The following is a 115,343-nucleotide window of genomic DNA, read 5'->3' on the forward strand; positions in this document are numbered from 1 at the left end:
TAAGAGCGATTCATGATGGAGTTCTTGGCGATATTGCTCCAACCATCTTGGAATTAATGGGAGTAGAAAAACCTGAGGTAATGACTTGTCATTCTTTACTTTAAACAAAACCAACAACCAATATTTTAATTAAAAGCTACTCCATACGAGTAGCTTTTTTTATAAATAAAAGTTAAAATCTCATTATTGATAGTAATACTATTATATTTGCATAAAATATTATCAATTATGAATACAATACTATCCAATTTAAAAATACAAGTCAACGAGAAAATCTATGTGAAGGATCCGGAAACGTCTCCTTTAGGTAAAAAAATTGTAGAACAAAGTATCCTTTTGATAGACGAAATTGGATTCGATAATTTTACATTCAAAAAGTTGGGAGAAAAAATTGGTTCTAACGAAAGTTCCATTTATCGCTACTTTGAAAACAAACATAAACTATTAGTTTATTTATCCTCTTGGTACTGGAGTTGGATGGAATATAAACTGGTTTTTGCCACGACAAATATTGCGGATCCAACCGAAAAACTCAGTAAAGCAATCACTATCGTGACTGAAAAAGTTACTGATGACAAAAACACAGAGCACATCAATGAAGCTATTTTGAATAAAATCATCATTGCTGAATTCACAAAAACAGTGCAAACAAAAGAAGTAGATCAAGAAAACAAGGAAGGTTTTTTTCTGATTTACAAAAGAGTAATTAATCGAATTGTAGGCATAGTAAAAGAAGTCAATCCAGAATATCCTTTTGCAAAATCACTAGTTTCTACTATAGTTGAAGGAAATTTGCATCAGCATTTTCTAATGGAACATCTAAAAACGATTACCGATTGTAATGAATCCGTGAGTACCACTGAATTTTACTTGAATCTTGCCAAAAATGTCCTTCGATAAACTAAAAAAACTACCATGACTCCATTAAGACGTTTTTACAACTTACTTCAATTAGACAAAAAAGATGTCTATCAAATATTTTTCTATGCCATTTTTGCCGGATTAATCAGCTTGTCACTTCCATTAGGAATTCAAGCAATCACGAACTTTATACAATCTGGAAGAGTTAGCGCTTCTTGGATAGTTTTAATTATTTTAGTGGTTTTTGGGGTTGCATTAGTTGGAATTTTATCTTTAATGCAACTCCGCATCACCGAAAATTTACAGCAAAAAATATTTGTTCGTTCCTCCTTTGAATTTGCGGCTCGTTTGCCAAAGATAAAAACGGATCAATTATACAATTCATATCCACCAGAATTAGCCAATCGTTTTTTTGATACGATGACCATCCAAAAAGGAACTTCTAAGCTATTAATCGATTTTTCGGCGGCTCTCTTACAAATTGCTTTCGGCTTGATTTTATTGTCTTTGTACCATCCGTATTTTATTGTATTTGGAGTTTTACTGTTTTTTCTTTTGTACTTTATATTCAAATTTTCCTATAAATCCGGACTGGAAACCAGCTTAAAAGAGTCTAAATTCAAATATAAAGTGGCTGGCTGGCTGCAAGAAATGGCTCGAAATAATTTCAGTTTCAAAAATGACCTCAACTATAATTATGGTTTACAAAAAAACAATAATTTGGTTAGTGATTATTTGAATTATCGCGAAAAACATTTTAAAATCATGCAAAGACAGTTCACCCAACTGATCATTTTTAAAATCTTAATCACCGCAAGTTTATTGTCGATTGGAGGATTTTTAGTATTATCCCAACAAATGAATATTGGGCAATTTGTAGCTGCAGAAATAATCATTTTATTAGTCATCAATTCGGTTGAAAAAATAATACTCGGACTCGAAACATTCTACGATGTACTGACTTCAGTTGAAAAAATTGGTCAAGTAACCGACTTGGAATTAGAAGAAGAAACCACCTTCAAAAGTGATACTTGTTATGCCAATATTTCATTAGAAACAGAAAATCTTAGTTTTAAATTCCCAGATTCAGACAAAGAAATACTGAGCAACATTTCATTGAAAATTGAGCAAGGGGACAAAATTGCAATAGCAGGAGACAATGGTTCGGGAAAAACAACACTGATCCGAATATTATCTGGTTTATTGCAACCTACAACTGGTTCTTTTTTCATCAATGATGATACCTTCCGAAAAATCAATCTGAAACAATACCGCTCCCAAATAGGCAGTATTATCCAAGGCGAAACACCATTTGAAGGAACGCTGTTAGCTAACATCACCTTCAATGACAACTCGGTAAGTACTGAAGATTTAAGATGGGCCATTGAAGGCGTCCAACTTTCGTCATTCATCAAATCATTGCCAAAAGGTCTGGAGACACGCATTTTTCCGGAAGGAAAACAATTATCGTCTTCTAATGCACAAAAAGTGCTACTGGCCAGAAGCATCATCCATAAGCCAAAAGTGCTTTTTTATGAAGATCCAACAGACATGATGGATGAAGAAATAGCTAATGAAGTTATTGACTTCATCACTTCCGAAAAAAACAAATGGACGATTATCGTTTCTTCAAAAAATCCGTATTGGAGAACCAAATGTAATAGACGAATCATTATGCAAAATGGGGTGATTCAACTTGATTTAAAAAATAATTAGTCATGCTAAATATATCTGATAACAAAACAAAACTGCAACCGTTAGACCGTTACGAGACCATTAAAAACTTGGCTAACAGACCGCATTACAGAATTTTAAATAAAATTATAGCGGGTGTTTCAATAGTAGCTTTAGTGGCTCTTTTTCTCCCTTGGACACAAAACATTTCAGGAACTGGAAGTGTGACAACATTAAAACCGGACCAAAGACCACAATCTATTCAGAGTGTGATTTCTGGCCGACTTGAAAAATGGTATGTTCAAGAAGGTGATTTTGTCAATAAAGGCGATACAATCCTGTTTATCTCTGAAATAAAAGAGGATTATATGGATCCTAATTTAGTGGAAAACACTAGAAACCAAATGAATGCCAAGAAACAATCTTTACAATCGTATGGTTCTAAAGTAAGTACACTTTCCGGCCAAATTCAGAACATTAAAAGGGAAAAGGTCTTAAAACTGGAACAAGCACAAAATAAAATCAAACAATCTCTTTTGAAAATAAAGAGTGACAGTATGGATCTTGTTGCTGTAAAAACTCAGCTGAGAATAGCCAATACACAATATGATCGTTCCGTTCAGCTGAATAAAGAAGGACTAAAACCACTTACTGATATTGAAGAAAAAAGACTAAAATTACAAGAAGTCGAAGCTAAAATTATCACGCAGGAAAACAAATACTTAACAAGCAAAAACGAATTTATCAACGCCAAAGTTGAAATAAACAGAATTAGCGCGGAATATGCAGAGAAAGTTTCGAAAGCCAATAGTGATAAATTTACAGCGCTCAGCAGCCAGTACGACACCGATGCTCAGGTTAACAAACTCGAAAATCAATATGCAAATTACAGCATTCGTAATGGCATGTACTACATCAAAGCATCGCAAAGTGGTTATATCAATAGGGCGTTGCAGTCCGGTATTGGGGAAACAATAAAAGAAGGAACTCCAATAGCAACCATAATGCCGTCCGAATATGATATAGCGGTGGAAACTTTTGTAAACCCAATTGACTTGCCTCTATTAACCAAAGGAGAAAAAGTTCGGGTTTGGTTTGATGGATGGCCAACAATTGTATTTTCAGGATGGCCTGATATGTCTTATGGAACTTTTGGTGGAGAAATTGTTGCTATTGAAAATTTCATCAGTGAAAATGGCAAATACCGCGTATTAATCGCTCCCGATAAAAAAGAAGCCAAATGGCCGAAACAATTAAGTATAGGAGCCGGAGCGCAAACTATTGCTTTGTTAGATAACGTTCCAGTTTGGTTTGAAATTTGGAGAACATTGAACGGATTTCCGCCAAATTATTACAAACCAACGACCAAAACCACAAAAGAAAAGAAATAATGAAACATGTATTTTTAGCGCTTTTATTCTTTGGTTTTTCTGTAACTGCTCAAGAAATCGCATCAAAAGAACTTACCTACACCGAGTTTCTGGGGTACGTAAAAAAATACCATCCGCTGGTGAAGAATGCCAACTTGGAAATCAATAAAGCACAAGCTAATTTGATGATGGCTCGTGGTGGATTTGATCCAAAAATTGAAGTCGATTTCAGCAAAAAACAATTCAAAGACAAGGAATATTATTCCATTTTGAACAGCAGTTTCAAAATCCCAACTTGGTATGGAATCGAGATTAAAGCCGGCTTTGACAATAGTGAAGGTGTTTATTTGAATCCCCAAAACACACTCCCAAATCAAGGATTAACCTCGTTGGGCGTAACGGTTCCGCTTGCACAAGGTTTGTTTATTAATCAAAGAATGGCTGATGTTCGAAAAGCAAAAATGCAAATACAATTGAGCCAAGCAGAAAGAAAACTGCAGGCTATTACAGTTTTATATGATGCTTCTTTGGCTTATTTTAATTGGAAGAAAAACTTCAATGAAGTGCAATTGTATGAAGAATACAACAAGAATGCACAAATTAGGTTCAAGGGAATTCAGTCGTTAATCCAGCAAGGTGACAAACCTGCAATTGACAGCGTTGAAGCGGGAATTATTGTAAAAAACAGAATCCTGAATCTGGAAGACTCCAAGCTTAAATTGGCTAAAGCCAAATTAGAACTTTCTAATTTTCTTTGGTTGGAAAACAATATCCCATTGGAAATATCCGATGAATTGATTCCCGAAACGCAATTGGAATTTACGATTCAGGAAAGTTTAAAAACGAATGATTTATTGAATACAAATTTCTCCATTACCAATCACCCAAAAATCAATGCATTGCAAAGCAAGATTGACATGCTAAATGTGGAAAAAAAATTAAAGGCCAATATGCTTTTGCCAAAAATTGATGTGGGTTATTCTTATATATCAGAACCCAGTTACATTGATAATTATCAGTTTGAGGATTATAAAATTGGATTGGATTTTTATTTCCCTTTGTTTCTTCGAAAAGAACGCGGAAGTTTGAAACTGGCGAAGTATAAAGTACAGGAAACTGAATTTACATTGGATTTAGAAAAAGTACAACTGACCAATAAAATAAATGCACAAAGGATGGAAATTGAATCCTTGCTAAGACAAAAGGAACTAATCAAAGGTTTGGTTCAGGATAATCTCACGATGTTAAATTCAGAGGAAAGATTATTTTCTTTTGGAGAAAGTTCCTTATTTTTAATTAACACCAGAGAGAATAATTTAGTTAGTGCACAGCTTTCAAAGATAGCTTTGGAGAACCGTTTTTACATTTCAAACTCAGAGCTTTTTAAAATAATGGCTAATCCGGATTAAATAATTTATAAAATTGTACTTTTGCAAACTGAAAATTCGAAATTATGATTATAGTAAAATCACGTGAAGAAATAGAATTAATGCGCGAAAGTGCCTTAATCGTATCAAAAACATTAGGAATGATTGCTTCTGAAATAAAAGAAGGAGTTACGACTTTATACCTGGATAAATTAGCCGAAACATTCATTCGTGACCATGGAGCTGAACCAAGTTTTCTTGGATTATATGGTTTCCCGAATTCACTTTGCATGAGTCCAAACGCACAAGTAGTTCATGGAATCCCAAACAATACACCTTTAAAAAGTGGAGATGTAATCTCCGTAGATTGTGGCGCATATAAAAATGGATACCATGGCGATCATGCCTATTCTTTTGAAATAGGTGAAGTCGCTCCTGAAACAAAAAAATTATTGCAGGTAACCAAAGAATCTTTATATGTTGGAATCCGCGAATTCAAATTAGGAAATCGTGTAGAAGACGTAGGAAATGCAATTCAAAAATATACAGAAGCGCATGGTTATGGCGTTGTTCGTGAATTAGTAGGTCATGGCGTAGGACAAAAAATGCATGAAGATCCTGAAATGCCTAATTATGGTAAAAAAGGAAGAGGAAAACTTTTTGTAGAAGGAATGGTTGTCGCTATTGAACCGATGATTAATATGGGAACCCGAAACATCAAACAATTAAAAGACGGCTGGACAATCCTTACTGCCGATGGAAAACCAAGTGCGCATTTTGAGCATGATGTTGCTATTATTGATGGAAAACCAGAGATTTTATCGACTTTTGGATACATCTACAAAGCGTTAGGAATTGTGAGTAATGAAGAAGATGAGTTTAGACAAACACCTTTAGTGCTGTAATGAAAAAACTATTTAAACTTGTACTCAATACTATTCCGCGTCCTATACTTATTCGTTTAAGTTATGTAGCGCGTCCTATTATCGCTTTTTCATTAAGAGGAACTAATTTCACCGACCCAATCGATGGAAAAAGCTTCAAATCGATGTTGCCTTATGGGTACGAAACACAAAGAAATAATGTGCTTTCGCCAAGTACACTTTCCCTGGAAAGACATCGTTTATTGTGGTTGTATTTAAATAACGAAACTGACTTTTTTACTTCGGCAGCAAAAAAGAAAGTATTGCATTTTGCGCCAGAGCAAGCTTTTTATAAATTGTTTAGAAACCAGAAAAATCTGGACTATACTACAACCGATTTGTTTTCACCGTTAGCGGATGTAAAAGCTGATATTTGTAATTTACCTTTTGAAGACAATCAATATGATGTTATTCTGTGCAATCATGTTTTAGAACACATTCCAGATGACACGAAAGCCATGCAGGAATTGTATCGGGTTTTGAAACCAGGCGGAATGGCTATTTTACAAATTCCGCAGGATTTATCCAGAGCAACAACTTTTGCCGATGATTCCATTACAGATCAAAAAGAACGCGCTAAAATCTTTGGTCAATACGATCACGTTCGTATTTATGGCCGTGATTATTTTGACAAATTACGAAGCATTGGGTTTAAAGTAATTGAAGAAGATTACACAAATAAAATTGCCCCTGAATTAGTAGAGAAATATTGTTTAGCCAAAGGGGAAATTATTCCGGTTTGTTTTAAATAATTTACACTATAAAAAAACCTGCTAAAGTTAATTTTAGCAGGTTTTTAGTTTATAAATCGAGTTGGTTTATTTTTTTTCAGGCATCAACATTCCAATTACTTTATCTTTTGTAAGATATTTTTTTGCAATATCTTGAATATCCTTAGCCGTTACTGCGTTTACAGTTTCTTCAAATTTCAAGACTTCTTCAGCGCTACTTCCATTGGTGTATGATCTAGTGAAATTAGACAACCAATATCTGTTTTCTTTACTATCTTTTCTGAAATCAGCTAATTCACCTTCTTTAAATTTAGCCACATCTTTTTCATCTGGTCCTTTATCGATAATATTTTGAAGTTCTTTTAAAGCAGAAGCTGTCAATTTTTCAGCATTATCTGGTCCACATGGGAAACCAATTGTAAAACTGTACGATCCATTTGGAACTTTATTCATGCTTCCTCTTGCAGAAACACCATAAACACCACTTTCATTTTCACGCAATTGCTCGATTAGTTTTATAGTTAAAACTTCTCCTAATGCTTGCATACTCATCGCATCTTTTGCAGAATATTTTGCATCTCCATAATACATGATCGTTACGTTACTTTTAGGATCTGTTCCTTTATTAACGACTTTTTTCAAATCTCCTTTTAGCATTCTATAGCCTAAATCTACGGCTTTCTCTTTTTTATCAGTCGCAGGTAAAGACGCTAAATATTTAACAGAATACGCTTCCATAGTTTTATCATCAATGTTTCCAACGAAATAAAACTCAAAATCAGCAGCATTGGCAAAACGCTCTTTGTATTTTTTGTACGCTAATGCATAATCTGTTTCTCCCCAAGTTTTTTCAGAAGGAATCAATCCATTAAATCTAGGATTCTCTTTATTCAAATACGTATAAAACTCTTGTTGAAAATAAAAACTAGGTTGTGAAGCCATATTGTTAAAGAAAGCCGATTGCTTTTGTTTGTAGCCTTCAAAAGCGGTCACATCCATATTTAAATCTGTGAAATAAGCATGCGTCATTTGGAACAAATATTCTAAATCCTTCGGAGTAGAATTCCCTCTTAAACCTTCAGTACTTCCACCTATATATGGATTTACTCTTGCTATTTTACCCGTCATGAATTTATTGATATCATTCAATTTCAATCCTGAGAATCCGGCTTCCGCCAAGGCTCCGTTAGCAAATTGAACTTTTTTCATATCCTCATTAGAGTATAAATTAGTTCCTCCAAGACTCACTGCCTCAAAAAGAACCTCATCATTTTTGAAATCTGTATTCTTATACGTTACTTTCACACCATTGGACAATACTAATGTTTTTGTTCCAATTTTAGCATTGCTTTCACGACTAACAATTGTACCTGGTTTAACTTCGTTTCTTATCAAACTTGTCGCAACGGCAGCATCTTCATAAGGCTTAATATCATCAGTGTTAATTTTCAAAGCATCAAGAACTTGTTGTTCTGTAACTTTTTTCAAACCTTCTTTTTCAGGGCCAGTAAGAATAATGACACGGTTGTCTTCTTTTACGTAATCTTTAATCAAACTATTTACATCCTTTAAATCAATCAAAGGCATCAATTGTTTCATGGTTTGATACGTCCATTCAATTCCGGGAACTGGTTCTTTTTCTAAGAAATTAGCTTGGTATTCTCCAACAAAATTAACTGAGTTGGTTTTATCTCTGTCGTTGTATGCTTTTTCAATAGAAGCAAGAAATTCTAATTTTGAACGATCTAATTCACCTTGTGTAAATCCAAATTTCTTAGCTCTTTCATTTTCAGTTATCAATACTTTCAAAGCACTTAATTGCTTATCTTCTTGAGACATAGCCACAGACTGATATGCTTTTTTATTTCTGGCAAAAGTTCCGCCATAATACGAATATCCATAAGTAAATGGAGGTGTAGCTGAATTTGTAAGTTCATCCAATCGCGTATTTAAAAGCGTAGAGAACAATCCTTCAACAATGTAATTTTTGAAATCTCCAATATTCACGATTGGCTTTGGAGCTCCATAATCTTTGTAAATCAATTGTACTTGAGCACTTGAAGCTTCTTTATCACTTTCAACAGCTACAAAAGTTTCCTTGTGATTAGGAACATCATAAAATTTTCTAGGTTTTTCTTTGGCTGGATTTTTATAACTTGAAAAATGAGAAATGATTTTCTTCTCCATTTCAGCAACATCAATATCACCAACAACAATTACGCTCATCAAATTAGGACGATACCAATCTTTGTAGAAATTAATTAGCGATTGGTGTTTAAATTTCTCTAAAATTTCTTTTTGACCAATTGGCAAACGCTCCGCATAGTGTGACTCATGCATCATTTTTGAAATGTAGCGGCCCAACATTCTTTTTTGAGCACCTAAACCCAATCTGTACTCTTCTAAAACTACGCCTCTTTCTTTATCGATTTCTTCTGGTGTCAAAACGGTATTAAAAGCCCAATCTTCAATAATTTGAAATCCTTTTTCTAATTTTTCAGGACTGTCAGATGGAATTGGCAAAAAATAAACCGTTTCATCAAAACTGGTATACGCATTTAAGTGTTGCCCAAACTTTACACCAATACTTTGCAAATAATCAACTAATTGATTTTTAGGAAAGCGCTTGGTTCCATTAAAACACATGTGCTCCATAAAGTGAGCCAATCCTTGTTGGTCATTCTCCTCAAGGATAGAACCAGCATTCACCACCAGCCTAAGATCTACTTTTTTTTCTGGTTTGGCATTTTTCTTGATGTAATAGGTTAAGCCATTTTCAAGCTTACCTGTTTTTACGCTAGGATCAAAAGGAATTGCTTTTGAGTAATCCATTTGCTGTGCAAAAACAGCTAAAGGAAACAGCATGATCCCGAATACTAAATTGTTGATTTTTTTCATAAGGTTAGATATATTTGAAGTAAAAATAATAAGATAACTCCTAACTTTTAAAAATATTGTATTTTAATTAACAGAAATTACATACAAAAATATTTACTCTTTGAATTACATTATTGGATAAAAACGGGGAGTATTCCTTATATTTACAAAATCTTTAAGCGCTGCAAAATGATAAAATCTTTTTTTAAAATAGTCTTCTTTTTTCTTTTTGTATTCACAGCTAATTCTTCCTCTGCACAAGCAGAAAAAGAAGTAGCCGCGCCTTACAATATCAAAACGATTTCTTTTTTACAGAGTGATCGAAATGTGATTCCAATTTTTAAATTAGGAGAAGGATTTCAATTGCAGTTTGATGACCTTTTTGGCAATGAAGCCAATTATTACTACGAAATAATCCATTGCGATTACAACTGGGTTCCTTCTGGAATTCCAAAAAACGAATATTTACAAGGTTTTGACAACCAAAGAATTCAGGATTATACTAATTCCTTCAATACATTACAAATCTATTCGCACTACAAATTATCAATTCCCAATCAGTTTACACAGCAGTTGCGAATCAGCGGAAATTATATCATTAAAGTTTTAGACGAAAATAAAGAAGTGGTATTTTCCAGAAAATTCATTTTATGTGAAGATCTTGTTACGGTTCCAATGCAGGTGAAGCGAGCACGAACAGTAAGTAATATAGAACTGAAACACAATTTAGAATTCTCTATAAAATCAAGCCTAATTACATTTCAAAATCCAATGAAGAACGTTAAAGTAGTCTTACTTCAAAACGGACAATTTAACACTGCCATAAAAAATGTGGTCCCACAATATACCATTGGAAATGACTTGATTTACAAATATGACCCTGAAACACAATTTTGGGCAGGAAATGAATTTCTATTTTTTGAAAACAAAGACATACGATCCGCAAGTAACAACATCGCTCGTATAGATTCTAATACGGCAATTTATGGCTCTTATTTATACACCAATGGCGCACGAACAAATTTCCCTTATTCATTTACCCAAGATGTTAATGGTGATTTTGTTGTCAATAACATCAATGCCACTAATCCCGAAATCGAAGCGGATTATGTATGGGTTTATTTCAGTCTTTCTGCCCCTACTTTTAGATTGAAAAAGAATATTTATGTTGGTGGAATGTTCAATAATTATAATCTGTCCCCAGAATACAAAATGGAGTATAACTCCCAAAAGGCCATTTATGAAAAAGCAATTTTAGTTAAACAGGGATTTACAAACTATCAATATATTGTAGCTGATGACAAAGGAGTTATTGACTATGAAAATGCAATTGACGGGAATTTTTATCAAACGGAAAATGATTACACCGTACTCGTTTATTACAGAGAAAACACAGATCGATACGATAGAGTTGTTGGGAAAGGAATAGCAAATTCCTTAAATATTACCAACTAAAAAAACTTTTCGAAAATTTAGCAAAACGAGTTCAATTTTTTGTAAATTTGTCAATAATAAACACATATTCATCCATTTAATCATGGTTTCTCAAATAACAAGAGGTATAAAAATTTCAGTTTTGACTAGTTTTGAAGGAACCTACTTCAAAAACTACAAGATTCACTTTGCCTTTAGTTATGTAATCACAATTGAAAATCACAGTAAAGATTCTGTTCAGCTGATTTCTCGCCATTGGGAAATCTTTGATTCTCTAAATGCAATAGAAATAGTTGATGGAGAAGGCGTAATTGGAAAAAAACCAGTTTTAAAACCTGGTGAATTTCATACCTACAGTTCTGGCTGTTTACTTTCTTCGCCTTATGGCGCCATGAAAGGATATTTCAACATGATTAACTTCACCTCTACAAAAAATTTCAAAGTTATCGTACCTACTTTTAGGTTATGTGCGCCTTTTGCTTTGAATTAAATTACAACTCTTTTATTAGAATTTTAACTTCCAATCAGATTCTCTGATTGATGAATTATTGTTACCTTTACAGCTCAATTTTTGATTATAATTAAAATCTATTTAATATGCCAAAAGGAATTTACAACGTCCCAAAAGCGTTTAACGAAACCGTTAAGTCCTACGCTCCAGGAAGTCCGGAAAGAGAAGAAGTTCTAGCCACTTTCAATAAAATGTATAATGAAACAGTTGATGTTCCTTTATATATTGGAGGAGAAGAAATCCGTACAGGAAAAACTCAATCAATAAATCCTCCTTTCGACCACAAACACACTGTAGGACAGTATCACGAAGCTGATAAAGAACATATAGAAAAAGCCATTTCAACAGCTCTGGAAGCTAAAAAGAAATGGGCTAATTTAGCTTGGGAACACAGAGCATCCATCTTTTTAAAAGCTGCCGAATTGCTTGCTGGACCATACCGTGCCAAAATAAATGCAGCAACTATGATTGCTCAGGCAAAAACAGTACACCAAGCTGAAATTGATGCAGCCTGTGAATTTATAGACTTTTTGCGTTTCAATGTGCAATTTATGTCTCAAATTTATGCTGAACAGCCCGCTTCATCAGAAGGTGTTTGGAACAGATTAGAACACAGACCTCTTGAAGGATTTATATATGCAATCACTCCGTTTAACTTTACAGCAATTGCCGGTAATTTACCTGCAGCTCCAGCATTAATGGGGAATGTTGTAGTTTGGAAACCAAGTGCTACACAAATTTATTCTGCAAATGTAATTGTAGAGGTATTCAAACTAGCAGGATTACCAGACGGTGTAATCAATGTAGTTTATGGAGACTCTGCCATGATTTCTGAAACTTTATTAGGAAGTCGTGATTTCGCAGGAATCCACTTTACAGGTTCAACTCGTGTTTTCAATGACATTTGGGGAAAAATTGGACAAAACATCAGCAACTACAAAACATACCCAAGAATCGTAGGAGAAACTGGAGGTAAAGATTTTGTTGTGGCGCATTCATCCGCTATTCCGGCTCAAGTTGCTACGGCACTTTCCAGAGGAGCTTTCGAATACCAAGGTCAAAAATGTTCCGCTGCTTCAAGAGCGTATGTACCAAAATCTATATGGCCAGAAGTAAAAAAATTATTAGTTGCTGATTTAGCTTCTATGAAAATGGGATCGCCAGGAGATACCAATAATTTCGTTTCATCTGTGATTTCAGAAGGTTCATTTGACAAATTAGCCGGTTTTATTGACCAAGCTAAAAAAGATGCTGATGCTGAAATTATTGCAGGAGGAAATTACGACAAGTCTGTTGGTTATTTTATAGAGCCTACCGTTATCGTAACTACAGATCCAAAATACAGTACAATGGAAACCGAATTATTCGGACCAGTATTGACAATTTACGTTTACGAAGATGCTAAATGGGAAGAAACTCTTGTATTAGTAGATTCGACTTCTGAGTATGCATTGACAGGAGCTGTCTTGAGCCAAGACCGTTATGCCATTGAATATGCGATGAAAGTTTTAGAAAATGCCGCTGGTAATTTCTACATCAACGACAAACCTACAGGTGCTGTTGTAGGACAACAACCATTTGGTGGAGCTAGAGGTTCAGGAACTAATGACAAAGCAGGTTCAGTATTGAATTTATTGCGTTGGGTTTCTCCAAGAACCATCAAAGAAACATTTGTTACTCCAGAGAATTACAGATACCCGTTTTTAGGATAATAAATTAGTCGTAAAGTTCGAAATTCGAAAGTCTTAAAGAACATACAAATAGTAAAAAAGCCGAATCTAAAATTTAGATTCGGCTTTTTTTATCTTTTTTCTAGTCAATTCTATCTTTCGATCTTATGACTACGATTGAAACTTTAACGGCAAATGCACTACTTTTTTGGTTTCAAAGAATTCATCTTCAAAGAAATCAGCAAGATTATATTCAGTGGCTTTTGGAAAATCCTTTAATTCTTCGGTTAAATCACCCCCTTTTAGATACAGAATTCCGTTTTTCAATTCGTGTTTGTTGTTCTTTTTGATTTTGGTTTTCACCCAAGAAACAAAATCCGGCATATTTGTTACGGCACGACTCACGATAAAGTCGAAATCTCCCTTTACATTTTCGGCACGCATTTGTTCGGCTTTTACATTTTTCAACCCCAATCCTTCGGCAACAGCCTGAACCACTTTTATTTTCTTAGCAATAACATCAATTAAATAAAAACGCGTTTCCGGAAAAAGAATCGCCAATGGAATTCCAGGAAATCCTCCGCCAGTTCCAACATCAAGAACATACGTTCCTGGTTCGAATTTTATGATTTTGGCTATTCCTAAAGAATGTAAAACATGTTTGGTGTACAAAGCATCAATATCTTTTCTCGAAATAACATTGATTTTTTCATTCCAATCATGGTATAAAAAATCCAGTTTTTCGAACTGTTCTTTCTGAATATCAGTTAAATTAGGAAAATACTTAAGAATCTCGTCCATCTATTAATTTTTTAACAAAAGTAATACTTTAGAGTTAAAATATTTATCTCAATTTTGTATATCCAAAAATTTATAATAATTACCTTTGAACTTTATTAAAAATATATGAATAATAATGCTCCAACATTTGCTAAGCAAGATAGCCTAAAATTTTTTAGAACACTTAACTCACGGGTTAACAATTACTTCAAAGAAAACAACATCCAAAAGACCGGCAATTGGAAACTATATTTGAAAACTATAATTCTGTTTTCAGTTTTTCTTGCGCCTTATTTTTTAATTCTGACACTTGGTATGCCATTTTGGGCACATCTTCTGTTGACAATAGTTATGGGAATTGGAATGGCTGGAGTAGGAATGAATGTGATGCACGATGGAAATCATGGTTCTTATTCCAATAAAACTTGGGTCAACAAATTCATGGGTGGAACTATTTATGTTTTGGCAGGAAATGTATACAACTGGCAAGTGCAACATAATGTTTTACACCACACCTACACAAACATTCCGGGTCACGATGAGGATTTAGATGCCGGACGTGTTATCCGTTTTACTAAAGAAGCAAAATGGTATAATTTCCACCGTTTTCAGCAATATTATTCTGTATTCTTATACGGATTACTAACTTTCAACTGGGCTATCACAACTGATTTCAAACAGATGAGAAGCTACTTGAAAAGAAAATTATCGTACGGAGAAGCGAAAAGCCCAAAAATACTTTGGACGACTTTAATTATCACCAAAGTAATTTATGTTTCTATCTGGATCGTATTACCAATCGTTATTGGAATCACTTGGTGGAAAGTATTAATTGGTTTCTTCGTGATGCATTACACTGCTGGTTTAATTCTAAGTGTTGTGTTCCAATTGGCACACGTTGTTGAAGAAACGACTAATCCATCTCCAAATGAATTAGGTGAAATGGATAACACTTGGGCAATACACCAATTGTTTACCACAACTAATTTTGCTCCAAAAAACAAAATCGTTAACTGGTACACAGGCGGATTGAATCACCAAATTGAGCACCATATTTTTCCAAATATCAGTCACATCCATTATGGTAAAATTGCTAAAATTGTAAAAGAAACTGCACAGGAATGCAACTTGCCATATTATGAATACAAAACAATGCGAAGCGCTGTTATTGCACATTTTAAGCATTTGAAAGATTTGGGACAAAACCCTGCTCTTACTGTGTAATCATAAAAAACACAACGTGTAAAGATGCTGCAGTGCATCTCTACCAACAGAATGAATTTAATAAAAACTAACTACAACCTATTAAAAAATGAATCCATTATCAGATAGAATAAACAATTTATCTACGTCTCAAACATTAGCAATGGCAGCTTTGGCCAGAGAATTAAAATCACAAGGAAAAGACATCATCAGTTTAAGCTTAGGCGAACCTGATTTCAATACGCCAGACTTCATCAAAGAAGCGGCTAAAAAAGCAATTGACGAAAATTACAGCACTTATTCTCCAGTAGAAGGATATTTAGAATTAAAAGAAGCCATCTGTAGAAAATTCAAAAGAGATAATGATTTAGAGTACAAACCGTCTCAAATTGTAGTTTCAACAGGAGCAAAACAATCGTTATACAACATTGCACAAGTAATGCTAAATGATGGTGACGAAGTGATTTTACCGGCACCTTACTGGGTGTCTTATTTCGAAATCGTAAAATTATCAGGTGGAGTTCCTGTAGAAGTTCCAACTTCTGTAGATACTGATTTCAAAATCACACCTGAACAATTAGAAGCAGCGATTACACCAAAAACAAAAATGATGTGGTTCAGTTCTCCTTGTAATCCAAGTGGATCTGTGTACAGCAGAGAAGAATTAACGGCATTAGCAAAAGTATTGGAGAAATATCCAAACGTATATGTTGTTGCTGATGAAATCTATGAGCACATCAATTTCTCAGGAACTTTTTGCAGCATCGCTTCCATCCCGGGAATGTTAGAAAGAACAATTACCGTAAATGGAGTTGCCAAAGCTTTCGCCATGACAGGATGGAGAATTGGATATATTGGCGCACCAGAATTCATTGCAAAAGCATGTACAAAAATTCAAGGACAAGTAACAAGTGGTGCTAACAGTATTGCACAACGTGCTACAATTACTGCTGTTGATGCAGACCCAAGTGTTTTAAAACACATGGTTGACGCTTTCCATAGCCGTAGAGATTTAGTCGTTGGATTATTAAAAGACATTCCTGGAATCAAAATCAACGTTCCAGAAGGTGCTTTTTATGTATTCCCAGACGTGTCTTCTTTCTTCGGAAAAACATTAAAAGGAACTTTTATCAAAGATGCCAATGATTTCTCCATGTACCTTTTGGGCGAAGCAAATGTAGCAACCGTAACTGGTGACGCATTTGGAAACCCGGATTGTATTCGTTTCTCTTACGCGACAAGCGAAGAATTATTGAAAGAAGCATTACGCAGAATCAAAGAAGCGGTAGCGCTTTAGTCATAAAGTCAAAAGTTGGAAAGTCAAAAATCCAACTTACAATATACTAACAAAGCCTCAAGATTTTCTTGGGGTTTTGTTGTTTTTGAGCGTGACCACAAGGGTCGGGCTTTACGCTGCAATCTTTTTATTTCTCCGTTATCACTTCAAAAATAAAAAGGATTTTCACTTTAATCCCTCACGCAAAAAAACACTATTTTTGTTTCCGTTTTAAATTGCATTCCTAACCTTACGCAACTTTAAACTTCAAACATTAAACTTTTTTTCATGAAAATACTATTGCTAGGCTCAGGCGAATTAGGAAAAGAATTTACAATCTCTGCACAACGCATCGGGCAAATCGTAATTGCGGTTGACAGTTACGAAAATGCGCCCGCCATGCAAGTTGCCCATGATTTTGAAGTTATCAATATGCTGGATGGTGACGCTTTAGATAGAATCGTTGCCAAACACAAACCTGATTTTATTGTTCCGGAAATTGAAGCCATCAGAACCGAGCGCTTTTATGATTACGAAAAACAAGGAATTACCGTAGTTCCCTCTGCGAAAGCGGCAAACTTCACGATGAACCGAAAAGCAATTCGGGATTTGGCTGCCAAAGAATTAGGTTTAAAAACTGCCAATTATCGCTACGCCACAACTGCCGAGGAATTACAAAAAGGTGTTGAGGCAGTTGGAATGCCTTGTGTCGTAAAACCATTAATGTCATCGTCCGGAAAAGGACAATCTACCATAAAAACTGAAGCTGATATTGAAAAAGCATGGAATTATGCTGTAGAAGGTTCCCGTGGCGATGTGGTAGAAGTTATTGTAGAAGCATTTGTCAAGTTCAATTCGGAGATTACTTTATTAACGGTTGTCCAAAATAATAATCCGACACTTTTTTGCGCGCCAATTGGCCATAGACAAGAACGTGGCGATTATCAGGAAAGCTGGCAACCCGCCAGAATATCCGATAAGGATTTATACGAAGCACAAGATATGGCCGAAAAAGTAACTGAAGCTTTGGGTGGCGCAGGACTTTTTGGAGTAGAATTTTTCTTGGCTGATGACGGCGTTTATTTCTCGGAATTATCACCTCGTCCGCATGATACTGGAATGGTAACATTAGCTGGAACACAAAACTTCAATGAATTCGAATTGCATTTAAGAGCCATTTTGAGTTTGCCCATTTTCGAAATTACATTAGAAAAAGTGGGAGCAAGTGCTGTAATTTTAGCTTCAGAAAACTCAACAAACCCGACTTATTCCGGCATCGAAAACATTGCTTCCTTACCTAAAACTGATTTCAGAATCTTTGGCAAACCAACTTCAAGACCGTATAGAAGAATGGGGGTAGCTTTAATCAATGACAGTTTAGAAACTCCAATTGAAGAAGTGGTAGAAAAAGCTAAAAAAGCAGCTAGTTTAGTTACCGTAAATTAGTAATTTACTATCTATAGTATTGTCAAGTCGAGCGCAGTCGAGACTAACCGTTGAGTCTCGACTGCGCTCGACTTGACAAACGTCTTTAGGAAACGACATTGATTCCCCATTACTTTTTAAAAATGCGAAAGTTCGTCGGAGTCATTCGGGTATGTTTTTTAAATAATCGTGTAAAATAAGAATAATCATCGAAGCCTAATTCCGTTGCAATTTCATTAACGGTAAACTTTTTATCCATTAGCATGCGTTTCGCTTCGAGTATGATTCTATCTGTAATTACTTCGGTTGTGGTTTTTTGCAACATTTCATTGCAAATCCTGTTCAAATGTTTTAAAGTAATAGCAAGTTGCGAGGCATAGAAAGAAGGTGCTTTTTCTTTTTTAAAATTATGTTCTAAAACCAATTCAAATGTTTTGATTTTCACATTATACGAATGGGCTTCGTGGAGATGTGTTTCACTATATTTTCTGGCAATTTCAATGTGAATGATGTCTAACAGATTCATGATTTTACCCTGTTTCAACAGCTGATTTGCCTGAGTTTCTAAAATTAAACTCTCAAAATAAGGGAGAATAGCTTTCGATTCGGCTGTATCAAAAACCATTTCAGGCTTATTATCCACCGAAGAATAAAAAGGATAATCGCCAATGGTTTTTTGTCCAAAATAAAGATTATACATTTCCTGCGAATAGAAAATTACAAAACCTTCCACATCATCGGATAAATTCCAATGGTGCATTTGTCCGGGTTGCAAGAAAAACATACTTCCCGGCTGAATCGTAAATACATCAAAATCGATTTCATGCGTTCCGGAACCTTTAGTAAAAAAAACCAGAACATACGAATTATGGCGGTGTGGTTCCTCAACAAAACTATGGTCGATTAAGTGATTTTTAAAAGTATTAATATACAAATCACTATTCACTGAATTACAGTTAAACCGCTGGATATTATAAATCGGATATTTTTTCATCTCGCTCTAAATGTCTTTATTGTGCTATAATAAGCGAATATAGAAAACATCCATGACATGAATAAGAAATACCTTTGATAAAAATAATAACGATGTCAAATTCTATTGTACACATCCTGAATAATGATTGCCCACACTGTCTTAAAGGCAAAGTTTTCAATGAAAAGAATATTTTCTTAAACATTGGATTTCCTAAAATGAACCAGTATTGCTCGAATTGCCAGTTTAAATTCGAAAAAGAACCCGGCTATTTCTTTGGCGCTATGTATGTCAATTATGGCTTAACTGTAGCGCAAGGTATAGCGACATATGCTGTAGCCCAATTCTTCTTTATCGAAAATTTTGATTTGAGAATCATTCCAATTATTGCTGTTGTCATTATTGCAATGTCTTCGTTTAACATTCGTTTTTCCAGATTATTGTGGATTTATATGTTTAAAAATTATTCGATATAAAAAAACGAGTATCTTAGCTGAAGTAAAAAATTTAATCATTTATGAAAAAGTTACTATACTTAGCTATTTTGTTCTCGGCAACACTTGCCAGCGCTCAGGATAAGAAAGAAGAACCAAAAAAACCTCAAATTGTAGAAGCTTCGTGCGGACAATGCCAATTTGGAATGGAAGGACACGGTTGCGAATTAGCCGTTCGCATTGACGGAAAATCCTATTTTGTTGACGGAAGTTCTATCGACTCTCATGGTGATGCGCATGCCAGCGATGGTTTTTGTTCTGCCATTAGAAAAGCGGAAGTGGTTGGTAAAGTGGTTGACAATAAATTCAAAGTCACCTCATTCAAATTACTGCCAAAAAAATAAAAAAAGGGCCTAAAGAAATTTCTTTAGTCCCTTTTTAATTATTTCGTTTTCATGCTCATTTTCAGATTGATATTCTCAAAACTCGAAACATCAATTACCTCTTCTAAGTCTACATCAAAAGAAATTTTTATACTGTCACCCACCATTGTTACGGGCAATTGATTGGATATTTGTGAAGAACCCACAAAAATATTAGGATAATCTTTCACCTTAAAATAATAAAAACTATTCCCGTTTTTAACATCATTCTGGATTCGGGTTACCACTGATTTCAGCGATTTTTTATTGGAAACACTGTTCGGATTTATTTTATTATCAGCCATATTATAGACATTTTTAAACGAAGTCAACGTTTCTCGCATCGTATTGCCTACGCCCACAATCGTATAATCTGAGATGGCAACCATCGCAAACATTTTGACCAATCCACCGTCATCTTTAAGTGTCATTACATAGGTGGGAATGTTATTGATATTATACGGAATAGGCAACGAAGCCTTATAGCCTTTTTCCTGAACCTTCCCTTGTGCGGAGCTTTGAGCAGCAAATTCTGTCGCGCCTCCTTGCTTATAAAAAGTAGTTTCTTTGGTTCTGGTATCCACCAATACAAAACCTACTGCTGATTCTTCTTTCCCTACAGAAGTCAATCCCGTATACCAATAGGATTTATTGTCTTTTCCGTACACCAATGTCAATCCTTCCGTGATTTGAAGTTTATCCGCATTAGAAAAATTCCAATACCCGTGAACATATTCTCCCCAATCGTTCAATTGATCTTCTATGAAATCCAAAGGCTGAATTCGGTCTACCCATTTTGGTGTTTCAGCAATTGAATATTCATTTATAGCTCCAGATTGCGCATCAACCACAATAACACCAGTCGCTTCTTTTCCTGAGAAACCAATTTTTTTCACATATTTAGTGACAATCCAAAATGGATTTCCAGCATCATCAATTTCAAAACTAAAATCAGCCAGACCAACCGTAGCGTTTCCATTAAAATAAACATGTCTGTGAATATCACTTTGAAAATAAGCCCCTTGCTGGTACTTAATCTTAATGGCTTTCCCTCCTACACTCTGAACTAATTTCACATCGCGTTCATTGGTTGCAGAAACCATAACATATCCCGCAGTTCCTTCTTGGTTATTGAACCATTTTAAAAAACCAGAATGCAATAATGGAGCAACCCAATACAAGTTGTCATTTACTTTTTGGATACAAAAATCCCCTAATTCTACCTGACTTCCCAAAGCTGGTTGTGAACCTAATATTTTTTCACCCAAAAGATGCGCTAACTCCTCATCGACCACACGGATTTTATCAATAGAAATTGGAGCAATATGATTGGTTATTTTTTGACCGTTTTTAACCTCACCTATTAATTTTTGGTACGAATCGCTCCTGAACATTTTTAAGCTTGTTACAAAAGGAAGCGCGATACAATACACTAAAAGTATTCCTACCAGAATATACAAAACCTTGCTCGGTCTGGAAACAATCTTCACTTGCTTTGTTTGCTGTGAAACAGTAAGTCCCAAAGAAAATAAAATCCCAAGAATAACTAATAACAACAAAACAATAGCAAAACCCGTAAATCCATAATTAATTACTGGCAGGTTGATATAAAAAAGGAAAAATCCAAAAAGGAGTAAGAAAACAATGGAGAATATTTTTTTCATAAAGCTGTTTATTTTTATACTTAATTAGTAACCAAGAAACAAAAAATGTTACAAAACAAAACCCTAATAAATTAATAATGAAGCCTAAAAACAATTCTACGATTTGGATATAAAAACACAAAATGAAACTTTCAACAAATTATAAGATTTTGTTAATATTAGTTTAGCAGCTGTATTTTGGAAAAAAAATAAAAGTTTAAACATTAGATTTGTAGAAATAGTAATGTTAATGAAGTTATTAATCGTTGAAGATGAACCTAATCTTTCGTCAATTATCCGCAAAGGGTTTTCAGAAAAAAATCACGAAGTAAGTGTTGCTCTTGATGGTACCACAGCGTTAGATTTACTCTCTAATCATAATTTTGATGTGGTAATTCTAGACGTAATGCTACCTGACATCAATGGTATTGAAATTTGCAGACGTTTGAGAGCTGCTAAAAACTTTGTTCCCATTTTGCTATTAACTGCATTAGGAAGTACTGAAAATATAATAAACGGATTGAATTCCGGAGCCGATGACTACTTATTAAAACCGTTCAAATTCCTTGAACTTGACGCAAGAGTCAATGCCCTTTCCAGAAGAGCCGGTCAAATACAAAAACCGAATGAAATCATCACTATTGCCGATCTTCAAATTAATTCAAAAACAAAATCGGTAACCAGAAATGGAGATTCTATTGTATTAACAGCCAAAGAATTCAAACTCTTACATTATTTAGCCATCAACTCTGAGACTATTTTATCCCGCGAACAACTTTTAGACAATGTTTGGGATATTAATTTTGACATGAATACAAATGTAATTGATGTCTACATTAACTATTTGAGAAAAAAAATTGACAAACCGTACGACACTAAATTAATTCACACCATGAAAGGCTTGGGTTATGTACTGAAACCATAAAAAATGCAGATTAAGAAAAAAATTACCTTTACCTATATTGCACTTTCAACCCTCAGCACCCTTTTATTGAGTTTGGTGGTTTTCTTTTTGTTCAAACAAAATAATCAATATCATTTTTTGAAAAGATTACAAGATAGGGCTAAAATTGTAGCATCTATTCATTATCAAAATGACCCTGTAAAAACCCGTTATTTCAAAGAATTTAAAGCAAATGGACTGGAAGAACTGATTGATGAACAAGATTTTGTTCTTAAAGTCAGTGGGAAAAATACATTTGAATACAATACCAATCTTGATTTACCAGCTGATTTTTATACAAAAGTAATGGCTAATGGTTCTAATTGGATTGAAAACAGCAATCGTTATTTTTATGCCCAGACTTTTACGGAATCCAATCAAAAATATATTGTAATCATCACCGCAATAGACCGAAGGGGAAATGTCAGCAGCATTTACATTATTCAAATTCTCTTTTTTGGAGGATTGGCTTTTGTATTATTGGCTTATTTTCTTGGTAGATTTTTGGCAAGAAGAGTGATCAATCCAGTAGCCCGAATTACGGATGAAGTAAAAATAATAAGCGCATCAAACCTTCACAACAGACTTCCCGAGACCAACAGCACTGATGAAATTGCCGATTTGACAAAGACATTTAACAACATGCTGGACCGTCTGGAAACCTCCTTTGAAATCCAGGCAAACTTCATCAATAATGCTTCTCATGAGCTAAAAACACCCGTGACAACTATTATTGCCGAAGCAGAAATCATGCTTTTAAAAGAACGAAATGTTTCGGAATATATCTCTTCATTAGAAAACATTCACAGTCAGGCATCAAGATTAGGGGATCTTACGGAAAGTCTTTTGAAACTGACACAAACCGGTTATGACGGCAAAAAACAATTATTAGATATTGTCAGGATTGATGAACTTCTAATGGATGTAAAATCAGATGTTGATAAAATTTACCCCAATAACAGAGTAACGATCAAAATCAAGAAAATCCCGACTGACCCAAGTTTTCTGGAAATCCCTTGTAACAAATCTTTACTGGAACTTTCATTGAATAACATTATCGCTAATGGTGTCAAATATTCTGATAACGAGACTGTTTTTGTTACTTTATTCGTAAACAGCTCAAGCATCAAAATTTCTATTACTGATATTGGCATTGGTATTCCGGCAGAAGATATTCCGCATCTTTATGAGCCGTTTTTTCGGGGCAAAAAAGCATCAAAATACAATGGTTATGGATTGGGGCTTCCTCTAGCCATGAAAATAATCAGGATGCACAATGGCGAACTTCAAATACAATCTGAACCTGACAAAGGCACTATTGTAAATATTACTTTTAATACCGCCAAGATTAGAAATTCTAATGTGAATTCTTAGAATATTCTAATTTTAATTTAAGGTTGCTATAAACTGGGTACTGTTATTTTGTATGTATAAATAAATCAAATTTAATACATATGAAAAATATTCTTATCCCATCGACATTACAAAGTGACACAATCAATGCGGTAAAAACTGCTATAAACTCATCTAATGGCACTCAATGCCAGCTCGTATTGATGTTACTTGCAGATATTCCTGACACCTTTTCTTCTGCCAGTTTATTACGAAACATCAATAAAGGTTTAAGCACTTCGCAAGAAAATGTTTTGCAGATGTGCCGACAAATCATTTCAGAATCTAAAAATTGCAGCTTAAAAATTCACCATCAATATGGTATTTCTTCTCCTGTTTTTAAAAATCTAATGGAGCATTTTACTATTGGACTAACAATTATTACTCCTTCTTTTAAATCTTCAAAAAAGAAAATCAACACTTATTGTGTCCAAATTATCTCTAACAGCAAATGCCCCATTTTACATACAAACGCAAACTTTGAAGAAGAAATCTTAAGCCAAGCATTGTATATTAAAAATTCAGATTCAAACCTTCATGCAGAAGATCTGCAAACGTACATTAATACAATTCTTTCCTTGAAAATTGTAGGTGAAACCAAAACAAACGAAAACAAACCTTTTTTGACGGATACGATATCAAAAAACAACATTGATATTTTGATTGAAACCAGAAAACCTAAAAAATTAAAATTACTTAAAACAGAAAAAAAAGCACTTAACGAAACCTTAGGCCTGCCTGTTCTTTCTCTGTACGAAGAGATTTCTTAGTAAAATAAATAATTGTTTAAAATTTAAACCTAAAACATATGTTACTAAAAAAGAAAATTCCCATGAAATATGTGCTGGGTAAGATAAAAACTGAATTGACATTGGTGATTCTCTTTTGTATTGCATTTGAAATTTTTCATTATTTTTTCAAAACAGCTTCTGTTAATATTCCTATCGCAATCCCTACTATTATTGGTACTATTATTTCATTATTATTGGCCTTCAAATCCAACCAAGCTTATGACCGTTGGTGGGAAGCAAGAATAATATGGGGCGCAATTGTAAATGATTCCAGAACACTATTACGCCAAATTATTATTTTTTATAACGACCCTAATTTCTCGGTAGAGGCAAACGATTTCAAGGAAAAATTCGCAAAAAGACAAGCTGCTTGGTGTTACAGTCTTGGACAAGCACTTCGAGAAAAAGATCCTATTAAACCAATAAGAGATTTACTAGACGAAGATGAGTTACGCTTTGTAAAAAAACACAAACATGTACCAAATGCTATTTTAATGCTTCACGCCAAAGATTTAAAAAAAGCACTTAATGCGGATAAAATTAATGTTTACCAACAAGTAGAAATCGATAATACATTATCGCGACTGTGTGATTCAATGGGCAAATGTGAGCGTATAAAAAATACCATTTTCCCAACAACATATAGCATGTACATTAGATTTGCGCTGTGTTTATTTATAATTCTATTGCCTTTTGGATTAATTAATATTATTGGCTGGCTTCAAATTCCATTGGTGACAACCATTGCCGCCGCTTTTTTCTTAATCGAAAAAATGGCCATTCATTTGCAAGATCCATTTGAAAACAGACCTACAGATACTCCTGTAAGTGCGATTTCGAATACAATTGAAAAAAACCTTATGCAAATGGTTAACGAATATCGAGATGAATTTGATGAAGAACTACCAGTTTATGGAGCAAAAGCACATCATATACAACCTTTAAACAATGCTTATTTCGTTCTTTAGTTTTTGATTTTGGTGAAAATCCACTCATTAATTTGAGTGGATTTTTTTTTGGATTGAATCTACTATTTTATAAATGGACCAACCCTTCAATAGAAAAAGGAACCCTAACAGATAGTTTCAAATACCGCAAAAAATAGTATTTTTGCATTCCGATTGAAACTAATATTTCAATCCTTACATTTTTCAATCTTTAAATTAGACACATGAAAGCATACGTATTTCCAGGTCAAGGCGCACAATTCACAGGAATGGGTAAAGACTTATATGAAAATTCTGCTCTTGCAAAAGAATTATTCGAGAAAGCCAACGAAATTTTAGGTTTCCGCATCACAGACATCATGTTTGAAGGAACAGCCGAGGAATTGAAAGAAACCAAAGTGACACAACCGGCAGTTTTCTTGCATTCTGTGATTTTGGCAAAAACGCTTGGTGAAGATTTCAAACCAGAAATGGTAGCGGGACATTCATTAGGTGAATTTTCAGCTTTAGTAGCAAATGGCGCTTTGTCTTTTGAAGACGGATTAAAACTGGTTTCACAACGCGCTTTGGCAATGCAAAAAGCCTGCGAAATAAAACCATCTACAATGGCAGCCGTTTTAGGATTGGCTGACAATATCGTAGAAGAAGTTTGCGCTTCTATCGACGGAATTGTAGTAGCAGCAAATTACAACTGTCCAGGACAATTAGTGATTTCAGGAGAAACATCAGCAGTAGAAAAAGCATGTGAAGCGATGAAAGCCGCTGGTGCAAAACGCGCATTATTGTTACCTGTTGGAGGTGCTTTTCACTCTCCAATGATGGAACCGGCTCGTGAAGAACTGGCTGCAGCTATTGAAGCAACTACGTTTTCTGCTCCTATTTGTCCGGTATACCAGAATGTAACGGCAAGCGCAGTTTCAGATCCGGCAGAAATTAAGAAAAACCTAATCATTCAATTGACAGCTCCAGTAAAATGGACACAATCTGTACAACAAATGATAAAAGACGGAGCAACTTTATTTACTGAAGTAGGTCCAGGAAAAGTATTGGCAGGATTGATTGGAAAAATTGATAAAGAAGCGGTTACTGCAAATGCATAATTAGCATTTAGTGTTCAAAATAGTATCCTCATAAACTCTTGTTTATGAGGATTTTTTTTATCTTTATAAAATGAGTTAAAATCAATTTTAATTTTTAAAATGAAAAAAATGAAAAAAGCACTTTTAGGATTAGCATGTATTGCAACTTTAATGACTTCTTGCAAAAAAGAAACAAAAGACGAAGTAAAAGAGGCTACCGAAGCCGTTGGTAATGAAATGGAAGAAGCTATAGACACAGCAGCTGTAAAAGTGGATGCTGCAGCTGATTCTACCAAGGTTAAAGCAGGAGAAGTTCTTGAAAAAGGAGCTGACAAAATGAATCAAGCCGCTGAAAAATTAAAAGAAGCAGCAAAAAAATAATTTTAAAAAAAGGGCTGTCAATGACAACCCTTTTTTTATTTTCTAATTTTCTGTTCCCATTTCCAGGCACTGGCCATTGCTTCTTCAAGCGTGGATTGTGACGTCCATCCCAGAACAGTATTGGCTTTATCAGTATTGGCGTAAGCCGAAGTGACATCACCTTCTCTTCGTCCTACAATTTTGTAAGGCAATTTTTTACCGCTTACCTTTTCGAAAGTATGTATCACTTCTAAAACAGAACTTCCGGTTCCGGTTCCCAGATTAAAAGTTTCCACTTTAGCTGTATTTTTTTTATTCAATAATCGTTGCAAAGCAATCACATGGGCTTTCGCCAAATCTACTACGTGAATATAATCGCGTACCGCTGTTCCGTCTGGAGTTGGGTAATCATCTCCATAAACCGCTAATTCTTTTCGCAATCCAAAACCAGTCTGCGTAATAAACGGCACTAAATTTTGAGGAACTCCAATAGGCAATTCTCCAATTTCAGTGGATGGATGCGCCCCAATTGGATTAAAATAACGCAATAAAATTGCATTTACATTGGTTACTTTGGCAGTATCAGTAATGATTTCTTCTCCTATTTGTTTTGTGTTTCCATAGGGAGACATAGCCGTTTGAATTGAAGCATTTTCCGTAATTGGCATTGTTTCAGCTTGACCATAAACCGTACAAGACGAACTGAAAATAAAATTCGCTTCTATTTTTTGCTGTAATTCCTGCAAAATATAAACTAACGCATTGATGTTATTCTCATAATACAATAACGGATTTTCTACGCTTTCACCCACTGCTTTTGAAGCTGCAAAATGTATAACACCAGAAATATCATGATGCCTTTTAAAAAAGTCCTGAACCTTATCCTTTTCGCGCAAATCTAACTTTTCGAAAGCAGGAATTTTTCCGGTAATATTCTGAATTCCATCCAACACACTCAATGATGTATTCGATAAATTATCTACAATTACTACTTCAAAACCCTCATTCTGTAATTCGACAACAGTATGCGAACCAATAAAACCCAAACCTCCTGTAACTAATATTTTCATGATTACTTTTTTGTACAGACGCGATTTATAGCATCTCTTAATATTTATACCACATAAAAAAGACGCAATAAATTGCGTCTTTCTATTATTTTAAAAACTCTAAAACGCTATCCGTAATGAATTTAATTTGTTCGTCATCTAATTCTGTATGCATCGGTAACGAAATAACTTCTTTAACCAACTGATTGGTAACTGGGAAATCTTCCTCCTTATATCTGGAATCCAAATATGCTTTTTGCGAATGCAATGGAATTGGATAATAAATAGCACATGGAATTCCTTTGTCCAACAAATGTTGCATTAAACCATTTCTGTCAGCATCAACAATTCTCAATGTATATTGATGAAAAACGTGACAATCACAAATATCACAAATACTTGGTGCAATTATATTTTTATGTCCTTCAAAAGCAGTTGAATATTTTCTGGCTGCATCTTGTCTGGCTTTACTGTACTCGTCTAACAAAGGTAATTTAGCATTCAAAACTGCTGCTTGAATACTATCTAAACGTGAATTTACACCTACGACATCATGATGATATCGTTCGTACATTCCGTGATTTACAATTCCGCGAAGTTTGTGGGCCAATGCATCATCATTTGTAAAAATGGCTCCACCGTCTCCGTAACATCCAAGGTTTTTGGAAGGAAAAAAGGATGTAGCTCCTACATGTCCAATCGTTCCTGCTTTCTTTTTTGTTCCGTCCGAAAATTTACAATTGGCACCAATCGCTTGCGCATTATCTTCGATAACGTATAAATTATATTCTTTGGCGATAGCCATAATAGCTTCCATATTGGCGGCACGACCAAACAAATGCACTGGAACTATTGCTCTTGTTTTTGGCGTAATCGCTTTTTTAATTCCTTCAATAGAAATATTCATGTTATACATATCCACATCGACTAAAACTGGTGTCAATTGCAGTAAAGCAATTACTTCCACTGTCGCTGCAAAAGTAAAATCGGCAGTAATTACCTCATCTCCTGGTTTTAAATCCAATCCCATCATTGCAATTTGCAACGCGTCGGTTCCATTAGCACATGGAATTACGTGTTTTACGTCAAGATATTCTTCTAAAGATTTTTGAAACTGATGAACTTGAGGCCCATTAATGTAAGTATTTGTATCCAGAACCTGCTGAATAGAAGCATTTACAGTGGTTGCAATTTTATCATATTGACTTTTCAAGTCAACCATTTGGATTTTTTTCATTGAAATTTTTGTTAAAGTTCGAAAGTTTATAGTTTCCAGAAACCACAAACACTTTCTTAAAACGAAGAACAAAAATAGTTATTTATGAGTTTAAACCAATGCAACCCACATTAAAAAACGATATTATTCCAATGAAATAAAAAGTGAATTCCTGACAACCAAAATTTATATATTGCTGCTGAAACAAAAAACCTAAAGAAAACGTATTTTAGCCCAAAATTTCAACGATGCTTTTTCTCTATAATCTAATTGTTCAAATAGCTGGTTTTTTATTAAAAATCGCAGCTATTTTCAGCCCAAAAATGAGACTTTTTGTAGAAGGCCGCAAACTGGTTTTTCCCGTTTTGGAACAAAAAATAAAACCTACCGATAAAACAATCTGGTTTCATGCTGCTTCCTTAGGCGAGTATGAGCAAGGCTTGCCCGTAATTGAAAAAATAAAAGAGCAATTCCCTTCTCACAAAATTGTACTTACTTTTTTTTCGCCCTCGGGTTATGAAGTTCGTAAAAACAATACCGTTGCAGATGTTACGGTTTATTTGCCTTTGGACACCCAGAAAAATGCTCAGAACTTTTTAAAAATCGTTCATCCGGATTTGGTGTTTTTTATTAAATATGAATACTGGCCCAATTATTTATACGAACTCAAAAAACGGTACACTAAAACCTATTTAATTTCTGGAATTCTTAGACAAAATCAACTGTTTTTCAAATGGTACGGTGGCTTTTACAGAGAAGCATTAGATACATTCACTTACTTTTTTGTACAAAATGAAACTTCAAAAAAGTTACTGCAAGAAGTAGGCAAAACGAATGTTTCCGTTTCTGGAGACACTCGATTTGACCGAGTTGCCGCAATTTTAGAAAAAGACAATTCCTTGGATTTTATTGCTCAGTTTAAAAACAACACATTAACGATTGTCGTGGGAAGTTCTTGGCCAAAAGACGAAAATTTATTAGTGGATTTTATTAATTCGAATACCTTAAATGTCAAATTTATAATTGCGCCACATAATATCAAAGAGGAACAAATTCAACAATTAAAAAATAGCATCATCAAAAAAACCGTTTTATTCTCTGAAAAAGAAGGACAAAATCTCGCTGATTTCGATGTTTTTATCATTGACACAATTGGGATTCTGACAAAAATCTACAGTTATGCGGATATTGCATATGTGGGCGGTGGTTTTGGGAATCCCGGAGTTCATAATTTACTGGAACCGGCAACCTTTGGCGTTCCAATACTCATTGGCCCCAACTATTCACATTTTGCAGAAGCAACAGCACTGGTAAATATGGAAGCTTGTATTTCTATCAACAATAACAAAGAGCTAGACGAAGCATTTAAAAACCTAATCCAGAATGACGACATTCGACAAGAAAAAGGACATATGTGCAGCACTTTTGTACAAATGAATAAAGGAGCTACAGCCATTATTCTGAAACACATCTTGAATGATTCAATTTAAACCGTTAGTAATTTCTGATATCGAAACGATTGTGTCCATGATGCAAGAGTTTTATGCGATTGACAATTATCCTATTGACATTGAAATTTCCAAAGCTTTATTTCGGGAATTTATTTCCAATGAAAATTTAGGAAAATCATGGCTCATTTTATCCGATAATGAAATTGTAGGCTACGTTATCCTAACCTTTGTTTTTAGTTTTGAATACCAAGGAAAAATTGCTTTTTTAGACGAATTGTATCTGACCGAAAAAACCAGAGGCAAAGGAATTGGAAGTAAAACCATTGCATTCATTCAGAACGAAAGTCATAAACTATCGTTAAAACTTATTTATCTGGAAGTGGAACAACACAACGAAAAAGCACAAAAATTGTACCTTGCGCACGATTTTGAGATGCACAACAGAAAATTGATGCGATACAAAATCAAATAAAATTACACCCTAAATTTAATACCATGAAATTTTTAAAACTATTCTTATTTTTATTTGTCATCCAGATGCAAGCGCAGCAGGGTGGCATGTGGATTCCTTCACTTTTGAAAGGAATGAATGAAACAGAAATGAAAAATTTAGGCATGAAAATGTCTGCGAAAGAGATTTACGATGTCAATCAATCGAGCATGAAAGATGCCGTTCCGCATTTTAATGGCGGTTGTACCTCTGAAGTTATTTCCCCAAAAGGATTGATTTTAACAAATCATCATTGCGGATTTTCACAAATTCAATCGCACTCTACGGTAGATCATGATTACCTGACTGATGGATTTTGGGCTTACAAAATGGAAGACGAATTGCCTAATAAAAACTTAACTGTCGCTTTTATTGTAAAAATCGAAGATGTGACCACATTAGTTTTAGAGGGAACAGCTACTCTAACCAGCGAATCAGAAAAACAAAACAAAATTCAAGAAAACATTACGGCACTTACTAATTCTCTACCAAAAGAAAATTGGCAGGAAAATAAAATCCGTACGTTTTACGAAGGCAATCAATACATGCTTTTTGTAACAGAAACTTTTACCGATGTACGTTTGGTAGGTGCTCCGCCTTCCTCAATAGGGAAATTTGGTTCTGATACTGATAATTGGGTTTGGCCGCGTCATACGGGAGATTTTTCATTGTTTAGAATTTATGCTGACAAGAACAATCGTCCGGCTGCGTATTCGAAAGACAATGTTCCTTACACTCCTAAACACTTCTTGCCGATTTCACTTGACGGCGTAGCCGAAGATGATTTCACATTGGTTTTTGGTTATCCAGGAAAAACAAATGAATATTTACCTTCTGTTGCGATTGAGCAAATTGTAAACGAATTAAATCCGGCAAAAATCGAAATCAGAGACAAAGCCTTGAAAGTGGCTGATGGTTTCATGAGAAAAGACAATGCCATTAAAATTCAATACGCCTCTAAATATGCCAGAATTGCTAATAATTGGAAAAAATGGATTGGTGAAACCCAAGGATTAAAAAAATCAAATGCCGTTGCTGTTAAAAGGGAATCTGAAAAAGCCTTTCAGCAAAAAATAACAAAAGCAGGCAAAGAAAAAGAATACGGAACACTTTTAGTCGATTTCGAAAAAAACTACGCAGAAATAGCCCCATACGCTTCCGCAAGAGATTATTTTACAGAAGTTGTGCAGCTTAACACCGAATTATTAAGTCTTGGTTACAAATTGTATCAGCTGGAGCAAGTTTACAAAACCAAAGGAGAGCAATCTTTTACTGACCGAAAAAACAATTTGCTAACTGGTCAGGAAGCTTTTTACAAAGATTTTAATGCAACTGTTGATGAAAAAATTTTTGAACAATTGATTGAATTGTATGCTGCCAAATCTCCAAAACAATTTTTACCCCAAAGTTTGATGAATGTAAACGCTAAAAATTTAGCCTCGGAAATTTACAGTAAATCCAGACTTAAAAATTACACTGGTCTGAAAGAATTATTAACTGGCGATACGCGAGCCGTTTTAACGAGTTTAAACAATGATCCAGGTTTTCTGTTGGTAAAAGAATTAGCTGATAAATATTTGAAAGAAGTCGCGCCAAAATACGACGAAATCAATTTAAAGATTACTGCACTGCAACGCACGTACATGAAAGCGCAATTGGAATTGAACAAAGACAGCAGAATCTTTCCAGATGCCAATAGCACATTACGAGTTACTTATGGAAAAGTAAAAGGATACGAACCTAAAGACGCTACTCTTTATACGCCAATAACTTATTTAGATGGGGTAATGGAGAAATACATTCCCGGAGATTATGAATTTGATGTTCCAGCTAAATTATTAGACTTATATAAAACTAAAGATTACGGTCCATATGGTGAAAACGGAAAAATGCCAGTTAACTTTATTGGCACAAATCACACCACAGGAGGCAATTCAGGTAGCCCGGTGATAGACGCAAACGGAAACTTAATAGGGCTTAATTTTGACAGGGTTTGGGAAGGAACCATGAGTGATATCTATTATGACCCAAGTATTTGTAGAAATATTATGGTTGACATACGCTACGTCCTGTTTATTATGGATAAATATGCTGGTGCAAAAAACTTGATAAGTGAGCTAAAACTGGTTCACCCTAAGAAAAGCAAACCTCTGAAAAAGAAAAACTTAAAGTAAAACCAAGGACTCAACAACGATATAAAGCATTTATTAATTATTTAGCTGGATTGGCACAATAATTGTTATTTGTTTCGGCGTTGACAAAAAATATTATTTTTTAAAAAAAAAATAAAAAAATATTTTACATATTAAAAAATTTATATCTTTGCCACGAATTAATAATTAACCTTTTATATTAAATTAAGATGAAAAAAGTATTTTTAAGTTTAGCTGCTGTTGCTGTTTTGACTGTTGTATCATGTAAAAAAGCTGACGCTCCTGCTGAGGACGCTGCTGCTGTTGTTGATTCTGCTGCTGCTGTAGTTGATTCTGCTGCTGCTGTAGTTGATTCTGCTGCTGTTGTTGTTGATTCTGCTGCTGCTGTTGCTACTGAAGCTGCTGCAACTGCTACTGAAGCTGCAAAAAAATAATTAGAACTCAAATTCTAAAAATTTTAAAGCCATCCGCTATGCGAGATGGCTTTTTTAATTTATGACATTTCCATTCCTTTAAGAATAGATATACAAATAAAAAAGAGGGTCGTGAAAATTTAATTTTCACGACCCTCTTTTTTTATTTACGAATTAATTCAAAAACCTTTAATCAGAAAAAATAAAATCATTTCCTGAGAAATCCAACACCTCTGAATTTGATCCATACCGAACAATTTCATCGATTCCTTTTTGCAAACGCAACGAAGTGGTATATTTTCTACTTGTAGCAAAATGATTCCCTTCCAGCATTAATTTAAAATAAAATTTCCCGCCGGAAGATTTAAACTTTAAAAAGTCAGCGGTTTCAATTGTCGCTTTAAACTTTTCAATATCTTCTTCGCACTCAAACTTGAGCTCATAACTTAAACTCGTAAAAACAACTTTCCCTTTTCTGGAAGTAAAAACAAATTTATACTCATCATTATACCTTTTACTAATTACAAAAGCGCCCATTGTTTATTAAATAACAAAAATTAAAATTACAAATCACAAAAAAAAGTTGATATTGGTTTCGACAGATTTAGTTTTATACAAAAACCATAAAAACAAAAAAAGCCTCTTCAATTGAAGAGGCTTTAGTACTCAGAGCGGGACTTGAACCCGCACGAACATTGCTGTTCACTGGATTTTAAGTCCAGCGTGTCTACCAATTTCACCATCCGAGCATTATGTGGTGTGGAGCGAAAAACGGGGCTCGAACCCGCGACCTCGACCTTGGCAAGGTCGCGCTCTACCAACTGAGCTATTTTCGCATTTTCAATTCTTAGAAAGAACCGCGATACTTGTTCTGTATTGCGGATGCAAATTTAGGACATTTATTGAATTATACAAGCCTTTTTCATAAAAAAATCACACATCAGAGTTAACATTCTGATAACGTAATCTTTAAAATAAAATAAATTATTTTCTGGTCAACATTCTTTTAATTTCATTGAGTTTCATCAACGCTTCCATAGGCGTAATGGTATTTATATCCAGACTTATAATCTCCTCTTTGATTTCTTCCAATAGAGGATCATCCAGATTAAAGAAACTCATTTGCATTTCATCTTTTGCAGCTTTAATTCCGTTCAGTGCATCGCTGGAATGATTCTTTTCTAATTTCTTTAAAAGCTTTTGCGCTTTCAAAATTACAATTTGAGGCATTCCGGCCATTTTTGCCACATGTATTCCAAAACTATGCGCACTTCCTCCTTTTACTAATTTTCGAATAAAAAGCACCGTATCTTTCAATTCTTTGACGGCCACATTATAATTCTGAATTCTAGGTAATGATTCACTCATTTCATTCAACTCGTGGTAATGCGTTGCAAATAATGTCTTCGGTTGCGAAGGATGTTCATGCAAAAATTCCGCAATTGCCCATGCAATGGAAATCCCATCATAGGTGCTCGTTCCTCTTCCAATTTCATCCAAAAGCACTAAACTTCTATCGGAAATATTATTCAAGATAGAAGCCGTTTCATTCATTTCGACCATAAAAGTAGATTCGCCCATCGAAATATTATCGCTGGCTCCTACTCTAGTAAATATTTTATCTACAATTCCCATTCTCACGCTGTCTGCAGGGACAAAACTCCCCATTTGAGACAAGAGTACAATCAGCGCCGTTTGACGCAAAATAGCCGACTTTCCAGACATATTTGGACCCGTAATCATAATCAACTGCTGTGTTTCTCTATCCAAGAAAACATCATTGGCTATGTAAGGCATACCAACAGGCAATTGTTTTTCGATAACAGGATGCCTTCCGTTTTTGATTTCCAGTTCGAATGTTTCGTCTAGTTCCGGACAGATGTATTTATTTTCGATAGCCAATTGCGTAAAAGAACACAAACAATCGAGTTGCGCCACTAAATTAGCATTCATTTGAACCGGCTTGATATAAGTGGCAATCCAACTCACTAATTGTTCAAATAATTCTACTTCTATTTTATGGATTTTCTCTTCTGCACCAAGGATTTTAGTTTCATATTCTTTTAATTCCTCCGTAATATAACGCTCTGCATTAACCAAAGTTTGCTTTCGAATCCATTCCGCAGGAACTTTATCCTTGTGCATATTCCTAACTTCGATGTAATATCCAAAAACGTTATTAAAGGATATTTTCAATGATGAAATTCCCGTCAGTTGTGATTCTCTTTTTTCAATTCCTTCCAAGAATTCCTTACCAGAAGTTGATATCGCGCGTAAATCATCTAACTCAGCATTGATTCCTTTGGCAATAGCATTTCCTTTGGCAATAGCCACAGGCGCATCTTGATTCAAAACGGTTTTTATTTTTTCACGCAATAATTCACAACTGTGCAAACTATCGCCGATTACTTTCACTGCTTCTTGCGGACTTTCTAACGCCAAGGTTTTTATCGGAATAATAGCATCCAATGATTCTTTCAGATAAACCACTTCGCGAGGCGATACTTTCCCGGCTGCAATTTTTGAAATCAAACGTTCCAAGTCGGAAATTTGCTTGATTTGATTCTGAATATTTTTCAGCACACCCTGATTTTCTTTTAAATAAGAAACCACTTGGTGACGGCTTTTTATTTTAGCACTGTCTTTCAACGGCAATGCCAACCATCTTTTTAACAAACGACCACCCATTGGCGAAAGCGTTTTATCAATAACATCCAGAAGAGTCACCGCGTTTGGATTGTAACTGTGATACAATTCCAGATTGCGAATGGTAAATCTATCCATCCAGACATAAGCATCTTCGGCAATACGCTGAATCGCCGTTATATGCTGTACTTTATTGTGTTGTGTTTCGGATAAATAATACAAAATAGCTCCCGAAGCAATGATTCCTTCTTTCAATTCTTCGATTCCAAATCCTTTCAAAGAAACCGTCTGAAAATGCTTGGTTAAGGTTTCGAATGCGTAATCTTCTTTGTAAATCCAATCTTCCAGATAAAAGCTATGATAATCCTCTCCGAAAATCTCACGGAAATCATTTTTATTATTTTTTGGAATCAGAACCTCACTTGGATTAAAATTCTGCAACAGTTTATCAATATATTCTGCATTGCCTTGCGCCGTTAAAAACTCTCCTGTAGAAACATCCAAAAATGAAATTCCTATGGATTTATTAGCAAAGAAAATGGATGCTAGAAAGTTATTCGTTTTTGATTGTAAAACCTCATCATTCATGGAAACACCAGGAGTTACAAGTTCAGTAACACCGCGTTTTACAATAGTCTTAGTCATTTTTGGATCTTCTAGCTGGTCACAAATTGCTACACGAAGTCCTGCTTTGACTAATTTTGGTAAATATGTATTCAAGGAATGATGTGGAAAACCAGCCAGTGCCGTTTCAGTTTCAGAACCTGCTCCACGCTTCGTTAAGACAATTCCTAATATTTTTGAAGCACGAACTGCGTCCTCTCCAAATGTCTCATAAAAATCTCCAACGCGAAATAAAAGACAAGCATCAGGATACTTTCTTTTTATCTCATTGTATTGCTTCATTAACGGAGTTTCCTTAACTACTTTATCTTTAGATGCCAATTGTATTTATGTTTAAAAAATGAAAAAATATCAGCGAATTTATATATTTTAAAACAAATAAATAAGGAGTTCAAAAAATTAAACTATTTTAAGAAAGATTTAAGGCATAATTTCTATTTTTTATTTAGATTTGTAAATACTTTTAAATTGAAATAGATATGAAAAAAATAATTACCCTAGCTATGCTAGTTGTTTTAGGAGTTGCTACTTCTACTGCACAAGAAACTTCAAAAAAATTGAAAGCAACTACTGCTAAAGTTGCTGCAAAAGTAAATGGTGCAGGAATGGTTTTCGTAAGTGAAACTATTGACTACGGTACAGTTGCCTATAACTCTGATGGTAAACGCGAATTTGTTTTTACAAATAACGGTAACAAACCTTTAATCATTACTAATGCTCAAGGATCTTGTGGTTGCACAGTTCCTACTTATCCTAAAGAGCCAATTGCTCCAGGAGCAAAAGGAGTTATTGGAGTAAAATATGACACTTCAAGAGGTGGTCAAGCTTTTACTAAAACAGTAACATTGACAACTAATGCTGTTGTTCCTACCAAAACACTTACAATAAAAGGAAATGTTTTAGCTGCTCCTGCTGCAAAAAGCTAAATTTTAACTTAATAGACAAAAAAGCTTCCATTAACTTCGGAAGCTTTTTTTTTGAATAATTTACAAAATATGAGAAAGCTAGAAAACAGCGAACTGGATCGAAAATCTATTGAAGCATTCAAACAATCTGAAAAAACACCGCTTATTTTAGTATTAGATGACATCCGTAGTTTGCATAATATTGGCTCCGTATTTAGAACAGCAGATGCGTTTCTAATTGAAAAAATATATTTATGCGGTATTACCGCCACTCCACCAAACAAAGAAATTCACAAAACAGCACTTGGCGCAACCGAAACAGTAACTTGGGAACATCATGAAAATGTTCTTGCCGTTATTGAAAAATTAAAAGCCGAAAATGTAATGACGCTTGCAATAGAACAGGTAGAAAGTGCCATTTTTCTTCAAAATTTTGAAGTTCAAAAGGGAGAAAAATATGCTTTAGTTTTTGGAAACGAAGTATATGGTGTTTCACAAGAAGCCGTTGCATTATGCGATGGTTGTATTGAAATCCCACAATTAGGCACCAAACATTCTTTGAATATATCCGTGAGTGCAGGAATTGTAGTTTGGGATTTATTTCAAAAACTGAACTGGCCAAAATGATTTTTTTAATAAAATTAAGAATTAAGTAATACTTTTATCATATGAGAATTTATAACTTTTTGAAATTATCTTTAGTTTTTTTATCGCTCGTTCCAATGGCTGAATGTTCCGCCACTTCCTTTTATTCGATAAAGAAAAATACTGCTATAATCTCAAAAGGCCCGATAAATCCATCATCTCTTAATTTTATTACAAGTCCAAATCCATTATCTATTGCAGATAATGCGCCACGAATTACAGCAACAGGAAATCAAAGCTACTGCCCCGGAACTTCATTAAAAATTGTAACCGATGTAAGCATCACTAACTCTGATATTACAGATACAGGCACAGAGGCTATTTACATTCAGATTTCTTCGGGTTATATAAATGGGCAGGATTTAATACAATTAGCTAATCCTACATTACACCCAACAATTATTTCTAGTTGGGATGCTCCCTCAGGAAAATTAAAATTATCCAGCCCTACCGGAGCAGATATTTTATACAGCGACTTTGTAAAAGCAATAAAAGACATTGAATTTAGCAATTCATCCGCTTCTCCCTCAGGGATTCGAAATTTCTCAATCACCATAGGACAAGCAAATTATTTACCCAGAAACGGGCATTATTATCTATATTTTCCAAACCTTGGAATTAACTGGACTGCGGCCAAAACTGCAGCCGAGACAAGTACTTATTATGGATTGCAAGGCTACTTAGCCACAATCACAGCAGCTGATGAAGCAAAAATATCTGGAGAACAAGCCGCAGGTGCCGGATGGATTGGCGGAAGTGATGCCGAAACAGAAGGTGTTTGGAAATGGGTAACAGGTCCAGAAAACGGTACTGTTTTTTGGAATGGAGCCGTAAATGGATCAAGCCCTAATTTTGCTTTTTGGAATTCAAACGAACCAAACAATCTTAATAATGAAGACTATGCACATATCACAGCTCCAGGTATTGGAACACTAGGATCATGGAATGATATGCAGTTGAATGGCGATCCAACTGGAAACTACCAACCCAAAGGATATATTGTAGAATATGGGGGAATGCCTGGAGATCCAACACTTGAAATTGCAACTAGTACAACCATAACAATATTACAAATAACAGGAACAACTCCAGCTTCAAGATGTGATTCAGGCACCGTAACACTTCAAGCAACCGCTTCTAACGGAACCGTAAACTGGTACGACACCAACAGTGGAGGAACTTTATTAGCAACTGGCAACACTTATACAACACCATTTTTAACAACCACAACAACTTATTATGTAGATGCCGGATGTGCAACATCTAGAACAGCAGTTACAGCCACTATAAATACAATCCCTACTATTACGGCTACCAATTCTCCTGTTTCCAGATGTGGAGCAGGAACTGTAACGCTAGAAGCAACAGTTTCAACCGGAAGCATAAACTGGTATTCAACTCTAACCGGAAGCACTATCATAGGGACCGGAACAAGCCTGACTATCCCAAATGTTACTCAAAACACAACCTATTATGCAGAAGCCATCAATAACGGATGCAGTAATGGGAACAGAGTTTCGGTTGAAGTTACTATTTACAACCCACCAGTTGTTACGGATCAAGAATTAACATTATGCAAATCCAGCACTCTTACCCTTGATGCACAAATCCCTAATATGAGGTATCTATGGTCAACTGGAGAAACGACCGCAACAATTACCGTTGCTACTTCTGGTATTTACACCGTTGATGTAACAAGTCCCACGCCTCAAAATTGTACTAGCAGAAAAAAAATTACTGTTATCGAACATACTATTCCTGAAATAGACCGCATTGATGTAAACGGAACTACAGTCGTGATTTATTTATTAAAATCAGAGGACTATTTTGAATATTCTGTTGACGGAATCAATTATCAAAGTTCGAACGTGTTTTTCAATGTACCTAGCGGCTTGCAAACGGCGTATGTAAGAGAAGTTAATTCTTGCGGGGCAGACAGTGAAACATTTGTAATTTTAATCGCTCCAAAATTCTTTACCCCAAACAACGACTCTTATAATGACGTATGGGAAATAAAAGGATTAATTAATTATCCTGAAGCAGAGGTAACCATTTTTGATCGGTATGGAAAACTGATTACTAAACTAAGCGCAACCAACCAATCATGGAATGGAACATTTAACAAAAATCTGATGCCTGCTTCCGATTATTGGTATGTCTTGAAAATTGACAACACAAGACCTGTAATGAAAGGACATTTTTCTCTAAAAAGATAATCGAAAACTAATATAATAATTCAGAAAAGCAGTAATCTATTACTGATTAATCTTCTTCTGTATTTCTTCCAAAATATAGAGATAATCTTCTTGATTTTTTACAAAATCTTTATCTGAAACATCAATGATGAGAACATTCAAATCGGTTTGGGATTTAATATAATCCAAATAACCGCTATTGATTTTATCCAAATATTCAGCCGGTATTTTTTGTTCGTAGCTTCTGCCTCGTTTCTTTATATTTTGCAACAGCCTTTCTGAATTTTGATACAAATAAATGTACAAATCCGGTTTTGGCATTTCTCTGTAAATGATATCAAAGAGATTGCGATACAAACGATATTCATCTTCAGCCAGTGTGATTTTGGCAAAAATCAAAGATTTAAAAATATGATAATCAGCAACTAGAAAGTCTTTGAACAAATCAAACTGCGCTAAATCATCTGATAATTGTTGGTATCTATCAGCCAAAAACGACATTTCAAGCGGAAATGCATATCGGTTTTGATCTTTATAAAATTTGGGTAAAAAAGGATTATCAGCAAAACGTTCTAATACTGTTTTTGCATTAAAATCCTCAGAAATTTTCATGGCCAAAGTGGTTTTTCCCGCTCCGATATTCCCTTCAAAAGCAACATAATTAAATTGCTCCAAAGAAATATTTCGCAAAGGATTGACCAAATTCTGAACGACTGTACAAACACTGTCATCTGGCGACACTGACAATAATTCTGAAATATTTTTTTGAAGAATGGGATGTTCCCAATCTAAATTCAAATCCTGAATGGGTAACAAAACAAAATTTCTGTTTTGCATCAAAGGATGTGGAATCTGCAGTTTTTCGGTAGTAATAGTTTCTGAATCGAAAGCAATCAAATCAATATCAATCGTGCGTGATTGGTATTCTTGAGTTTTGTTTCGCAAACGACCCAATCGTTTTTCGATTTTTAAAACCTGAGTCAGAATTTTATGTGCAGAGGAAAAAGTATGCAAAACCAAAGCGCAATTATAAAAAGCATCACTTTCAAAACCCCAGGCCGGAGTTTCATATAATCTGGAAACTTTGATTACAGTACCAATTTCTTGATGTATCAACTCCAAGCAACGCTCGATATTTTCCAAACGATTGCCTTGATTACTGCCTATAGATAAAATGACCTGATGTTGTGATTTCATAATTAGGTGCAAATTAACTAAAAGAATTTTAGAATTAGCAATATATTTGTATCCTGTGTTGATAATTAAACTCGGAAATACGAAACAATTGTTTGTAACATTTCTATCTTTTTTGCGACATATTAAAAAAATATAATTATGAGATTTTTAGGAAATGTATTGGCGACCATTATAGGTATTTTTGTTTTTTTCATGTTGTTCTTTTTTGGAATCATCCTCATCGGAGCTATTTTTGGTGGTGAATCTGAAGGCGTTACGGTGAAAAACAATTCTGTTATTGAATTGAATTTGGAAGACATCAGAAACGATTATGCCGGAAAATATAAAGATCCTTGGGTAACGATTTTTTCAGAAAACAAAAAAGTAGGTTTATCAGACATTATCAATGCCATTGAAGAAGCAAAAACGGATACCGACATTAAAGGTATTTCTATTCTAAACAACGATTCCTCACTGGGAATGGCACAAAGCAAGGCATTGAGAGATGCTTTGGAAAGCTTTAAAAAGTCAGGGAAATTTGTCATGGCTTATGCCAATTCGTATTCACAAAAAGAATATTACCTAAATTCTGTTGCCAGTCCAATTTACTTAAATCCGGTTGGAGATATGGATTTCAAAGGTCTTTCTGCTGAACTTATGTTTTTTAAAGATTTTCAGGAAAAATCAGGGTTGAAAATGGAAGTAATCCGTCACGGAAAATACAAAAGTGCTGTTGAGCCATTTTTAGAAAATAAAATGAGTGATGCCAACAGAGAACAAACTACTGCATTATTAAATTCAGTTTGGAATTCTATTACTGCTGACATTTCTAAAAGCCGAAATATATCTGTAGCTAAATTGAATGAAATTGCCAATGGACTTCTTGCTCGAACTCCAGAAATGGCAAAATCACAAAAATTAGTTGACATTATTGCCTATGAAGATGTGTATCACAATGCCATCCGAAAAGCACTTAAAGTAGCCAATGACGAAGATTACAATAAAGTATCTGTTGTAGATTATGCTCAAAAAATCGCTACAACTTCACAAAATTTTGACAGTAATGACGAAATCGCCATTATTTATGCCCAAGGAGAAATTATGGGTGGTGAAGGCGATGTGAACGTTATTGGCGAAGGTTCTATGCGTCGTTCCTTTCAAGAGGCTCGAAAAAACAAAAATGTAAAAGCCATTGTACTTCGAATTGATAGTCCAGGCGGAAGTGCTTTGACTTCTGATTTAATTTGGAGAGAAATTGAATTGACTAAAAAAGTAAAACCAGTAGTTGTTTCTATGGGGAATTACGCTGCTTCTGGCGGGTATTACATTGCGTGTAACGCCAACACCATTTTTGCTGAAGAAAACACAATTACGGGTTCTATCGGTGTTTTTGGAATATTACCTAATTTTACACCATTGGCAACTAAAATTGGAATTCATACCGAGCAAGTTAAAACACATCAAAACTCAGCAAATTACAGTCCTTTTGTACCAATCGATGAAAATTTCAAAGCAGTTACCTTAGAAGGTGTTGAACACATTTACAAAACATTTGTTACACATGTAGCACAAGGTCGCAAAATGACATTTGCACAAGTAGATGCCATTGCACAAGGAAGAGTTTGGACCGGTTCCGAAGCATTGAAAATTGGACTTGTAGATAAAATTGGAGGTTTAGATGATGCTATTGCAAAAGCGGCTTCTTTGGCAAAAATAAAAAGCTACAGTACCCAAAATTACCCGGAATACGAGAAAAACTTCGATGATCTTTTAGCTAATCTTCCTTTTGCAAAATCTAAAGAAGACTTTATAAAAGAAGAAATAGGTGAAGAAAATTATAGAATCATGCAACAAATAAAAAAATTGCAAGCACAGAAAGGAGTTCAGGCCCTAATGCCTTTTGAAATTAATATTCATTAAAATTTTATAACTCATTAAAAAATCCGTTTTAGAAATTACTAAAACGGATTTTTTTATACCATAAAGTTAAATTATTGTTTATAAAAAACATCAAAAAAATCACTCTGTCCTAAAAATACTATTTTTGTAAAAGAACAGAAGGCATTATTTTTGTTACACTAATAGAATCTAAAGAAATAAATTATGGTAAAGAAAGTTTTAAAAATCATTGGAATTCTGATTATCCTGCTCGTCGTGACTTTATTTGCTGCGCCTTATCTATTTAAAGATCAAATAAAAGCTAAAATTTCTGAAGCCATAAATGCCAAAGTAGATGCCAAAGTCTCTTTTGCAGAAGCAGATTTAAGCTTATTCAAAAATTTTCCAAATGCGAATGTGACATTGGAAAAATTAGTCATTATAAACAAAGCTCCTTTTGAAGGTGACACATTGATTTCATTAGGTGAATTAAATTTAAAAATGTCTATCAAAGAACTTTTTAAAGGTAAAGACGAAGCGATGTCTATTGACGGAATCACTTCGAAAAATGGATTAATCAATATCATTTTTAATAAAGACGGAATCGGGAATTACGACATTGCATTGAAAGATGACAAAGCCAAAGACGATGGAAAAAGCAGTCCGTTATCCTTAAAAATCCAAGAGTATAAAATCGAGAATTTCAAGTTTCGCTATTTTGACGAAAGTTCAAAAATAAAAATGGTAATCGACAGTCTAAACCATGAAGGAACAGGAGATTTTGCAGCCCAAAAATTAGATTTGGTTACCAAATCAACTGCAAAAGTATCGCTGGACATGGACAAAGTCAATTACATGAATAATGTCGCCTTGACGCTGGACGCGGTTTTGGGAATCGATTTAGAAAAAAGCAAATACACCTTCAAAGAAAATAAAGCATTAATCAATCAGTTGCCGCTGGAATTTGATGGTTTTATTCAAATGGTGGAAACGGGCCAACAATATGATTTGAAATTTAAAACCCCAACTTCATCTTTCAAAAATTTCTTGGGAATTATTCCCGCAGCGTATGCATCGAGTTTGGACAACGTAAAAACCACCGGAGATTTTACTGTAGTGGGTTTTGCAAAAGGCTTGTATTCAGACACGACAGTGCCAAAATTTAATATTGAAATTGCTTCCAATAACGCTTCTTTTCAATATCCTAATTTACCAAAATCAGTTCAAAACATCGTTATTGACACTAAAATTATAAATGAAACAGGAATTCTGAACGACACTTATGTCAACTTGGATAAGCTCTCTTTCAAAATTGACCAAGATGTTTTTAATGCCAAAGCCAACATTAGAAACATAACACAAAATGCAATAGTTGATGCCGCTTTAAAAGGAACTATAAATTTAGCCAACCTTTCGAAAGCCTATCCTATAAAGCTTGATAAGCCATTGTCAGGGATTTTAAAGGCCGATGTGACAACGAAATTTGACATGCAATCTGTAGAAAAAAGTCAGTATCAAAACATCAATAATGCAGGAACCATGAGTTTATCCGGTTTCAACTATGTGGATGAAAACGGTAAAACAATGAATATTAGCAATGCTTTGGTACAATTTAATCCTAGTCAGGTCAATTTGAAAGAACTGAACGCGACTACAGGAAAAAGCGACATTAGTGTAACGGGAATTTTAGAGAATTTTTACGGGTTTATCTTTAGAAATCAAGAATTGAAAGGAAACTTCAACATGAATTCTAAACAATTGGCCGTTGATGATTTTATGACAACCGGTGAAACCACTAAAACGGCAACTAAAAAAGCAGAAGCTATGAAGATTCCTGCTTTCTTAAATTGTACGCTGACCGCAAAAGCGACTACGGTTTTATATGATAATTTGACCCTGAAAGATGTATCGGGAAAACTGATTGTGAAAGACGAAAAAGTAACTTTAGAAAATGTAAAAACTTCTATTTTCGGAGGAACAATTGGCGTGAATGGAGCTGTTTCCACAAAAGGAAAAACACCAGTCTTCAATATGGATTTAAAATTAAATCAAGTCGATATCGCACAGTCGTTTACCCAACTGGACATGCTGAAAAAAATCGCTCCAATTGCCGGAATCATCAACGGAAAATTAAATTCAAGTATCAAATTGAACGGAAATCTTGATGCAACAGAACTGACTCCTGACTTGAAAACGCTTACCGGAGATTTATTGGGGCAATTGCTTTCTACGACAGTAAACTCAACTAATTCCACTTTACTGACTGCATTAGGTTCTAACTTGAAATTCATTGATGTGAGTAAAATCAATTTGAATGATTTGAAAGCGGCAGTTACGTTCAAAGATGGGAAAGTAAATGTAAAACCATTTGATATTAAGTACAAAGACATCAAAGCCACTATTGGAGGAACGCATGGTTTTGACCAAAGCATGAATTACAATTTAAAATTTGATGTTCCTGCAAAATATTTGGGTTCAGAAGCTAATGCGCTAATTGCAAAATTATCTCCTGCGGATGCTGCTAAAGTGCAAAGCATTCCTATAAATGCGATATTAGTTGGGAATTTCACGAATCCAAAAATCACAACTGACATCAACAGTGCTGTAACCAAATTGACGACTCAATTAGTAAACCAACAAAAAGACAGATTGGTGAAACAAGGAACTTCGGCTTTGACAGATTTCATTAATAAAAACAAGAAACCGGGAGATACTACTAAAACGGCGACTCCTACAACTCCTGCAACTAAGGAAGAGGTAAAAACTAAGGCTAAAGATTTATTAAATGGATTTTTAAATAAAAAGAAAAAAGCAGAAGAGCCTAAAGTGCAACAAGAATAATTTAAATTAAAATAAAGGCTTTACTAAATGTGTTATAAAAACAACTTCTATTTACAATTAAACCATTAAGAAATTAAGAAAAATTAAGCCTTAAATCTTAATGAAACTTAATTTCTTAATGGTTAAAAAAAATTACAAAAAAGCCAGTAGAATCAAAATGGTAGATTTTATACATTCTAAAAAGCAGGAATTTCTAACTTGATATTCCTGCTTTTTTATTTAATTTTATACATTAATCTGTACCACATATCCTTCTGAACCGCGGATATTGAAAACTGTTCCGTCTTCAAAAAGTAAATATTGCCCTTTTATTCCGGTGAGCTTTCCTTGAAATTGTGGTTTTTTATCCAAGCTCAAACTGTTTACTTTATTTGGATACTGTAAAACGGGATAATGCATCTCGTACAAATCATTTTTCTGCGAATAAAAGTATTCCTGAACTTCTGCTGGAATCAAATTTTCTACTTTCAATCGTTCCGCAACCAAATCAATTTGCTCCACATTGTTGGTCAACATTTTTCTCCAATTGGTTTTATCGGCATAATGATTTTTCAGCGCCACCTCGGTAATTCCAGCTAAATATCGGTTAGGAACTTCCACAATTGAAATGGCTTGGGTTGCGCCTTGATCAATCCATCGTGTTGGCATCTGTGTTTTTCTGGTCACTCCTACTTTGACTTCGCTCGACAAAGCCAAATATACAATATGCGGTTGCAATTGTACTTTTTCTTCATACGCTAAATCCCTGTCTTGAATCCCAAGATGAGCCGTACTTAACTCCGGTTTCATAATCCAATCCCCAACAGCCGCACTAGAATAGAAGCAATCATAACAAAATCCCTGACGGAATATTTTTTTCTTCTTGCCACAATTCAAACATTGGTATCCCACAAAATTGATTTCGAGTTCTTTATTCAGCAACTGATTCACATTCAAAAAACTATTCTCAAACACCAAATAATATTGAATCGGATTTCCAAATTCCGTTTGCATTTTTGTAAGTACACCTTCGTATGTCATTGCGATTTTAGATTGTTGATTAACGATTTATGATTTTAGAATCCGATTATTAGAAGCCCATTTCTGAGTTAAAATCTTTACTATAATATAGAATTGTTTTTTATAAAAAAACACTATTTTTGATACTTTGACAAAGTTAGTATTTGTCAATCGATATTCAAATCTTAAATTTCAACCTTTTTACAATAGAAAAAAATCTGAAATTTAAAATCGTTAATCAACAATCTGAAATCTATATGCCTCTAACCATAATCAATTCGTTTGCCTCTTGGGTTCTAAAACAAAGAATCCATCAGATTGAACTTTTCCTAAAATACCCGAATGAGGTTCAGGAAGAATTGCTTATGAATTTAATTCAGTCATCAAAAAACACTGCATTAGGCAAAGAATATGAGTATGCTTCGATACATTCCTATGCGACTTTTGCCGAAAGAATTCCTATTTCGACCTACGAAGAATTACAGCCGTTGATTGAAAGAACCCGCAAAGGAGAGCAAAATGTTTTTTGGGAAACACCTATAAAATGGTTTGCCAAATCAAGCGGAACAACCAATGCCAAAAGTAAATTTATTCCAGTGAGCAATGAAGCGTTGGAAGATTGTCATTATAAAGGAAGTAAAGATTTGTTGTGCTTGTATTTAAACAACAACGAAGATTCAGAACTGTTTCTTGGAAAAAGCCTGCGTCTTGGCGGAAGTTCCCAAATCTATGAAGACAACAATACGTTCTTTGGGGATTTATCCGCAATACTAATCGAAAACATGCCTATTTGGGCGGAGTTCAGCAGTACGCCAAGCAACAAAATTTCTTTGATGAGCGAATGGGAAACTAAAATTGCTGCGATTATAAACGAAACAAAAAATGAAAATGTAACCAGTTTTGCCGGAGTTCCTTCCTGGATGTTGGTTTTAATGAATAAAATGCTGGAAGAAACCGGAAAGGGAAATTTATTTGAACTTTGGCCTAATTTGGAAGTCTACTTTCACGGAGGTGTAAATTTTGAACCCTACCGAGACCAATACAAAAAAATACTCCCGAAAAAAGATTTTAAATATTACGAAATATACAATGCCTCCGAAGGCTTTTTTGCCATTCAGGATTTAAATTATTCCAGTGATTTATTATTAATGCTGGATTATGGAATTTTCTATGAATTTATTCCAATGGATACTTTTGGGACACCGGAACAAAAAGTAATTCGTTTGGCCGATGTGGAACTGTTCAAAAATTATGCTTTGGTGATTACAACCAATTCCGGTTTGTGGCGCTATTTGATTGGCGACACCGTTCGTTTTACATCATTGAATCCATACCGAATTCGGGTAACGGGAAGAACCAAGCATCACATCAATGTTTTTGGAGAAGAATTGATGGTCGAAAATACAGATCAAGCTATTGCCAAAGCGTGTAAAATGACCCAAATGGAAGTAGTTGATTACACTGTTGCGCCTATATTTATGGAAGGCAAAGAAAAAGGCGCCCATGAATGGATGATTGAATTCAAAGACAATCCAGCGGACGTATCTCAATTCCAGAAAGCATTGGATGAATCCATACAATCTTTAAATTCAGATTACGAAGCAAAACGCTACAACAACATGACGCTAAACCCGTTAGTAATAAATGTAGCCCGGAAAAATTTGTTTTATGATTGGTTAAAAGACAAAGACAAACTGGGCGGACAACATAAAATTCCAAGATTATCCAACCAAAGAGATTACTTGGAACAACTGAAAACCATGCAGTTTCAAACCGTATAAAAAATAAGAAGATGAAAAATACCTTCTACATCTTGATTACACTTTTTTTGTTGAGTTCCTGCGGACCGCACAGAATGAGTTGTGGCGCCAGAGGAATTTGCAAATCTCCCGAAAAACAAACACAGGAAAAACCTGAAAAAGGGTTTACCGTTAAAGCATAAAAAAGGCTGTCCGAAAATTACTTTTTGGACAGCCTTTTTTTATAATTATTGGAATCTTTTATTCCTCCTCCATCATATCAATATGTCTGTCGTGGTATCCTAACAGGTATAAAACACCATCGAGGCCTAAACTGGAAATAGAACTTTCTGCTTTTTCTTTTACCGTAGGTTTGGCATGAAAAGCAATTCCTAAACCTGCTAAATTCAACATTGGTAAATCATTGGCTCCATCACCCACAGCAATAGTTTGATTGATGTGAATGCCTTCTTTTAGCGCTATGGCTTTTAGATATTCTGCTTTCTTTTTACCATCGACAATTTCGCCTATATAGTTGCCCGTCAATTTACCGTCTTTAATTTCCAATTCATTGGCGTGAACGTAATCAATTCCTAGTTCTTTTTGCAAATAATGACCAAAATAGGTAAATCCTCCTGATAAAATAGCCGTTTTATAGCCGTAATATTTCAAGGCCTTCATCAAGCGATGCGCTCCTTTTGTTATAGGCAAATTTTCAGCAACGCTTTGCAGTACCTCTTCACTCAAACCTTCTAACAAAGCCATACGTTGTTTGAAGCTTTCGCTAAAATCAATTTCGCCATTCATCGCTGCTTCCGTGATGGCTTTTACTTGCTCACCCACACCGGCTAACTCAGCCAATTCATCAATTACTTCCGTTTGTATCAAGGTCGAATCCATATCAAAACACACCAAACGCCTGTTTCTTCTGTACATATTGTCTTCTTGAAAAGAAATATCCACATCCAATGTTCTGGAAATCTCCATAAAACTAGCCGTCATGAACGTTTTATCTACAATCGTTCCTGTTACCGATAATTGTATGCATGAACGGGGAAACTCTTCTTTATCAATGATAGAAACCCTACCCGTTAATCTTTTGATAGCGTCAATATTTAAATTTTGGTTGGACAAAATTCTAGTCACTGCCGCTAATTGTACCGCTGTTAATGTTTCTCCCAAAACATTGATGATATAGCGCTGTTTGCGTTGTGCTTTTACCCAAATTTCGTAATCAGCAATAGAAATCGGAATAAACTTAACTTTAACACCTAATTCATAGGCTTTAAACAATAAATCTTTTAAAACAGGTCCAGAAGAGGACCCCGCTTTTATTTCAAATAAAATACCTAAAGATAGCGTATCATGAATATCTGCTTGTCCTATATCTAAAATAATGGCATCATAAGTCGCCAAGATGGATGTTAAACCAGCTGTTACCCCTGGTTTGTCCTGACCAGAAACTTTTAATAAAATAACCTCTATGTCTTGTACCTGCATTTTATAATTATTTGATTTAGAATGGACAAAAATCGTCAATCTGACGTTGATAAAAAAAAATAATGTTCCTTTTTTTGAACAATAACAAATAGTTTAAATTACCTATAAAAAAACCTGTCCAAATGAATGAACAGGTTTATTTTTATGAGAAAAACGCAATCCAAGAGTACGCCCGAATTTGTTTTAACGCTAATTATTTTTCATTTTCGTCAAAATTTACCATCCAATTGATTCCAAATTTATCAGCAAACATTCCAAAATAAGCACCCCAAAAGGTTTGATTCATTGGCATGGTAACCGTTCCTCCTGCCGAAAGTCCGTTAAACAATTTATCCGCTTCATCTTTACTCGCAGTATTAATTGAAAGTGAAATATTTTGTCCAAAAGCAACTTCGCCACTTGCCGAATTACTGTCGCTTCCCATCAGGATTGTCCCGTCACCGATAGGCAAAGTAACATGCATAATCTTATTGCCTTCCGCTTCAGAAAGCACAGGATTCCCTTCTGCCGACGGCATGTCTTTAAATTTTCCAATATAAGGGAATTCCCCACCAAATACTGATTTATAAAATAGAAATGCTTCTTCGCAGTTTCCATTAAAAACTAAGTACGGATTAATTGCTGCCATGATTGTAATTTTTAAATTAATATATTATTTTTCTTCTGAAAGTTTCTTTACCAAATCTAATGCTTTTGGCCATGTCGTTTTGAAATAATCGATATACTTTTCGACTGCATCCATTTTTGCTTCTAAAACGGTAACTCCATTGTCTTCGGTCAAACGGTACATTTCCATAGCACCCGTCCATTCTTGAGTTGCATCATCAACAGGCATTTCCTGAAATTTTTTGATTTCACTCAAATGTTTAAAAGCCATGTATTCATTATCAATTTTCTTGAAAATAATGCTGTTCATCCCGTCTCCGTTTGGAGATAAAAAACGAATTTTACTGCCTTCTTTCCAATCGCTTTCTGCATAAGACCCTTCACAAAAAATAGAGGTCCATTGTTTGTATGTTTCTTCATTCCATAAAATCTCCCAAACTTTTTCTTTGGGAGCATTTATCTCGATTTTAAATTCCAGTGTTGTCATTTTGTTTGTTTTTTAAATTGACTTAAATCCTACTGTTTGGGCATTTTACTAAAATCCATGTATAACATATTCCAACGATGCCCGTCTAAATCCGCAAAACCACAGCCATACATCCACCCTTGAATTTCGGCTGGCTTGTCAAAAACTATACCTCCGGCTTTTTCTACTTTCTTGGCGAATTCATCCACTTCTTCCCTGCTTTCTGCATCAATTGAAATTAACACTTCGGAACTTGATTGTGTATCTGTAATTTTATTTCGCACAAAACCTTCAAATATCGCTTCCTCAAAAAGCATGACTGCAAAATGAGTAGCTCCAACTGACAAGCATGTTGATTGCGGAGTAGCGTATTGTTCATTAAAAGAAAAACCTATTTTGGCGAAAAATGCTTTTGATCTCGCCACCTCTTTTACCGGCAAATTAAGCCATATTTGCTTTGTCATTTTGTACGTTTTTAAAGGGTTGCATTTTCAACATATTTTTTAAAATTATCCAAAATTGCCTGCCAGCCATTTTTCTGCATTTCTTCAGGATTTACTGTTTCCGGATCAAAACTTTCTATTACTTTTATGCCTTCTGCATCTTTTTCAAAAACAATTTTCACTTTTCTCCCATCTGCCATTTCGTATTCTATTAATGAAAGATTCACCACATTCGTATAAACTCCTTTGAAATCAAAACGCATTGTACCGTCTGTTGAAGCCATGGTGTATTTGAATTTTCCACCCACTTTCAAGTCATTTTCCGCAAAAGGAGTATGCCAATCCTCAGAGGCATTGTTCCACTTCATGACATGTTTCGGAGCAGTCCATAATTTCCAGACTTTCTCAATTGAAGCGTTTATTGTGCTTTGTACTGTTATCATTTAAAGTTCCTTTTTAAAATTTCCGACTATAAATTTACAAAATATTTGAAGTCGGTTCTCTTTTGTAATCAATAATATAACTTTAAAATAATCCATAAAAAAAACCTGCTCAAATGAATGAACAGGTTTACTATTTTTAGAAAAGATTACAATTAATCTTTATCAGAATTCAAATTACGAAGCAATTTCCAAACGTTTCAATAAATTTTTATTCAACGTTTCTTTGGCATATTCTCTGTCAATTTCTAAGATTTTATCATCAGAACTTGGCAATTCATACATCGCATCGGTTAAGATAGCTTCACATAAAGAACGCAATCCACGAGCACCTAATTTATATTCTAATGCTTTATCCACAATAAAATCTAAGGCTTCATCAGTGATGGTAAAAGTTACCTCATCCATCAAAAACAATTTTTCGTATTGTTTGATTAACGCATTTTTAGGTTGTGTCAAAATCGCACGCAAGGTTTCTCTGTCTAAAGGATCCATGTGTGTCAAAACTGGCAAACGACCAATAATCTCCGGAATCAATCCAAAATCTTTGATGTCTTTTGGGATAATGTATTGCAACAAATTGTCTTTGTCAATATTATCCACATTTTTTGAAGTCGAATAACCCACCGCCTGACGGTTCAATCGTTTCGAAATAATTCTTTCGATTCCATCAAAAGCACCACCGGCAATAAACAAAATGTTTTGTGTATTGACCTCAACAAATTTTTGGTCTGGGTGCTTGCGTCCTCCTTTTGGTGGTACATTCACAACGGTTCCTTCCAATAATTTCAATAATGCTTGTTGCACCCCTTCACCAGAAACGTCACGCGTAATAGACGGATTATCACTTTTACGTGCAATTTTATCTATTTCATCAATGAATACAATTCCGCGTTCCGCTTTGGCAACATCATAATCAGCAGCTTGAAGTAGACGAGTCAAAATACTTTCGACATCTTCTCCTACATAACCTGCTTCAGTTAATACCGTTGCATCAACAATAGCCAAAGGCACATCCAACATTTTTGCAATGGTTTTAGCCACTAATGTTTTTCCTGTTCCTGTTTGTCCCACCATGATGATGTTACTTTTTTCAATCTCAACCTCATCGTCTAATTGCTGTTGCATCAAACGTTTGTAGTGATTGTAAACTGCAACCGACATTACTTTTTTAGTTTGATCTTGTCCAATTACATATTGATCTAAGAACGCTCTGATTTCTTTTGGTTTTTTCAAAATCAAATCACCAACCAGTTTTGAACTCCCGCTGGATTTTAATTCCTCTAAAACAATTCCGTGTGCTTGTTCGATACATTTATCACAAATATGTGCATTGATACCAGCAATCAATAAATTGGTCTCTGGCTTCTTTCTTCCACAAAACGAACACTCTAATACTACTTTTGCCATTCTTTTTTTGTTTAAAGTTTAAAAAGTTTAAAGTTTAAAGTTCCCGCAGCAACCTTAAACCTCAAACCTTAAACTTGTAACTATTTTTATCCTCTTATTAAAACTTCATCAATCATTCCGTATGCTTTTGCTTCTTCGGCAATCATCCAATAATCACGCTCGCTGTCATTGTGTACTTTCTCGAAAGTTTGTCCAGAGTGGTGAGAGATAATTTTGTATAACTCATCTTTCAGTTTCAACATTTCACGTAAGTTGATTTCCATATCTGTTGCTACTCCTTGAGCTCCACCTGATGGTTGGTGAATCATTACTCTTGAATGTGGCAATGCCGAACGTTTTCCTGCAGCTCCTGCACACAATAGCACTGCTCCCATAGAAGCTGCCATTCCTGTACAAATAGTCGCTACATCTGGTTTGATGTATTGCATGGTGTCATAAATTCCCAATCCTGCGTAAACGCTTCCTCCTGGAGAATTCAAATAAATTTGAATATCCTTAGAAGCATCGGCACTTTCAAGGAACAATAACTGTGCTTGAACGATGTTTGCGATTTGGTCATCAATTCCTGTTCCAAGGAATATAATTCTGTCCATCATCAGCCTTGAAAAAACGTCTAATTGTGAAATATTCAACTGACGTTCTTCAATGATATATGGAGTCATGTTTTTAGGAGTCATTGCGCCTACGATTTTATCGTAATACATGGAGTTTACGCCGTGGTCCTTTGTAGCAAATTTTTTAAATTCTTTACCGTAGTTCATATTTTTTTGTTCTAAGTTTTACGTAATATCTTGTGATTCGATTTAATGCAAAGGTCATACCTATTTACAAATGATGTCAATATGTCTTATTTTTTAGCCCAGATGGGAGTAAAAAGCTTTTTGAATTCCGTTTTTTAGTTTTTTTATTCTTGCAAAGCGACTGAAAGAAGCTCTTGCAGGAATTTAAAAAACAGAAACGGAAGAAAAAACTTGAAACGTACAGCTGGATTAGCTCCTGAAATTAATTCAAACAAAAGAGCGCCAAAAAATATTTTTTCTGACGCTCAAATATAACTATTTTTTATTGTTTTGTCTTTGTAATAAAATCTTAAAATTTTAATAATCACTTGCGCTCTTAGGGCTTTTGACTTTATGACTTTTGACTTTACGACAATACTTTATTCTCCGTAAGAAGCAGCAATAAATTCTTCGTAAGTCACTTCTTTAGTAGTAGGATTTGCTTTTTCTTTGAACAATTCCAATAATTTCTCAGCAACCACTTGGTCAGAAAGTCTTTTCACTTCGTCTTGGTTAGACAAAACTCTTGCTACAATTCCTTGAACTTCTTCGTCAGTAGGATTTGTTTGCCCGAATTGCGCCATTTGTTGACGGATATTTTTTGTAGTGAATGATTTCAAGTCTTCGAAAGTGATTTTGATGTCCGATTGAGCCATTGCTCTACCTTCGATCAATTGAAAACGCAATCCTTTTTCAGAACGTGCATATTCCACTTCAGCTTCCTCAGGAGATAATTTTTTCTCACCAACAGTTTGCAACCATTTTTTAAGGAATTCAGCTGGTAAATCAAATTTTGTGCTTTCGATTAAGAACTCAGTTACATCACCTAATAATTTTTGGTCAGCTTGTTGTGCAAATTGAGTTTCAGCATCTTCTTTGATTTTAGCTTTCAATTCTTCTAATGAAGAAACTGCTCCAGCTCCAAACAATTTGTCGAACAATTCTTGGTTCAATTCTGCTAATTCAGCAGTGTTGATAGCTTCGATTGTGAAGTTTACATCAACATCTAAACCGTGAACGTCATCATGACTTACTTTCATCACGTCCATCAATTGGTGGTCGTCTTCAAATAAACCTTTAGTATTTACAGTCACTACATCACCTACTTTTTTACCTGTGAATAAATCCCAAGTCGCTTTGTCTTTGAAAAGATCAGCAGCAATAGTGGTAGCATTATTAATTCCTTTTTCTTCGTTAGTGAATGTTCCTGTTACATCTGAATCTGCAGCAACAACCTCTTGAGGAATTGCAGTCCCAAATTGTTTTTGGATTCTTTCCACTTGACCGTCGATCAATTTATCGTCAGCAGTAACCACATATTTTACGATGTCGTTTTTAGCATCTAAGTCTAAAGTGAAGTTTGGAACCAATCCAATTTCATATTCAAAAACCAATTCTTCAGCATCCCAAGAAAAATCTTCGTTTACTTTAGGAAGTGGCGTTCCAAGAAGGTTTAATCTTTCTGATTGTACGAAACGCTCTAGAGCCAAATCAACAACTTTCTGAACTTCTTCTTGTTTAATAGCTTTACCGTATTGTTTTTCAACAAGATCTTTAGGCACCGCTCCTTTTCTAAATCCTTTAACAGTTGCCAAAGGCATTTTTTCGTTTATTCTTTTTGCAACTTGTCCTTTGTAATCCATGTGAACAACAGTCATTACAATTGTTTCATTCACAGCGTCTATTGCTACTCTTTTGATATCCATCTTCTTCTTTAATTTACATAATAAAATTGGACTGCAAAATTATAAAATTTTTGCAACCCAAACAAGCTTTTTATTCACGATCCCGATCCCGAAGCTTCGGGACGGGACGGGATTGAATTTTAGGCAGTTATTTGACAAAATCAGAGGTTAGAAAAGGAAAATAATTTGGGCGTGTCCCTGCAGATTACTTCGTCGTTCCTCCTCGCAACTTTGGGTCAGGCTGTACGTTATAATCTTTTATTGCGCTTCGCTTCATAAAAGGATTTTCACTGCCATCCTTCACGCGGCTCGAGGTTTTCAATAATATAAAATTGCTTTGATAATTTATAAGATAATTATTATATATTTGAAATTAAACATTGTACAATTTCATCACATCTGAATACAAATTAGCAGTTATCTTATGAAAAACACAGAATACAGAATCTTTTTTAAGATTAATGAACAAATTTTGTATGGTGGTAGCATTAGAGCAAGTCATGAAAAAACTGAGTTGTTTTACCATTATCCTTATGGAAGTAATATTGAAAGTGAAGTGGAAAATCTTGAAACAGGAATAATTGACTCTGGATATCTACCAGACCATATTTCATTTCATACAGATGGAAACATTCATTCGAAAGCGAGAGATGGTAAAAAAAAGAAGATTTATTTCAACACGTTAAACCCAGGCCTAAATGTTTTCAATTTGGAAAGAGCTAAATATCTTCCTTTTTTTATTGAAAGCATTAATATTTCAGAAGCAAGATTTGTAAAAAAGAGGTTTAAAGAAAATGTAACATTCGACCCAATACACGATATTCTTTATGATGTGACCGCACTTAACTCGTTCAGTATATTATTAGTTAGCAAATGTGAAAGATCAAATCCGAATTTTATCACCGAAAATGAGCATTTGAAAAAACTAAAGTATGTTGCAGCTGATGTAATTTCAGGAGTTTTTACTAAAGCGGATAAAGACCTAATTTTTGAAACAAATTCAACTTTTAATACAGACTTGGTTATTTTGTTAATTGAAAATGTATGGGAAGGATTCCCTAAAATCATACACCATAAAAATAATGACGAAGGAATCCGTTTTACAACTACTGTTTGTATGCCTCCTGTAAAATTATTAGGAAAAATGATAAATCTGAATTAAAGTCCCTAGCTCTGCAAAGTGTTCTCTCAAAGAATAAATTTAACATTTAAGCTGCGCAAACGTCTCTGACTTTGCGCCTACTATAATAAGCAAATAATTATAAAATGTTAACGGCATATAGGATTTGGTACAAAGTCAGGAGACTTTGCGCAGCGGATGATTTCAAACTTATATGCAAGTTTGGCTACATAACTCCGAAAATCAGAATTGTAAAGAAAAACTTATTTATAATTGTGAAAATAAAAAATAATAAACGTTGTAAAACAGTTGAAATGGGAAAGATTATTTACATAGTATTCATACTTTTTAGTCTATCTATAATTAGTCAAACTAAAAACTTAAAAAAGGACTTTCAAGTTAATTTGTTAACCATTGAAAAAAATACTAGAGATACTTTAATTGGAACATTTACTGAAATATACTCCGGCAAAAAAAGAATCGAAGCAAAATGTTGTACTGATTTTGATGGAATTGACATTTTTTATATTAATCCTAAAGACATTGTCGATAATAGAATTTACATGAAATTTTATGGACGAAAATGTAAACCATATAAAAAGAAATTTATAATCAGAGGTGACTTAAAAACAACAATTTACCTCAAATACGGAAAAACAGAATATAATTCTAAAATAGAGGACTTTGAAATGATGTTTAAAAAATTAAATATAGAATATAACACTTTTAAATGTGGAACTATTGATTAATACTTTACTCCACAAAGAGTTCATTCAAAGAATAAAGTTGTCGTAAAAGTTGCGCAAACGTCTCTGACTTTTCTCTCCACAAAAATGCCTCCAAATAGCTTTTGACTTTTTTGGAGGCATTTCATTTTAACCAATAAAAATTGCTTTTTTTTTAAAGCGATTAGTTGAACTGTGTAGTCACATATTCAATTAAACTTTCATCATCCATTTTATTAGAAGTACTTTCTTTAGTCGCAACATTTTTATACTGTGGAGTCTCATTCAAATATTTAATAAATTGTTCTTGAGCAGTACCAGTTCCTGTTACATGCAATTCATCAACATTTTGCATATGAGCCGTAATGTTTTTGAATAGTTTATGAAGTAAATCTCTTTCAGCATTGTTTGCTGCGTTTTCGCTTGAATTACCACCTTGTCCGTCAACTTTTTCGTGACCTAATATTACGAACTCACCTGAATCTACATTTTCTCTTCCTACAATAGTTGCATGATGTAAATCCATCCAAACACCAAATTGTTTTTTGTTTTTTTCTGACATTATTATATGTTTTTATATTAATACTTGTTTCTCATCCTAGCATATTTAAACTCCTTTTACAGTTGTTCCTACTGCCAAAACAAAGAAACCAACAAGCAATAATGTGTAATTATGTTCTGTTAAAACTTGAACATCTATGAAATGTCCAATAATTCCAAGTATACCGCAAATCAATCCTATAATCCAAGTTATTTTCTTTGGTGCTGAGGGGTTATTCATGTAAATAGTTTTAAATGATGGTTCAAATAATTTGTTACTAAGAAGCAAAAATACCCCTATACATTGGCAAAAATGTAATACAATTTTTAGCAATAATTGTATAATTCACGCATTTTCAATGAACAAGCTGCGCAATCGTCTCTTTACGCCCACAATAATTAGTAAATCATATAAAAACCAATAGCCAAAACCAATAACAAAAAAAGCCTCGAAAAATAATTTTCGAGGCTTTTTTAAGATTGTAATTTAGAATGTAGCCCGTAGCGGAATCGAACCGCTCTTACATGGATGAAAACCATGCGTCCTAACCGATAGACGAACGGGCCATTTTTCAATGTTTCGGGTGCAAAAATAGCACTATTTTTGAGATGCTCAAAGCCAAACCCAAAAACCTTCATATAAAAACAGCCTATATTGAACTTGTAAATTGTAATCAATTCAGAACTAACAGCTACCACAAATAAGTTTTTTTTAAAACGAGCTGATTTTTCAAAGAACAAATCTAAAATCTAATGAAAGACAACGCTTGTAAACACAAATAATAAAAAAATAGTCCTTAATTCAACGTTACTTTTGTACTTTTGAAAGTATTAATTAAAACTAAATAGATTGACAAAGTATCTAAAATATCTCCTTTCTCTCTTTCTGGCTTTTGGCCTGATGGTAAATGATGGCGCTTTAGATTCTCCATCAAATTCAGCAGATTATTACCAATTCTCGAACGTAATTCTAAGACGAGAATTAAACCATAAGGATTCGAAATTATATGTGTTCCATCAGATAAATTCATCTGAAAAAACGGTATTCTTATTTCAGTTAGCTTATCTCCAATTTCAAGATGTTTTTAGTCTTCAAATTCCCGTTCTTCTAAAATTACAAACGCAGCTTTATCAAAAAGTACGTTCATTTACATCTCAATACATTTTTATAAATGAGATGATTACTTCCCGAAATTCCTATAAAAGTTTATACACAGCCTAGAAATTTCTTTCTACGTATTTATGCAATTCCATGCATAAAGATGATACCAAATGTCTAATCATTTATCATTTACAAAATGTATAAACACAAAACTAAAACACGTTTAGAGGAATCTAAACGCCCTATTCATTGGGCAAAAAGAAAAATTATGCTAATTATAACCGCCTTTATGATCGGGATGTCAAACGGAATGAATGTGGGAGACCATACGATTCACGGAAATCAAAATCATACGGAACAACATAAAAAAGACTGATTTGATTGCTCATAAATACGTTATAACACAAAAGCTATAAACGAGAATAGTATTAAAAGTCGGGTTGCACTACGGCGTCTCCCGACTTTTTAGCTATTTCAAAAAGCTATAAATTTGAGTAAGAAATTGGGAAACTTAAATAGAAATCAAAACAGCAATAGCATCACCAACAGCAACACGACCAGTTCCAGAACCTATCAAGTTTTGCCCAAACAACACGCTATTCCCTACTGTTCTGTATTTTGCCAAAGTCCGTAAAGGATCTTTTCCTGAGGTCACTCCTTTTTCTTGGTCAATAGTTGTCATTACACATCTTCCGCAAGGTTTCACCCCAAAAAAAGTTAGCTCCCCAATTGTAAATTCTTTCCAAGATTCTTCTTCATAAGCGTCACCGCCTGTACAAACAAAATTAGGTCGAAACCGATTCATAGGCAATGCTTCCTTCATACGCGAATTCAAATCATCCAAGGACGATTGACCAATCAACAAAAAAGGATAGCCATCCGAAAAAGAATTAATATCAGCTTCCGTAACGGCATATTTAGCCTCTACTTTTCGGTGACTTTCTTCGGGCATGTAAACCAAACGAGCCGAAAATCCCAATATTCTGGAAAACCAATCTGAAATAACCGAATCGACTTCATACGCCTGAATGGAGTCCTCCCAAACCATCACATCAATTTTAGTTTTGGTCTCCGAAAAAAATTGATGCAACGGAAGTTGTATTGTTTCTAATTGCACGCGATGTGTAATATTCAGAAAATTCCCAGCAATTTCAGGTTGAAAAAGAGCTAATTCCGAGTGTTCCCTTTGCGACAGAAACAATCCGTTTTCATCAACTAACAGCCAACGGCGATCGTGTTCCAAACCACGATCGGTCACTTGAGCTTCTTGCAATTTAATTCCACCTAATGATTTTACAGGATAAATCCAGATTTCTGAAAGTTGTACCATAGCAGTATATTTTTCCCAAAATTACAAAAACAAAGTATTCCGTTTTTAATAATTCATACTCAATCCAAAACCTAATCCCATATCACTGTCGTAATGCGTGGTAATTCCGAAATTTCTCTTGACAATATAGCGCAAACCCGCCATGTATTCTTTGTCCGTATTCCACATTAAATTCATGCGCAATCTTTTGGAAACCGGAATATCCATGCGTTCAAATTGCAATCTGAAATTCCCGTCTGTGAATACTTCGGCTTGTGCTTTAATGAGCATCGGTAACGTATATTCGACTCCGGCACTGAAAACAGCGCGATTGTCTTTGGTATTGGTTTGACCAAAAAGATTCTCTTCCATTTCTCCCATTTCCATTTTTCGATACCGCCAGTCAAAACCAATAAACGGCATCAACCATTGCATTTTCCCGATGTAACGTCCAATGTGCGTTTCGGTTTCATACCCGTGATGATTGGTGTAGCCCAAACGCCATTCGGTACCAATACTCCAACGCGTGTTTTGAATCATCAACATTCCATCGTTTCCATTGGTGGCAAAATCATTTTCCGCCATCACATGAAAAGCTCTGTCATCAGCAAACAATTTGCGTTGCGCTAATTTTGGATTTGGAATCAAAGGATTTGGCTCTTGATTTTCATAACTAAAAACCCTGCCCATTCCCGCCATCATGTGATAGAGAATGTGACAATGAAAAAACCAATCCCCTTTAACATTTGCATTAAACTCAATCGTATCGGTTTCCATCGGCATAATATCGATGATGTTTTTCAGCGGTGCGAATTCTTCTTTTCCGTTGAGCACTCTAAAATCGTGTCCGTGTAAATGCATGGGATGACGCATCATGGAGCCATTGAAGAGTACAATTCGAACATTCTCTCCTTTTTTAATTAGAATTTTATCGGTTTCCGAAACTACTTTATTATCCAGACTCCAAACATACCGATTCATGTTTCCTGATAATTCAAACCGCAATTCTTTTACCGGTGCGTCTTTTGGCAATGTTGTTTTCGTGGGTGATTTCAGCATCGCATAATTCAATGTCGTGATATCCGAAAGTGCATTAGAATCGTACTGATTGTGATTGGCATGTTCATCATTTTTCTGACTTTCACCTTTTGACTTTTGACTGTTTCCAGTAATTTCAGGATACATCACCACATTCATGTCCATTTGATTCAGTGACATTTGCATGCCCATATCATCTAAATCACCATTCATTTTCATCATACCGTTCATCATTTTCATCCCTTCAAAATACTTTAATTTTGGCAAAGGCGCAATCAGTTGCTTGATGCCATTTCCTAAATACAATGATGCCGATTTGGTCCTATCCTCTGAAGTGACTAAAAACTCATACGCCGTTTTATCCGCAGGAATCGTTACAACAACATCATACGTTTCAGAAACAGCAACGATTAATCGGTCGACTTCAATAGGTTCCACATCATTTCCATCACTGGCAACCACGGTGATTTTTCCTCCGGCATAATTCAACCAAAAATAGGTAGAAGCACCACCATTGGAAATCCGCAATCGGACTTTATCTCCCGCCTTAAACTGCGAAAGCTGGCTTTCATTTTTCCCGTTGATCAGGAATTTATTGTAATACACATCACTTACATCCATGGCGTTCATTCGTTTCCATTCGTTGGTGACTTTTGTCTTGAAATGTCCCGCTTTTATAGCTTCAGAATAGCTTTGCGTAGTACCTTTTTGAATCGCAAACCAATCCGTCGCATTGTGTAACATTCGATGCACATTTTCCGGTTTCATATCCGTCCATTCACTCAGAATAATTGGAACGGTTGGCAAATCATCAATTCCTTTTCTAAAGGTTGGATCATCCGATTTTTTATTCATTACAAAAGAACCGTACATCCCAATTTGTTCCTGCAAACCCGTGTGACTGTGGTACCAATGCGTTCCATGCTGAATAATTGGGAACGTATATTTATGCGTAGTGTGTGGTTTGATGGGCATTTGTGTCAAATTAGGCACGCCGTCTTCTTTATTGGGCAAAAATAATCCGTGCCAATGCAACGAAGTATCTTCATTTAATTCATTATGCACATAAATTTCGGCAATGTCGCCTTCGGTAAACGTGAGTGTTGGCATGGGAATTTGTCCGTTTACGGCAATTGCTCTTTTGGGTTTATCACCAAAAGTGACAATCGTATCCCGAACATATAAATCGTAACGAACTACTTTTTGCGCAGCAGCATTCAAAGCAAAAAGCAAGATTATAATTATAGAGTATTTTTTCATATTAAGATACTGTTTTTTTTTAGCGGAACATCGCATCGCCATTCTTCATGCCGATTTCATTTTATAATTTTAAATTTCGCAATCGTAACGCATTTGCAATTACGGAAACAGAGCTGAAACTCATTGCCAAAGCCGCAATCATTGGCGAAAGCAACACTCCAAAAAATGGATACAAAACGCCCGCAGCAATTGGAATTCCCATGACATTATAGAAAAAGGCAAAGAATAAATTTTGCTTGATATTTTTCATCACGGCATGGCTTAAATTTTTCGCTTTCACAATGCCTTGCAAATCACCTTTCACCAACGTTATTTTCGCGCTTTCAATAGCCACATCTGTTCCGGTTCCCATAGCAATTCCGATGTCGGCTTGCGCCAAAGCCGGAGCATCGTTGATTCCGTCACCTGCCATAGCCACAATTTTCCCTTCGGATTGCAATCGTTTAATTTCTTTCAGCTTGTCTTCGGGCAAACAGCTCGCTTTAAACGAACTTAGATTCAATTGTGTCGCCACTGCTTTTGCCGTATTTTCATTATCGCCCGTTAGCATAATCACCTCAACTCCTTGGCGCATCAGTTCTTTTATGGCTTCGACACTTGTTGCTTTTATGGCGTCAGTTATAGATACAAATCCTACCGCGATTCCGTCCACTGAAATGTAAGAAACCGTTTTTCCCAGTTTTTGTTCGGCTGTGATTTTATTTTCTAATTCTTCGGAAACTAAAACATTCACCTGCTCCATTAATTTTTTATTTCCGAGCGCCACTTTTTTGTTGGTTACTGTCCCAATGACTCCTTTACCAGAAATTGCTTCGAAATCCTTTACTTCGATTAATGAAACTACTTTCGCTTTCGCAAAATTGACTACGGCTTGCGCCAAAGGATGTTCGCTGTATTGATTTAAAGATGCGATGCTTTGCAGCAAAGAATCTTCTTCATTATTCAAGGAAAATACTTTCTCCACAGAAGGTTTTCCTTCCGTGATGGTTCCTGTTTTATCGGTAATCAGAACATTTACTTTGTTCATGTTTTCCAGTGCTTCGGCGTTTTTTATCAAAACTCCCGATTGTGCTCCTTTCCCAACACCAACCATCACCGACATGGGTGTAGCCAATCCTAAAGCGCAAGGACAGGCAATTATCAATACGGCAATTGCATTGATAAACCCATAAACCATTGCGGGTTCAGGACCAAATTGTGCCCAAACAAAAAAGGTAATTGCAGATACAAAAACCACAATTGGCACAAAATATTTAGCGATTTTATCCGCTAGTTTCTGAATCGGTGCTTTAGAACGACTGGCGTTATTGACCATTTGTATAATTTGCGAAAGCAAGGTTTCCGAACCTACTTTTTCAGCAATCATCACAAAGGATTTATTGCCGTTTATCGTTCCGGAACTAATGCTGTCGCCTATTTTTTTATCAACAGGAATGGGTTCACCCGTAATCATCGATTCATCAATGGTACTTTCGCCATTGGTGATTTTTCCATCCACCGGGATTTTATCTCCAGGTTTTACACGCAATAAATCGCCTTTTTTGATGTCGTGAATCGAGATGACCGTATCTTTTCCATCGCGAACCAAAACGGCTTGGGTCGGCGCTAATTTCAACAATTCTTTTATGGCTCCACTTGTTTGGCTGTGTGCTCTGGCTTCTAACAATTGTCCCAATAAAACCAATGTTAATATGACTGTTGTTGCTTCAAAATAGAGCGAAACCGTTCCGTTATGCGTTTTAAATTCATCCGGAAAAACAGCTGGAAAAAACATCCCAACTAAACTAAATAAAAACGCCACGCCTGTACCAATTCCGATAAGGGTAAACATATTGAGATTCCAAGTAATGATGGATTTCCAAGCGCGCTCAAAAAACATCCAACACGCATAAAAAACGACTGGAAGCGAGAGTATTAATTGTACCCAATTCCAGTTTTGTGTATCCATAATTTTCATTAATGGATTATTCGGAATCATATCTGACATGGCAATAATAAAAATAGGAACTGTACAGACTACCGCTATTTTCATTTTGCGCACCAAATCATTGTACACCTTATTTTCTTCAGAATCGGTAGGTTCCATTGGTACTAAATCCATTCCGCAAATGGGACACGAACCGGGACCGTCTTTGATAACTTCAGGATGCATGGGACACTTGTATATTATTTTTGCGGCACTTAATTCTGGGACTTTTTCCAAATTCATTCCGCACACCGGGCAACTTCCGGGTTTATCATAGACTTTTTCGCCCTCACAATGCATCGGGCAATAGTATTTACCTTGTGCATTATTGGGTAAAATTACGGTTGGTTTCTCTTGTTGTTTATTTGAACTGCAACATGATTTTTCGATTGGCTTTTCGGTAGTCCCATGAAAATCAGTCGCATTATTCATGGCAATTGTATAGTTTCCTGCTGCGGTTAAGGTCTCTTGTAATTGAGTAGTGGAAAGGTGTTCATCCATTGTTATCGTCGCTATTGGCGGATCCAAAGTAACTGTCGCATGAATTCCATCGATAGCATTCAATGTTTTTTCGACCTTAGAACGACAACCGTCGCAAGACATTCCAGTGATTGTATAGGTATGTTTCATAATGTTGAATTAAAAAAAATCGGTTCTATAAAAAGTATAGAACCGATTTTAAAAAATTTTAATGTTGATGATTCTCTTCTTTTTTGTCACTTTTTTTTGGAGTCATTTGCATACCACATTTGGGACATTTAGCTGGTTTATCACTCATTTCTTTCGGGTGCATTGGACAAGAATAGGCGGTTTTTTGAACGTCCTGAGGAGTCATTTTCATTCCGCATTTAGAGCATTTTCCTGGTTTATCAGCAGTTGTGCCGTCCATTTTGCAAACGTATGTTGAAACTATTGCTGTTTTTTTCCCTTTACCTGAGGTGTCGTGTTTTAGTGTTTTTACTAATTTCATTCCACATTTACTGCACTCTCCTCCTTTGCTGCTCATCTCTTTTGGGTGCATGGGACACGAATACATTTCTTTATGCATTTCCTTTTGGGAAGATTTCACAGCTTCTTGAGCTGATACCATTGAATTTACTGCTAAGAACACGCTTAGTACGATAATTAATGTTTTCATTTTTTCTATTATTAAAATATTAAACTAAAGATTCATTTCTACTGTTCAAAGGTACTCGACCTGATATTTTGACTTGTTGTAGAATTTTGGAAATGATTTGTAAGTTTTACAAGCCATCAATTTGCAATCTGTTATTTTCTTTTAATTGTTTAAAATGAGTTGGCGTTACGCCCGTGATTTTTTTAAACTGATTACTCAAATGCGCTACATCGCTGTAATTCAATTTAATTGCAATTTCACTTAAAGTTAATTCTTTATACATTAATAACTCCTTTACTTTTTCAATTTTTTGAGCAATAAAATAATGCTCAATAGTTGTGCCTTGAACTTCTGAAAATAAATTACTCAAAGTGCTGTAATCTTGCCCTAGTTGCCCTGACAAATAGTACGATAAATTGGTTTTTAATTCATTATTTTGATGGTGTACCAAATCAATAATTAGGCATTTAATCTTTTCTATAAGTATCGTTGTTTTGTCTTCTAGCAATTCAAATCCAAGCGATTGTAATTTTACTTCTAACTCCTGCTTTTGATTCTCCTTGAAATTTTCTAATAGTTCCACTTCCCCCAACTCCACCGAAACAGGAAAAATTCCAATCTTTTCGAGTTCGGATTTCACAACCATTTTACAGCGATCGCATACCATATTTTTGATGTAGAATTTCATCGCTATTAAATTGCTTCCACCATTCGACCACAAGTTAACATCTCAGAACCGTAATATGGGTTTTTAACGTCTTTGGTTTCGCTTATCCAATAGCCATCTTTCCCTTCATTGTACATTGGGCAATAATCCTGATATAATTTTTGGTCTGTTCCAAAGGTTTTTATCAAATCATGTACATCTTTGCTCAACAGCGCAAAATATTCTCTTTGATGATCTATTTTCCCGGCGTTATCACCAATATGTTTTACATTTTTTTTAGCATTTTCGGCAATGTCATTGAACTTGTTTTTCAGTTTTACATTTGAAATAGTATTCGAATTTACTTTGTCAAACGTGGCATACAACCCTTTTCCAGCATTAGCTGCGGCTTTAGAATCATCTTTCACCAATGCGTTTTTAAGCTTTAAATAATTGCTTACTATTTCATTAATTGTAAACGAATTTGCAGCAACAGTTTTAGTGGTTGCTACCGTATTTTCTGTTTCAACATCAGTCGTTACGGCATCATTTTTTTCCGCCTTTGGCATTTGCGCCACTTTCTCTGATAGTTCCATTCCACATTCCGAACATTCTGCTCCTTTTTCACCGGTAACTTCAGGATGCATTGGACACGAATACAATTCCGATGTCGTTTTGGTTGCAACCGGTTTGTCAGCTTCCGTTTCTTTATTTTTTTGGTTACAAGAAACCGACACTAATGCTAATGTGATTATTGATAGGATTGTATTTTTCATTTAATGAATTATTAATTGTTAATTATTGTAGCGAATTGCTGTATTATTTGACGACTGCTTTTTTAAAATTCAAATGATAATGATTATCACTTGTATCATTTTGAAACATTGAAAAAATTATATTCTAAGTTCAGATAAAATCCATTGGGCGCAGAACGCAGCATAGAACTGTATAATTCTTGTCTGTATGCCACATCAATCCGTGCCTGGCTGTTTACAATAAATTGAATGGAAGGCACAATATCCAAATATGATTTACCATTTTCGTTTAATGTCTGCCCAACAAACTCAAGCATTGTATTGATATTTGTTTGCTTAAAATTAGTGTATTTTTTTGGATACATCAATCTTCCTAACGATACCGTATAATTGGTAGCGTTATCACTTTGTGTTGTTGGAAATCTGTAATCCGGTTTATTATCAAATGCTTTTTCAAAACTGACAGAAGCACTTATGGCTACCTTTTTTATAAGCTGCGTAGCAACTATTCCCGTTTCAAAACCAGTATTATGCCCCATAATCTCTATCTGTTCCTGATGGATATCGGCATTATTAAAACTATATCTTCCAAATGCTGCCATCCTGAAATGACTATGCAAATCATCCGTGGACAGGAAACGATATTTAGTATAAAAACTGGTGCCTTCAGTAACCAATTGATTGCTTCTATTGCTAACAAACATTGATGTTCTCACCATCAAATTTTTATTGATACCCCACGTAACTTCTGGCATGAGATGATAACTATATCCTGATTTCATTTGTTCCTTGAAAATGGATTGTCCCAAACGAATTCCTAATGAACCCGCAGGAACATTGCTTGCCGGATCAGTAACCACAAAAAGTTCCTGAGCCGATATTCCTTGAATAAGAAAAAACGAAAATGCGATTAAAAACTTCCTCATTAAATTACAGTTTTGATATGGTAATCGTCTTCGTTATCCAATGGATATGACGCTGTTTTTGAAAACGTTTTAAGCAGTTTTTTATGCTCTTTTTGAGTTACATATCCTTTATCATAAACCTTCAATTTTGTTTCCCCGTTACTGTTTTTAAGTTCTTCATTCAATAAAACGAAAGTGGATCCGTTTAATGAAATGGTTTTATCTCCTTCGATCTTTAAGTTCTCTGTAGGTACCGTAATTACTAATGAACCGATAAAAAAACCTGCTTTTTCAACACCTTCTTTCAGTACTCTTGGCATTATTTTACTTTCTTTTTTAAAATAAACCGTGAAGGTATTTGTGTTCAAATCAGTACTCACGCTGTCCACACCAACGGTTGCTTTTAGTTGTTTGTTTATCGCATTGGAACACATAGAACACGTTAAACCTGTAGCAATTATTTCCGCTTTTGAAATTTGAGAATAGGATTTTATACTTGTTATTAAAAACAAACAAGCGATACCAATGAATTTTAAATTTATATTTTTCATTTTACTTTATTTTTTTATTTGCATTATTATTTCTTGCTCCGTTGGATTGACGGCAACTAATTTTCCTGATGCATCAAATAGATACGAATTAGGTAATGCTTCTACTCCAAAAAGCAGCGCAGATTTAGCATCAAAACCTTTAGCATCAATTAATTGCTCGTATGCTAATTTATCTTTTTGAATAGCATTCATCCACTTGGTTTTGTCCGTATCCAGCGATATCCCAATAATTTCGAAGTTGTCATTTTTATATTGATTGTATAAAGGAGCCAGCTTTTTATTGGCCAGTCTACAAGGCGCACACCAAGAAGCCCAAAAATCAATTAAGACTGTTTTTCCTTTCAGAGAAGTCAAATTTATTGTTCCTTCTTTATTATTTTTAAGTTGAAAATCAGGCAGGCTGTCTCCAATTTTCATTTGTGCAGTTGCAGTTGAAATACTGATTATTAAACTGAATAGCAGCATTATTTTTTTCATTTTATATTCCTTTTATACAGTTATTGAATCGTTTCGACTGTTTTTCCGCAAGTCATCATTTGAGAACCGTAATAGGGGTTTTTAACCGCGTTCTCTTTACTCAACCAGTTTGCGCCTTTACCGTCATTAGCCATAGGACAAAACTGAAGGTAAACCGGAGTTTCGTATTTAGCCACTTTTATCAATTCGTACATTGATTTTGAAAAAGGAATAAAAATTTCTCTTTGACGTTTGATGTCTTGTGTTTCCGAAATATTCTTGGCGCCAGCCCTTAAACCGTTCATTTCTTTCATCCAAACGATGTGAACATCCATAGCAAGATTGTTCATTTTCACTCCATTTAATGCTGTCAAAAGGTCTTTCGCAACAGTAGCGGCAGCTTTTCCGTCTGTTTTTACCAAAGCATCTTTCAATAAGAAATAGGTATCAAAAACAACTTTTAATTCCGTATCCACTTGTTGTTTTACAACTGCAGTATCAGAATGACTGGCGTGGTTTGCATGATTCTCTGCAGCAGCACTTTCCATCTTCATCTCTGTTGAAACAGCTACTTTTGCTTCTCTTTCATATTGACAACATCCATGTAATGCATCGTAAGTATCATCCGGGGCAAGAAATTTATCGCTGTCGTAACCGGCTAAAGCGATGCGTTTCAAGATTTCGTCTTGAGTCGTTTTAGAGGAATCATACGTAAGTGTTGCCATTTTGGAATCTTTATTCCACTCGACTTTCGCTACTTTTTTCAGGGTTCCGGCAGTTTCTATCTTGCTTTTACACATGTCACAGTTTCCGTATATTTTTACTGTTTCTGTTGTAGCATTTTTAATTTGCGCGCTTGCAATTGTAACTGAAAGCAATAGTGTTATTGCCATCAATATTCTTTTTATTGAGTTCATTGTATGAAAAATTTTGAGTTGAATTAGTCGCAAAAACATTGAAAAAAATAGCGTATTTCGCTACATTTCAAATTGTATTCGACTAAAATTTAATGATTGTAAAAGCATAAAATGCTTTGAAATAGACAGTCTTTTGGCTGTCAGAGAAAGGAATTTAGCTTATTTTAGGTGGAAGCCAAATAGAACGGAAATCTGAGGAAATAAAGATTTCTGAGTAATAGTAATTTTGTTTTTCAGTAGAAAAACTAAAGAGTTGAGTATTTAATTCAGTGTAAGACAACGAAGTCATCCCTAAATAGACGGTTGAACTGCTGCAAGTAACATTTTTACAAGCACCATTACAACCTTCATGAGATTTCTCTTTTGAAGACTGTTCTTTTTTACAACATTCTTTTTTATCCTTTTTTGAAGAGGATTCTTTTTTGCAACATGCCTTCTCTGTTTTTGTTCCACATGCAAAAGCCACGCTTGGTGTCATAAAGAAACCAAGCATAACTAATAGCACTATGTAAAACTTTTTCGACATTGTTTATCTTATATAGAAGCACAAAGGTATAAAATTATACAAATACTGTAAATTAATTCATTCACAAATACATGTTAAAACAATTCCTTATTTTCCTTCGCCTAATATTCCATTCATTATGGACTGTAATAATGACAAGATGATACTAAAGAATAAGGCGGTCCAAAAGGTGTCTACGCTAAATCCGCCCACAATTTTTGTACACAACAAAATCATTAATGCATTAATTACCAATAAAAACAATCCTAAAGTAATGATGGTAACCGGCAATGTAAGTATTACCAATATTGGCTTGATAAATATATTAAGTAACCCCAGAACAATTGCTACGATTAATGCTGTAGTAAATCCTGCTACATGAACCCCCGGCATAAAATTCGCAATTAGCAATACTAAGCCCGAAGTGATAAGAATTTTGATCAGTAAATTCATGGAATTTTGTTTTAAAATTTTAATAAATGTAGTGAAAATTTAAAATTATCACGGTCATTTCAAAAAAGAACTTACTTTTTGGTAAAACTCAGTTGGGTTTTCGGCATGAAGCCAATGCCCTACATTCGGAATCGTTTCGATGCTTGAATCAGGAAAATGTTGTTTTATATTTTCGAAATCACTGTCCAAAATATAATTAGATTTTCCTCCGCGAATAAAAAGAGTTGGCTTTTCAAAAATTGAATTCTCCGGTAACGGAACTCCTATTTCATCCATTTTATGATTAAATACTGCTAAATTAAATCGGAAAGCGAGTTGTCCCGGCTCTAGCCAAAATAAATTTTTCATTAAGAATTGTCTGGTTCCAAAATCAGGAATATACTTTTCCATAATTTCTTCGACATCACTTCGGCTTGGTTTTTTTGAAAAATCGACGGCGTTCAATCCCGCCAAAATATCCTGATGATGTTGCGGATAAAATTTTGGTCCAATATCAGCCACAATTAATTTACTTACTAATTCCGGATGTGTCGTTGCCAAAAGCATCGCTACTTTTCCACCCATCGAATGACCAATGACATTTATGTTTGCTAAATTATGAGCTTGGCAATACTCGTAAACATCCTGCGCCATGATTTCATAACTGAACTCTTCTGAATGCAAGCTTCGACCGTGGTTGCGTAAATCGAGAATATGAACTTGAAAATCAGCCGCAAATTGCGTTCCGAGTGTTTTCCAATTATCGGACATTCCCAAGAATCCGTGAAGGATTAAAAGCGGTTGCCCTGAGCCTTCTATTTTTGAAAAAAGCATATGGTTTTAGATTTTAACGTTATAATTTAAATTATAAACCATTAAGAAATTAAGGTCATGAAGCTTTTGACTTCATCTATCTTAATTTCTTAATGGTTTAAAAAACTATTTTAATTTTTGCAAATACATATTTACCACATTATCCAATCCTAGATAAATGGCTTCAGAAATTAACGCGTGACCGATAGAAACTTCGAGTAATCCCGGAATATTTTGTTTAAAAAACTGAATGTTGTCTAAACTCAAGTCGTGACCTGCGTTGATTCCTAATCCAAGTTCGTTTGCCAAAACTGCTGATTGTGTGTACGGCAAAATTCCGTTTTGATTTCCTAAACTGTATTGATGTGCAAATGCTTCGGTGTACAACTCGATTCTTTCAGTTCCAATTTTCTTCGCGCCTTCAATCATTTCGAGAACAGGATCCACAAAAATGGAAGTTCGGATTCCGTTGCGTTGAAATTCCTGAACGATTTCGGTTAAATACGAAGCGTGTTTTATGGTATCCCAACCCGCATTAGAGGTTATGGCATCGATTGCATCCGGCACCAAAGTGACTTGAGTCGGTTTTATTTCAAGAACAAGATCGATAAATGTTTGCTCTGGATTTCCTTCAATATTATATTCGGTGTAAACGATAGCCTTTAAATCTCGCGCATCTTGATAGCGAATGTGGCGCTCATCCGGACGGGGATGAATGGTGATTCCTTCGGCACCAAACTTTTGAATATCGGTGGCTACTCTTAATAAATCGGGAACATTTCCTCCGCGAGCATTTCGCAAAGTAGCTATTTTATTGATGTTTACACTTAACTTTGTCATTAGAACACTTTTTGATTTAGATACTAGTATTTACTTGGAGCAAAAATACAAAGTAAAACTTAGGAGATTTTGCTTATTTTTGATTATTTTGCATGAAATATTGCCGATTGATTTATGACAGAAATTACAGAATATATTACCAATGACTTTAAAGCGATTGAAAGCCACGATTCTATTGCGGCTATTCAAGACTTTTTTAGTGAGTTACACTTTTCACATTTTCCAATTGTTGAAGAGGGCGTTTATATTGGCAGTATAGCATCCGAAGATATAGAGACTTTTGACAGTGATAAAAAAGTAGCGGATTATCGTTTTACTCTTGAAGGATTTTTTACCAGAACAAATACGATGTGGCTGGATGTTTTAGAAGTTTTCGCAAAAAACCACACCAATTTAGTTCCCGTTTTGGACGAAAACAATACCTATGTAGGATATTATGAAATAGAGGACATCATGAAATTTTTTCATGAAACACCTTTTTTAAAAGAACCTGGAGGAATCATTGTTGTTAAAAAGGGAGTTTTGGATTATTCGATGAGTCAAATTACTCAAATTATAGAAAGCAATAACGGAAAACTTTTAGGACTGTTCATATCGGAAGCGGATGTTGAGAGTGTTGAAGTTACTTTGAAAATAACTTTGGGCGCCATGAATGAAATCATACAAACTTTTAGAAGATACAATTATGAAATCATATCAGAACATCAAGAAGACAATTATATCAATAATTTAAAAGAGCGCTCCGATTATTTAGACAAATACCTTAATATATAGTTTTTGTTTAACCGATTATTTCTTTAATCGATTAAATGCTAAAATAAACATATCAACATTAAACGATTAAACAAAAAGATGAAAGTAGCTATCTACGGTCAATATTATCAAAACAGTACAGAACCCATCATAAATGACATCTTTGTTTTTTTTAACAAAAACAATGTAGAGATGATTATTGAATCTCATTTTTTGTTGATGCTTAATGAACGGAAGATTGTAGAAAAAAAATACAAAACTTTTACATCCCATACGGAACTTGACTCCAGTTTTGACATGCTGATAAGCATCGGCGGAGACGGAACCATACTAAGAGCCGCAACTCTGGTAAGAGATTCCGGCATTCCCATTTTAGGTATAAATGCTGGAAGATTAGGTTTCTTAGCCTCTGTACAAAAAGAGAATATTGCCTCGTTTATGCAATTTGTTCTCGATAAAAAATACACGATTTCTAAACGAACTTTACTGAGTTTAACCTGTACTCCACCAAATGAATCCATTGACGCAATTAATTTTGCCATGAATGAAATTACAGTCAGTCGAAAAGACACTACTTCGATGATTACGATTGACACATACTTGAACGAAGAATATTTGAATTCCTATTGGGCCGACGGTTTAATCATTTCAACACCAACAGGATCCACAGGATATTCACTCAGCTGCGGCGGTCCCATTTTGACCCCTGACGTAAAAAGCCTTGTTATTACTCCTATTGCCCCTCACAATCTTACCGCAAGACCTCTTGTAGTTCCCGATGAAACTGAAATCCGACTGAAAGTTTCGGGAAGAGAGGAATACTATTTAGTTTCCTTAGATTCCAGAGTTACCTCGGTAAAAAACGAATCAATTCTGACTTTAAAGAAAACTCCTTTTCAAATTAATATGGTAGAAATTACCGAAGAGACCTTTTTGAAAACACTTCGCAAGAAATTACTTTGGGGAGAAGACAAAAGGAATTAAATCATTTTAATCAAGCGCTATACGATTTTATCAATTTTCCCCGTTTTAGTTAAACTAATACTTAATTAGTGTAGGTTTAGTAGTTAATTATTAAAAAAACACACATTTAACTGAATGGGTATTGAATCGAATTGATAATTATTATATTTGCACGCAATTTTTGATTAAATGAACAAAATTTTTTATTTATTTTTTTGCTTTTTCCCTTTAATGGTTACCAATGCTCAGATACATGAGGTAGGTGTTTTTATAGGCGGAAGTAATTTTATAGGAGATGTTGGCTCTACTACATATGTTTCGCCAAACGAACCTGCATTTGGATTGCTATATAAGTGGAATAAAAGTGCCAGACATGCTTACCGATTTTCTTACACGCAATCAAAAATCGTTTCAAATGATTTAGATTCAAAAGAAGCCGGCAGAAACCAAAGAGGCTATCGCTTTGAAAACGGCATAAAAGAAGTATCTTTAGGCCTTGAATTCAACTTTTTTGATTTTAATCTTCATGAATCCAGTACTAAAATAAGTCCTTATGTGCACTCAGGCGTAAGTTATTTTAGACACGATGAATTGTATGTATTGGACGGAGAAACTAAAAAAGATAAAAGCACAGGTTCATTTGCAATACCAATGACTATAGGAATAAAATCGAACATTAGTCCTAGTATAATATTGGCTGCAGAAGTAGGTGCAAGATATACTTTGACGGATAACATAGATGGAAATAATCCGGAAAATAAAAATTTGGAATCGCTCCGATTTGGAAATATAAATAATAATGATTGGTATGTTTTTTCAGGAGTTACTTTAACTTATACCTTTGGGAATAAACCCTGTTATTGTGCAGAATAAAAAAATGAATTTACTAGAGACTATCAACAAGAATAACTTGCCGAAACATTTAGCCATTATAATGGATGGCAATGGCCGTTGGGCAAAACAACAAGGCCTTTTAAGAGCCTTAGGCCATGAAAGCGGAACAAAATCAGTTAAAGTGATAATCGAAGCCAGTGCTAAACTCGGCATCGAATTTCTTACTTTATATGCATTTTCGACTGAAAACTGGAACAGACCAAAACTAGAAGTTGAAACTTTAATGAAAGTACTCATCAACTCCTTGAAAAAAGAACTTGTAACACTCCAAAAAAACAACATCAAACTGAATGCTATCGGTAATTTGGAAAAATTACCAAAATCAGCGCAAAAAGAACTACTTGATGTTATTGATAAAACTAAAGACAACACACAAATGACATTGACTCTGGCGTTAAGCTACGGGTCGAGAGAAGAACTTGTAAGTGCAGTCAGAAACATCTGTAATAAAGTTAAAAATAATATAATTTCAATAGACACTATTGACGATTCCATTATTAATGAGCATCTTTACACGCAAAATTTACCTGACGTAGATTTATTAATACGAACAAGCGGAGAACATAGGATAAGTAACTTTTTGTTGTGGCAGATTGCCTATGCAGAATTATATTTTACTGACATATTGTGGCCAGACTTTAAAGAACAAGATTTATATGAGGCTATCATTAGTTATCAAAAAAGAGAGCGTAGATTTGGAAAAACAAGTGAACAAATTAAATAATTTTTTAGTGTTAAATAAAAGCATAAAAATAGTCCTTACCGTTTTGATTTTTGGAAGTTTTTCACAAGTTAAAGCTCAAGAAAGAGTTCCTTTTGATCAAGGAAAAAAATACATTTTAGCCGATGTAGCGGTGGTTGGAGATATCAGTTTCAACTCTCAAACCGTAGTCACTTTTTCAGGTTTACAAAAAGGACAAGAAATAACAATCCCTGGCGAAGAAATTAGTGCAGCTATAAAAAAACTTGGAAAACTGGGTCTCTTTGATGAAATTTCATTTTATGTAAATAAAGTTCAGAATGACAGTATTTATCTTGATTTAAACATTGTAGAGTTACCTAAATTAAACCAAGTAAAATTTGTAGGCGTTAAGAAAACGAAGACAGAAGGTTTAATTAAAGATAACAGCTTAAATAAAGGTAAAGTAGTCAATGAAAACTTGATTACCACCACAAAAAACTACATCGAAAATAAATATAAAAAAGACGGTTTTTACAATACTAAGGTAAACATAAACACTGTAAAAGATACGTCAACCGTAAACTCTGTAAATATGCTTGTCAGTATTGACAAGGGTGAAAAGGTAAAAATTCAAAAAATTGATTTTGTAGGAAATACAAAAATGTCAGACAAAGCTTTGCGAAAAGCGATGAAGGATACGAAACAAAAAAATCCTATTCGAATTTTAAAAGCGTCTAAATTCATAAAAGACAAATACAAAACTGATTTAGAAAAAGTAATTTCGGCTTATAAAGAAAAAGGATATAGAGATGCCAGAATACTTTCGGATTCGGTTACTTTTGACAAAGAAAAGAACGCATTATCCATTAAAATAAATGTAGAAGAAGGAAACAAATATTACTTTGGAGACATTAAATTTTTAGGAAATACAGTATACACAGATCAAGGATTAAGCCGAGTATTAGGTGTTAAAAAAGGAGAAACTTACAACGGTGTTTTGCTACAAAAAAGAATTGCTGATGCATCAAAACCTGACGGGGAAGACATTGACAACTTATACAAAAACAATGGGTATTTATTTTCTAATATAAATGCGGTTGAGGTAAGGACAGCAAATGACACTATTGATTTTGAAATACGAATCACTGAAGGACCAATTGCTTATTTTAACAAAATTACTGTTGTAGGAAATGACAAAACAAATGACCGTGTAATTTATCGTGAATTAAGAACAAAACCAGGAGAAAAATACAGCAAAGAAGAATTAGTAAGAACCATTCGTGAAATTGGGCAACTGGGATTTTTTGATCCGGAAGCTATCGATCCAAAGTTCAAAAATGTTGATTCAGGAGCAGGAACTGTTGATATTGAATACAATCTTGTAGAAAAAGGTTCGAGTCAAATTGAACTTCAAGGTGGTTATGGCGGAGGTGGTTTCATTGGTACCCTTGGACTATCTTTCAACAACTTTTCTGCACGAAATATGTTCAACAAAGATGCTTACAAACCATTACCGATGGGAGATGGTCAAAAAGTTTCTTTACGTTTGCAAGCCAGTACATTCTTTCAAACTTATAGTGTTTCATTTTCAGAACCTTGGTTTGGAGGAAAAAAACCAGTACAATTTAGTAGCTCTATATCGTACAGTAAACAATTTTTAAATAATTTTGTTACACAAAGAGCTGATAAAACCAAAAGTTTTAACATCATGACATTGTCTGTTGGTTTAGCAAAAAGATTGACTGTTCCAGATGATTTCTTTGTACTGTCTCAATCGTTAAGTTACCAACATTATGATTTGAATAATTACAATACCGGATTATTTACTTTTGGAGATGGAACATCTAGAAACTTTGCCTACACTGTTGGATTAACAAGAAGCAATAAAGGTGTGAATCCAATCTTCCCAACATACGGATCGGAGTTTAGTATTTCAGCTAAATTAACTCCTCCTTATTCATTGTTAAACGGAATTAATTATTCGACATTAGGAGATAAAGAAGAATACAAATTAAAAAATACTGTTGACCGCTTAAATGTTCCAGATGCAAATGGTAACATTGTTCAAATAGGAGATTATATTGATACCGCTGGAAACAAAGTTACCGACTTCAATCTAGCTGCTACAGACGTAAGTAAAGTAGATCAAGAGCGTTTTAAATGGTTGGAATATTACAAAATAAAGTTTAAAGCAGACTGGTATACAAAAATTTATGGTAAATTAGTACTAAGAACCTTAGCAGAATTTGGGTTCCTTGGAGCATACAATCAAGAAAGAGGAGTTGTTCCTTTTGAACGATTCTATCTTGGTGGTGACGGACTGGCAAATTACTCCATGGATGGAAGAGAAACAGTACAGTTGAGAGGATATCCTAACAACTCATTAACACCAGTAAATGAGGCAGGAGATCAAATTGGAGCTACTGTTTTTAATAAATTCTCAATGGAATTACGTTATCCGATAACATTAAAATCATCGGCTTCAATTTATGCATTGGCATTTATGGAAGCAGGATCATCGTTTAGGGATTTCAAAAGCTATAATCCTTTTGCCTTAAATCGTTCTGCAGGACTTGGATTGCGTGTATTTATGCCAGCATTTGGTTTATTGGGAATTGATTTTGGTCACGGTTTTGATACATTACCAGGACAAGCAAAAGCTAATGGATGGGAAACCCATTTTATCATTGGGCAACAATTCTAAAAAAAATTGGTTTTAAATTTTCTAATACAGTAACGTTATGAGAAAACAATTTTTATATCTATTTTTAGCGCTAGTTGTTGTACAAACAGCTGATGCGCAAACCAGAGGGACTAAGCTAGGCTACATTGATATGGAATACATTTTACAAAATGTACCCGATTACACTGAAGCAAAGGCTCAATTAGAGCAAAAGGCTGAGAAATGGAAACTGGAGATTGATACTAAGAAAATTGAAATCAATAAATTGAAGGAGGCCTTAAAAGCAGAAAGAGCTTTATTGACGAAAGAGTTAATTGATGAAAGAGAAACAGAAATTAATTTTCTTGAAAATGAAAATCTGGATTACCAACAAAAAAGATTTGGTGCCAACGGAGATTTGATGATACAAAAATCTGTTTTGGTAAAACCAATACAAGATCAAGTTTTTACTGCAGTTCAAGATATTGCAGAAAGATTAAAATATGATTTTATCTTTGACAAAACTTCTGACTTGACCATGTTATTTGCGGCGAAAAGATTTGACATCAGCGATCAAATTTTACGCACATTGAACAGGACAGAAAAAAGAGAACAGTTGACTAAAAAACAACAAAAAGAAGAAGAAGCTAAAGAAAATAAAGAAGATGCATTGGATGAAAATCCAGCGTTGGCAGATAGACAAAAACTCTTGGATGATAAAAAAGCAATAAGAGATAAAGTAATCGCTGATAGAAAATTGCTTCAGGAGCAAAAGAAAAAAGAATTTGACGATAAAAGAAAACAAATTGCTGCTGACAGAGAGGCTAAAAAAAATGGCACGGTTTCTGCAAATATTAAAATAGACAGCACTGCAAAAGCAGCAAGTAACGAACCTGCTAAAGACAGTGCAAAACTAGCAGTTGAAGATGCCAAACAAAAACAAGCTGATGCAAAAGCAAAAACATTAGAAGACCGTAAGAAAGTTTTAGAGGATCGCAAGAAAGCATTAGACGAGAAAAGAAAAAAAATACTGGAAGACAGAGAGGCAATTAGAAAAGCTAAAGAAGAAAAATTAAAAGAAAATACAAACAAAAATTAATTATTAAATATTTTAAAAACGATGAAACAAATTAAAACTCTATTTATTGCTGCAATTTTTATTTTAGGAGCAAGCCAAACAATTAATGCACAAGCAAAAACTGCTCATGTTGATGTAAGTGAGATTATGACAAAAATGCCAGCAATGCTAGATGCTCAAAAACAATTGGATAAATTGAGTACTACGTATGATGCTGACTACAAAAAAATGGTTGAAGAATACCAAGCAAAATTGAAAAAATACGAAGCTGAAGCTGCTACAGTTACTGAAGCTGTAAATACTGAGCGTTCTAAAGAAGTTCAAGATATGCAAAAAAGAATTGTTGACTTTAGAGACAATGCTCAAAAAGAATTGCAACAAAAAGAATCTGATATCGTAAAACCATTAATGGAAAAAGTAAGAGCTTCTATTCAAAAAGTAGGAAAAGCTAAAGGATTCCAATATGTTCTTGATGGTTCTAGTCTTTTACTTGCTGATGGTCCAAACTTGACTATTGATGTAAAAAAAGATTTAGGTTTCTAAAAAAAATAGATACTCGCATAAAACTGCTCACCTTATCATAGGCTTGAGCAGTTTTTTTGTTTAAAATAAATTTTAGGAAATTCAAATTCCAGCATGTAACTTTGTTTTTATGAACAGCAATAATCAACCAATAGGAATTTTTGACTCAGGGATTGGCGGAACTTCCATTTGGAAAGCAATCCATCAATTACTACCCAATGAAAAAACCATATATCTGGCAGACAGTAAAAATGCCCCTTATGGACAAAAATCTAAACAAGAGATTATTGCATTGAGTATGAAAAATACTGATTTCCTACTGGAGATGAACTGCAAATTAATTGTTGTAGCTTGTAATACCGCAACGACTAATGCCATCCAAGAATTAAGAGCAAAATATGACGTTCCTATTATAGGTATTGAACCTGCTATAAAACCCGCGGTTACGCATTCTAAAACACAAATAATAGGAATCCTGGCTACTAAGGGAACCTTGAACAGTGAACTGTTCAACAAGACTACAGAGAAATACCAAGACACAAAAATAATTGAGCAAGTAGGTCACGGATTAGTGCAACTAATAGAAAACGGAGATATCGATTCACCAGAGATGACTGAACTGCTATACTCCTACCTGACTCCAATGATTGAAGCCAATATTGATTATTTAGTATTAGGTTGCAGTCATTATCCTTATCTGATTCCTCAAATCAAAAAAATTCTTCCAGAACACATTCAAATTATAGATTCTGGCGAAGCTGTTGCAAAACAAACACGAAATATATTACGTGATAAAGTAGGTTTTTCATCAGCAGAAAACAGTGAACCGGTTTTTTACACGAATACAAATCCCAAAGTTTTGACTGAAATTTTGGAAAATAAATATCTGGTTGAAGAAATAGCGTTTTAAGCTACTCAAATTTTCTTTTGACAAACCAAATACCGTCTAAACTTAAATTAAGAGACAATTTATGATAATTTTCTTTGATTAGTCCATCACTGATTCTACCCTTTTGCCCAAAGGAGTAGCTGATATTCAGTGCTGAAAACGTATTTTCAATGGGAAGTGAAACTCCAACCGAAAATGACATTGCATTAATTCTCTTATTATCAACTTCAAGGTAACCGGTATCATAATTGAATCCCGTTGAATATTGAATCCTATCCGAGTAGCTTCTTATATTATTTGGCTTACTGTAAGAAAACCCCAATGCGAACTTATCTTGGTTTACAAAATTTCCGTACAAATCAGATTGATTGGTGCTATTCCACAACCCTTTTCCGTAATCAAGTGTCAGATTTAAGTTATTCTTAAAAACCTTGCTTAAACCCACTCCTATCTCTAATGGCATATAGTAATCATCCGTATCCGATGCAACCTCTGACTCAATAGCCAAAGATCCTGAATTAAAAACTGAAGTTACAGATTGTACTTTAGTTGCATTTATTTTTGTGGGTGATTTCAAATTCATTCCCAAAGTAAATGTAGAATCAACTTTGAATTGGCCTCCCAGAGATGCCCTGACGCCATTATAATTTGTCTTTTTATAAATATTTGTTACCGAATTAGCAATACTATAATCTCTATCATCTGTGGTATTTCCAAAAAGAACAGAAGTAGAAAGCCCTAATGCTATTTTTTTACCAATTCTATAGCCATAGGAAACATCAAAATCATTCAATCCACCTGTTCCGGTAGCATTCAAAGTATAATTTTCCTGGCTATCCTGAATTGGCAATGATAAATTAGATATTTTGAATGTAGAACTCGAATAAGGCTTCAGTGCCAAACTAAAAGCTGATTTTGGCGACACTGGAAAAGCAAAAGCAATATGTGAAAATTGAAGGTTATTCCGACTTTCTTTTTTTGAATTGTTTTCGTAACTCGACAAGATAGCTTTCCCTCCTATGTCAAACAAAAAGTGGTTTTGATACATGAACCCTAAAGAAGCTGGATTTAAATTGTTAATAAATCGGTTTGAGGGCAGAGCAATACCCGAAGAACCTATTCCAGGAATCGAACCAAAATCTGAGTCATATAAACTTCCTAAACCATACAATGAATATGGAGAACTGGAAATACTTTGTGAAAACGAAACTGTTGTTATAAAAAGAAACAAACCTAAGAATGCTATTTTATTTTTCATCTAATAAGAAATATAATAAATTTTCAATTGAATTTTGTTGTTGGCATTTTTCTGATCACCTAAAACCAGTCTGTTAACTGCTTTTGAAATACTGGGTAATGTGAGAATTAAGGAAGATCTAGCGTCTGATTCCTTAAGCATTTCAGCTTGTAAAAAAGCACCAATCGAAATTTTATACCCAATATTCTCATTGAATTCATCACTTGTAGCATTCAAGAGTCCATAAACAGCCGATCCATCTACGGCATTTAGCGTTCCTTTGATTCTATTTAATTTATCGCCTACAAAAACACGCAAAGAATCCACTAAAGGATGAGCAACTGAATAAGTATTATTTACTGGTTTTATGATTAATTCAGCATCTACAATTGCCCCTTTTTCAGAGAGGTATTTCAATTGCTTTATGTTAGGAAAATCTACTCGGCAAGCAAGTCCTGTCCCTGATTGAATGAAAGCTTTATTCCCCGTTAGTAAACTGGACAGCTTACTGGATGAAACAGGTAAATCCTGAATTTGTGTTCCAGTTCTATCCAAAGTAATATTATTAAATTGCTTGGAGACATCCAAAATAGAGAAGTTTTTAATCAATGAAGTTTCTGAATCGCCTTGGTATTTTGAATAATACAACCGTAGTACGCTAGACATATTGAAACCGACTATACTAGAAGAAGTTCCCGATGTTGACTTAATGACAAATCCTTTGAGATATTCTGTAAACTCATCAAAATTTGATATTTCAAGTTTTTTTAATTTTAGAAAAAGAGCATTCCCAAATTCATTATTCAGTTTCACAACCACGGAGTCCTTACTATTGGGTTTTGGTTTAAATGAAATGCTACCGAGACTTTGAGCATCATAACTTAAGCTGGAATTATTGTAAAAACTATCATCCTCTGAGTTTGGTTTAACCTTTTGTGTCAATCTATGAATGCTGAGAGATTGCACTTTTGTTGTGTCTCCGTAGAAATACTTATCTTCTTTTAAAACCATTTTAATGGAATCGAAAACATAATTTGGAGCATCAGTATCAGAACTTTCATTATACAGTGCGTAATCAGACGCCGAAAGTTGAAAATAACTGTCTGATTTTACTTTTCCAAAAACAGAATCGTCATAATTCCCTACCAAAATCCTACTCTGACTGGAGGTCACTAATGAATCAAAATTAATGGTAGCAACATCAACGGTTACAGTATCAATCAATATCACTTTATTACTAACCGATAAATAATCAGAACCAACAACAAATTCTCCAGCGTCAACATCAGAATTACACGAAGTTATTATAAGTCCAAAAACCAGCAACATCAATACCTTATACATAAATGTTTTTTGAACAAATATATAGGAGACCACTTTATACCACATAATAACATATACCGCCAGAAGTTTTGTGTCTATAAAATGGCGATTCTAGTCTACAATTAAGATCCTGTAGGTAATAATTCATTCGACCTTACAAATGCCCAGTTAGTCTATTAATTTGGGCGGTACATATATCTTCTTTTTTTTAATTGGATAACGTATCTACTTTTGAATCAATAAAAAAATTATGAGAATAAAGACTTTAGCAAATCTGTTGTTTATGATTACAATTCTTAATGCATCGGCCCAAAGCGGATATTCCTTAGAGTTAAATATAAAAACACAACCAACGGAGAAAATTACAATACATGAAACTGGAATTGGAGTAACTTTTTTTAAAAATATTGATTCGAAAAATAAAATAACCAACACCTTCAAGTACAAAAATATTGGAGTCGATTATTCATTAGAAAATTATGATTTACAAAATAGTCTGAATCAGTTTAACGGTTTCGAAAATGATTTCAAACTATCTCATCAACTAAACGGTGCTACAAAACTAAATTTAGAAATCAATCCAACCGTTAATTCCGAGAGTAATATTGGGATTTCTGATGTATCACTTTTAGGTGGTATAGAAATGACTCATTCTTTCAATCGTTCAAATGCAATCAGCATTGGAGTAAAAAGGATGACGCTTTTTGGCAAACCGGAAACACTGCCTACTTTTTCTTTTTATCATCAAATCAGCCCTAATGCATTTGTTGAAGTTGGCTTTCCAAACTCCACTTTCTCGTATTCAAATAACACACGAAATAGTTTCAGTTTGACAAATAGTTTCAATGGAAATTTTTACAACCTAGACAAACCTGAAGTTCTTGACCATTTGAATGCAGCTACAAAAGTGAGTTTTTCACAAATGACTTCGGCATTGGAATATGAAAGAAATATGGATTCAAACTGGTTTGTAAGTTTAAAAGGAGGCTATGAATTTAACAAAAAATACAATCTAACGAATAACAGTGGCGACTCAAAACTTGATTTTAGCAGCACTAACGGCTACATTTTTAACATTGGAATAAAATACAAACATTAATAAATACACTTAATTATGAATAGTTTTAAAAAAGGAATATTGTTCACTACACTTTTTGCAAGTTTGGTATTTACGGGCTGCAGTAATGATGATGACTCCGACGATTTGATTGGAAACTGGATTAAAAAATCCTCCTTTGACGGACCTGCCAGATCAAGCGCCACGAGTTTTGTAATTGGCACTTACGCCTTTGTAACTACCGGATATACCGGAGATGAATATTTAAAAGACCTTTGGGCTTACAATTCGACAGGCGATTATTGGGAGCAAAAAGCTGATTTTATTGGAGTTGCAAGAAGTTCAGCTTCGGGATTTGAGTTAAACGAAAAAGGCTACATAGGTCTTGGTTATGATGGCACTAATAAATTAAAGGATTTTTATCAATATGACCCTAGTAGCAATACTTGGATGCAAAAAACTGATTTTGCAGGAACAGCGCGCTATTCGGCTGTAGGATTTCAAGTGGGTGGTAAAGCGTATTTTGGAACCGGTTATGATGGGAATTATCTGAAAGACTTTTATCAATACGACCCAACTACAGATTCTTGGTCATTGGCAAATGGTTTTAGCGGAAATAAAAGACGAAATGCAACTGTTTTTGTAATTGACGATAAAGCTTATTTTGGAACAGGAATAAATAACGGAGCTTACCAAGTCGATTTTTGGATGTTTGATCCGGCAACTGATGTATGGACAAGAAAACGAGATATTGACCAAGACACTGATGACGATTATGATTACAATGATGACTATGTAATTTTGCGTTCTAATGCGACTAGTTTTTCTATGAATGGATTAGGATATGTAGCCTGTGGAGAAAGCTCAAAATCGATTTGGGAATACAATCCAACAACTGATATTTGGCTAGAAAGAACTCCGCTTGAAGGATCAGCCAGAACAGATGCAATAGGTTTCTCTATTAACCAACGAGGATTTGTGATGCTGGGAAGAACCGGAACCTCTTATTTTGATGATTCATGGGAATTTAAACCTTTAGAAGAACAAAACGATGACGACAATTAATACAACCAATACATTCTTCTGGGCTACAATCCAGAAGAATTTTTCTTTAGTAAACACAAAAAACAAAGTACTTTTTCTATTGGGTTTGTTCCTATTTATTTCTTGTAACAAAAGTGAAAACTTAAACGTACAATCTTTAAAAACGGCTACAGGCTGGGGTTATTGCATAACTAATAATGAGAAAATTATAATAAAACAAACTATAATTCCTGTTATCAGCGAAAACAAAAGCTTCAAAACGGAAGAAGAAGCGCTGAAAGTTGGAAACTTAGTATTACAAAAATTGAAAGACGATTTATCGCCTACGGTAACAAAAAAAGATTTATTTTTATTAGCTGTAAAAATCTAGATGAACATAGAAGGAATTAAAAATAACAATTTAAACCAAATACTTTTTCATAGTATGATTTGGTGTTTCTTCATTGTTGCCTCACTAATTCAGTTTTACGAAAGTCCTTTTAGCATTGGTATTGATTTCTATGTCCAATGGATTACGGGAATCCTATTATTCTATCTGAATTATTTATACCTAGTCCCTTTATTGCTTTTGCAAAAGAAATACTGGCAATATTTCACGATTGTAATTGCATTAATAACCCTTTTTATGATTGTTCGGTTTAATTTCTTTATGCCCGAATTCCAAAACATGAGGCCTTTCAGAATGATTAATTCGTCCGGGAAAGAGATTTTATTAAACCCGAATTTCAAAAGGAAACAACCGTTTTTTTTTAAAATTGTACCTTCTTTTTTCTATATATTAATCATTACAATTAGTACCATTATTAAAACTTTGTCTGAGTTATACAACAATCAGCAAAACAAGTTAATTGCCGAAACACACAGGACTTCAACAGAATTAAATTATCTAAGAAAACAGACTAATCCCCATTTTTTATTTAATTCCTTGAATAGCATTTATTCATTAGCCTATAAAAAATCTGATTTAGTTCCGGATGCAATTGTAACGTTGTCAGAAATGATGCGGTATATGTTGTATGAAACCGACAATAAATCGGTGTTTTTAGAAAAAGAAATCAATTACATTAAAAACTATCTTGAGCTGCAAAAACTGCGCTTGAATAATATTGAAAACATCACCATTAACATTCATGGCGAGACAAAAAACAAATACATTGAGCCGTTGCTTTTGATTTCATTTATTGAAAATGCTTTCAAATATGGTACTGATTACAAAGGAGCTGCTTTTGTAAAAATTAAAATAACAATTGAAGAAAATATTTTAGATTTTTGGGTAGAAAACAAAATCGAAAATCACCGAAAAGATCCGGAAAATTCAGGAATAGGAATGACCAATATTGAAAGTCGTCTGAATCTCCTTTATCCTAATGCACACCAGCTCACTATCATTGAAACCGACAGTAATTACAGTGTTCATTTAAATTTAAAACTAGACCAGATTCAAACTTCTTTTTAATTAGGAATCTTGATATTAATTTTAGTTGTTCCAAATTTTAAATAAAAAACAGAAAAGATGAAATGTGTAATTATAGATGACGAACCATTAGCGGTTGATTTGCTTAAAGAATTTGTGAGCAAAGTAGATTCTCTTGAACTGGTAAACACATTTACAAACGCCATTGATGCCATTTCGATAATCAATCAGTCTAATGTTGATTTGATTTTTTTAGACATAGAAATGCCTCATTTTTCAGGAATTGATTTTATTAATGCCATAGAAAAAAAGCCGTTAATCATATTTACGACAGCGTATTCTAATTATGCGGTTGAAGGATTTAATCTTGGCGCAGTCGATTATTTAGTAAAACCCATTCCGTTTCATCGGTTTTTAAAATCCGTTTTACGGGCACAACAAATTTTCAATCCACAAATTTTACCTGCAAATAACAATCCCATTTCTACCCCAGAAATCGAACAGGATTTTATGTTTGTAAGAGCTGAATATGAAAATGTAAAATTGAATTTTTCGGATATTTTATTTATCGAAGGATTGAAAGATTATGTCAAAATATACACCACTGACAATAAGTTTACGCTAACATTAATCAGCCTTATAAAACTGGAGAATTTGCTTTCATCCAAAGGATTTGCGAGGATTCACAGATCGTATATCATCAATATAAAACACGTGAAATCAATCCAGAAAAATAAAGTACTCATTGCCGAAAAAAGAATCCCGATTAGTGAAAGCTACAAGAACTCTTTCTTTGAGAAAATTAATTTATAGTTTCTTAAATTCATTAGAAACCATTATTTAATAATATTCAGGGTAATCAACATTGTGATAATAAGCAAAGAGAAAAGCCCTGTCAGAAAAATTATATCTGCAGTCTTTTCCATTTTCTCACTAGGCTTTTTAGTATTTCGCATCGATAAAAAAGAAAGAATACTACTGATCATAAACATAACAATGGATACTGCAATGAGTTGATCAACTATAGTAGTTTCTTTAATATCATTTAAATGGATTGAGGTAAGAACTATAAAACAAATTCCAAGTAGCGTTGCCGAAGTATTTAATATGTGTGAAGCTTTGTCTTTTTTCTTGCCCATTCTTTTAATTATTGAAAAGTGAAATAGATTACTCTTCGTCTTTAAACCAACTGGAATACATCACATAATTATTCGAAATGCGTTCGATTTCGCCAGCAAAATCAGATTGGTCAATATCTTTCACTTTTTTAGCAGGAACTCCTGCCCAGATTGTACCCGAAGCTACAACTGTATTTTGGGTAATAACCGCACCGGCAGCCACAATAGAATTGCTTTCGATTACACAATTATCCATAACAATTGCTCCCATTCCTATAAGCACATTATCGTGAACTGTACAACCGTGCACAATGGCATTATGACCAATGGAAACATTATTCCCTATAATTGTTGGGTGTTTTTTATAGGTACAATGAATAACTGCACCATCTTGTATGTTTACTTTATTGCCAATTTTGATAAAATTTACATCTCCTCTAATTACGGCGTTAAACCAAACGCTACAATTTTCTCCAAAAGAAACATCGCCTACAATGGTGGCATTTTCGGCAACATAACAATCCTCAGGAATTGAAGGTGACTTACCGTTAACAGATTTAATTAGCATGAAAAAAGGATAAATATTAATTAATTGCCGGGCAGTTGCAATCGTATTTTACAGGTTTGCAGAACAAATCGATTCCTAAAGTAATTTGGTGATAACCACCATTATCGAATTTAACCGCACCCGTTAATTGAGAGTATGTGTAGGCAAACATAAATTTGTCAAAGTTAACACCAACTATTGGAGTAATATATTGGAGCTTTTGTTTCGAAACAGAATTTCCATCCATATATTCTGCACCATCAAAACTTCTTCTATAGGATAATCCACCCCAAAGCTTTCCAAAATCTAACGTCTTGTAGGCTTTAAAGTTAATATCAATGGATTTTTCTTTCGTTTGGTCTACCATTTGGAATAAAATAGAAGGTTCCCATAATATTTTATCTCTGTCACCAAATATATAACCGGCACTCAACAAGTACTTTCTTAAATTATCACTTTCATATTCAGTGTAAATATCTCTTCTGGTTTCTATAGCATTTTTTACCGTAGCATGAGCGTAAAAATCCAAGTAGTTGTATGATGCTCCGATATCTACATTAAAATAAGAATCTTTTTGCACGACAGTTCCATCAATAATTGGATCAAAATCACCAGATTGCATGAACTCCGTTTCGTCTAATTGACTTTGAATTAATCCTGCACTGATTCCAAAAGACAGTTGGTTCAAATCAATTTCATTTCTTGAAAACATCAAATGATAGGCATAGGTAAATTTAACTCCTTTTTGAGAATGATATCCGTTTTTATCATTAAAAAGTATAATTCCGGCACCTGCTTTTTCTCCTACTCTTCCATTAAAACTTAATGTTTGAAGCTCTGGAGCGTCTTGCTGATCAAACCATTGCTTACGACCTGTTAACCTAATTTTGGCACAATTTGACGCACCAGCCATTGAAGGATGAATTAAGTAATAATTGTCTGAAAGATAATCTGAATAAACAGGGATTCCTTCCTGCGAAAAGGAATAAAAGGATATAAAAAAAAGAGCAGATAAAAATTTAATTTTATTATACATTTAATTACTTTTTAATAAGAATGAATAATTCTAAATCAATAAAAGTTTTATGGAAACAAGGACAAACAGCTTATCTAAAAATTAAACTAAAGTTAATTTATTCATTAAAAACTCAAATATAGTTATTCGTAGAAAATAACTTTACTAAATTTGTAAAAATTTAAAAGTCATGAACAAAGTTAGCATAAAAGAAACACAAAACCCAACTATATTAAAGTTTGAATTTCAAGATTTTATAACTCAAAATGAAAGTTTTGAATTCAAAAACATTGATGAAGCTAAAACGTCTCCACTAGCGCAACAATTATTTTATCTTCCGTTTGTAAAAACAATTTACATCTCAGGAAATTTTATAGCAATCGAAAAATATAGTATTGTTGAATGGGACGATGTCAAGGATGCCGTAGCGGAACAAATGGAAACATTTGTAAACAATGGCGGAACAATCATTACTATTGACGAAAACAAAACCAAGAAACAGCCTGTGACCGTTTATGGAGAAACCACTCCAAATCCAGCAGCATTGAAGTTCGTTGTGAGTAAAATGCTGACTAAGAATGCTATTGAATTCAAAAACATCGATCAAACAGGTGCATCACCATTAGCAAAAGAGCTTTTTAAATTTCCTTATGTAAAAGAGATTTTCATTGATGAAAACTACATCTCGGTAACTAAATATGAAATCAATGAATGGCAGGAAATAACATTGGAATTAAGAAGCTTCATCAAGCAATATATTGAAAATGGCGGAACAGTCCTAGATGAAAATTTCATTCAAGCAGTAACAGCTGAAGAAGATACCAAAGCTAAAGAGTTTGACAATCTGGATGTGACTTCACAACAAATTATCAACATATTAGAGGAATATGTAAAACCTGCCGTACAAGCTGACGGTGGAAATATTGCATTCGATTCGTATAATGAAACTGACAAGACCGTAAAAGTAATCCTTCAAGGAGCTTGCAGCGGTTGTCCGTCATCAACATTTACTCTAAAAAGCGGTATCGAAAACATGCTGAAAAGTATGCTGAACGACGAGGGAATTAAAGTGGAAGCTGTAAACGCATAAATAAAACAAAAAATACATATTTAATTGACAATGTTATAGTTACATTAAAATAATTGCCTTTTTAAATTGAAATTTTAAATAAAATAGGTACATTTAATCTTTAACTTAACAAATAGAAATTATGTCAGTATTAAAAGTAATTGAAGTGCTTTCCAGTTCAGATATAAGTTGGGAAGATGCAGCTCGAAAAGGAGTTGCTAAGGCAGCTAAAACCATAAACCACATACGTTCTGTGTACATTAAAGACCAAAGTGCAGCCGTAAGTGGAGGTGAAATCACAGAATATAGAGTAAACCTAAAATTAACTTTCGAACTCGAATAGATTAATTTGACCGATTCATTTAAGCGTTCGCCGTGGCGAACGCTTTTTTTATTTTTAGCGGTTATTACAGTTATTTGTTGCAATACTTTCTAGCATCAGATATTCATTGTATTTTCAAACTGGATGGAACTGGCTGGAACCAAAAAACATCAAGTATTCCTTTTTTATTTGTACGCCAAATACACAAACGTTGTTTTATGTTTGCTAAAACTGGACACAGTAGATGCCAAATACTGATTTCCAGCAAATTATTAATGGTTTAATAAAGTAATCCTAGAAAAAATTGTTTAATATTGTAAGACTAATCAAATAAAAATACCATGGGACTATCTTCATTTTTTAAAAATTTATTTGGCTCAGCCAAAGAAACTGCCAGCGAATTAGCTGACAAAGCCGAAACTACTTTTGAGCAAGCAAAAGAAACTGCTGCACCATACCTAGAAAAAGCAGAAACATTTGCAGAAGAAACATTTGAAAAAGCAAAAGAAACTGCAACTCCTTACCTTGAAAAAGCCGAAACTTTTGTAGAAGAAACATTTGAAAAAGTAAAAGAAACTGCAGCTCCAATTATAGATAAAGTAGAAGATTTTGCTGGTCATGCAAAAGAAACTGTCACTGAACATTCTGAGAAAGTAGTAGAATCCGTAAAAGAAAAAACGGCTACAGCAACAGAAAAAGTAGAAGAAATAGCAAGTGAAACTAAAACTATAGCTACTGATGCTGTCGAAACTGTTTCTGAAAAAGCAAGTGAATTAGCAAATGACGGTGATGCAGACGCCACTGAAAAAGCTAAAGAAACCATAAATAAAATAGAAGAAGACGCAGATTAATTTATAAAAAAATAATTTATTTGTATTTTTGCACTTCAAACTTAACCTTCTCTTTTGGGAAGGTTTTTTATTAGATAAAAAATGAACTTAAATCCAAATCAGTTAACTGATTATGCCAATACATTTATCACTGTACTGGTTGATTATTCGCCAAAAATTATTTCTGCCTTTGTCATTTTATTTATTGGTCTTTACGCCATTCGGCTTATCAATAGATTCATTAGAAAACTAATGATAAAAAGAGATTTAGATCCTACTTTGACAAAGTTCCTTGCCGATATTTTACTTTGGGTTTTGAGAGTACTCTTGTTTGTGACTTTCATTTCAAATCTAGGAATAGAAACTTCGTCATTTGTTGCCATTTTAGGTGCAATGGGACTTGCAGTAGGCTTATCACTTCAAGGTTCGTTATCAAATTTTGCTGGTGGTATGTTGATTATTCTCTTCAAACCTTTCAAGGTACATGATACCATTGAAGCACAAGGAGTAATTGGAACCGTGAGTGAAATACAAATATTTGTAACCAAACTAATTACAGCTAATAATCAAACTATTTTTGTGCCGAATGGAGCTTTGTCAAATGGAAACATTATCAATTATTCTTTGCAAAAAATCAGAAGAGCCGATTTGACCATCGCTATTTCCTATGATACGGATATTAAAAAAGTGAAAGAGATAATTACTGCTATTTTAAAAAACAATCCAAAAGTACTTCAAACTCCAGCTGCCGAAGTTTCTGTAAAAAACTTAACCGACAATGCCATTCAGCTTGCGGTGAGGCCATGGGCAAATAATGAAGATTATGGTGTCGTTTTCTCTGAAACTTTAGAAAGCTGTAAACTGGCATTTGATACTGCCGGAATAGTTATACAGCCATACGTAAGAGAATCATCCCCGGAAAATTCTTAATCTAAATATATCACTTCTTTGAAGTGGTAATCATAAAGTCTTTCAAATAATACGGTTCAAAATAGGCGACATCTACAGTGTCGCTTTTTTTGAATTTTTCAAAACTTATCGCACTCATTTCTTTGGCAGAAGGATATACAATTTCGTCAAGGAAAATATAATTTTCTTTAGTCAAAACCGATTTGCATTTTTCAGCACAATCACCAACAAAATAAAGTGTTTCCTCCAAATCCTCAAATGAATTCTCTGTAATTATTTCGGCAAGAACTTCTCTTTTTCGCTCGTAATTTGGAGCAAAAACAGCGCTATACACTTCCATTCTTCGAGCATCAATCATAGGGATAATCAATCCGCTGGAAATAGTCACTTGTGACGCCAAAGCCTGTAAAGTATCTACCGCAATTAATGGAATATCCAGTGCGTAACAAAGTCCTTTGGCTGCTGAAACTCCTATTCTCAATCCGGTATAAGAACCTGGACCTTGACTCACTGCGATGGCTGATAAATCATTGAGCGTAATTCCCGCCTCCTTTATAACTTCTTCAATAAAAACATGAAGGCGTTCTGCATGAGAATATCCTTCTTCGGCAATTTCTTTGCATACAATAGTTTTTCCGCCTTTTGCAAGAGCAACAGAACAGTTTTTTGTAGCGGTTTCGATGTTGAGAATGTATTCCAATTTTCAGATTTTATTTTAACTTGAAAATCACAATCATGAAATATATTCCATGATTGTGATTTTTAAAATATTAGTGTATTATTTTATTTCTTGCTTTCTGCTTTATCCTTATCCGTTTTTAGCGTTACCTTATCTCCAGAATTTAAGTCCTTAGAAACGGTGCTGTAAGGTCCGGTTATAACAACATCTCCTTTTTTAAGACCTGTTAAAACCTCAATATTTGTATCGTCTTGAATTCCGGTTTTGATAATTCTAATTTTAGCTTTATCACCCACTTTTACAAATACGCATTCAAATTTCTTATCACTTTTTGGCGCAGCTCCTTTTTGCTCTTCATTAGGATCTTCGACTTTAATTTCTTTTACAGCTGTCGTATCTGATTTTACCACAACAGAACTAATTGGCACTGACAATACATTCGTTTTTGTTTCTGTAATGATATCAACAGTTGCCGTCATTCCTGGTCTAAAAGGAGAATACGTATCCGGTTTTCCTTCTAATAAATCTTGATACGATTCTTTAAGGATTCTTACTTTAACTTTAAAATTAGTAACCTGATCTGCTGTCAAAGCGGAACTCGCTGAATTAGAAATACTAGTTACGACACCTTTAAATTGTTTTTTTAGATACGCATCAACTTCAACATTAGCATCATCACCTACTTTTATTTTCACAATATCATTTTCATTGACATCTACTTCAACCTCCATATTATTCAAGTTGGCCACTCTCAAAATCTCCGTTCCAGTCATTTGTTGTGTACCTAAAACACGCTCTCCTAATTCTACGTTTAGCATCGAAATTGTTCCATCTGCCGGTGCATAGATTGTAGTACGTCCTAAATTGTCTTTCGCTTCGTTTACAGTTGCGGAAGCACTTTGAACATTAAAATAAGCCGTTTGCTTTGCAGCTTTAGCCACTTCATAAGAGGCAACAGCTTTATCCCAATCCGACTTTGAAATAATTCCTTTATCGAATAATGTTTTATTTCGGTCGTAACTTGATTTAGATTCCTTGAACGAAGCATCGGCCTGACTCAAATTTGCTCTGGTTCCTGATAAATTTGAAACCGAACGATTGTAACCCGAAGTATACAAATCTGGATTTATTTTGACCAATAAGTCCCCTTTCTTTACAACTTGCCCTTCTTTTACGTTTAAAGAAATAATCTCCCCTGATACCTCAGATGAAATTTTAACCTCAATTTCTGGTTGAATTTTCCCTGTTGCCGAAACCGTTTCAACAATAGTTGTTGGGATAACTTGGGCGATTTCAACTTCAGTTCCTTTGTCCTTATTTCCGATAACTCCAGATTTTGAAAGTGCTATCAACGCAGCGATAAGTACTATTGCTCCACCTATTAGGATATAAATTGTTTTCTTTGACATGATAAATTAGTTTTTGATAAGTGGAATTCCAAAATAGAATTCTAATATTTTAATTTTAAAAATATAATCGTATTTCGTTCTAAGAACATCTGATTGTGCATTTGTAAGTAAGGTTTGAGATTGATTAAAATCAAAAGAATTCATCAAACCTACTGCATATTTTTCTTTGGCATAATCATACGCTCCTTGTCTCGATTCAAGTGCTACAACCGAAGATTCGTAAGCATTCAAAGCGCCTTTTGCATCAGCAAATGCCGTGAAAACATTTCTTTGTAAATCTAAATCTTGTTGCTCAACAGCAATTTTTGATCTTTCTAAACTTACTTTAGAACGCTCCACATTATTTTTTGCCGAAAATCCATTAAAGATAGGAATTGATAACTGAGCTCCAAAAGATTGTCCTTTATTATCACTGAATTGATCAAAAAATGGTGCTGGACTTTTCGTTCCAATTATATTTCCCATACTGTCAAATGCAGGAACATCTGCATACGAAACCCTACTGTTAAAACTGTAAAACCCTTGTAAAGTAGGCTGAAAAGCTCCTTTGGCAATTTCTACATTTTTTTGTGCAATCTCTAAATTAGTTCTGGCAATTTTCAATTCTGTTCTGCCTTCTTTAGCTTTATCATAAATGGCCGCTGGAGATTGTGCCATAATATTATTTTCATCTTTAACATCGGTGTCATCAACAACATCAAAATTTTCAAAGTCTTTCAACTGTAATAATTGCGCCAAACTTAATTTTGAAATCAATAACGCATTGTCAGCAGCAATAACATTTTGGTTGTTTGATGCTACAGTAGCTTTTATGTCCAATAAATCGCCACGTGGAATAGATCCCGCTTTAACTAATTCTTCTGAACGTGCATATTGCTTTTCATTAATCCCCAATTGTTCTTTTTGCACTTTTAAATTTTCTTTATTAAAAAGCACCTGTAAAAAAGCATTGGCAACATTCAATGCAACATCCTCCTGCATTTTAAGCAACTGATACTTCGCCGCCACAATCGAAAGATTGGCTTTACGCAATGTGTTTTGGTTTTGTAAACCTTTATAAATATCCACTCCCACATTTGCTCCAGCAGACGTAAACTGAGTCGTTTGATTACGCAAAAGTCCTGTTGTAATATCCTGATTCAAACCAATATTCCAGGAATGAGAAGCACTCGCGTTCAATGACGGAAGGAAATTTCCAATCGCTCCTTTTTTATCAATGGCCGCCGTTTTAGTATCTAACTCGGATTGTTTGATGGAGATATTATTTTGTATGGCATATTTTACGCATTCTTCCAGAGTCCATTTTTTGGATTGTCCCTGAACGGACAAACCAAACAGCACGATAAAAACGAAACTGATACAACTATTTTTTTTCATATATTTTGAATGAAAGTGTAGCAAAGGTACTACACATATTTAACATTTTTTTAAAAACTAAAATTCTTTTTTGAGTGTATTTTTAAGGCTTAACTTCTTCATTTTTTAGACCTTGATTCCATACTTTTATTTTATCCGAAGCTTTAATTCCGCTTTTGATTTCGACATAAATCCCATCACTGACACCCAAGACTAAATCTTTTCTTGTGAATTTTTGCACTCCGGTTTCAATCTCTACATATGGTTTTTGTGTTTTTTTATCAAATTGAATCAATGATTCTTTTATTGCTAAAACTTTATCCGCTTTTTCCAAAATAATCGAGGCATTTGCGCTTAAACCTGCTCTGATAAAAGTATCGTCTCTATTGGTCAAAGATGCTTTTATTTCGAATTGAATTGCTCCATTTTCTGTTTTACCTTTTGGGGCAATATATTGCAGAACCGCATCAAATTTTTTGTTTTCTATGGCACCAACAGTAATTTCGATTGGTAATTTTTCTTTTATTTTACCTACTTCTGATTCGTCAATTTTTCCAACGAATATCATACGCCCAACATCGGCAACACTTGCTATTGTTGTTCCTTCATTGAAATTATTACTTTCAATCACTTGGTTTCCTACTTTTACCGGAACATCCAGCACCATTCCGTTTACTGTAGAACGAATCAAAGTATTGGCATAGCTTCCCAATCCAGAAGTTGTTCCTGTTTTTACAATATCATATCCTTGTCGAGATGCGCTATAATTCTGCTTGGCTTGTTTATACGCTAATTGTGCCGCATCAAAATCATTTGCCGAAATAACGCCTTTGTCAAACAACGTTTTTTGTCTCAAAAACACTTTCTCCTGATTGTCTAAAGCAATTTTGGAGGTTTGAACCTGATTTTGAGAATTACTCAAGTTAGACACATTGGCAACAACTTTAATTTTTGCAATTAAATCACCCGCTTTGATATTTTCACCGGCCTTAATATAAACCGCCTCAATAATACCTGAAATATTAGGTTTGATAAGCACCTCTTCATCTGGAACAATATTACCGGTTGCAATGGTATTTTTTACTATCGTTTTTATTTCTGCCTTATCGGTTTCAAAAACAATTGGAGATTCCTGATTCTTGGCATACAAATAATACAAAGCACCAAAGAACACTAGTGCGATTGTAATTAAAATAGTTATGGTTAATCCTTTTTTCATTTTGCTTATGTTTAATCGATTAAATAATTTTTGATTGATACTTTATTCTGTTCTTAATGCGTCTACTGGTTTTACATTTATGGCAGTTTGAGCCGGAATTAATCCTGCCAATAAACCTGAACCAATGAGTATGAACAAAGCAATAAATACAACTGTCAAATCTACACTTGGATTCGCGAACATCATTCCTTCACTTGGCATCGACTCTAAAACCATATTTAAAACTGCTAATAATCCTGTGGCCAATGCAATTCCAAACATTCCTGCTATGATAGTCAGAAAAATAGCTTCTGATAATATTTGGGAACGAATCGCACCCGGTGTTGCACCTAATGCTCTTCGAATTCCTATTTCTTTGGTACGCTCTTTGACAACAATCAACATGATATTAGAAATACCAATTACGCCCGAAAGCAATACCAATGTCCCTACAAAATAAGCAATGAATCTTAGAATAAGAAACAAGCCTTGTATTTTACTGAACTCCTGAAACAAATCAAAATTCCCAATCGCCCTGTCATCTTGAGGATGTATCGAATGTCTGGATTTCATAAAGTCTAAAATTTTAGGTTTTAACTCCGTAATTGAAGCATCATCATTAGCTGTAAGCGCCATCCATCCTACTGTATCACCATAATTAAACGCTTGTTGAAAGGTAGTAAATGGCATGAAAATATTTTTTTGAGCGGATTCAGCATCACCATTATTTCTGGATTTTGAGTTATAAACACCCACAACCATAAAATTCACTCCGTTAATCTTGATATAAGTTCCAATAACCTCTTCTGCTTTTTCATACATTTCGCTTATTACACCCTGACCAATAACCGCAACTTTACGCTTCAATACAATATCTTGTTGATTTACGAAACGTCCTTTTATAATATCCATCGATTCTTGCTTAATCAACTCTGGGTAATCCCCATAAATAGTATAAGCTGCCGTTTTTGTTCCTCTGACTACATTATTTGCTCCTTCAAAACCACCCAATTGATTTCTGGGTGAAACGTATAATAAATCTGGAAAATTCTCTTTCAAAGCAGTAACATCGACGTTTTTAAAGTCAAATTGTCTGGTTGCAGGCAATCCTTTGAACGGTTTTGAAGTAGTTTGTGACCACATAAACATGGTATTGGTGGCAATTCCGTCAAACCCTTTTTTAACGCCATTTTCTAATCCGTTTCCTGCCGCGAGTAATATTACCAAAATAAATATCCCCCAAAAAACACCAAACGCAGTAAGAATCGTCCTGAATGTATTAGCAGTTAAAGCTTCTAAAATCTCGTTCCATTTATCTCTGTCAAACATAATTATTCGTCTCTAAGTGCTACAATGGGTTTTATTTTGGCGGCTCTGTATGCAGGGAAAAATCCAGCTAAAGCGCCAGCTACAACTAATAATATCAAAGTGGTTAAAGCGATACTAAAATCAACTTCGGGATTCAAGAAATAATCGCTTGATACAAGCGGACCTACTAATTCCAACAATAATAAACTTGATAAAAGCCCCACAAATCCTGCTATTGTCGTAATAAAAATGGATTCGTGCAAAATCATTCCAATAATAGAAACCGGAGATGCTCCAAGTGCTTTTCTAATACCAATTTCTTTGGTTCTTTCTTTTACAATAATCAACATAATATTACTTACTCCTACAACTCCAGCTATTATGGTACAAATTCCAACCCACCAAAAAAACAATCGGATATACAGATTTAAATCATAAAACTGTTTTGCATTTTTTATTGAATTATTAATCCCAATGGCACTTTCATCATCCGGTGCAATTATATTTTTACTTCTCAATAATTGTCCTAACTCTTCCGTAAATTTTGTTGATTGCGCTAAAGCTTCCTCATAAGTGTCTTTTTTTGTGAGCGTAAAATCCAAATTACTGATTTTATCACCTACGCCAAAGGCTTGCTGAGTTGTGGTTATTGGCAAATATACCCTGGACTCCTCTCTTTCTCCAGCTGGATCAGTAAAAACACCAACCACTTTGAAGGTGATATTATTAATCACAAGTTGTTCACCAATAGGATTTTTTTCTTTAAATAAATCCAGCTTTACTTTTTGTCCAATAACGGTTACTTTTTCGCTGTTTTTTAAATCATTTTCATTGATAAATCTTCCTTGAACAATAGTTGCATTTTCAACATTTACATAATCGGGATAAACCCCAATAAATCTGTAATTTCCAGTTTCTTTACCATATGTCATAACCCCGTTCCAGAAAATATAATTCGCAGATTTTATGTTTAATTGATCTCCGAATTTCTGAACTGAAATAGCATAGTCACTATTTCTGAATTGAATTTGCCTACCCGGATTTAACCCTTTATAGCCTTTTGTTGTCGTTCCAGACCACACAGAAATTAATCCATCGGCATCACGTTCAAACTGTTTTTCAATTCCGTTTTGAAGTCCCTTGCCCGCACCCAAAAGAATGACTAATATAAAAATTCCAGAAGCCACAGAAATTCCCGTGAGAAACGTTCTCAGTTTGTTCTTGGCAATTGCCTCAAAAATTTCCTGCCAGCGTTCTACATTAAACATAAGCTGATGCTCTTACTTGTTCTACTAATTTATCATCGATGATTAAGCCATCTTTTAAAACTACATTTCTTTTGCACATGGCAGCAATATCAGGCTCGTGCGTTACAATCAAAATGGTTTTTCCCTCGTCATTAATCCCTTGTATCAACTCCATAACCTCATAAGATGTTTTGGTATCCAAAGCTCCCGTAGGCTCATCGGCCAATAATACTTTCGGATTTGATGCTAATGCTCTTGCAATGGCAACACGTTGTTTTTGCCCACCGGAAAGTTCATTTGGCAAGTGATGAGAATGCGAAGACAAACCTACTTTTTCCAGAAAATTCATGGCAATTTCATTGCGTTCTTTTCTTTTTATACCTTGATAATACAATGGCATCGCCACATTATCCAAAGCACTTTTATAATTAATCAAATTGAAAGATTGAAAAACAAAACCTAAAAACTTATTTCTATATCTTGAAGCAATTGTTTCGTTGAGATTTTTAATAGGCACACTATCCAAAATATAATTCCCTGAATCCGCTTCGTCAAGAATCCCAAGAATATTAAGTAGTGTAGATTTTCCTGAACCGGAAGACCCCATAATAGCCACTAATTCCCCTTCTTTAATATTGAAATTAATTCCTTTTAATACATGTAATTCGGAATTTCCCATTTTATAGGATTTATGCAAATCTTTAATTTCAATCATAATTATGTTAATTTTAAAACAATATTAATTCTTATCTAAAAGAAATTGTAATAAGAAAACGTTAATACCTTTATCAGGAATTTAATCATAAGACTTAATTGTTGTGAAAATGTTACACATTAATCCTAAAAAAGAATTGTTTTGCTAATTTTGCCTCATCAAACTAAAATAAAATGCATAAATACTTTTCAGCTCTACTTATAATCCTGTCTATCGTACTGATAACAAGCTGTTCAACAACTAATAAAATAGCTACTTTAAAACCAGAACCGGACGATGCCACACCTTTGGTTTACGAGAACACTCCATCCTTTATCAATTTGCCCATCAGCGTAAAATTGAAGGATATCGAAAATCAAACTAACTCACTCCTGAATGGGTTAATTTATGAAGACAACAATATTGAAGATGATGATATTGAAATGAAGATTTGGAAGCTAGCTCCAATCATAATCAAAAATGATAACGGAGCCAATGGTCAAAAAATTAGAACAGTTTTACCATTGAAAGCTATCGTAAAATATAGGATTGGAACAAAGAAAATGGGCGTTGAATTATACAACACTAAAGAATTTAATCTTGATGGCGTAGTAACTTTACTGAGTGATGTAGGTTTGTCCAATTGGAAAATGAATACTAAAACGGAATTAAAATCATTGGATTGGAATGAAAGTCCGACAATGACCGTTTTTGGAAAAAATGTTCCTGTAACCTATCTTATCAATCCCGGAATAAAGCTTTTCAAATCAAAAATAGAAAAGAAAATTGATGATGCTATTGCAAAATCAATGGATTTCAAACCAAATGTTTTGGCTGCTTTAGAGAAAATTTGTGTTCCTTTTCAAATGAGCGATGCGTATGAAAGTTGGCTTCGAATTGTTCCTATTGAAATTTATTCTACCAATGCCAAACTCAAAAATGACACTTTTGTATTGGAAATGGGAATGAAATGCAACATGGAAACATTAATAGGAAAGCAACCGGAATCTAAATTTAATGCCAGTAAAATTGTTTTAAAACCGGTATCTAAAATCCCTCAGGAAATAACGGCAAACATTGTTGCTGTTTCTACTTATCTGGAAGCATCAAAACTAATGACCAAGAATTTTGCCGGACAAGAATTTGGTTCAGGATCCAAGAAAGTAAAAGTTCAGAATGTTGCCATTTGGCACAAAAACGGAAAAATGATAATCGCTTTAGATGTATTGGGTTCTGTAAACGGAACCATCTATTTAGCCGGTTTTCCACAATATAACGACAAAACCAAAGAAGTATATTTTGATCAATTGGATTATGCTTTGGACACAAAAAATAAATTAATGCGAACTGCTAATTGGTTAGCGCAAGGATTAATTTTAAGAAAAATAGAGCAAAGTTGTCGCTACTCCATAAAACCAAATCTTGAAGAAGGTCAAAAAAGCATGATGACTTATTTAAAAAACTACTCTCCCATGCAAGGTGTTTTTGTAAATGGAAAAATGGAAGAGATTCAATTTCAGAAAATCCAATTGACAAACCAAGCTATTATTGCTTTTATAAAAGTAAAAGGAACCGTAAATGTTTCCGTAGATGGATTGAAATAGATTGATCAGTGGTCAGTTTTTAGTAATGAATAAACCGTATCCTTTAAACTGAAATACACTGTTTTCAGATTGACTTTTGATATTTCTATTGAAATTTTTAGGATTTTTTCTTTTTCATTCGATAAATAGCATAACCAATTCCTGCAACAAGAAGATAAGGAATTACCATTAAATAAACAATCCCGTCATTTACCGCCGCTGCTTTAGTTGTATTTTCTTTACTGGTCAAGGCGGCGCGACACATGGCACATTGCGCATTTGCTGATAGCGAAAAGAGATTAAAAACAAGAATTAACAATAAAGAAAAAAGGTACGATTTACCATTTCTTTTTACTTTTCCAGAAGCTTTAACCACTTTACTTTTATTACTTAAATCGTTAGTATACATAATACGGTGAAATCATTAAATAAACAACTACTCCAGTTACGGCAACATACAACCAGATTGGAAAAGTAATTTTGGAGATTTTTTTATGCTTATCAAAATTTTCTGCCAATGCTCTAACATACGTTATTAAAACCATCGGAATAATAGCAATTGACAAAACAATGTGCGTAATTAAAATTAGCAAATAAACTATTCTCAAAGATCCGATACTTAATTTTTCAGAATCTTCCAATAAACGGTTATGATTTAAATCTCCGAATACAGCAGAATCAGAAGTCATATGATATGCTACATACATCACTAGAAAAGCAACAGACAAGGCAATTGCACTCGTCATCAATCTTTCATGAAGTTTTCTTTTTCCGTTTTTAATGGCTACAACAGCCGCGATTAAAATAATAGCCGTGATTCCGTTGGTAGTTGCATAGATTGGTGGCAAAAATGAAAGTGGCTCTACATTATATCCAAAATCTTTTAGTTTAACCCCAAAAAGTATGGCAACCACAACGGGTATTAAAATTGAAACTGCAATAATGAACTTACTGAATCTCTGCTCTAACGAATTATTTTCCATTATTATTCTTCTAATAAAATATTAATATCTTGTTGAATGTTTCTTACTCCTTTTTTATCCAAACCATCATAATATAAAATTGGATTTCCAAAATCATCATTTCTACAACGGATATTCCCGTTTTTATCAATCAATGCAAACAATCCTGAATGCTCGAAACCACCGGCAACTTTTTTGTTTTCACCAGCATAAAGATTAAACCCTTTATTGGCTAAATTAAAAATATAGGCTTTGTCTCCAGTTAAAAAATTCCAATTAGAAGATTTTACTCCTAAAAGATTCGCATGTTCTTTTAATACTTGTGGCGTGTCATGTTCTGGATCAATAGTAATAGAAACAATTCCAAAATTAGGATTCCCAAAAAAACTCTTTTCCAAGACCAACATGCTTTCATTCATTTTTGGACAAATCGTTGGACAGGTGGAAAAGAAAAATTCTAAAACATACACTTTCCCTTTGTACGTTTCATTAGTAATTTTCTTATTGTCTTGATTTATTAATTCGAATTTAGGTGCAGGACCTATTTTAATTAACTGCCCTTCTTCTGCAGTTACTGGATTAACACTGTCTAGTCTATCCCCTTGAACCACTTTATCGTTTTTAATTCTCTCTACTATTTTTGGAACTGCATAAATCCCAAAAATCAAAATAATAAAAGAGATTCCTATGTATGATTTATTTTTGAACATAAAATATTAAATTTTTCTGGTGGCGTTATTGTTCTTTTTAAGGGCTGCACGATATTCATAAAGAATGACTTTAAAATCATCCAGCATTTCGTTACTTAACTCCGCCGGGTGAAATGTATTATATCCTTCTTTAGCATCTTTCACAAGCTTTCGACCGCGAAGATTTCGTTTTTTATCAATAATGTAAACTTTTGGCGTACCAGAATTCTCATCTAATTTCTCCACTAATTTTAATTGGGAATAATAGGCGTTAATTTCTTCCGTAGGTGCGAATACAAATCGCCACTGGACAACATCAGTAAAAGCGCCCAAAGCATCGACCACTTTTTTAGCATCTTTTTCAGTTCCGGTTGGACAAATCATCACAAACTGAACATCTTTGAACTCATGATACCTTTGATAAATTTTTTGATTTAAATTGAAAAGATTTCCTCTGTTTTTTAAAAGCTCAGTACCCATAAAACCGAGAATAGTTACTTTGCCATTCAAACTAACTTTTTGACCGTCTAAAGATTGCCAATTCCCTAAATCAGCAGTATTAGGAGTTATTGTTGGTAATTTAGTAAATCCGTTGACACCTGAAGCAAAAAAAAGGTAGGCAACTATAGGTAAAATAAAAAGAACGAAAAGGACAATATTTTTTTTCATTGTAATGATACTTATTAAAGTACAAAAATAAAAAAAGGTACGCAATGCGTACCCTCTTTTTGAATTAATATCTTGTTAAAAATTCCATTTAATGGTAGAATTCTTAAAAACCTCATAAATATAATCCCCTTCTGTCAAAAGAATGAAGAGTAAATATAATATCAGAAAAATTACTGGAAAAACAACTGCACTTCTTAAAGAACTTTTTTCACCTTCCATGTGCATAAATGCATATACAATGTAATAGGCTTTAAAAATAGTAAGAGCATAGAATATCCAATTAAGTAAGTTCATACTTAAAAAATCATTCATGAAAAGAAAATCTGGTTTTAAAATACCCAAATAAACTTCAACAATAGTAACGGCAGATAATATTCCGAAAACTTTCCAGATTCTACCTATATTAGATACGTGTTCGTGTGACATGATAATTACTTTTTGAAATTAAACTAGATAGAAAACTGTAAATACAAATACCCAAACTAAATCGACAAAGTGCCAATAAAGACCCACTTTTTCTACCATTTCATAACTTTTTCTTTTTTCGTAAGTTCCAATTAACACATTAAAAAATATGATAATATTTATGATTACTCCAGAAAAAACGTGGAATCCGTGGAATCCAGTGATAAAGAAAAAGAAGTCAGCAAATAATTTACTTCCGTATTCGTTTCTTTTCAAGTTTGCGCCTTCAACAACATAATGTGCTTGGCTCAATCTTAATTCAGACTCTTCTCTTGAAAGGATTGTTTTTTTCTTCTCTTTGGTTATTACCTCAGTTCTGATTAAAAGTTCAGGATGGGCTTTGAAACCTGCTTGAACTTCAGCAACTGAATAAGAAGGCAAGCTTGGTTCATCCATAAACCATTTTCCTTTACTTCTTGTCAATTGTTCTCTTTCTTCAGGTAAAGTAGCTGCAAACTCAGCTAAAGCAACACGGTTACCGTCTTTATCCACAAACTGAAGTAAACTTCCTCCTTTTGTTTCAATAGCACCATATTCACCTTTGATGAAATTTTTCCATTCCCATGCTTGAGATCCTACGAAAATCAAACCACCAATAATGGTCAGGAACATGTAAATAACTACTTTGTTTTTTTTCATTTGATGACCTGCATCAACAGCCAAAACCATTGTTACAGATGAAAAAATCAAAATAAAAGTCATTAATGCCACATAATACATCGGAGCAGATACTCCATGCATAAATGGGAAGTGTGTAAACACTTCATCGGCCAATGGCCAAGTTTCAATAAATTTAAATCGAGAAAAACCGTAAGCTGCTAAAAATCCAGAGAACGTTAAAGCATCCGATACGATAAAAAACCACATCATTAATTTGCCATAACTTGCTCCCATTGGCTCATTGCCGCCTCCCCAAGTTTTTTCTTCACTATTTGCAGTAGTAACTGTCGCTTCCATAAAAGTTATTCGTTAAAAAGTTCCCAAATTTACGTTTTTTTCTTATTTAAAGAAATATAAAAACAAAAACAAATAAACCCATAATAAGTCAAGAAAGTGCCAGTACATTGCACCTAGTTCAATTCCAAGGGTTTGAGATGAATTGTATTTTTGTTTAAAATGATTATAAATTATAATTAGAAGTGAAATCACGCCACCAGCAAGGTGAATCAAGTGCACAACCGTAACAACGTATAAAAAAGTAGTCGTTATTGAGCTTCCACTTCCGGTGAAATAATACCCATTATCCACTATTTGACCAAATCCTACGAACTGTAAAATTACAAACAATATTCCTAGAACTAATGTCGTCAAAAGAAAAATTGTCGTTTTACTTTGATTGTTTTTCTGAATCGCTTTTTTAGCCAAATGAAAAGCAACACTACATCCTATTATTGCTGCAGTACTGTAATAAAACGCTATTGGTAATTGAAAATCCTTCAACCAGTCTGCTCTGGATTTACTCACTACAAAAGCACTGGTAAGCCCAGCAAACATCATAGTCATACTAACCATTGCAAACAACAAAATCAACTTATATGATCTTGCAGTTCTAGATTTTTGTTCCTCAGTTGTCATTATCATCTCCATAACTATCTTAAAAATTTATCAAATATATAAACCAATTGTAACAATGTAATATAAGAAACACTAACTAACATTAAAGTTCTGGCCGCTTTTGCAGTTCTTAATTTGTATAATCGAACAGCATAAAAAAGCATCCATAATCCAAGTAAAAATACAACAATCGCAGCAATTGGCGTCATGTACAAACGTCCAGTATATCCCAAAACTGGTAAAAGTGACGCTAAAATTAACCAAACCGTGTATAATATAATCTGCAAGGCTGTTCCTTTGTCTTTTTTACCTGTAGGCAACATAAAGAAACCAGCTTTCTCATAATCTTCATACAAAAACCACCCAATTGCCCAAAAATGGGGGAATTGCCAAAAAAACTGAATTAAAAACAAGGTTCCAGCTTCTATTCCAAATTCTCCTGTTGCCGCAACCCAACCCAACATAAAAGGAATAGCTCCAGGAAAAGCACCCACAAAAACAGACAATGAAGTCATCGTTTTCAAAGGAGTATAAACGCTTGTATATAAAAATATTGAAACGGCACCAAACATAGCAGTTTTTGGATTGATTGTATACAACAATGCAATTCCAACAACTGTTAAAAGACTCGCTATAATCAAAGCCGTAGCCTGAGACATTCTGCCAGCCGGAACGGGACGATTTTTAGTCCTATCCATCAAGGCATCTAAATCTTTTTCGATAACTTGATTAAAAGCATTTGATGCTCCTACCATACAATAGCCGCCAATTGCCAATTTTAGCAAAACCATCCAATCCAATGAATGCAAATCATAAATCCCAAGCATAAAACCCGCGATAGACGAAAACACAACACTAATAGCTAAACGTGCCTTAGTGATCTCTCGGAAATCAATATAAATGGATTTTAATGAAAATGTATTTTGTGTTGCGTTCAATACTAGAGTTTGTTTGTTTTGAAAAACTTTTGCAAAAGTAGTGTATCAAAAGGGATTTGACAAAAAACAATTCACAAAAAGATTAATAATCAAAATACCAATTAAAAATATCAGCTCTCAATCCTAAAGTAAACCAATTAGTACTTTCAGTGAAAGTGGTTGCTGTGTTTTTTGCAGGATCAAAACTTCTGTAAATATAACTTCCAAAAAGCTTCAGGTTCGTCGATGGATTCACTAAATACCCTCCTTGAAAATCAGCTATAAAAACAGCCGTTTTATTTCCCTGACCTACTTTTACACCACTATCAAGAGCCCTGTTTTCATCGTAATCCTTATAGATATTTCCTCCGTAATTAAAACCGTCTTCGGCGGTATCAAAATCAAATCCTCGAGTCCCCACAGTAACTTTTGCATCAGCAAAAAGCCTTCCTTTATGATAACGGGCAATGGCTATAAATTCCTTGAAATTTGCTCCCCATTGATGTCCGATACTCTGGTTGTTGTGCGCATAATTTGTGATTGGCATGCTATGAGAATACACATAAGGACGCACATGATTGTACTCTAATTGCAGCAGTAAATTATCAACTTTGAAAGCATTGTAATACTTAACACCTAACTGATATCCGTACTTATTTTTCCAACTATTATCTCCTTCTTTGATGTCTCCAAGAGAAAATTCATCCAGAATAAACTGTCCGTAAAAATTGATTTGATTGCTCCATTTATACTTAAATGTCAATCCTAAAACTGCATTTCCACTTCTTGCCGAAGAAGCGAATTCAACCGAACGATAAAATATAATTGGATTCACAAAATTCACATCAAAACCTCTGTCATTCGTATTGGTCCAAATCACCGACTCGAAGAAACCAAGATTCAATTTATTCGAAACGTTCCAACTCAAATAATGATTTGCCATAAATTTTGTAGCGTACGTTCTTTCTAATGTTACCTCAGGACGAACATCTTTGAGCCACATGTAGGTATTGGTATATTTTATTTTCCAAAAATTAGTATTCAATTTAAAATAAGGATACGGACTGGCGCCATCACTTTCTAACAAAGAACGGTATCCATCACCAATAAAATTTCTGCCGTAACCCAATTGTAAATCATAATATTTACTAGGCGTAAAAGTCAAATTGGCTTCAGCCAAAGGAAAATCATAAGCATCTGTTTTGAAATCTTTGGCAATCCCTATCCCAGGAATAATAGCAGGATTTCCGCCAGCTGGCTTTATGGATTCCGCATAACGATTGAAGTAATCTGCAAAGCGTCCTTGACTTTCAAAAACCGTGGTAGAAAAATTAAGCTGTTTGCCTAACCCTCCTCTAAAATTGATTCCGCGCGTATTTACATAACTGTAAGAGGCTTCACTTTTTGAATCTTTACCAACCTGCAAATCCAGTATAGGATTTAATGTAAACCAATATCCTTCGCCCTGAATTTCAACAGTATTCTCATTCCATAATTTTCTTGCCCACCAACCAGAAGCTTTCTTTTTTATCTTTTCATTAACGGCTTTCAGGTCGTAATATTTTGAAACCTCAGCATACGTATATGGCTTTGAAGCCGTGTGATTATTACTTCCCACTTGATTTAAAGAACCATCAAACTGTGCATAGTAACTGTGCGAAAAAGGAACATTCAAATGGCTTTCAAACTCCGGATTAGCAAACTTTTTATACACAATACTATCCAATTCAGTAAGCTTCGGTTTATTATTTGAAACTATTTCGGCTTTCGCCAAAGCTTCTGCTTCGAGTTCCGCTCTACTTTTTAAAGGTATGGCAATAGTAATGGTAAACTTAGAATAGGTAGGTTTTCCGTTATAGGTAGACGGTTCTATTTTTGGAAATGTACCAAAAACCCTTTTTGTTTCTTTTATCAACGTCTCATCAACAGCATCAACATAAATCACTTTAAAAACACCATTACTGTCCACTTCAAAAAGAACTTTTACATTCCCCTTAAAATTATTTTGCTTTAAATTATCCGGAACTTGGAAATTTTGAAAAACAAAATCCTGAACTTGACTGTAAAAGCAATTCTCAAGCACTTTCGATTGCAAATTTACACAATCAGGAAAAACAGGAAATCGCTCCGCCGAATTACCAGATTGTACTGAAGTCGTATTGAAATCTTGGGAATATGCAAAAAAGGAAAACGAAAATAAAAATAAAGCCAGCAACCCTTTTTTCATGTTTATAATTTTTGTGAATTTAATATTCATTATGTGAATTTTGTCCGTTAGCAATACTTTTTGCACCTGATGTACCTATTCTTTTAACCCCCAATTGAATCATCTTAACCGCTTCTTCGTAAGTCCTTACGCCTCCTGCAGCTTTCACCGGAAGGGGCGATGCATTTTCGAGCATCATCATTATTGAAGGAATAGTGGCGCCATTTGGCAAATTATTTTCTGTTTTATAAAATCCAGTCGAGGACTTCACAAAAACCGATGCGAAAAGCTCTTGTTTAAAATTAGAAACGATTACATTTTTTATCAAACTTGACAACTGGATAATTTCCTTATCACTTAGAGCCGCCACTTCAATAATCCACTTTACTACCTTATTATTATCCAAACCCAATTGAGTACATTTCAGGATTTCTTCTTTCACCAAAGCTATTTCTCCTCTTTTAAAAGCTTCATAATTGCACACAAAATCTAAATCATCAGCACCATCATGTATCGCTTGAAGAGCTTCGCTAAGTTTATTTTCTAATGAAGATTTCCCTTCCGGAAAATCAATTACAGTTCCTATTGCCACAACTGAATTTGCCTCTAGAATCATTTTTTTTGCCAAAGAAACCATATTAGGACGAATCATAATAAGCTTAAAATGCTCCTCGATTGCTTCTTGGATAAATCCTTTGACAACCAAAGTATTTTCTTTTTCGCTGAGTCCCGCTTGTTCTGCCGTTTTTAAATAGGTAGAATCTAAATATTGCTTGATATTCATGCGCTTTGATTTCTTAATTAGAGTAGATTATCACGCACAAAAATACATTTTATATGCACATAAGTTTACTATAAAATTTCACTATTTTGTATTTTTAACGCTAGAACTGAAGTTTTTACATCCTTTTAAAAAAAAAACAAACTAAACTAAATAAACATTCGTGTTTCTGAATGCTATAAAATAAAAAAGTCCCACCAAAGTGGGACTCTATTTAAATTGAATTTTATGTGAATTTTGTTTTCAAATCAAATAAAATAATAACTGCTACTCCTAAAATTGCACCAGATAAATTTGCTAAAACATCAAATACATCTGCATGCCTGGTAGTGGTAAATAATTCTTGAGCTATTTCAATACCTATTCCAAAAAAAACAGAAAACAGCAAAGAAATTAGTATGGGTTTTAAACTGTTTATCGCATTTGTATATTTTTGAACAAACAAAAAACAAAGTATCGTTAAAACAAAATGAAAAAAGACATGCACTAATTTATCCAGATTTGAAACCTCTCCCAGCGGAACATTATTCAGCTGAATCAAACAAAAAAAAGCAATAACTCCAGCCCATAATAAAGCGGCCAAAAAATATATTTGTTTAGGCACCAATAAGTTCTTTGTAAGAATCACTAGATAATAAATCATCTACTTCTGCCATATTTGCAATTTTTATCTTGATCATCCATCCAGCTCCATAAGGATCAGAATTAACACTTTCAGGAGTACTTTCAAGAGCATCATTGAATGCAATAATTTCACCTGTTAATGGCAGGAACAAATCAGAAACGGTTTTAACTGCTTCCACTGTACCAAAAACCTCATCTTTGTCTAAAGTCTGGTCTAAAGTTTCAACTTCAACATATACGATATCTCCTAATTCTTTTTGTGCAAAATCAGTGATTCCTACAGTTGCAGTATCGCCTTCAATACTAACCCATTCGTGATCTTTAGTGTACTTTAAATTTACTGGTATGTTCATATAAATTGTAATTGATAATTATTTATTGATAATTTAAATTTTATGCCACAAATGTAATAATCTTCTATTCAAAATTGTTCCCTTTTAGAAAAATTAATTCCCAAAATTATAACGAAGTGTGATTCCGGAACGAACATTTGTCAACGGAAAAGAAGTAGATATTACTGCTTTTGAAAAAGAGTGATCATAATAGAAAATAGCCGTCAGGTTTTTACTAAAAGCATAATCTGCTTTGACCGTCAAAGACCATATATTTTGCCCTCCAGCCAATTGATTGTTATCGTAATCCAAATATCTTACAATCGTTTGATTGTTTCTATAAGTCACATCTGCTTTTAAATTGATGTCACTTTTTATTATTCCTGTTGGATTATCTGCCAATCTGGAAGAGAAAATTACGTCTTTGAAACGATAACCCAATCCTACCACATATTCTATTCCTTTAACTTCTGTCAACAAATTATTATCAAAACTCATGGATAATGCTCTGTCTTTTTTAATTTCGGCCAATACTTTTAAGGAACTTTTCAATTCAAAATCCATTCGCAACAACGGATTAAATTGTTCTACCAAGTTTATATTTGACATTATCGTTTGATTGAAAAAATTACCACTCGCATCCTTTCCTTCTGGATCTTTGTCGTATTCAAAATTTGATCTAAACGCATTTATCGTATAAGAAGCCCTGTAATTATGTTGCAAAGAGAACCGTTTGAAATTCTTTTTAAAGAGTCCATAACGCATCAAACCATTGTATTTTATCGACCAGTTTGGAATTGGGAAACTTCTAAAAATCCCAAGAGAAACATCTGAAGCATTTCCGCCTGAGTAAGCTGCTAAAAACGCAGGCAACAATACTGCCTGATTGTTTTTTCCATAACCTATCGGAAATCCATCTGGGTCCAAATTACTCGGATTAGTAATGTCAATTCCTCGTTGTGTAGCTAATCGATTGGCCACCGTAAGTCTGTTCATTCTAAAATCATCAAATGCAACCGATGAATTTTCATCACTAACCGAAAACGACGTTTTTATCAACACCGTAGAAATTGAAAAAATACCTGTATCATATGGAGATCTAGGATTATAAACCCCGTCAATAACATCATACTGTTCCGAAGAATTTTCAGAATAAGCACGATCTAATGACAAATCAATTTTTAAATCCGGCAGCAAATCTACATTTGCGGTCGCTTTAAATAATTTATTGGTTACCTGAGAAAAATTTTGGTTAAAATCAGGATAGTTCGTTAACCAACCATTTTTGGCAGCTTCATATCTTACATCGTCTTGTGCCCCAAAAATAAATCCTAACGACGGTCTTGACGAACCTAGAAACCCTACACTTGGCGTATATCCCGGTAAAACCGTACCGCTGTTATAGGTATAATTCATTTGAATGTTTTTAATACTGGTTAAAACTCCAATAAAACCATCTACAAATTCATTATTTTTTGGTACTTGATTAGCATTTGTATTTACTATTTTTTCACCTGGTTTTGGAGCGGTTGTTTTAGGTTTTGGAACTGTTTTATTTGCGTTTTTTGTTAGCCCTAAATATTTATACAACATATCCATATTTAAAGTTGCATTCAAATTGTTTGAACTCGCATTTTGAACCGTATTACCTAAATTATAACTATTTCCATCAATTTCTATTTGAGACAATGCATTAGAAGTACGTTGCCAGCTATAGTCTCCAGTATAAGAATAATTAGCTTTGACAAAACTAAATAATGGGATTTTATTGATTGGAATTTCATAATTCACAACCAATTGCTGCATGTGCTGATTTGGATCTCCAATATCCCAATAACTATCCCAGATTGTAAAAGTTTCGATAGGTTCATTGTCCTCATTCAAATAATTTTTTACAATATTACTGGAAGAAGCCGTATAGTTTAATTTTAAAGATTTAGTCAAATTAAAATTAAATCCATATTGATAATTGAACGCAAAATTTCTTCTGTACAAAGGATCTAACCCAATTCCTTCAACATCTACCTGTCTAAATTGCTGACGGTTGTATTGTCTGATGATATTGGTATTAAACGATATATTAGAAGGCAAATAATTAAAATTGAAATCGCTTAACAATTTCCAATAATTACTTTTTTTCATGAATTTTGTCTTCTTGAAAGGCTCTACTGATTTTGGTTTAAAAGTATAGGCATAGTCCACCGATGTATTTACCTGCTGGTCTACATAATCTTCAATTTCAAAATCATGTCTTTCCACTTCATTAAATGACTGGGAAAAAGTAAAATTCTCCGGGTCGTACACACGCTGTTTTTGTTCTGGGCTTCGGTCTTTTCTAACCCCAATGAAGTTTATACTTTTACGTTTTGTATAATCAATAGCTCTTTTTTCGATGTTGTCTTTTTCGTTCTGATCAGCTGTATTAGCAAGCAATTGTTTTAGCTTGATATCTTGATTAAAAGGATCATATTCCGGAGTTATGGTCTCCTCGCCAATAGCATAATTGAAAG

General features: G+C 34.2%; 112 protein-coding genes and 3 tRNA genes (2 of these 115 only partly in view). 52 read left to right on the plus strand and 63 right to left on the minus strand.

What is annotated here, in order from left to right; translation table 11 throughout:
* From gpmI to C8C87_RS12350, 7 genes are all read left to right on the plus strand, one after another.
* A protein-coding gene (gene gpmI, locus C8C87_RS12320) for a 2,3-bisphosphoglycerate-independent phosphoglycerate mutase (protein WP_121342797.1) crosses the window boundary here: on the plus strand, nucleotides 1-104 show its 3' portion. 1,414 nt of this gene lie to the left of the window's left edge; only the last 104 of its 1,518 coding nucleotides appear in the window; its start codon lies off the left edge, out of view; its stop codon occupies nucleotides 102-104.
* A gap of 124 nt (nucleotides 105-228) precedes the next feature.
* A complete protein-coding gene (locus tag C8C87_RS12325; protein ID WP_121342798.1) occupies nucleotides 229-900 on the plus strand; it encodes a TetR/AcrR family transcriptional regulator in 672 nt (223 codons plus the stop codon).
* 15 nt (nucleotides 901-915) lie between these two features.
* The gene (locus C8C87_RS12330; RefSeq protein ID WP_121342799.1) at nucleotides 916-2,577 is read left to right on the plus strand and encodes a peptidase domain-containing ABC transporter; all 1,662 of its coding nucleotides are present in this window, start codon (nucleotides 916-918) and stop codon (nucleotides 2,575-2,577) included.
* A gap of 2 nt (nucleotides 2,578-2,579) precedes the next feature.
* Nucleotides 2,580-3,926, plus strand: coding sequence for an HlyD family secretion protein (locus C8C87_RS12335; protein WP_121342800.1), 1,347 nt, complete (start codon nucleotides 2,580-2,582; stop codon nucleotides 3,924-3,926).
* Nucleotides 3,926-5,314 carry a TolC family protein gene (locus C8C87_RS12340; protein ID WP_121343368.1) on the plus strand — a complete coding sequence of 463 codons (1,389 nt, stop codon included), beginning with the start codon at nucleotides 3,926-3,928 and terminating at the stop codon, nucleotides 5,312-5,314. The genes C8C87_RS12335 and C8C87_RS12340 overlap by 1 nt, the downstream gene beginning before the upstream one ends.
* A gap of 44 nt (nucleotides 5,315-5,358) precedes the next feature.
* Complete coding sequence (gene map, locus C8C87_RS12345; protein ID WP_121342801.1) at nucleotides 5,359-6,177, plus strand: type I methionyl aminopeptidase; 819 nt, start codon at nucleotides 5,359-5,361, stop codon at nucleotides 6,175-6,177.
* Entirely contained in the window at nucleotides 6,177-6,947 is a 771-nt protein-coding gene (locus C8C87_RS12350; RefSeq protein WP_099714408.1) for a class I SAM-dependent methyltransferase, read from the plus strand. The genes map and C8C87_RS12350 overlap by 1 nt, the downstream gene beginning before the upstream one ends.
* A 66-nt stretch (nucleotides 6,948-7,013) precedes the next feature.
* Here C8C87_RS12350 and C8C87_RS12355 read toward each other — a convergent pair whose 3' ends face one another.
* Complete coding sequence (locus tag C8C87_RS12355; protein WP_121342802.1) at nucleotides 7,014-9,824, minus strand: pitrilysin family protein; 2,811 nt, start codon at nucleotides 9,822-9,824, stop codon at nucleotides 7,014-7,016.
* Nucleotides 9,825-9,992: 168 nt separating this feature from the next.
* On the opposite strand from C8C87_RS12355, the gene C8C87_RS12360 reads away from it, so the two are divergent.
* The 3 genes from C8C87_RS12360 (at nucleotide 9,993) to pruA (ending at nucleotide 13,460) form a co-directional block, all read left to right on the plus strand.
* A complete protein-coding gene (locus C8C87_RS12360; RefSeq protein WP_121342803.1) occupies nucleotides 9,993-11,258 on the plus strand; it encodes a DUF5103 domain-containing protein in 1,266 nt (421 codons plus the stop codon).
* An 82-nt stretch (nucleotides 11,259-11,340) separates the two neighbouring features.
* Nucleotides 11,341-11,727, plus strand: coding sequence for a Co2+/Mg2+ efflux protein ApaG (apaG, locus tag C8C87_RS12365; RefSeq protein ID WP_099714405.1), 387 nt, complete (start codon nucleotides 11,341-11,343; stop codon nucleotides 11,725-11,727).
* Between the two features lie 107 nt (nucleotides 11,728-11,834).
* Nucleotides 11,835-13,460: an L-glutamate gamma-semialdehyde dehydrogenase gene (gene pruA, locus C8C87_RS12370; RefSeq protein WP_121342804.1), complete on the plus strand. Its 1,626-nt coding sequence runs from the start codon at nucleotides 11,835-11,837 to the stop codon at nucleotides 13,458-13,460.
* 129 nt (nucleotides 13,461-13,589) lie between these two features.
* On the opposite strand, the gene rsmG is transcribed toward pruA, so the two are convergent.
* Nucleotides 13,590-14,219 (minus strand): 16S rRNA (guanine(527)-N(7))-methyltransferase RsmG, encoded by a 630-nt coding sequence (rsmG, locus tag C8C87_RS12375; RefSeq protein WP_121342805.1) that lies wholly within the window; start codon nucleotides 14,217-14,219, stop codon nucleotides 13,590-13,592.
* Nucleotides 14,220-14,324: 105 nt separating this feature from the next.
* On the opposite strand from rsmG, the gene C8C87_RS12380 reads away from it, so the two are divergent.
* The 3 genes from C8C87_RS12380 (at nucleotide 14,325) to purT (ending at nucleotide 18,123) form a co-directional block, all read left to right on the plus strand.
* Complete coding sequence (locus C8C87_RS12380; RefSeq protein WP_099714402.1) at nucleotides 14,325-15,422, plus strand: acyl-CoA desaturase; 1,098 nt, start codon at nucleotides 14,325-14,327, stop codon at nucleotides 15,420-15,422.
* 88 nt (nucleotides 15,423-15,510) lie between these two features.
* A complete protein-coding gene (locus C8C87_RS12385; protein ID WP_121342806.1) occupies nucleotides 15,511-16,698 on the plus strand; it encodes a pyridoxal phosphate-dependent aminotransferase in 1,188 nt (395 codons plus the stop codon).
* Between the two features lie 267 nt (nucleotides 16,699-16,965).
* On the plus strand, nucleotides 16,966-18,123 hold the full coding sequence (gene purT, locus C8C87_RS12390; RefSeq protein WP_121342807.1) for a formate-dependent phosphoribosylglycinamide formyltransferase: 1,158 nt from the start codon (nucleotides 16,966-16,968) through the stop codon (nucleotides 18,121-18,123).
* Between the two features lie 109 nt (nucleotides 18,124-18,232).
* Here purT and C8C87_RS12395 read toward each other — a convergent pair whose 3' ends face one another.
* Nucleotides 18,233-19,096: a helix-turn-helix transcriptional regulator gene (locus tag C8C87_RS12395; RefSeq protein WP_121342808.1), complete on the minus strand. Its 864-nt coding sequence runs from the start codon at nucleotides 19,094-19,096 to the stop codon at nucleotides 18,233-18,235.
* A gap of 92 nt (nucleotides 19,097-19,188) precedes the next feature.
* Here C8C87_RS12395 and C8C87_RS12400 point away from each other — a divergent pair, with 92 nt between their 5' ends.
* Entirely contained in the window at nucleotides 19,189-19,551 is a 363-nt protein-coding gene (locus C8C87_RS12400) for a DUF983 domain-containing protein (protein ID WP_121342809.1), read from the plus strand.
* 41 nt (nucleotides 19,552-19,592) lie between these two features.
* Nucleotides 19,593-19,913: a DUF6370 family protein gene (locus tag C8C87_RS12405; protein ID WP_099714397.1), complete on the plus strand. Its 321-nt coding sequence runs from the start codon at nucleotides 19,593-19,595 to the stop codon at nucleotides 19,911-19,913.
* Between the two features lie 38 nt (nucleotides 19,914-19,951).
* On the opposite strand, the gene C8C87_RS12410 is transcribed toward C8C87_RS12405, so the two are convergent.
* The gene (locus C8C87_RS12410) at nucleotides 19,952-21,595 is read right to left on the minus strand and encodes a hypothetical protein (RefSeq protein WP_121342810.1); all 1,644 of its coding nucleotides are present in this window, start codon (nucleotides 21,593-21,595) and stop codon (nucleotides 19,952-19,954) included.
* A 229-nt stretch (nucleotides 21,596-21,824) separates the two neighbouring features.
* Between C8C87_RS12410 and C8C87_RS12415 the strand changes: the two genes are divergently transcribed.
* From C8C87_RS12415 to C8C87_RS12440, 6 genes are all read left to right on the plus strand, one after another.
* Nucleotides 21,825-22,499 (plus strand): response regulator transcription factor, encoded by a 675-nt coding sequence (locus tag C8C87_RS12415; RefSeq protein WP_121342811.1) that lies wholly within the window; start codon nucleotides 21,825-21,827, stop codon nucleotides 22,497-22,499.
* A gap of 3 nt (nucleotides 22,500-22,502) precedes the next feature.
* Nucleotides 22,503-23,891 carry a HAMP domain-containing sensor histidine kinase gene (locus tag C8C87_RS12420; protein WP_099714394.1) on the plus strand — a complete coding sequence of 463 codons (1,389 nt, stop codon included), beginning with the start codon at nucleotides 22,503-22,505 and terminating at the stop codon, nucleotides 23,889-23,891.
* A gap of 80 nt (nucleotides 23,892-23,971) precedes the next feature.
* Nucleotides 23,972-24,679 carry a hypothetical protein gene (locus C8C87_RS12425; RefSeq protein ID WP_121342812.1) on the plus strand — a complete coding sequence of 236 codons (708 nt, stop codon included), beginning with the start codon at nucleotides 23,972-23,974 and terminating at the stop codon, nucleotides 24,677-24,679.
* Between the two features lie 38 nt (nucleotides 24,680-24,717).
* A complete protein-coding gene (locus C8C87_RS12430) occupies nucleotides 24,718-25,668 on the plus strand; it encodes a bestrophin family protein (RefSeq protein WP_121342813.1) in 951 nt (316 codons plus the stop codon).
* Between the two features lie 203 nt (nucleotides 25,669-25,871).
* Complete coding sequence (gene fabD, locus C8C87_RS12435; protein ID WP_099714391.1) at nucleotides 25,872-26,747, plus strand: ACP S-malonyltransferase; 876 nt, start codon at nucleotides 25,872-25,874, stop codon at nucleotides 26,745-26,747.
* A 108-nt stretch (nucleotides 26,748-26,855) separates the two neighbouring features.
* On the plus strand, nucleotides 26,856-27,107 hold the full coding sequence (locus C8C87_RS12440) for a hypothetical protein (protein WP_121343369.1): 252 nt from the start codon (nucleotides 26,856-26,858) through the stop codon (nucleotides 27,105-27,107).
* A gap of 35 nt (nucleotides 27,108-27,142) precedes the next feature.
* Here the strand turns inward: C8C87_RS12440 and galE are convergent, their stop codons facing one another.
* Nucleotides 27,143-28,156: a UDP-glucose 4-epimerase GalE gene (galE, locus tag C8C87_RS12445; protein WP_121342814.1), complete on the minus strand. Its 1,014-nt coding sequence runs from the start codon at nucleotides 28,154-28,156 to the stop codon at nucleotides 27,143-27,145.
* 85 nt (nucleotides 28,157-28,241) lie between these two features.
* Nucleotides 28,242-29,372: a DegT/DnrJ/EryC1/StrS aminotransferase family protein gene (locus C8C87_RS12450; protein ID WP_121343370.1), complete on the minus strand. Its 1,131-nt coding sequence runs from the start codon at nucleotides 29,370-29,372 to the stop codon at nucleotides 28,242-28,244.
* A gap of 227 nt (nucleotides 29,373-29,599) precedes the next feature.
* On the opposite strand from C8C87_RS12450, the gene C8C87_RS12455 reads away from it, so the two are divergent.
* The 4 genes from C8C87_RS12455 to C8C87_RS12470 all read left to right on the plus strand — a co-directional run bounded on the left by C8C87_RS12455 (nucleotide 29,600) and on the right by C8C87_RS12470 (nucleotide 33,879).
* Nucleotides 29,600-30,841, plus strand: a complete 1,242-nt coding sequence (locus C8C87_RS12455) for a 3-deoxy-D-manno-octulosonic acid transferase (protein ID WP_121342815.1) — start codon at nucleotides 29,600-29,602, stop codon at nucleotides 30,839-30,841.
* The gene (locus tag C8C87_RS12460; RefSeq protein WP_121342816.1) at nucleotides 30,828-31,274 is read left to right on the plus strand and encodes a GNAT family N-acetyltransferase; all 447 of its coding nucleotides are present in this window, start codon (nucleotides 30,828-30,830) and stop codon (nucleotides 31,272-31,274) included. Before C8C87_RS12455 ends, C8C87_RS12460 begins: the two co-directional genes overlap by 14 nt.
* A 23-nt stretch (nucleotides 31,275-31,297) precedes the next feature.
* A complete protein-coding gene (locus C8C87_RS12465) occupies nucleotides 31,298-33,466 on the plus strand; it encodes a S46 family peptidase (protein ID WP_121342817.1) in 2,169 nt (722 codons plus the stop codon).
* Nucleotides 33,467-33,654: 188 nt separating this feature from the next.
* Nucleotides 33,655-33,879, plus strand: coding sequence for a hypothetical protein (locus C8C87_RS12470; RefSeq protein ID WP_099714386.1), 225 nt, complete (start codon nucleotides 33,655-33,657; stop codon nucleotides 33,877-33,879).
* A 168-nt stretch (nucleotides 33,880-34,047) separates the two neighbouring features.
* Here C8C87_RS12470 and C8C87_RS12475 read toward each other — a convergent pair whose 3' ends face one another.
* The 4 genes from C8C87_RS12475 to mutS form a co-directional block, all read right to left on the minus strand.
* Nucleotides 34,048-34,395: a DUF1508 domain-containing protein gene (locus C8C87_RS12475; protein WP_099714385.1), complete on the minus strand. Its 348-nt coding sequence runs from the start codon at nucleotides 34,393-34,395 to the stop codon at nucleotides 34,048-34,050.
* Between the two features lie 126 nt (nucleotides 34,396-34,521).
* Nucleotides 34,522-34,607, minus strand: a tRNA-Leu gene (locus C8C87_RS12480).
* An 11-nt stretch (nucleotides 34,608-34,618) separates the two neighbouring features.
* A tRNA-Gly gene (locus tag C8C87_RS12485) sits at nucleotides 34,619-34,694 on the minus strand.
* 148 nt (nucleotides 34,695-34,842) lie between these two features.
* On the minus strand, nucleotides 34,843-37,449 hold the full coding sequence (gene mutS / locus C8C87_RS12490; RefSeq protein ID WP_199074762.1) for a DNA mismatch repair protein MutS: 2,607 nt from the start codon (nucleotides 37,447-37,449) through the stop codon (nucleotides 34,843-34,845).
* A 158-nt stretch (nucleotides 37,450-37,607) separates the two neighbouring features.
* On the opposite strand from mutS, the gene C8C87_RS12495 reads away from it, so the two are divergent.
* The 3 genes from C8C87_RS12495 (at nucleotide 37,608) to C8C87_RS12505 (ending at nucleotide 40,894) form a co-directional block, all read left to right on the plus strand.
* Nucleotides 37,608-38,054 carry a DUF1573 domain-containing protein gene (locus C8C87_RS12495; RefSeq protein WP_099714384.1) on the plus strand — a complete coding sequence of 149 codons (447 nt, stop codon included), beginning with the start codon at nucleotides 37,608-37,610 and terminating at the stop codon, nucleotides 38,052-38,054.
* A gap of 69 nt (nucleotides 38,055-38,123) precedes the next feature.
* Complete coding sequence (locus C8C87_RS12500) at nucleotides 38,124-38,660, plus strand: RNA methyltransferase (RefSeq protein ID WP_099714383.1); 537 nt, start codon at nucleotides 38,124-38,126, stop codon at nucleotides 38,658-38,660.
* Nucleotides 38,661-38,701: 41 nt separating this feature from the next.
* Nucleotides 38,702-40,894 (plus strand): T9SS type B sorting domain-containing protein, encoded by a 2,193-nt coding sequence (locus C8C87_RS12505; RefSeq protein ID WP_121342818.1) that lies wholly within the window; start codon nucleotides 38,702-38,704, stop codon nucleotides 40,892-40,894.
* A 39-nt stretch (nucleotides 40,895-40,933) separates the two neighbouring features.
* Here the strand turns inward: C8C87_RS12505 and folK are convergent, their stop codons facing one another.
* Complete coding sequence (gene folK / locus C8C87_RS12510; RefSeq protein ID WP_121342819.1) at nucleotides 40,934-42,070, minus strand: 2-amino-4-hydroxy-6-hydroxymethyldihydropteridine diphosphokinase; 1,137 nt, start codon at nucleotides 42,068-42,070, stop codon at nucleotides 40,934-40,936.
* Between the two features lie 138 nt (nucleotides 42,071-42,208).
* Between folK and sppA the strand changes: the two genes are divergently transcribed.
* Both sppA and C8C87_RS12520 read left to right on the plus strand, forming a co-directional pair.
* On the plus strand, nucleotides 42,209-43,969 hold the full coding sequence (gene sppA, locus C8C87_RS12515) for a signal peptide peptidase SppA (RefSeq protein WP_121342820.1): 1,761 nt from the start codon (nucleotides 42,209-42,211) through the stop codon (nucleotides 43,967-43,969).
* A gap of 183 nt (nucleotides 43,970-44,152) precedes the next feature.
* On the plus strand, nucleotides 44,153-46,768 hold the full coding sequence (locus tag C8C87_RS12520; RefSeq protein ID WP_121342821.1) for an AsmA-like C-terminal region-containing protein: 2,616 nt from the start codon (nucleotides 44,153-44,155) through the stop codon (nucleotides 46,766-46,768).
* 225 nt (nucleotides 46,769-46,993) lie between these two features.
* Here the strand turns inward: C8C87_RS12520 and C8C87_RS12525 are convergent, their stop codons facing one another.
* On the minus strand, nucleotides 46,994-47,788 hold the full coding sequence (locus tag C8C87_RS12525; protein WP_121342822.1) for a DUF2797 domain-containing protein: 795 nt from the start codon (nucleotides 47,786-47,788) through the stop codon (nucleotides 46,994-46,996).
* Between the two features lie 236 nt (nucleotides 47,789-48,024).
* Between C8C87_RS12525 and C8C87_RS12530 the strand changes: the two genes are divergently transcribed.
* Nucleotides 48,025-49,548 (plus strand): GH3 auxin-responsive promoter family protein, encoded by a 1,524-nt coding sequence (locus C8C87_RS12530; protein WP_099716259.1) that lies wholly within the window; start codon nucleotides 48,025-48,027, stop codon nucleotides 49,546-49,548.
* Between the two features lie 11 nt (nucleotides 49,549-49,559).
* Complete coding sequence (locus C8C87_RS15815; protein ID WP_158589747.1) at nucleotides 49,560-49,709, plus strand: hypothetical protein; 150 nt, start codon at nucleotides 49,560-49,562, stop codon at nucleotides 49,707-49,709.
* A 58-nt stretch (nucleotides 49,710-49,767) separates the two neighbouring features.
* On the opposite strand, the gene serB is transcribed toward C8C87_RS15815, so the two are convergent.
* From serB to C8C87_RS12570, 8 genes are all read right to left on the minus strand, one after another.
* Entirely contained in the window at nucleotides 49,768-51,006 is a 1,239-nt protein-coding gene (gene serB, locus C8C87_RS12535) for a phosphoserine phosphatase SerB (protein ID WP_121342823.1), read from the minus strand.
* A 193-nt stretch (nucleotides 51,007-51,199) separates the two neighbouring features.
* On the minus strand, nucleotides 51,200-51,634 hold the full coding sequence (locus C8C87_RS12540; protein WP_121342824.1) for a VOC family protein: 435 nt from the start codon (nucleotides 51,632-51,634) through the stop codon (nucleotides 51,200-51,202).
* Nucleotides 51,635-51,658: 24 nt separating this feature from the next.
* A complete protein-coding gene (locus C8C87_RS12545; RefSeq protein ID WP_121342825.1) occupies nucleotides 51,659-52,099 on the minus strand; it encodes an SRPBCC domain-containing protein in 441 nt (146 codons plus the stop codon).
* A 29-nt stretch (nucleotides 52,100-52,128) separates the two neighbouring features.
* Nucleotides 52,129-52,542 (minus strand): VOC family protein, encoded by a 414-nt coding sequence (locus C8C87_RS12550; protein ID WP_121342826.1) that lies wholly within the window; start codon nucleotides 52,540-52,542, stop codon nucleotides 52,129-52,131.
* A gap of 11 nt (nucleotides 52,543-52,553) precedes the next feature.
* The gene (locus C8C87_RS12555) at nucleotides 52,554-52,964 is read right to left on the minus strand and encodes an SRPBCC family protein (RefSeq protein WP_121342827.1); all 411 of its coding nucleotides are present in this window, start codon (nucleotides 52,962-52,964) and stop codon (nucleotides 52,554-52,556) included.
* A gap of 174 nt (nucleotides 52,965-53,138) precedes the next feature.
* Nucleotides 53,139-54,371 carry an ATP-dependent Clp protease ATP-binding subunit ClpX gene (gene clpX, locus C8C87_RS12560; RefSeq protein ID WP_099714373.1) on the minus strand — a complete coding sequence of 411 codons (1,233 nt, stop codon included), beginning with the start codon at nucleotides 54,369-54,371 and terminating at the stop codon, nucleotides 53,139-53,141.
* Between the two features lie 86 nt (nucleotides 54,372-54,457).
* Entirely contained in the window at nucleotides 54,458-55,132 is a 675-nt protein-coding gene (clpP, locus tag C8C87_RS12565) for an ATP-dependent Clp endopeptidase proteolytic subunit ClpP (RefSeq protein ID WP_039108847.1), read from the minus strand.
* 398 nt (nucleotides 55,133-55,530) lie between these two features.
* Nucleotides 55,531-56,856, minus strand: coding sequence for a trigger factor (locus C8C87_RS12570; RefSeq protein ID WP_121342828.1), 1,326 nt, complete (start codon nucleotides 56,854-56,856; stop codon nucleotides 55,531-55,533).
* A 403-nt stretch (nucleotides 56,857-57,259) separates the two neighbouring features.
* On the opposite strand from C8C87_RS12570, the gene C8C87_RS12575 reads away from it, so the two are divergent.
* Nucleotides 57,260-57,997: a hypothetical protein gene (locus tag C8C87_RS12575; protein ID WP_121342829.1), complete on the plus strand. Its 738-nt coding sequence runs from the start codon at nucleotides 57,260-57,262 to the stop codon at nucleotides 57,995-57,997.
* A gap of 272 nt (nucleotides 57,998-58,269) precedes the next feature.
* A complete protein-coding gene (locus C8C87_RS12580; protein WP_147402377.1) occupies nucleotides 58,270-58,704 on the plus strand; it encodes a hypothetical protein in 435 nt (144 codons plus the stop codon).
* 160 nt (nucleotides 58,705-58,864) lie between these two features.
* Here the strand turns inward: C8C87_RS12580 and C8C87_RS12585 are convergent, their stop codons facing one another.
* From C8C87_RS12585 to C8C87_RS12670, 18 genes are all read right to left on the minus strand, one after another.
* Entirely contained in the window at nucleotides 58,865-59,242 is a 378-nt protein-coding gene (locus C8C87_RS12585; RefSeq protein ID WP_121342831.1) for a hypothetical protein, read from the minus strand.
* Between the two features lie 45 nt (nucleotides 59,243-59,287).
* The gene (locus C8C87_RS15855; protein WP_199716384.1) at nucleotides 59,288-59,461 is read right to left on the minus strand and encodes a hypothetical protein; all 174 of its coding nucleotides are present in this window, start codon (nucleotides 59,459-59,461) and stop codon (nucleotides 59,288-59,290) included.
* A 254-nt stretch (nucleotides 59,462-59,715) separates the two neighbouring features.
* Nucleotides 59,716-59,787, minus strand: a tRNA-Glu gene (locus C8C87_RS12590).
* A 230-nt stretch (nucleotides 59,788-60,017) separates the two neighbouring features.
* Entirely contained in the window at nucleotides 60,018-60,251 is a 234-nt protein-coding gene (locus C8C87_RS12595; protein ID WP_121342832.1) for a hypothetical protein, read from the minus strand.
* Between the two features lie 582 nt (nucleotides 60,252-60,833).
* The gene (locus tag C8C87_RS12605) at nucleotides 60,834-61,652 is read right to left on the minus strand and encodes an MOSC domain-containing protein (protein WP_121342833.1); all 819 of its coding nucleotides are present in this window, start codon (nucleotides 61,650-61,652) and stop codon (nucleotides 60,834-60,836) included.
* 45 nt (nucleotides 61,653-61,697) lie between these two features.
* Complete coding sequence (locus tag C8C87_RS12610) at nucleotides 61,698-63,929, minus strand: multicopper oxidase family protein (RefSeq protein ID WP_121343371.1); 2,232 nt, start codon at nucleotides 63,927-63,929, stop codon at nucleotides 61,698-61,700.
* A 61-nt stretch (nucleotides 63,930-63,990) separates the two neighbouring features.
* Entirely contained in the window at nucleotides 63,991-66,525 is a 2,535-nt protein-coding gene (locus C8C87_RS12615; RefSeq protein WP_121342834.1) for a heavy metal translocating P-type ATPase, read from the minus strand.
* A gap of 58 nt (nucleotides 66,526-66,583) precedes the next feature.
* Entirely contained in the window at nucleotides 66,584-67,033 is a 450-nt protein-coding gene (locus C8C87_RS12620; protein WP_121342835.1) for a heavy metal-binding domain-containing protein, read from the minus strand.
* 106 nt (nucleotides 67,034-67,139) lie between these two features.
* Nucleotides 67,140-67,700, minus strand: a complete 561-nt coding sequence (locus C8C87_RS12625; RefSeq protein WP_121342836.1) for an AraC family transcriptional regulator — start codon at nucleotides 67,698-67,700, stop codon at nucleotides 67,140-67,142.
* 5 nt (nucleotides 67,701-67,705) lie between these two features.
* Entirely contained in the window at nucleotides 67,706-68,434 is a 729-nt protein-coding gene (locus C8C87_RS12630; protein WP_121342837.1) for a DUF3347 domain-containing protein, read from the minus strand.
* Between the two features lie 95 nt (nucleotides 68,435-68,529).
* A complete protein-coding gene (locus tag C8C87_RS12635) occupies nucleotides 68,530-69,339 on the minus strand; it encodes a hypothetical protein (protein WP_121342838.1) in 810 nt (269 codons plus the stop codon).
* A complete protein-coding gene (locus tag C8C87_RS12640; protein WP_099714360.1) occupies nucleotides 69,339-69,869 on the minus strand; it encodes a heavy-metal-associated domain-containing protein in 531 nt (176 codons plus the stop codon). Before C8C87_RS12640 ends, C8C87_RS12635 begins: the two co-directional genes overlap by 1 nt.
* 6 nt (nucleotides 69,870-69,875) lie before the next feature.
* The gene (locus C8C87_RS12645) at nucleotides 69,876-70,346 is read right to left on the minus strand and encodes a TlpA disulfide reductase family protein (protein ID WP_121342839.1); all 471 of its coding nucleotides are present in this window, start codon (nucleotides 70,344-70,346) and stop codon (nucleotides 69,876-69,878) included.
* Between the two features lie 20 nt (nucleotides 70,347-70,366).
* A complete protein-coding gene (locus tag C8C87_RS12650) occupies nucleotides 70,367-71,242 on the minus strand; it encodes a DUF3347 domain-containing protein (RefSeq protein WP_121343372.1) in 876 nt (291 codons plus the stop codon).
* A 154-nt stretch (nucleotides 71,243-71,396) separates the two neighbouring features.
* The gene (locus C8C87_RS12655) at nucleotides 71,397-71,768 is read right to left on the minus strand and encodes a hypothetical protein (protein ID WP_147402379.1); all 372 of its coding nucleotides are present in this window, start codon (nucleotides 71,766-71,768) and stop codon (nucleotides 71,397-71,399) included.
* Nucleotides 71,769-71,855: 87 nt separating this feature from the next.
* Nucleotides 71,856-72,200 carry a phage holin family protein gene (locus C8C87_RS12660; RefSeq protein ID WP_099714356.1) on the minus strand — a complete coding sequence of 115 codons (345 nt, stop codon included), beginning with the start codon at nucleotides 72,198-72,200 and terminating at the stop codon, nucleotides 71,856-71,858.
* 54 nt (nucleotides 72,201-72,254) lie between these two features.
* The gene (locus tag C8C87_RS12665; protein ID WP_121342841.1) at nucleotides 72,255-73,013 is read right to left on the minus strand and encodes an alpha/beta fold hydrolase; all 759 of its coding nucleotides are present in this window, start codon (nucleotides 73,011-73,013) and stop codon (nucleotides 72,255-72,257) included.
* A gap of 105 nt (nucleotides 73,014-73,118) precedes the next feature.
* The gene (locus C8C87_RS12670; RefSeq protein ID WP_121342842.1) at nucleotides 73,119-73,832 is read right to left on the minus strand and encodes a pyridoxine 5'-phosphate synthase; all 714 of its coding nucleotides are present in this window, start codon (nucleotides 73,830-73,832) and stop codon (nucleotides 73,119-73,121) included.
* A gap of 114 nt (nucleotides 73,833-73,946) precedes the next feature.
* Here C8C87_RS12670 and C8C87_RS12675 point away from each other — a divergent pair, with 114 nt between their 5' ends.
* The 8 genes from C8C87_RS12675 (at nucleotide 73,947) to murI (ending at nucleotide 82,296) form a co-directional block, all read left to right on the plus strand.
* Nucleotides 73,947-74,606 (plus strand): CBS domain-containing protein, encoded by a 660-nt coding sequence (locus C8C87_RS12675; protein ID WP_121342843.1) that lies wholly within the window; start codon nucleotides 73,947-73,949, stop codon nucleotides 74,604-74,606.
* Between the two features lie 78 nt (nucleotides 74,607-74,684).
* Nucleotides 74,685-75,569 (plus strand): NAD kinase, encoded by an 885-nt coding sequence (locus C8C87_RS12680; RefSeq protein ID WP_099714352.1) that lies wholly within the window; start codon nucleotides 74,685-74,687, stop codon nucleotides 75,567-75,569.
* A 168-nt stretch (nucleotides 75,570-75,737) separates the two neighbouring features.
* Nucleotides 75,738-76,421: a DUF6089 family protein gene (locus C8C87_RS12685; protein WP_121342844.1), complete on the plus strand. Its 684-nt coding sequence runs from the start codon at nucleotides 75,738-75,740 to the stop codon at nucleotides 76,419-76,421.
* 4 nt (nucleotides 76,422-76,425) lie between these two features.
* Nucleotides 76,426-77,166, plus strand: a complete 741-nt coding sequence (locus C8C87_RS12690) for an isoprenyl transferase (RefSeq protein ID WP_099716258.1) — start codon at nucleotides 76,426-76,428, stop codon at nucleotides 77,164-77,166.
* Complete coding sequence (locus tag C8C87_RS12695) at nucleotides 77,099-79,828, plus strand: outer membrane protein assembly factor (RefSeq protein ID WP_121342845.1); 2,730 nt, start codon at nucleotides 77,099-77,101, stop codon at nucleotides 79,826-79,828. The genes C8C87_RS12690 and C8C87_RS12695 overlap by 68 nt, the downstream gene beginning before the upstream one ends.
* A gap of 37 nt (nucleotides 79,829-79,865) precedes the next feature.
* Nucleotides 79,866-80,885: an OmpH family outer membrane protein gene (locus tag C8C87_RS12700; RefSeq protein ID WP_121342846.1), complete on the plus strand. Its 1,020-nt coding sequence runs from the start codon at nucleotides 79,866-79,868 to the stop codon at nucleotides 80,883-80,885.
* A gap of 21 nt (nucleotides 80,886-80,906) precedes the next feature.
* Entirely contained in the window at nucleotides 80,907-81,407 is a 501-nt protein-coding gene (locus tag C8C87_RS12705; protein ID WP_099714348.1) for an OmpH family outer membrane protein, read from the plus strand.
* A gap of 109 nt (nucleotides 81,408-81,516) precedes the next feature.
* Nucleotides 81,517-82,296, plus strand: coding sequence for a glutamate racemase (murI, locus tag C8C87_RS12710; protein ID WP_121342847.1), 780 nt, complete (start codon nucleotides 81,517-81,519; stop codon nucleotides 82,294-82,296).
* A gap of 1 nt (nucleotide 82,297) precedes the next feature.
* On the opposite strand, the gene C8C87_RS12715 is transcribed toward murI, so the two are convergent.
* Both C8C87_RS12715 and C8C87_RS12720 read right to left on the minus strand, forming a co-directional pair.
* Nucleotides 82,298-83,533, minus strand: coding sequence for an aromatic hydrocarbon degradation protein (locus C8C87_RS12715; RefSeq protein WP_121342848.1), 1,236 nt, complete (start codon nucleotides 83,531-83,533; stop codon nucleotides 82,298-82,300).
* Complete coding sequence (locus C8C87_RS12720; protein WP_121342849.1) at nucleotides 83,534-84,856, minus strand: DUF4270 family protein; 1,323 nt, start codon at nucleotides 84,854-84,856, stop codon at nucleotides 83,534-83,536.
* Between the two features lie 262 nt (nucleotides 84,857-85,118).
* On the opposite strand from C8C87_RS12720, the gene C8C87_RS12725 reads away from it, so the two are divergent.
* The 5 genes from C8C87_RS12725 to C8C87_RS12745 are packed head-to-tail and all read left to right on the plus strand — an operon-like array spanning nucleotide 85,119 to nucleotide 89,163.
* Nucleotides 85,119-85,934, plus strand: coding sequence for a DUF6268 family outer membrane beta-barrel protein (locus tag C8C87_RS12725; RefSeq protein WP_147402380.1), 816 nt, complete (start codon nucleotides 85,119-85,121; stop codon nucleotides 85,932-85,934).
* Between the two features lie 15 nt (nucleotides 85,935-85,949).
* The gene (locus C8C87_RS12730) at nucleotides 85,950-86,957 is read left to right on the plus strand and encodes a kelch repeat-containing protein (RefSeq protein WP_121342851.1); all 1,008 of its coding nucleotides are present in this window, start codon (nucleotides 85,950-85,952) and stop codon (nucleotides 86,955-86,957) included.
* A complete protein-coding gene (locus tag C8C87_RS12735; RefSeq protein WP_121342852.1) occupies nucleotides 86,944-87,306 on the plus strand; it encodes a DUF4907 domain-containing protein in 363 nt (120 codons plus the stop codon). Before C8C87_RS12730 ends, C8C87_RS12735 begins: the two co-directional genes overlap by 14 nt.
* On the plus strand, nucleotides 87,307-88,392 hold the full coding sequence (locus C8C87_RS12740; protein WP_099714341.1) for a sensor histidine kinase: 1,086 nt from the start codon (nucleotides 87,307-87,309) through the stop codon (nucleotides 88,390-88,392).
* A 57-nt stretch (nucleotides 88,393-88,449) separates the two neighbouring features.
* A complete protein-coding gene (locus C8C87_RS12745) occupies nucleotides 88,450-89,163 on the plus strand; it encodes a LytTR family DNA-binding domain-containing protein (RefSeq protein WP_099714340.1) in 714 nt (237 codons plus the stop codon).
* 23 nt (nucleotides 89,164-89,186) lie between these two features.
* On the opposite strand, the gene C8C87_RS12750 is transcribed toward C8C87_RS12745, so the two are convergent.
* From C8C87_RS12750 to C8C87_RS12760, 3 genes are read right to left on the minus strand one after another with little or no spacing between them, the layout of a single operon-like run.
* Nucleotides 89,187-89,489, minus strand: coding sequence for a hypothetical protein (locus tag C8C87_RS12750; protein ID WP_121342853.1), 303 nt, complete (start codon nucleotides 89,487-89,489; stop codon nucleotides 89,187-89,189).
* 28 nt (nucleotides 89,490-89,517) lie between these two features.
* A complete protein-coding gene (locus C8C87_RS12755; protein WP_099714338.1) occupies nucleotides 89,518-90,036 on the minus strand; it encodes a gamma carbonic anhydrase family protein in 519 nt (172 codons plus the stop codon).
* 16 nt (nucleotides 90,037-90,052) lie between these two features.
* Nucleotides 90,053-91,051 carry a type IX secretion system membrane protein PorP/SprF gene (locus tag C8C87_RS12760; protein ID WP_121342854.1) on the minus strand — a complete coding sequence of 333 codons (999 nt, stop codon included), beginning with the start codon at nucleotides 91,049-91,051 and terminating at the stop codon, nucleotides 90,053-90,055.
* Between the two features lie 169 nt (nucleotides 91,052-91,220).
* Between C8C87_RS12760 and C8C87_RS12765 the strand changes: the two genes are divergently transcribed.
* The 4 genes from C8C87_RS12765 (at nucleotide 91,221) to C8C87_RS12780 (ending at nucleotide 94,181) form a co-directional block, all read left to right on the plus strand.
* Nucleotides 91,221-92,120: a NifU family protein gene (locus tag C8C87_RS12765; protein ID WP_099714336.1), complete on the plus strand. Its 900-nt coding sequence runs from the start codon at nucleotides 91,221-91,223 to the stop codon at nucleotides 92,118-92,120.
* 121 nt (nucleotides 92,121-92,241) lie between these two features.
* Nucleotides 92,242-92,442: a dodecin family protein gene (locus C8C87_RS12770; protein ID WP_099714335.1), complete on the plus strand. Its 201-nt coding sequence runs from the start codon at nucleotides 92,242-92,244 to the stop codon at nucleotides 92,440-92,442.
* A 320-nt stretch (nucleotides 92,443-92,762) separates the two neighbouring features.
* Entirely contained in the window at nucleotides 92,763-93,272 is a 510-nt protein-coding gene (locus C8C87_RS12775; protein ID WP_199716385.1) for a YtxH domain-containing protein, read from the plus strand.
* A gap of 81 nt (nucleotides 93,273-93,353) precedes the next feature.
* Nucleotides 93,354-94,181, plus strand: coding sequence for a mechanosensitive ion channel family protein (locus C8C87_RS12780; protein ID WP_121342855.1), 828 nt, complete (start codon nucleotides 93,354-93,356; stop codon nucleotides 94,179-94,181).
* A gap of 10 nt (nucleotides 94,182-94,191) precedes the next feature.
* Here C8C87_RS12780 and tsaB read toward each other — a convergent pair whose 3' ends face one another.
* The 7 genes from tsaB to C8C87_RS12815 all read right to left on the minus strand — a co-directional run bounded on the left by tsaB (nucleotide 94,192) and on the right by C8C87_RS12815 (nucleotide 102,072).
* Nucleotides 94,192-94,860 carry a tRNA (adenosine(37)-N6)-threonylcarbamoyltransferase complex dimerization subunit type 1 TsaB gene (gene tsaB, locus C8C87_RS12785; protein WP_121342856.1) on the minus strand — a complete coding sequence of 223 codons (669 nt, stop codon included), beginning with the start codon at nucleotides 94,858-94,860 and terminating at the stop codon, nucleotides 94,192-94,194.
* An 83-nt stretch (nucleotides 94,861-94,943) separates the two neighbouring features.
* Nucleotides 94,944-96,248: an efflux RND transporter periplasmic adaptor subunit gene (locus C8C87_RS12790; protein ID WP_099714332.1), complete on the minus strand. Its 1,305-nt coding sequence runs from the start codon at nucleotides 96,246-96,248 to the stop codon at nucleotides 94,944-94,946.
* A 6-nt stretch (nucleotides 96,249-96,254) separates the two neighbouring features.
* Nucleotides 96,255-97,625, minus strand: coding sequence for a TolC family protein (locus C8C87_RS12795; protein WP_099714331.1), 1,371 nt, complete (start codon nucleotides 97,623-97,625; stop codon nucleotides 96,255-96,257).
* A gap of 82 nt (nucleotides 97,626-97,707) precedes the next feature.
* On the minus strand, nucleotides 97,708-98,823 hold the full coding sequence (locus C8C87_RS12800) for an efflux RND transporter periplasmic adaptor subunit (RefSeq protein ID WP_099714330.1): 1,116 nt from the start codon (nucleotides 98,821-98,823) through the stop codon (nucleotides 97,708-97,710).
* A gap of 42 nt (nucleotides 98,824-98,865) precedes the next feature.
* Nucleotides 98,866-100,131: an ABC transporter permease gene (locus tag C8C87_RS12805; RefSeq protein WP_099714329.1), complete on the minus strand. Its 1,266-nt coding sequence runs from the start codon at nucleotides 100,129-100,131 to the stop codon at nucleotides 98,866-98,868.
* A 2-nt stretch (nucleotides 100,132-100,133) separates the two neighbouring features.
* Entirely contained in the window at nucleotides 100,134-101,378 is a 1,245-nt protein-coding gene (locus C8C87_RS12810; RefSeq protein WP_099714328.1) for an ABC transporter permease, read from the minus strand.
* The gene (locus C8C87_RS12815) at nucleotides 101,371-102,072 is read right to left on the minus strand and encodes an ABC transporter ATP-binding protein (RefSeq protein WP_099714327.1); all 702 of its coding nucleotides are present in this window, start codon (nucleotides 102,070-102,072) and stop codon (nucleotides 101,371-101,373) included. Before C8C87_RS12815 ends, C8C87_RS12810 begins: the two co-directional genes overlap by 8 nt.
* A gap of 173 nt (nucleotides 102,073-102,245) precedes the next feature.
* Here C8C87_RS12815 and C8C87_RS12820 point away from each other — a divergent pair, with 173 nt between their 5' ends.
* Entirely contained in the window at nucleotides 102,246-103,655 is a 1,410-nt protein-coding gene (locus tag C8C87_RS12820; protein ID WP_121342857.1) for a DUF4403 family protein, read from the plus strand.
* Between the two features lie 97 nt (nucleotides 103,656-103,752).
* On the opposite strand, the gene C8C87_RS12825 is transcribed toward C8C87_RS12820, so the two are convergent.
* From C8C87_RS12825 to sprA, 13 genes are all read right to left on the minus strand, one after another.
* Entirely contained in the window at nucleotides 103,753-104,043 is a 291-nt protein-coding gene (locus C8C87_RS12825) for a hypothetical protein (protein WP_121342858.1), read from the minus strand.
* Nucleotides 104,033-104,617 carry a DUF420 domain-containing protein gene (locus C8C87_RS12830; RefSeq protein ID WP_099714324.1) on the minus strand — a complete coding sequence of 195 codons (585 nt, stop codon included), beginning with the start codon at nucleotides 104,615-104,617 and terminating at the stop codon, nucleotides 104,033-104,035. The genes C8C87_RS12825 and C8C87_RS12830 overlap by 11 nt, the downstream gene beginning before the upstream one ends.
* A gap of 2 nt (nucleotides 104,618-104,619) precedes the next feature.
* Nucleotides 104,620-105,306: an SCO family protein gene (locus C8C87_RS12835; protein ID WP_121342859.1), complete on the minus strand. Its 687-nt coding sequence runs from the start codon at nucleotides 105,304-105,306 to the stop codon at nucleotides 104,620-104,622.
* 6 nt (nucleotides 105,307-105,312) lie between these two features.
* Entirely contained in the window at nucleotides 105,313-105,954 is a 642-nt protein-coding gene (locus tag C8C87_RS12840) for a hypothetical protein (RefSeq protein ID WP_121342860.1), read from the minus strand.
* 75 nt (nucleotides 105,955-106,029) lie between these two features.
* Nucleotides 106,030-106,380 (minus strand): cytochrome C oxidase subunit IV family protein, encoded by a 351-nt coding sequence (locus tag C8C87_RS12845; RefSeq protein ID WP_099714321.1) that lies wholly within the window; start codon nucleotides 106,378-106,380, stop codon nucleotides 106,030-106,032.
* An 18-nt stretch (nucleotides 106,381-106,398) separates the two neighbouring features.
* Nucleotides 106,399-107,376: a cytochrome c oxidase subunit 3 gene (locus C8C87_RS12850; protein ID WP_121342861.1), complete on the minus strand. Its 978-nt coding sequence runs from the start codon at nucleotides 107,374-107,376 to the stop codon at nucleotides 106,399-106,401.
* Between the two features lie 42 nt (nucleotides 107,377-107,418).
* Nucleotides 107,419-108,006: a cytochrome c oxidase subunit 3 gene (locus tag C8C87_RS12855; RefSeq protein WP_099714319.1), complete on the minus strand. Its 588-nt coding sequence runs from the start codon at nucleotides 108,004-108,006 to the stop codon at nucleotides 107,419-107,421.
* A gap of 2 nt (nucleotides 108,007-108,008) precedes the next feature.
* On the minus strand, nucleotides 108,009-108,911 hold the full coding sequence (gene cyoE / locus C8C87_RS12860) for a heme o synthase (protein ID WP_121342862.1): 903 nt from the start codon (nucleotides 108,909-108,911) through the stop codon (nucleotides 108,009-108,011).
* 82 nt (nucleotides 108,912-108,993) lie between these two features.
* Nucleotides 108,994-111,117, minus strand: a complete 2,124-nt coding sequence (locus C8C87_RS12865; protein WP_121343373.1) for a gliding motility protein RemB — start codon at nucleotides 111,115-111,117, stop codon at nucleotides 108,994-108,996.
* Nucleotides 111,118-111,136: 19 nt separating this feature from the next.
* Nucleotides 111,137-111,880, minus strand: coding sequence for a deoxyribose-phosphate aldolase (gene deoC / locus C8C87_RS12870; protein WP_099714317.1), 744 nt, complete (start codon nucleotides 111,878-111,880; stop codon nucleotides 111,137-111,139).
* A gap of 223 nt (nucleotides 111,881-112,103) precedes the next feature.
* A complete protein-coding gene (locus C8C87_RS12875; protein ID WP_099716256.1) occupies nucleotides 112,104-112,481 on the minus strand; it encodes a VanZ family protein in 378 nt (125 codons plus the stop codon).
* Nucleotides 112,474-112,854, minus strand: a complete 381-nt coding sequence (gene gcvH, locus C8C87_RS12880) for a glycine cleavage system protein GcvH (protein WP_121342863.1) — start codon at nucleotides 112,852-112,854, stop codon at nucleotides 112,474-112,476. The genes C8C87_RS12875 and gcvH overlap by 8 nt, the downstream gene beginning before the upstream one ends.
* A gap of 93 nt (nucleotides 112,855-112,947) precedes the next feature.
* On the minus strand, nucleotides 112,948-115,343 hold the 3' end of the coding sequence (gene sprA / locus C8C87_RS12885; protein ID WP_121342864.1) for a cell surface protein SprA. The gene runs 4,753 nt beyond the window's last position; the window shows 2,396 of its 7,149 coding nt (coding positions 4,754-7,149); its start codon lies off the right edge, out of view — the gene reads right to left on this strand; its stop codon occupies nucleotides 112,948-112,950.

It is taken from the genome of Flavobacterium sp. 120, from assembly GCF_003633605.1.
GTDB lineage: Bacteria > Bacteroidota > Bacteroidia > Flavobacteriales > Flavobacteriaceae > Flavobacterium > Flavobacterium algoritolerans.

What these genes read in the sequence shown, in the direction of transcription:
- C8C87_RS12700 (WP_121342846.1), top strand. Translation starts at nt 79,866, where the DNA reads ATGAGAAAACAATTTTTATATCTATTTTTAGCGCTAGTTGTTGTACAA.
- C8C87_RS12460 (WP_121342816.1), top strand. Translation starts at nt 30,828, where the DNA reads ATGATTCAATTTAAACCGTTAGTAATTTCTGATATCGAAACGATTGTG.
- C8C87_RS12755 (WP_099714338.1), bottom strand. Translation starts at nt 90,036, where the DNA reads ATGCTAATTAAATCTGTTAACGGTAAGTCACCTTCAATTCCTGAGGAT.
- C8C87_RS12770 (WP_099714335.1), top strand. Translation starts at nt 92,242, where the DNA reads ATGTCAGTATTAAAAGTAATTGAAGTGCTTTCCAGTTCAGATATAAGT.
- C8C87_RS12750 (WP_121342853.1), bottom strand. Translation starts at nt 89,489, where the DNA reads ATGGGCAAGAAAAAAGACAAAGCTTCACACATATTAAATACTTCGGCA.
- C8C87_RS12400 (WP_121342809.1), top strand. Translation starts at nt 19,189, where the DNA reads ATGTCAAATTCTATTGTACACATCCTGAATAATGATTGCCCACACTGT.
- C8C87_RS12585 (WP_121342831.1), bottom strand. Translation starts at nt 59,242, where the DNA reads ATGTCAGAAAAAAACAAAAAACAATTTGGTGTTTGGATGGATTTACAT.
- map (WP_121342801.1), top strand. Translation starts at nt 5,359, where the DNA reads ATGATTATAGTAAAATCACGTGAAGAAATAGAATTAATGCGCGAAAGT.
- C8C87_RS12410 (WP_121342810.1), bottom strand. Translation starts at nt 21,595, where the DNA reads ATGAAAAAAATATTCTCCATTGTTTTCTTACTCCTTTTTGGATTTTTC.
- C8C87_RS12470 (WP_099714386.1), top strand. Translation starts at nt 33,655, where the DNA reads ATGAAAAAAGTATTTTTAAGTTTAGCTGCTGTTGCTGTTTTGACTGTT.
- pruA (WP_121342804.1), top strand. Translation starts at nt 11,835, where the DNA reads ATGCCAAAAGGAATTTACAACGTCCCAAAAGCGTTTAACGAAACCGTT.
- C8C87_RS12865 (WP_121343373.1), bottom strand. Translation starts at nt 111,117, where the DNA reads ATGAAAAAAGGGTTGCTGGCTTTATTTTTATTTTCGTTTTCCTTTTTT.
- C8C87_RS12335 (WP_121342800.1), top strand. Translation starts at nt 2,580, where the DNA reads ATGCTAAATATATCTGATAACAAAACAAAACTGCAACCGTTAGACCGT.
- C8C87_RS12455 (WP_121342815.1), top strand. Translation starts at nt 29,600, where the DNA reads ATGCTTTTTCTCTATAATCTAATTGTTCAAATAGCTGGTTTTTTATTA.
- C8C87_RS12495 (WP_099714384.1), top strand. Translation starts at nt 37,608, where the DNA reads ATGAAAAAAATAATTACCCTAGCTATGCTAGTTGTTTTAGGAGTTGCT.
- apaG (WP_099714405.1), top strand. Translation starts at nt 11,341, where the DNA reads ATGGTTTCTCAAATAACAAGAGGTATAAAAATTTCAGTTTTGACTAGT.
- C8C87_RS15855 (WP_199716384.1), bottom strand. Translation starts at nt 59,461, where the DNA reads ATGAATAACCCCTCAGCACCAAAGAAAATAACTTGGATTATAGGATTG.
- C8C87_RS12570 (WP_121342828.1), bottom strand. Translation starts at nt 56,856, where the DNA reads ATGGATATCAAAAGAGTAGCAATAGACGCTGTGAATGAAACAATTGTA.
- C8C87_RS12405 (WP_099714397.1), top strand. Translation starts at nt 19,593, where the DNA reads ATGAAAAAGTTACTATACTTAGCTATTTTGTTCTCGGCAACACTTGCC.
- C8C87_RS12415 (WP_121342811.1), top strand. Translation starts at nt 21,825, where the DNA reads ATGAAGTTATTAATCGTTGAAGATGAACCTAATCTTTCGTCAATTATC.
- C8C87_RS12525 (WP_121342822.1), bottom strand. Translation starts at nt 47,788, where the DNA reads ATGACATACGAAGGTGTACTTACAAAAATGCAAACGGAATTTGGAAAT.
- C8C87_RS12855 (WP_099714319.1), bottom strand. Translation starts at nt 108,006, where the DNA reads ATGGAGATGATAATGACAACTGAGGAACAAAAATCTAGAACTGCAAGA.
- C8C87_RS12595 (WP_121342832.1), bottom strand. Translation starts at nt 60,251, where the DNA reads ATGAATTTATCTGATGGAACACATATAATTTCGAATCCTTATGGTTTA.
- C8C87_RS12555 (WP_121342827.1), bottom strand. Translation starts at nt 52,964, where the DNA reads ATGATAACAGTACAAAGCACAATAAACGCTTCAATTGAGAAAGTCTGG.
- C8C87_RS12805 (WP_099714329.1), bottom strand. Translation starts at nt 100,131, where the DNA reads ATGTTTGACAGAGATAAATGGAACGAGATTTTAGAAGCTTTAACTGCT.
- C8C87_RS12575 (WP_121342829.1), top strand. Translation starts at nt 57,260, where the DNA reads ATGAAAAACACAGAATACAGAATCTTTTTTAAGATTAATGAACAAATT.
- sppA (WP_121342820.1), top strand. Translation starts at nt 42,209, where the DNA reads ATGAGATTTTTAGGAAATGTATTGGCGACCATTATAGGTATTTTTGTT.
- C8C87_RS12845 (WP_099714321.1), bottom strand. Translation starts at nt 106,380, where the DNA reads ATGTCACACGAACACGTATCTAATATAGGTAGAATCTGGAAAGTTTTC.
- C8C87_RS12340 (WP_121343368.1), top strand. Translation starts at nt 3,926, where the DNA reads ATGAAACATGTATTTTTAGCGCTTTTATTCTTTGGTTTTTCTGTAACT.
- C8C87_RS12705 (WP_099714348.1), top strand. Translation starts at nt 80,907, where the DNA reads ATGAAACAAATTAAAACTCTATTTATTGCTGCAATTTTTATTTTAGGA.
- C8C87_RS12380 (WP_099714402.1), top strand. Translation starts at nt 14,325, where the DNA reads ATGAATAATAATGCTCCAACATTTGCTAAGCAAGATAGCCTAAAATTT.
- C8C87_RS12840 (WP_121342860.1), bottom strand. Translation starts at nt 105,954, where the DNA reads ATGAAAAAAAATATTGTCCTTTTCGTTCTTTTTATTTTACCTATAGTT.
- C8C87_RS12635 (WP_121342838.1), bottom strand. Translation starts at nt 69,339, where the DNA reads ATGAGGAAGTTTTTAATCGCATTTTCGTTTTTTCTTATTCAAGGAATA.
- C8C87_RS12630 (WP_121342837.1), bottom strand. Translation starts at nt 68,434, where the DNA reads ATGAAAAATACAATCCTATCAATAATCACATTAGCATTAGTGTCGGTT.
- C8C87_RS12440 (WP_121343369.1), top strand. Translation starts at nt 26,856, where the DNA reads ATGAAAAAAGCACTTTTAGGATTAGCATGTATTGCAACTTTAATGACT.
- C8C87_RS12690 (WP_099716258.1), top strand. Translation starts at nt 76,426, where the DNA reads ATGAATTTACTAGAGACTATCAACAAGAATAACTTGCCGAAACATTTA.
- C8C87_RS12725 (WP_147402380.1), top strand. Translation starts at nt 85,119, where the DNA reads ATGATTACAATTCTTAATGCATCGGCCCAAAGCGGATATTCCTTAGAG.
- C8C87_RS12665 (WP_121342841.1), bottom strand. Translation starts at nt 73,013, where the DNA reads ATGCTTTTTTCAAAAATAGAAGGCTCAGGGCAACCGCTTTTAATCCTT.
- C8C87_RS12325 (WP_121342798.1), top strand. Translation starts at nt 229, where the DNA reads ATGAATACAATACTATCCAATTTAAAAATACAAGTCAACGAGAAAATC.
- C8C87_RS12680 (WP_099714352.1), top strand. Translation starts at nt 74,685, where the DNA reads ATGAAAGTAGCTATCTACGGTCAATATTATCAAAACAGTACAGAACCC.
- C8C87_RS12605 (WP_121342833.1), bottom strand. Translation starts at nt 61,652, where the DNA reads ATGGTACAACTTTCAGAAATCTGGATTTATCCTGTAAAATCATTAGGT.
- C8C87_RS12800 (WP_099714330.1), bottom strand. Translation starts at nt 98,823, where the DNA reads ATGAAAAAAGGATTAACCATAACTATTTTAATTACAATCGCACTAGTG.
- C8C87_RS12385 (WP_121342806.1), top strand. Translation starts at nt 15,511, where the DNA reads ATGAATCCATTATCAGATAGAATAAACAATTTATCTACGTCTCAAACA.
- fabD (WP_099714391.1), top strand. Translation starts at nt 25,872, where the DNA reads ATGAAAGCATACGTATTTCCAGGTCAAGGCGCACAATTCACAGGAATG.
- C8C87_RS12675 (WP_121342843.1), top strand. Translation starts at nt 73,947, where the DNA reads ATGACAGAAATTACAGAATATATTACCAATGACTTTAAAGCGATTGAA.
- C8C87_RS12500 (WP_099714383.1), top strand. Translation starts at nt 38,124, where the DNA reads ATGAGAAAGCTAGAAAACAGCGAACTGGATCGAAAATCTATTGAAGCA.
- clpP (WP_039108847.1), bottom strand. Translation starts at nt 55,132, where the DNA reads ATGAACTACGGTAAAGAATTTAAAAAATTTGCTACAAAGGACCACGGC.
- C8C87_RS12540 (WP_121342824.1), bottom strand. Translation starts at nt 51,634, where the DNA reads ATGGCAGCAATTAATCCGTACTTAGTTTTTAATGGAAACTGCGAAGAA.
- clpX (WP_099714373.1), bottom strand. Translation starts at nt 54,371, where the DNA reads ATGGCAAAAGTAGTATTAGAGTGTTCGTTTTGTGGAAGAAAGAAGCCA.
- purT (WP_121342807.1), top strand. Translation starts at nt 16,966, where the DNA reads ATGAAAATACTATTGCTAGGCTCAGGCGAATTAGGAAAAGAATTTACA.
- C8C87_RS12475 (WP_099714385.1), bottom strand. Translation starts at nt 34,395, where the DNA reads ATGGGCGCTTTTGTAATTAGTAAAAGGTATAATGATGAGTATAAATTT.
- C8C87_RS12775 (WP_199716385.1), top strand. Translation starts at nt 92,763, where the DNA reads ATGGGACTATCTTCATTTTTTAAAAATTTATTTGGCTCAGCCAAAGAA.
- gcvH (WP_121342863.1), bottom strand. Translation starts at nt 112,854, where the DNA reads ATGAACATACCAGTAAATTTAAAGTACACTAAAGATCACGAATGGGTT.
- C8C87_RS12795 (WP_099714331.1), bottom strand. Translation starts at nt 97,625, where the DNA reads ATGAAAAAAAATAGTTGTATCAGTTTCGTTTTTATCGTGCTGTTTGGT.
- C8C87_RS12520 (WP_121342821.1), top strand. Translation starts at nt 44,153, where the DNA reads ATGGTAAAGAAAGTTTTAAAAATCATTGGAATTCTGATTATCCTGCTC.
- C8C87_RS12790 (WP_099714332.1), bottom strand. Translation starts at nt 96,248, where the DNA reads ATGTCAAAGAAAACAATTTATATCCTAATAGGTGGAGCAATAGTACTT.
- C8C87_RS12830 (WP_099714324.1), bottom strand. Translation starts at nt 104,617, where the DNA reads ATGGAAAATAATTCGTTAGAGCAGAGATTCAGTAAGTTCATTATTGCA.
- C8C87_RS12425 (WP_121342812.1), top strand. Translation starts at nt 23,972, where the DNA reads ATGAAAAATATTCTTATCCCATCGACATTACAAAGTGACACAATCAAT.
- C8C87_RS12355 (WP_121342802.1), bottom strand. Translation starts at nt 9,824, where the DNA reads ATGAAAAAAATCAACAATTTAGTATTCGGGATCATGCTGTTTCCTTTA.
- C8C87_RS12430 (WP_121342813.1), top strand. Translation starts at nt 24,718, where the DNA reads ATGTTACTAAAAAAGAAAATTCCCATGAAATATGTGCTGGGTAAGATA.
- C8C87_RS12720 (WP_121342849.1), bottom strand. Translation starts at nt 84,856, where the DNA reads ATGTATAAGGTATTGATGTTGCTGGTTTTTGGACTTATAATAACTTCG.
- serB (WP_121342823.1), bottom strand. Translation starts at nt 51,006, where the DNA reads ATGCAGGTACAAGACATAGAGGTTATTTTATTAAAAGTTTCTGGTCAG.
- folK (WP_121342819.1), bottom strand. Translation starts at nt 42,070, where the DNA reads ATGAAATCACAACATCAGGTCATTTTATCTATAGGCAGTAATCAAGGC.
- C8C87_RS12850 (WP_121342861.1), bottom strand. Translation starts at nt 107,376, where the DNA reads ATGGAAGCGACAGTTACTACTGCAAATAGTGAAGAAAAAACTTGGGGA.
- C8C87_RS12420 (WP_099714394.1), top strand. Translation starts at nt 22,503, where the DNA reads ATGCAGATTAAGAAAAAAATTACCTTTACCTATATTGCACTTTCAACC.
- C8C87_RS12810 (WP_099714328.1), bottom strand. Translation starts at nt 101,378, where the DNA reads ATGTTTAATGTAGAACGCTGGCAGGAAATTTTTGAGGCAATTGCCAAG.
- C8C87_RS12835 (WP_121342859.1), bottom strand. Translation starts at nt 105,306, where the DNA reads ATGTTCAAAAATAAATCATACATAGGAATCTCTTTTATTATTTTGATT.
- C8C87_RS12745 (WP_099714340.1), top strand. Translation starts at nt 88,450, where the DNA reads ATGAAATGTGTAATTATAGATGACGAACCATTAGCGGTTGATTTGCTT.
- deoC (WP_099714317.1), bottom strand. Translation starts at nt 111,880, where the DNA reads ATGAATATCAAGCAATATTTAGATTCTACCTATTTAAAAACGGCAGAA.
- C8C87_RS12660 (WP_099714356.1), bottom strand. Translation starts at nt 72,200, where the DNA reads ATGAATTTACTGATCAAAATTCTTATCACTTCGGGCTTAGTATTGCTA.
- C8C87_RS12615 (WP_121342834.1), bottom strand. Translation starts at nt 66,525, where the DNA reads ATGAAACATACCTATACAATCACTGGAATGTCTTGCGACGGTTGTCGT.
- murI (WP_121342847.1), top strand. Translation starts at nt 81,517, where the DNA reads ATGAACAGCAATAATCAACCAATAGGAATTTTTGACTCAGGGATTGGC.
- galE (WP_121342814.1), bottom strand. Translation starts at nt 28,156, where the DNA reads ATGAAAATATTAGTTACAGGAGGTTTGGGTTTTATTGGTTCGCATACT.
- C8C87_RS12760 (WP_121342854.1), bottom strand. Translation starts at nt 91,051, where the DNA reads ATGTATAATAAAATTAAATTTTTATCTGCTCTTTTTTTTATATCCTTT.
- C8C87_RS12670 (WP_121342842.1), bottom strand. Translation starts at nt 73,832, where the DNA reads ATGACAAAGTTAAGTGTAAACATCAATAAAATAGCTACTTTGCGAAAT.
- C8C87_RS12550 (WP_121342826.1), bottom strand. Translation starts at nt 52,542, where the DNA reads ATGACAAAGCAAATATGGCTTAATTTGCCGGTAAAAGAGGTGGCGAGA.
- C8C87_RS12735 (WP_121342852.1), top strand. Translation starts at nt 86,944, where the DNA reads ATGACGACAATTAATACAACCAATACATTCTTCTGGGCTACAATCCAG.
- C8C87_RS12530 (WP_099716259.1), top strand. Translation starts at nt 48,025, where the DNA reads ATGCCTCTAACCATAATCAATTCGTTTGCCTCTTGGGTTCTAAAACAA.
- C8C87_RS12825 (WP_121342858.1), bottom strand. Translation starts at nt 104,043, where the DNA reads ATGTATACTAACGATTTAAGTAATAAAAGTAAAGTGGTTAAAGCTTCT.
- C8C87_RS12625 (WP_121342836.1), bottom strand. Translation starts at nt 67,700, where the DNA reads ATGAAATTCTACATCAAAAATATGGTATGCGATCGCTGTAAAATGGTT.
- C8C87_RS15815 (WP_158589747.1), top strand. Translation starts at nt 49,560, where the DNA reads ATGAAAAATACCTTCTACATCTTGATTACACTTTTTTTGTTGAGTTCC.
- C8C87_RS12815 (WP_099714327.1), bottom strand. Translation starts at nt 102,072, where the DNA reads ATGATTGAAATTAAAGATTTGCATAAATCCTATAAAATGGGAAATTCC.
- C8C87_RS12350 (WP_099714408.1), top strand. Translation starts at nt 6,177, where the DNA reads ATGAAAAAACTATTTAAACTTGTACTCAATACTATTCCGCGTCCTATA.
- C8C87_RS12360 (WP_121342803.1), top strand. Translation starts at nt 9,993, where the DNA reads ATGATAAAATCTTTTTTTAAAATAGTCTTCTTTTTTCTTTTTGTATTC.
- C8C87_RS12740 (WP_099714341.1), top strand. Translation starts at nt 87,307, where the DNA reads ATGAACATAGAAGGAATTAAAAATAACAATTTAAACCAAATACTTTTT.
- C8C87_RS12580 (WP_147402377.1), top strand. Translation starts at nt 58,270, where the DNA reads ATGGGAAAGATTATTTACATAGTATTCATACTTTTTAGTCTATCTATA.
- C8C87_RS12620 (WP_121342835.1), bottom strand. Translation starts at nt 67,033, where the DNA reads ATGAAAACATTAATTATCGTACTAAGCGTGTTCTTAGCAGTAAATTCA.
- C8C87_RS12545 (WP_121342825.1), bottom strand. Translation starts at nt 52,099, where the DNA reads ATGACAACACTGGAATTTAAAATCGAGATAAATGCTCCCAAAGAAAAA.
- C8C87_RS12650 (WP_121343372.1), bottom strand. Translation starts at nt 71,242, where the DNA reads ATGAACTCAATAAAAAGAATATTGATGGCAATAACACTATTGCTTTCA.
- C8C87_RS12645 (WP_121342839.1), bottom strand. Translation starts at nt 70,346, where the DNA reads ATGAAAAAAATAATGCTGCTATTCAGTTTAATAATCAGTATTTCAACT.
- C8C87_RS12780 (WP_121342855.1), top strand. Translation starts at nt 93,354, where the DNA reads ATGAACTTAAATCCAAATCAGTTAACTGATTATGCCAATACATTTATC.
- C8C87_RS12640 (WP_099714360.1), bottom strand. Translation starts at nt 69,869, where the DNA reads ATGAAAAATATAAATTTAAAATTCATTGGTATCGCTTGTTTGTTTTTA.
- C8C87_RS12765 (WP_099714336.1), top strand. Translation starts at nt 91,221, where the DNA reads ATGAACAAAGTTAGCATAAAAGAAACACAAAACCCAACTATATTAAAG.
- C8C87_RS12685 (WP_121342844.1), top strand. Translation starts at nt 75,738, where the DNA reads ATGAACAAAATTTTTTATTTATTTTTTTGCTTTTTCCCTTTAATGGTT.
- C8C87_RS12695 (WP_121342845.1), top strand. Translation starts at nt 77,099, where the DNA reads ATGAGGCTATCATTAGTTATCAAAAAAGAGAGCGTAGATTTGGAAAAA.
- C8C87_RS12395 (WP_121342808.1), bottom strand. Translation starts at nt 19,096, where the DNA reads ATGAAAAAATATCCGATTTATAATATCCAGCGGTTTAACTGTAATTCA.
- C8C87_RS12330 (WP_121342799.1), top strand. Translation starts at nt 916, where the DNA reads ATGACTCCATTAAGACGTTTTTACAACTTACTTCAATTAGACAAAAAA.
- C8C87_RS12450 (WP_121343370.1), bottom strand. Translation starts at nt 29,372, where the DNA reads ATGAAAAAAATCCAAATGGTTGACTTGAAAAGTCAATATGATAAAATT.
- rsmG (WP_121342805.1), bottom strand. Translation starts at nt 14,219, where the DNA reads ATGGACGAGATTCTTAAGTATTTTCCTAATTTAACTGATATTCAGAAA.
- C8C87_RS12655 (WP_147402379.1), bottom strand. Translation starts at nt 71,768, where the DNA reads ATGTCGAAAAAGTTTTACATAGTGCTATTAGTTATGCTTGGTTTCTTT.
- C8C87_RS12820 (WP_121342857.1), top strand. Translation starts at nt 102,246, where the DNA reads ATGCATAAATACTTTTCAGCTCTACTTATAATCCTGTCTATCGTACTG.
- C8C87_RS12730 (WP_121342851.1), top strand. Translation starts at nt 85,950, where the DNA reads ATGAATAGTTTTAAAAAAGGAATATTGTTCACTACACTTTTTGCAAGT.
- C8C87_RS12610 (WP_121343371.1), bottom strand. Translation starts at nt 63,929, where the DNA reads ATGAAAAAATACTCTATAATTATAATCTTGCTTTTTGCTTTGAATGCT.
- C8C87_RS12505 (WP_121342818.1), top strand. Translation starts at nt 38,702, where the DNA reads ATGAGAATTTATAACTTTTTGAAATTATCTTTAGTTTTTTTATCGCTC.
- C8C87_RS12715 (WP_121342848.1), bottom strand. Translation starts at nt 83,533, where the DNA reads ATGAAAAATAAAATAGCATTCTTAGGTTTGTTTCTTTTTATAACAACA.
- C8C87_RS12465 (WP_121342817.1), top strand. Translation starts at nt 31,298, where the DNA reads ATGAAATTTTTAAAACTATTCTTATTTTTATTTGTCATCCAGATGCAA.